The sequence below is a fragment of the Marinifilum sp. genome (assembly GCF_965230805.1).
Classification (GTDB): Bacteria; Bacteroidota; Bacteroidia; order Bacteroidales; family Marinifilaceae; genus Marinifilum.
Map to the genome: position 1 here is coordinate 1441785 of NZ_OZ246019.1, position 115343 is coordinate 1557127.

The window sequence follows — 115343 nt, forward strand, 5'->3', positions numbered from 1 at the left end:
TGCCATTAAAGCGGGAATGGGGCCAAAAGGGTTGCCTCTAAAATCCATATCCAAGCCGGCAACAATTACACGAACTCCCTGGTTGGCCAGTTCGTTGCACACCTCCGGTAAGCCTTCATCAAAGAATTGTGCTTCGTCGATTCCTACAACATCAACATTGCTTGCCAGGAGCAAAATATTAGCAGAAGTTTCAACCGGGGTAGATCGAATTGAATTTGCATCGTGCGATACTACCTCATCTTCGGAATAGCGAAAATCAATATGTGGTTTAAATATTTCAACTTTCTGTCTGGCGATTTTGGCACGATTCAAACGGCGAATTAATTCCTCGGTTTTGCCGGAAAACATCGATCCTACAATTACTTCGATCCAGCCCTGAGAGCCAGATTTATTGATATCATTTTCAAGAAACATCTGTTTTTTTTTGAAGTTTTTAAACACCAATATGAATCGATTCTTATCGTATTTTAAGTAAATCGGCATAAGATACCATCCTTAACATCAACTCATAAATGATTAAATATACAAAAATAGGAAAAGAATCAAATGAACCTGATTTGGATGTAAAATTCACCCACAATTTGATCTAATTCTGAGTAGAAGTTTCATCTGTTTATATTTTTTCCGATTAGTCGGACAGAAGCCGCCAGATCAAAATACCCCAATTCAATCTTTTTGTTGGATAAATTTGCAGCACTTCATCCAAATTAAAATTTGAAATGAACATTTGGAACTGCGGCTCCTAAATTGCACCAAGGAGTAGGTTTGTGTTAAAAATTTTCTTTGTGATTTTAATATTGATACACCGACTTCGACAAGAGCATCAAAAACAGATGGAAAGTGCGACAATATTTTTAGCAGAACTCAGGCTATTAGTTTGGGGTTCACATTCGAGAATATGAAAACAATCAAATCAAAAAAATCTCGTTTCTTTGTATAGGAATTATTTAGAAACCTGATTTCGATTAAAATGGATCATAAATTATTACTTCAGCTACTCCAAAATAAAACCGAGGAAATACAAAGTCTGCTGGAGCACTTTAAAAATCATCCCGAGGATTTAAACAATGGCTTAGATCTTTTATCGGATAGAATTGTAAGCCTCTCGAAGGAATTTCGATTAATGCAAGATCGCTTTGATGTGCAAAAGCCTGAAGTCGAAATCACCAAAGAAATTGAAAGAGCAAAACCGGAAGGAAAAGCTAAGCTTGAACTAACAGCTAATTCTGAAATTGCAAAACCAGAAGAAGAAGCCCCTAAGATTAAAACTGAACCTATTAAGGTGACTAAAAAAGATAAGGCATACAAACAAAATGCAAAAGCTGAGCAGGATTCAATTTTAAATGATCAGCTGCAAAGCAATTCAGCAGAGCTTATTGGAGACAAAATTAAGAACAATAAACTTAGTGATATCCAAACAGCTATTGGTATTAACGATCGTTTCTTATTTATTCGCGAGCTATTTGATAACAAAACCGAAGCTTATAATTCAAGCATTAATTTTATCAATCAAACCAATAGCTATAAGCTTATTGAGGAGCACTTTAAAAGCCAAACCAATTGGGATTTTGAAGATCCTACCGTGATTCAATTTATGGAACTTACTAAAAGAAAATTCTAATACATGTCGAAATTATACCTTATCCCTACTCCGATTGGAAATTTGGAGGATATTACCATCAGATCGATAAATACTTTAAAAAGCGTTGATTTAATTTTGGCAGAAGATACCAGAACTTCCGGTTTTCTATTAAAACACTACGAGATTAGCAAACCTTTATTGTCTCATCATAAATTTAACGAACACAAAACCTCAGAGAATATTGCCAATAGAATTTTGGCTGGCGAATCGGTTGCCCTGATTTCTGATGCCGGCACTCCTGCCATTTCTGATCCCGGCTATTTCCTTGTAAAGCATTGTGTCGATCAAGGCATTGATGTGGAATGTTTGCCAGGAGCTACAGCTTTTGTTCCGGCTTTGGTAAACTCGGGATTGCCTAACGACAGATTTTGTTTCGAAGGATTTCTGCCTCAGAAAAAAGGTCGGCAAACCAAGCTAAATGAGCTTACCGAAGAGAGTAGAACCATGATTTTTTACGAATCACCGCACCGCTTGGTAAAAACTTTAGAGCAATTTTCCGAAGTATTTGGTGAAGAAAGAAAAGCCTCCGTATCGCGAGAGCTAAGCAAACTACATGAAGAAAATGCCAGAGGCACACTTACTGAATTAATCGCTCACTTCGGCTCAAAAACGGTGAAAGGCGAAATTGTAATTGTTGTTGAAGGCAAAACAATGGTGAAGAAAAAGAAAGAATACATCAAGAAAGATCGACAGTAAAAAAAAATCAAAAAACTTAACTTGCAGTGCAACCGACAACCGATAAGCAAAATTAGTCTTCGTGTGAAAATTTAGGGCACGAAATTGCCTTATCGCCAAGTTTTTTCACTTTCTGACGGCGCTTGAGCTTTCTAATTTCGCGAGGATTTGAATAATTATAATTGTAGGTAAGCGACACTTCCAATCCACCACGGCTTGATGAGGCAACTTGCAAATCAGACACATTAATATCATAGGTAAGCATAATTTTTAACCGACTCTTTTCGTAGCCAAATGCGGGAATAATATCTTGTGTAAATCGATACCACAGCCCATAATGAAAGATGGTTCCTCTGTTTCCAAAAAGGGTCATAAAATTAGCTCCTGCAATCCACTCATTTGCATTTTTCTCGGTGGTATACATGAGTTCAGGCTTTAAATACATCCTGCTGCTAAGTCTGCTTTCTATGCCAGCATGCCAGGCAAATCTTCTACGAAGGTTATTTGTACTAAAGTTGATATTTTCATCTTCGTAGCGATAAAAGGATTCTTCAGGTTGATTAATATGACTTACGGCTGTACCCATAAAGTATTTGGTTTTACCTCTAAAATATGTCATTTGCACCCCTAAAGAGAAATCCATATAAAACAATGATTGAGAAATAAAATTCTCCCCGCTTACACCACCCGGATTATCCAATTCTTCTCCAAATGTTAGTTTACTCAGGTCAACGGATTTATTAATCATCTCTAAACCTACACCTGCGTGCAAAAATAGGGTATTGCCTGCATTCAAACTCTTGTTAAGCGAAGATGCAAACATGACTTGTGTTGTTTTCAATCCACCATCACCAGCTTTATCATTAAATATCATCCCACCCACTCCAATCCAGGATGAACTTAGCAACTGGGTTGACAATTTACCATCTACAAATACCGCCTGAGAAACAAAAGGTATGGTTACACTATTCCATTGGTTTCTATAATTTACGCCTCCACGAAGGTTATAATCGGAATTACCTGTAAGAGCAGGATTTAACAGTAAAGGAATGGAATAGAATTGAGAAGAGTGTACACGCTGCGCCGAGAGTTTAAAAACTCCCATTAATAAAAACAGCAGAAAAATAAGAATACTCTTTCTCATAACACTCATTTGGGCTTACTACCTAAGCTTAACCAATTCTTTTGTAACAGCATATAACCCCAAAATAAAAATATGAAAATGGGTAATATTATCGTATTACCCAAACATAACAATATCTATTCTGATTAAACTATCTTCCATTTTGGCGCTCTAAATATAACTAATCAATTTGAAAAAATATCATTGATAAAAATGTATTGATCAAATTTATCTTAACAGTGTTATATTTCCTTGTTTCTGCAATTGACTTCCGTCTTTAAATGTCACTTTTAAGAAATAAACGTAAACATCCATATCCACTTTTTGCCCTCTAAACGTTCCATCCCAAGGGATATTATGCTTTGTTTGGAACACTTTATGACCTAATCGGTTTACTACAATCAAGCTCATTTCTTTTATCTCATCGATATCACCAAACAATTTTAATTCTTTGTTATCAATATTTTGCGAATTTGGTGAAAAGGCTGTAGGCAAATAAACATTGTACTGACTGGTATTGGATGATACATTAACCGTATCCCTGCCAATACAACCAAATTCGTTAGTTACCTCAACTCGATACTCACCTGCCTGGCTTACTTCAATAATTTGATCAATTGCACTTGGTTGAATTGCAATATCTGCATTTACAAACCACAAGTAGGAAGATCCCAGATTGCCAGCATCCAATTCAACAACTTGCCCACTACCTAATTCAAAATCGTCGCCTAAATCAACTTCCGGAGTAGGATTAAAAATAACTTCGATACAGTCTTGCTCTGTATTTCCATTCTGATCGGTTACCGACACGCAATACAAGCTAGTCTTATGAACGTAAATTCCTTCTTCGCTTGATTCTGTTGGCCCGGTCCACAAATAAGTTGGAGTAAAGTCAGCTTGATTAGAGGTTATTTTAGGTGTTAGATAAATGGTATCACCCAAACAAATATTATCGATATCATCACCAAGATCAATCGCAAACTTGCCTTCTCGCTTCGTAACATGGATTTCATCGGCATTGGAACATCCAAATTCACTTGTTACCAAAACAGAATACACACTCTCATCAGATACAGTAATTTGTTGAGTTGTTTCACCTGTGTTCCATTCATAGGATCCATTTAATCCACCTTCACCCGCATCAAGTGTTGTTGTTTCATCATCAAACAAAGTGATATCCTCACCTAAATCAACAATTGGCAAAGCATGAACGGTTACAAGTACATCATCTGATTTTGTGTTTCCCAATTCATCTTGAACGGTTACCGAATAAGTTCCGGACTCGGTAACTGTTAAAGTAGAAGTTGGTGCACCATTTGACCACAAATAGGTATAATTCTGAGTAAGGGATGGATTAGGATTCAGAACAATTTCGTCGCCAACACAAATATCTTGATCTTCGCCTAAATCAATGGCAAATACATCATTTACACTTGTAATTACAATTTCATCTGAAGCAGAACATCCATTAGCATTTGTAACAGTAACACCATATGTATTACTTGTACTAACCTGAATTGTTTGACCTACTTCCCCTGTAGACCATAAGAAATCAGCACCGGCATTTCCTGCATCAAGTGTTCGTATTTCAGCATCTGCCAATTGATAGTCGGCACCTAAATCAACCTCCGGAGCATCCCAAACTGTAACATGAACAAATGCTGATGATTGCTTGCCCGTATTGCTATCGGTTACAGTAACTGAATAAGTGCCGGCTTCACTAACTTCCAGTGTTGGATGAACAGAACCATCCGACCACAAATAAGTATAAGTGCCGTCAAAATCAATTTCCGGACTTAGGGTTCTGCTCTCACCCGAACAGAAGCTTAAATCATTACCTAAACCAACTGTGAATGATTCTACCACAGTTACATTGGCATAAACCGTATCACCGGCACAATCAAATCCACTTCTTTCTATCAACTTCACTTGATAATCACCAGGATCTACACCCCACTGAACATCAAAGCTCAATTCACTATGGAAATTATCGTCCAAGCGCATTATACTCTCATTAAGCACAGTTGCACCAGCCGGAACAAATATTTTATAATTTTCATTTTTCTCGATAGTAGCGGTATAGGCCTGAATGGTTCCTGACTGAACAACAGGTTCGTAATCACCAAATGTAGTATTTGGTAATGCCATAACATCCACTTCAAGAGTTTGATTGGCTAAATCTTTCTCAACCGGAATTCCACTAATGGTTTTTGCTTCAACCAACAAAATTTCTGCTCTATGAGTTTTACCCGTAGTATTTGGAATCTCAAGATCGAATGTAAATGAATTGGTATGGATTGCATCTGCTTCTTCAGGCATTATAGCCGGAGCTCTGTCAACGGAATATTTAAATGTCCATGGCTTAGGTCCGGTATAATTAACTGTAACACTCACCTTACCATTAGCATCTCCACCATTATTCTGCGCACAAACATAAGGCACCTCAAGATCTTCAAACTCTGCGGTAGGTGTTGCATCATCAACCACAACCATCATTGTAAGAGCATCACCAAAACAGTGAGTTCCCAAATCTTCAGGATAAACTTTTACCTCATAAGTACCAGGATCATTAAATTGATAGTCTCCCGATTCGAAGCTTGTTGATCCCAAATATGCAACAGAACCATTCGAAGTATTGGTAACCGACCAATGATACTTGTATGAAGCATTTTCTTCAACCTTAAACTGAAGCGTTGTTCCCTTAACTACATACTGCTGCGCCACAGCCGCCAATCCCCCCATGAGGATCAGCAGTGCGGTAAGCAGTGTTTTATGTAGTAAGGTTTTGAACATTTATTTCAAATTAAAATACTCAGCTAATGTCAAATACTAGTTTAAAGTAATTGTTCCTGAAATTGTTGGTTTAGAGTGAACTGTAATTGTTCTTGTAACATCTCCTAATGTAACATTAGCACCATCTTCGGTTGTAGCACTTGTGATAACTACAGTGTATACTTCATCAGAACCTGATGTGTTAACAAAATTGTTATCTATTGTAATATCTGAACCATCAGCCACATCGGTCAATGTTGTTGGACCAACAACAACAGTTCCTCCTGAATTGCGAACTTCATACGTAACATCGTATGGACCAACACCTCCTGTAAAGTCAAGTTCAAATACACTTTGATCAGCTAATCCGCCTGAAAGGCCACCATCCAGGTTAGAACATGTTATAACATCGGAAGAAGAAGCTGCAAGCAAAAGAGAAGAAGCACCTACTACTTCAATTGTTGCTGTTGTTGTTTCGGATTGACAGCCATCACCATCAGTTCCGAAAACAGTTAAAGTGTAAGTTCCAGCTGCATCCCAAAGAATATTGATGCTAGCTCCTTTTTGAGCAGATAAATCAGTGCTTGTTCCTCCAGTAACTGCCCAAGTATAAGTTAATCCTTCATCAGCCACACTATAAATATGGTTTGTATTAACAGTTACGAATTGATCTTGTGCATTTGTTACGCCAACAAATGCAAAAGCCAAAATGATTAATGATAGTATTTTTTTCATGTCGATATTTTATTAGAATGTAATTGTTGGTTTAGCTGGGATTGGGTGAATTGTTATAGTTAAGTCTTCTTTATCACTTGCAGGAGTAAATACTACTCCATTTGTATCAGTTACTTGTACAATAGTTACAAGAACACTTGTAAATGCAGGATTAACAGGATCAACCACATCCATTGAAGGAATAGTAAATTTATTGTCTGCTCCTATTGTTGTAGTTTGAGTTGTTCCACCATCTACTTTATACTGAACTTCCATGTCGTAATAAGCAGCATCAGGAGCAGCACCTGCAAGAATTACATCAAGAGTAATTTCCATTCCTGAAGCAATATTCGCATCGTCGGCACAATATACATTTTCTGTTCCGGCATTAAATGCAACTTCATAATCGTTAGATGATACATTAACCTGAATCACATAATCGTTGGTACACGAAGTAGTATTATTCTGAGCTGTTACTCTTAAGAAAAAAGTACCATTGGTATTCCATGTTACATTTTTACTATAACCAACAGCAGGACTTACATCTACCATAGTATAATCCGCAGCATCAACAGCTGCTCCTGCATTATCAATAACTTCCCATGTCCACGAATGATCTGCAACATTAGGAACAGAATACGTAAAATTACCTCCTGCAACAACTCCATCTTGAGTGTCATCAGGTGTAATTTGGGCACTTACAGTTCCCATAATACCAATGCTAAAAATAGCAAGCAATAAAAGTTTTTGTAACTTTTTCATATCTAGTTTGTTTTTAGTTTTTTACAGTAATTACTGGTTTTGCAGGTAAAGCATTTATTGTTCTCTCATGAACCTCTTTACCAACTACCAGATTGAGTGTCCCACCATATTTAGTGGTAGCACTCCTAATTGTTATATTATTGATTGTCTCATTATTTTCATCTTCAATAATGCCTAATACATTAAGCATTTTATCTGCATAATTTACTGTGGCAGTTCGGTCTGCAATATCGTCATCCAAACGATAGTTTACCGTAACTGGATATTGCGATTCGGCCAACTCAGTTCCCGAATCAAACATTGCTACCAATTCGGTAGCAAAACTATTATCTGCATCAGCACAATCGGTTGATGCTAATTCTTTGAATTCTATGGTAGGCGTTGTAACTACACTCACCTTTTTGGCTTTTAAATTTTGGCATGATCCAAATTCTTGAATTACCAACACATAATCCCCAGCTTGCTTCCAATTAATTTCAACCTGATGTGTATTTTCACCAGTAATAAATTCAACTATACTAGTATTTAATAATTCTGTATTCAAATCAGATGCTTCGAACACAGACCATTGATAAGTATTTCCAACATGCTCATCAACCGAGTATACACGTGTATCATTCTTAAATACGACAAAGGTATCCTGGGCCGTGACTTTTGTCACGGCCAGGATCATGAATATCATGAACAGAATTCCTTTATGTATTTGATTTCTCAATTAAATACGTCTTATTAGTTAGATCCAATACCTGATGTAGAAGGACGAGCAGGAACAATCTGATTCTCATCCGCATCAGCCTCTAATGTTGCCGCTGCAACTCCTTGAGAACCTGAAGTTAAAGTAACAAGCACTCCATGATCTACTAAACCTTCAAATGCAGTAGAGTTAGGTAATTGAACTCTAACATAAATAGTTGCTGAATTTTCAGTATTGGTAATATCAACAGTTTGATTACCCCCAACAGTTAAATTAGCTGTTGAAGTATATGTGGTTCCAGATACAGTTCCATAATCAGCTGTTGCTGTATTACCTGAATAAGCTGCATCTACCGCAATATTATACCCTAAAGTGAAGTTCGCTTTATCAATATTGGTTGCATCAATCTTATAATACAAAGTCGTTGTTCCGTAGTTGTACTCAATAGCACCAGAATTTAATGATAATGCTACATCTGGAGCACAAGTTTCAAAGTTATTGGCTACATCAGCAAAAGATTTGTCAACATTGGTAATTGCCAATTGGAAATCACTAAATGGATTAATAATCTCAGCTTTGTGATTAGAACATCCCTTAGCATCCGTTTCTATAACATGCAAATAGTAAGTACTTCCTGCAGAAGCTGCAAGCCAAGTAATGTCAATCCTATAAAGATCTTGAACAGCTGTTGAAGCATCTGCATATGCAGCTGTTGTAATGATGAAATCAGATGTATTTACGCTTGTTAAATCACCCTTAGTGATATACCATAGATAATCATTTCCAACACCTGAATCGTGTGTTGTTCCATCTGTTGAATTTACCCAATAACTATGTGTTGATCCAATTGCCGGACCTGTTCCGGTACCTTGAGCCATAGCATTACTTGTAAATCCAAGTAAAGCAAGTAGCATAATCGATAAAGTTAAAAATCTGTTCATTTTGTTTGTTTTTAGTTTTTTATAATTAATCCGTTGTAATATTTGTAGTTGCAGGCATAGCATTAATTGTAACAGAGCCTGTATTGTTTGTATCCAGATTTTCAGGTGTGTTATAAGTTAATTCAATACCATTCGATAATGTTACCGTTAGAAGATCTCCACTGGCCCATGTATTATTAAACTCAACTTTTAATTGAACACTGTAATCATTATTATTTACAGTTACCTTTCCTGTTGCACTCTTTCCTGACAATGCTTGAGATGGATCGTTTGTATTAGTATCAAATGTTACACTAACCAAATCACCATTTGTACTTGTAACTTCATAGTCAAATTCCCAATCTGGTATATAGGATGCACTTGTCATATCAGCCTGAGTACTCATGTCAATTGTGAAAGTTTTAGAAGTAGTACCAAGGTTATTATTACCTGAGTTTACAATAACAGATCCACTAGCATCAGAACAATCAGCAGGAAGATCGGCAATAACAATATCAAATGCATTACCAATTACCGTCACAACAAACTGACGTAAAGTGATACAACCTCCGCTGGCAGCTGGTGCTGTTTCCGATAATTGTACGATATAATTTGCGTTAGTTCCACCATTTAACGTATTCCACGTAATATCCACTGTTTCTCCACCATTTGCTGCTATCGAAAAATCCGCAACATCAGCTGCACTTTCATCTGCATTTAAAACACTCCACAAAAGAGTTGATCCTGCAACACCTCTTGTAACCTCATAAGTATGTGTGGATCCAACAAATGGATTAGTTCCATTTTGAGCCATTACATTACTTCCAATCAAAAGAAATAATGAGGCCATTATAAGTTTTAGCTTTTTCATATTATTAATAGTCTTTTAATTTTCAGATTAAAAAGAAATGTTTGATGATCCTGGAAGAGGATTAAGAGTAATAACTTGAGATCTATCAGAAGATGCAGGTAAAGATGTATTATCAGGAGTTTCTATTGCACCTTGAATCGCTTTTCCATTTGTAAGATTTAAAGTCACATTACCTCCGTCAGTAACTTTACCCGAAACTGCAACTTGTATTGTAATCTCATCTGATGTTGCAGAATCAAAATCTGTAGCATTAACTGTAACACTAAAGTTTCCATTAGCAGTACCTGGAGTTTTAATTCCTCCGGTAACTGTTACATCGCTTTCCGAAGCTATTGTTAAACCAGTAGGTAATGCGATATCTCCGGTAAATTGATAATTATCAATACCAAAACCACTTTCCTTTGTCATATTAATAGTAAAAGTCAGGTTTGTTTTAACATCACTTTTTGTTTCATAAGTATTCCAATCTAACACATTACCTTCTTCAGCATTACACTCTGAACCATCAGTAGCCAATTCCAGATAAAATGAATTTGTATGAACAGTTACTGACATTGTTCTTCTTGTTGCACAACCATTAAGTGTCTCTGTATACTGAATTACATAGTTACCTGCTGTGTTCCATGTAATATTAATATTATTATTCCCATTCGAACCAAGCGTTACACTAGCCGAAGCATCAGTATTTCCATCAGATTCAAATACAGCCCAAACAATGGATCCACCATCATCTGTTACTTTATAATTATGAGTCGTTCCCAAATAAGGGTCATCTCCATCACCAAGAGAAGCTGGTGTTGAACTTTGAGCCATTGCATTTACTGACAGTAATGTTAGGATTGCTGTTACCGAAAAAAGATGTAATAATTTTTTCATGACGATTATAATTTGTGTTTATTATTTACTAAAAGTTTATTTCACCAGGGTTTGGTTTATGCTTTACATTTATAGACACTCCTGTATCCATATCCAAAGTACATCCACCACGTTCTGCTTTTATTGTTATGTTATATGTTTTTTCTGTATTTAAAACTGTATTATCAATGGTAAGAATCAAATCAGATCCGCTTACACTTGATGTGTAGGCCAATGAATTTACTCCTTCAAACAGACTATAGGTAACATCTACCTCATAATTCTCTATCGTTATAACACCTGCATCTCCAAAGCATATATCAGAAGTCACAATGGTTAAATTCGTAGCAATAGCATCAGGTTCAGATATTATTATATCTGCCTGAGCAACACATCCATTTCCATCCTTCACATACAAAGTATGACTCCCGGCAGGCAAACTGTATACATTAGTAGCAGCTTGATAATTTGTGCCATCTGTACTGTAAGAATAAGAACCATCTCCTCCACTTGCAGTAATTGTTACTTGTGCATTATCACCATTGCAAACAATTGAACTGGTTTCAGCAAGAGCAATTATTACAAGATCAGGCTCTGAGATATCTATACTTCCAGTTACCGCAGTACAAGAATTTGCATCAGTTACACTATAAGCCAATGAGGTTCCGGCCTTATGCGTGAAAATCCCTGTGGTATTGCTTACGCCATCAAAGGTATACTCTAAAGGTGCTGTTCCTCCTGTGGCTAAAATTGTTACTGTAGCATCACCACCATTACAAGTTATCGGAGTAGTAACTCCTGCACTTGTTAAGGTAATGGCTGCCGGCTCAATTAAGGAATAAGTGGTACTGGAAACAACACTACCCTTTACTAAATTTCCTGAAAAAGTATATCTGATTTGAACTTTATAATCTCCTGCAGACAAATCGGCAAACTCATGACTTGTACCTGAAGCATTGGTCCAGTCATTGCCTACAACCGGACTATCATCTAAAGCATTTACCAAACGAAATTGAAGTACCAATCCTGCTGGTACACTGGAAGAATAATTTGTTATAATCTTTCCCTTTTCTCCATTACATGCTATAGGATTAACAGTTGCGGTAGGTGCTGTAGGTTTATTATGAACTCGAACTTGAATGGTAATAGGATCAGAATCACAAGTTCCTGCGGTTTCGATTAAAGTAATCGTATGATCACCCTGCATGCTTGCAAGCCAATTTACGGAATAGGTACTTAAATGGTAACCCGGATGCTCCGTACTCTCGGGCACAGTACTTAAATCGTCAATTTGATCTGGCGTAGAATCGACACCATCCAAATACCACTTTACAAGTGACGAATTCCATCCATAACCTTTATAATCGATACTTTCTCCTATACAAACATGTTGATCCTGACCCAAACCCGTTGATAGGCCAAGAACAGAAAGAAACAAAAATAACAAAGCTATATGGCGTAGAAATCTTATCAAATGCTAACAAATTAGTGTATGAATGGTACTCACAGCGCTCAAAATAAGCTATTTTTTTTCAAATTATAACCATCTATACGCCAATTGTTAAAAAGTGTTCAGTTATTTTTTGATTAATTTCGTTTTAAGAGATTTTTAGTAGCGTATTCTAATTGATTAATCATTATTAAACAAACATTCACTTTCCATAAACCATCACTAATCAATTTTTATTAGATTTTGATCTAAAAAAAAATACCATTAGTCTATGATAGATGAGCAATAGGACTGTTAGAAAGAAGACGCCCTCATCAAATAATTCTAAATAAAAATAGGCCAATACACTTCTCAAAGCAAAAACAATAGAGAATACATTATCTTAAACTTAGATCTATCTACCAAAAGTCTGTGCAAATTACTGTTTAGCTTACACAAAAAAATCAAACAGGTAAAGTAAACTAAATTGCCCAGAACCAAACACATCAACAAAGGTACAATTGACTGACTTTAAGGCTTTAAAAATATTTATCCCCCCTTAATCCATCCGCAATTAACCTGACGAACTAACAGCAATATTAGCGTGAAATACAATGAAATCCATTTCGATATCTAAATAACGTGAGTTCGACGTAAAATAAAGCAATAAACCTATCTGTGGAGGTAAATGATTTAAAAATAAATTCAGATCATACCATATACAGGTTTAATAAAAAATGAAAGTACATGCTTTACTCAAAAATAATCCCTTTGGTTTTTGGCTGCTCTGTTACCTGCACATCCATACTTGCCTTACAAGACTTGGCATCAGTTACGGTAATCGTATATGAACCATCACTCAAACCTGTTGCAGCAGCAGAATTTAAACTGGCGTTGTGACTCCAAGCATAAGTGTAAAATGGACTGGAAGTTTCTGGTGTTCCTCCTGTTACATCAACATGCAACTCTCCATTACTTCCGTCTGAACAAAAATTACTCAGAACAGTATTTAATGCAATTGATGGATTAGGATAAACCGTTATTGCATTCTCTAAATTTGCAACGGTAGAACATCCATTTCCTGCAGTTACTGTTAGTGTATAACTTCTAGATTCCTCACTAACAACATTAGCAGAAAACACAGGATTTGCATTATTCGCATTATCCAGTCCACTGGAAGGATTCCATTCGTAAGATACCGACATATTTACATCCGCCTGAAGCGAAGTTTGCTCGCTTGAACACAGTTCATACTTTCCTGCAAATACAGAATTTACAACAGGCGAAGGTAAAACCGTTAAGGTCATACTTTCCTGATCGGAACAGATGGCTGAAGCACCAGCTTGATCTTGTACCAATAAAGTAAAAACATAACTGCCTGCGGGAATATCATCAGATATCCATGGATTAGATACATTGGGATCACTCAAATAGTTCTCAACAATTCCCGGGGTATCACAGGTCCACTCATAATAGATCCCTCCACTACCCAATAGTTGAATTCCATTGCCTGTACACATGTTTCGATCTCCTCCTGCATCAGCTTCGATAGGCTGAATATCTGGAATTGTTGTTGTAAGGTTCAATGTATTATTACTGCAGGAGAACATATCTCTAACTACAATATTAAAGGTTTGTCCGACCAAATCGTGCCCATCGGCAAATGCACTTGCTATATTCTTTACATTATCGCTGCCAAATGTTGCTCCTCCATCAAAGCTATATAGGTAATTAGCAGTACTTATTCCATCAATCAACTGAACTGTGATGGTTGCAGTTGGATTCCCGATCCCATCGCATTGAATTGCTGCAGATGCAACGGCATTTACCTTAGGGGCATTAATGATTGTAACCGTTTTTTCAAAATAATCACTTCCATCACAAGGACATCGATCAACTCTAAATCTAATTGTTTCATCATCTTCGACTTCTCCTTCATCTAGGGCTTTATAATGATAATCGATGTATTCCTGTCCTGCCGGAATAATAATGGACGATGGGAAAACCCCATCTCCAATTACATTTCCACTAGCATCCGTATACACATAATCTTGAGAACCACTTGTTTCGTTATTTGCAGTTCCCGTAATATTAATATCAAAAACTATTTCTTCATTAATATCATAACCCTCACTCCTTAAAAAGCGAATAAAACTACCTTCACAGCCTTCGTACATCACATCCTGATCCCCCTCAATACCACCAATCATATTGTCGATCTGCACCTCGTTGGATTTAAAACTATTTGCCTCCAAAAATACAGCTGAATTATATTGATCATCCAATACATCCGCAATAATTAAACGAATATGATAGGTTTGACAAGCCTGAACGTTAGCTGTAGCTGTTAAAACCGTTGTCCTACCATCAAATTGAGTTGCATAACCACTCGATTCGTCCACATAGTAGGTTGAATTACCACAATAACTATCATTTACATTATTGATGGTAACAGGGTTTGTTGTTCCCGGTATCAATGCAATATTTTTACCTGACAAATCGGTGTCAGCAGTAATTCCCGGACCACTAATAATAAAAGCAAATACATCATTGTAGTTACTACAAGCATATTCAGGATATTCCTCCGATGCAAAAATATACCTAAACTCCAAAATATCACCAGCTGGTACAAAGTCAAACTCTAGAACCTGAGCATCATTCTCATTGTCACCTGTTAGGACACTTACATCTACATCACCTGCGATTCCTGCTATATTTTGACTTTCAGAACCTGAGTTATTAGGTCCTTCAGCATTCTTAACACGACCCGTTGACAAAATAATTCCCGAAGCCAAAGGGAAATCAGAATCAACAGCATTAAAATACCCAATCCCATAATTTTCATCACCAGAATAAACAATATTACTCGCCGTTAAACAGCCAGTAACCAAGACCTTCTGAACCAATTCACTCGTAGAATATGCATTTTCCGGACTTTGGACATCAACTTCAATAGATGCAGTGGAAGGATCATTATTATCCTCAACCGTTACCAGTACATTAATATTTGTAGAATTTCCACTTGCATCTTGCACTGTAAGTACAACTGTATTCACACCAATATCAGCAGTTGTAAAATCTGATTTGCTCAAAGATCGGGACGTTACCGAACAATTATCCAAAAATCCGGGATCCACATCTGCTGCAGCAAGAGTAGCATTGCCGGATGCATCTAATTTAACCGTGGTTTCAACAGTAGTATGGTTTAATATGGAGGATTTAGAGAATGTTTCTCTTGTTACTCCTGCAAGCGCAGAAGCCCACTCTAATTCAATTACAGCACCACCTCCATTTTCATAAAATTCTAATGTTATTGAATGTTGACCTTTGGTTAAATTTACGGTACCACTATTAACTGTTGGTGCATGATTCGTCCAATTGTTAATAACATAAGCACCATCAATTTGCAATCGAACCCCATCATCAGAGTTTGTATAAAATGTATAGTTACCTGTTTCTGGAACTACAAAATTACCACTATAACGAATCGAAAACTGATCATTTCCTAAAAGGCCTGTATTGGGTGAACTTCCGCCCCAATTGGTATGAGCTTCGTCTACCGATTCCGAATACTTTAGATCACTTAAACTCATTCCATCATGATACTCCGCATTCAGATTCAATAAAGAAGGAGCTACATTGTCTTCTACCGTAACATTTGCCGTACAGGTCGATTTATTTCCATCTCCATCTTCAACTGTGAGAGTAACTGTTTGAATCCCTACATCGGCACAGTTAAAACTTGTCTTATCCAAACTTAGTATCAAATCTGCATCGGCAGTTTCAACATCACTACTCCCATTATTGATATCATCGGCTGTTATGCTTTTATTTCCTGAGCCATCAAGTTGGATAGTTATGTCTTTGCAGTTAGCAGTTGGCGAATTACCAACATTTGGATATCCACTTACTATAACATCATCAATTCTATAATACTCTTGTCTACCAGTTCCATTTCTAAACCTCACTCTTACTTGCAAAGATGATCCATTTAAACTATTAACTGTAGCATTTCTATCTACATTGTTTTCTGGAAAATCATCATACCAAGGACTACTGTCGAAATCATGCCAATTACCATCTCCATCAATTTGATATTGAAAAAGTATATAATCTTCATCATCAGTGCCTTGAGACTCTAGCTTTCCAGATTCTTGTGCATTAAGAGAAATTGAAACATTAGTATAAGCCGAAATATCAATAGAACTAGTTAGCCATTCCGCAACATTCCTGTTATTGTCCCTAAGCTCTAATTTTTCATTTCTAACTTCGAACCAATAATCAGAATAATTACCACTAATTGACCAGGTAACACCATTATTACCGCCAGACGTAACCCCATTGGCATAAGAAGAAAAATCCTCCTCCCAAATGGTAACCTGAGCAGAAAGATTCTGCGCAAAGAAAGAGCCACTCAGCAAACAAAGGGTAAGAATTAGTAGAGGGAATTTTATGTAGAAATGTTTCGTCAAATGTTATTTTTTAGTGTGTATTGTGTTTTTCTTGTGTTTAAATAGCCTAATTTTGGGCTAAATATAACATCTATACGGCAATGGTTAAAAAGTGTTTACTCTTTTCTTGTTTAATTACTAACAAACAGCTTGTATTGAGTCAGCTTAAGAACGCTACATCCAACAAAAAACCATTTTCGAACTAATAATAACCACCTTTACATACAAAAATAAGTCGTTTGTAAATTAAAGCCTGTAAATTTCATTTAAAAACACAAAGATTTTCGCAATACAAATGGTAAAGCAATAAACACATATAGTGATAAATCAGTACAATTTGGACAAATATATTCAAGAGAAGCCAAAAAAGAAAGCTTTAAATGTTATTAATTCGTGATTTCACATTCTTGGTATCATCATTAGGATAAACAGGTAAAAAAGCAGGGTAAAAACAATGTAAAAGCATGCAATTGGAGAAGTTCAGAATATAAAAGGCAGTATTTTAAAGACATATTGACTTGATGGTTATGTGAAATCCTAAAATCGAAAAGTAAGAAACATACAATTAGGGCTTGAAAACAGCTACTCAGGGCAAAAACAGGGAGAGCTAGCTGTATTTTATAACGAGCGAGGGGTAAAAAACACCGGCGGAGGGGTATTTTACCCCTAATTCGGGCTCATCAAGCCCTAAGCAGGGGTAAAACACCCCTACACAATTGCTGTGCTTTTCTTATTTTGGGAGTCTCAGCGCAAAGGAACGATGTCCTATTTTTCTGGCTGATATGCGCAGAATCATAAGGCAGAATTAGGCAGAAAAAAGACAGGCAAAACAAGTTTACCTGTCTTAAATGAAACTATCAACCCATAGTTATAACTAATATTACTCTTCTACAGGATTAGCATCCTCTTTTTTCTTTGCGTTGGCAAAGTGATGTTTGAGATCATCATACACCGCCTTTGCTCCAGGCACACCGTCTTTTGCGGCCTGTTTCAGATAATTGTAGAAACTCAGCATAGCAGAATAGGCCTCACTACTGCTTAAAGCAGCGGTATCATTCAGCAAACTTTTAAGATATTCCAATTCCTTACTAATATTACTCAGATCTTTCCAGGCCTGAGCATCTACTTTTACCTGATCTAATTTTAGGTAAGGCGGAACCAAATCGGGATTATTTTCGGCACTTTTAATAGCCTGATCAACAAAAATCATTAATCTTTCGCCAATTACGGCCATATTCTTTTTCTGCTCGGCAGGTAATGCCACCAATAATGGTTCCAATTCTGTTTTTAAACCATTTAAATTTGTAGTGATAGCTTCTTGTTTTACACTATCAATCTCTACATTAATTCTATTTTCTATTGTCATTTGATAATTTTTTTTGGGGTATGACAGAATCATTTTGAATTTGTGTTAACCAACACCAGACTTTGCATAAGTTTATTAACCTGGCATTATAACAGCGCATCAATTTAAGTATATTTAATCCATTTGCAAATGTTTTTAAGCTTTTATCCAGATTTTGAATGCATTTATCAAATTTAATATTGGCTTATGTACAGGAAAAATATAAAAACCAATATCAACAGACTAAGCACAGCAGCAATCTGTATTTTAGAAACAGTAAGGATAAAAGCACCTCTGTTTTGTATAACTTTGTCCGAAATGATTTGCGGAAGATATGGCAACATATAACGAATTAAACGCAAAGGCACAAAAATGCGAAAAAAGGAATATCTTAAATCCGTAAACTTATTGCTTAAATAACCTGAGTTCGACGTAAAATATCACGCAAAGTAAAAATACAATCACCCATTTAGGTGAAATACAATAACAACAGATGCCGAAATACCACTACCAACACATCTTCTTCGATCTAGATCGCACACTTTGGGATTTTAATGCGAATTCGGAAATAACGCTGAACCAATTGTATCGCGATTATCATCTGCAAAGTATATTTGGCAGTTTTGTGTTTTTCAAATCCCGATTCGAATATCACAATGCAAAACTGTGGAATGCTTACTATCAGAACCGGATAAAGAAGGAAGAGCTGATGTACCGCAGGTTTTACCTGACATTAAAAGAATCGGGGGCAGATGATCTGGAAATGGCAATAGAATTGGGTCAGGATTTTATTGAAATCAGCCCACTGCAAACCAAAACTTTACCCCAAGCACATGAGACCCTGCAATATTTAAAAGACAAGGGGTACGAACTGCACATCATTACCAATGGCTTTAACGAAGTTCAATACAAGAAACTATCAAACTGCAAGTTGATTTCCTTTTTTACCAAAATTATTACTTCCGAAGATGCTGGAGCCAACAAACCATCACCCATAATTTTTGACTATGCAATAAAAAAATCTGGTGCAGCAAAAAGCAAGAGTATAATGGTTGGAGATGATTTAAAAACAGATATCGCAGGAGCCAGAAAGTCAGAAATAGACCAAATCTATTTCAATTCACATAAAAGCAAACACAAGAGCAATCCAACTTACGAAATCAATCACTTAATTGAAATTACTGAAATTCTATAGCAGCAAGGCAATACTTACAATATTAAATCATTAGCGTTCATTTTCTACTAATTCATAAGCATAAAGTGTCTAATAACATGTTTTTCGTAAGAAAACAAAGCCTATATTTTGCAAGAGTAATTGTAAAGGGTAGGATTGGTATGCCTTCCGTTTTGTCAACATCATAAGTTTGTAAGTAAGCTCATAAAAATTCAAATGACTTGGTTAAGGGTTATAGGGTTAATAGATATACAAATGGTTAATAAATAAAAGCTAACGATACAAAGGATGTTGAACTTAAGGCTGTGTTCAGGGGACACAGCCTTCTTCTTTTTTACCTTATCCACAAATCAGGTTTTTCGTTTCTTCTTTTTGGCTGCAGGGAAAAGAACATTATTTAATATGAGGCGATATCCTGCAGAATTCTTTTTTAAATTCAGATCGGTTGGCGGATCGCCTACCAAATGTTGGTAATCTTCCGGATCGTGGCCTCCATAAAAAGTCCAGGTTCCCTTGCCATATTTTCCATGAATATAACGTGCCTCGCCAGCAGATTTATTCTCTCCCAGAATCAAAACTCCAGGTTTAATCAAATCCTTTTTAAAGGCAGTAGTTTGCCCCATAAATCCTTTAATCAAATTCTTATGGTTTTGACAAAGCATGGTAGGAACCGGATCCCATTTGGCCGAGAAATCAAAGAGTGAAAAATAATCCTCATCTCTGCTAAGCTTTCGCGATAGAGTTACATCAATATCCGAATACTCGTATACATACGGACTTGTCTCCAATTTAAAATCTTTAAAAGCAAAGGTTTTACTATAATCCAATTTTTCCTGAGCCTGTTCATCCATTGGATCTCCATCAAACTCATGAGTACAGATGTCTGTGTCACCAGCCGCAAGTGTGATATCAAAAGTATCGGTAGCCGAACACATGGCGAACAAAAAACCACCATTCTGAACAAACTTTCGAATGGTTTGCGATACAGCTTTTTTCAAATCAGATACTTTTTGGAAACCATATTTTTCAGCCATGGCAAAATTATCTTTCACCTCATTTTTATACCATTGCATATTGCGATAGGAGGCATAAAATTTACCATGCTGACCAGTAAAATCTTCATGATGCAGATGAAGCCAATCATAATCTGATAGTTTATTGGATAAGACCTCATCGTCATAAACGATATCATAAGAAATTTCTGCATAGCTTAAGGCTAATGTAACCGCATCATCCCAAGGCTTTTTACCTTTTGGTGAATAAACAGCAATTTTTGGAGGTTTTTCAAGCTTAATGGCATCCATATTGACTTCAGGAGATGAAATTTCACTCATCATTTGAGCAACGCTTGCATCAGAAACAGGCGTGTAACTCACTCCCCGAATTTTGCACTCATCCTCTATCGATTTATCCAAAGGCAACAAAAATGCCCCTCCCCGATAATTCAACAACCAATAAATTTCATGATTTTTCTGCAGAGTCCAATAAGCTATTCCATAAGATTTTAAATGATTTTTTTGAGAATCATCCATGGGGATTAATAAACTAGCCGAAAAAGCCGGACCAAAGCTCAAGAAAAAACAAATGAGAATTAGATATGATTTAAAAACGCTCTTCATAAGTACAGCCGATAAATTGATTTAGTTCGAAAGTACAAAATCAGATTCTAACGGAAAAATGAAACGATAAAGAAGGTAAAGCCAAGAATGGAAACGAACTGACAAATAAATCCGGAAATACCTCTCGCTGAATTCCGAAAATCTATTCTTTGAGTTTCGCAGAATATAAATCAGTCATTTTTTGAGTATCAAAATTTAAAATGGAGCAGCATCCTCAAAATCGCTACTTCCTAAAAGGCCGGCATTAGGATCTTCGAATCCACCACCACTTGAGTCTTGATTCAATTTGGAACTGAAAGTTTTAACTTCATCGAGGGCATCATCGCCAAACGGATTCAGACTTTCGCCTTCCAGATCCATAAATCGAGCCAACTGGTTACGGAATCTTAATTGAATTTCACCAACAGCTCCATTACGATGTTTTGCAATGATAATATCAGCAATACCAATTAATGAGTTTCCTTCAGCATCTTCTGTGATCCCATAACGTTCGGGACGATGAATAAAAAGCACCATATCGGCGTCCTGCTCAATCGCCCCAGACTCACGAAGATCTGAAAGCATTGGTTTTTTCGCATCACCAGTACGCTGCTCAACACCACGGTTCAGCTGCGAAAGTGCAATCACCGGGATATTCAACTCTTTTGCAATGATCTTTAATTGCCGTGAAATCAAAGACACCTCTTGTTCACGATTTCCTCTCATATCCGAACCAGCAGTCATCAGCTGCAAATAGTCAATAATCACACAACCAATGTCGTATTTTGCTTTAAGTCTACGACATTTCGAACGCAATTCGTAAATAGACAAACCTGGCGTATCGTCTACATAAATTGGGGCATCCACCAAATCTTTAATCTTAACATGCAACTGTTCCCATTCAAAATCTTCGAGTCTCCCATTTCTAAGTTTCTCGGAACCCAATTCGGTTTCACTGGAAATCATACGTTTTACCAACTGATCGCTCCCCATCTCCAAAGAGAATATTGCAATTGGAGCTTTGTGTTCAACCGCCATATTCCTGGTCATGGAAAGTACAAATGCTGTTTTCCCCATCGACGGACGCGCTGCAATAATCACCAAATCGGATTTTTGCCATCCCGAAGTAATGCGATCCAATGCGGTAAAACCCGAAGGCACACCACTTAATCCATCGGGGCGCTTCCCCGCCTCTATGATCTGATTAATCACCTCATCGGCTAAAGGACGAATATGCGCAGACTCCTTTTTGATATTACCCTCAGCAATATCAAAAACCTCCTGTTGAGCCTTATCCAGCAAATCGGCAACATCAATGCTATCATCAAAGGCCTGATTCTGTATATCTGAAGAAACACGAATCAGTTCGCGCTGAATGTGTTTTTGTGCAATAATGCGAGCATGAAACTCGATATGAGCAGCTGATGCCACACGATTGGTTAGCTGTGTGATATAGAATGGGCCACCCACTTCATCCAAAGTTCCCTCTCTTTTCAACTCCTCGCTTACTGTTAAAATATCAATAGGCTCTTCTTTGGTGGACAGATTCATTATGGCTTTATAAATCTTTTGGTGCGCATCCTTGTAAAAAGATTCGACCTTTAGCAAATCACCAACCGAAATAATTGCATCTTTTTCGAGCATTAAAGCACCCAACACAGCTTCTTCCAATTCCACTGCCTGTGGAGGAACTTTTCCATATTCCAGATCAATTTTATTTTTCGATTGATTTTTATAATTGTTTGCTCCAGCCATAGTTTTATTCTTGTATTGGTATTATCAGATTTCAACACTTTCGCTACTCACCGATCCATTAAATTTCGTGTCGAAAATTTTGGAAATGCAAAGATAAAGATAGAAAATTAAAATGCTATAATTTGATTTTTTTTGCTCTATAAAACCAGTAATTTTAGGACTCATTTATCAAGATAACAAGTATGCTTTGCTTTCCAAATGCCAAAATAAATTTGGGTCTTAACATCATCAACAAAAGACCGGATGGATTTCATAATATCGAAACCGTATTTTACCCTATCCCTCTCTGCGATGCATTAGAAATTGCAGAAAGTGATTCGGATGAAAAATATGAGTTTAGCTCATCAGGAATCCCTATAGATATTGACCCCTCCGAAAATATTGTAATTAAAGCTTTTGAATGGGTTGCCTCGAAGTTTGAGATTCCACCTACCGCAATTCATTTACACAAAAAGATCCCATTTGGAGCAGGACTTGGCGGTGGATCGGCAGATGCGGCCTACATGATTAAAATGCTTAACGATTTTTACAAGCTGGGTATGAGCATTAAAGAATTGGAAGAGCTTGCCATCGAAATTGGTAGCGATTGTCCGGTTTTTATAAAGAACCAGCCTGTTTTCGCAGAAGGAAAAGGAGAAATCTTCACTTCTGTCAATCTCGATTTAAGTGGGTATCATTTGGCAGTATTAAAACCTGATATCCACATCAGTACACCAGAAGCTTACTCGGGCGTATCGCCTAAAAAATCAGGGAAATTGTTAAAAGAATTGATCAATCTTCCCCTAACAGAATGGAAAGAAAATATCTGTAATGATTTTGAAGAAAGTATTTTTCCAAATCACCCCGAGTTGGCAAGGCTAAAAGAAAAGCTATATGGATTAGGTGCCACTTATGCCGCCATGTCGGGAAGTGGCTCAAGTATGTTCGGCCTTTTTGAAAAAGAAATAACCACTAAAGAGATCGGGAGCAAACATTTTGCTTGGGTCGGAAAACTTTAGATAAAGCTCCTTAGATGTTCTCGAATTGAAACATACCAATCTAATTTTCACTAAAAAAGGGAACATCCGCAATGGATATTCCCTTCTATATCATCATATCAGAAAGATTATTCAATCTCAACCATCAAGGTTTTGTTAGGGACTTTTCGTCCTTCTTCAACATGAATCTTTTTAATAACACCGTCGAAAGGCATTTCGATCAGATTCTTCATCTTCATCGCTTCAAGAATCATCAAGCTTTCTCCAGCCTTTACTTCCTGCCCTTCCTTAACGAAAATTTCAACAATTGTTCCCGGGATGAATGACAACAGATTCTTAGGATTTGGTCTTTCCCAATTTTTTCTGTTTTCAAATTTCTGGGTTAATTCTGTTTTGTATACAGTACCATCAATGTTGAATTCTTTTAAATTTTCCATAACGAATAATTTTTAGAATGGAGGAATACCGTGTTTTTTCTGAGGTCTTCTATCCACTTTATGGTTCGAAACCTCAATTGAATGCAATAACATGTTACGAGTTTCTTCGGGTTCGATAACAGTATCGATATAACCTTTAGCAGCTGCAACATAAGGATTTGCGAACTTCTCTTTATATTCTGCAACTTTTTCTTTGCGCATTGCATCAGGATCTTCTGCAGCCATAATCTCCTTACGGAAGATAATATTAGCAGCTCCTTCAGGTCCCATTACAGCAATCTCAGCAGTTGGCCATGCAAACATGAAATCTGCCTTCATATGACGAGAGTTCATGGCAATATATCCTCCACCGTATGCTTTACGGATAATAACCGTAATCTTCGGCACTGTAGCTTCTGAATATGCATAAAGAATTTTTGCACCGTGACGAATAACACCCATATGCTCCTGATCCACACCAGGAAGATAACCTGGCATATCCTCAAGCGTTACAATTGGAATATTAAATGAATCACAGTAACGGATAAAACGAGCAGCTTTATCAGATGAGTCACAATCCAATACACCTGCCAATACCATAGGCTGATTTGCTACAAAACCTACAGTTTCGCCATTCATTCTACCGAAACCAATAACGATATTCTTCGCAAAGTTCTCCATGATTTCAAAGAAATCAGAATCGTCAGAAATTGCTTTGATTACGTTACGGATATCGTATGGCTGAGTTGGATCAGCTGGTACAATTTCCTCGATTTTGAATTCTGGTTTTGGTGGCTTTGGTGGAAATGCTTTAGCTTTTTTACCATTGTGCCATGGAATGAAGGTTAGGAGCTTCTTAATTTGTTCGAAGCATTCGTACTCGCTTTGAGCATAGAAATGAGCATTACCTGTGATTTCGCTATGTACTCTAGCTCCACCAAGTTCTTCCATACTAATTTCTTCACCCAAAACAGTTTTAATTACCTCTGGACCGGTAATAAACATCTTTGAGATGTTTTCAACCACAAACACAAAGTCGGTAAGTGCAGGAGAATAAACAGCTCCACCAGCACAAGGACCAAGAATTACAGACAATTGAGGAATAACACCAGATGCTAAGGTGTTACGGAAGAAGATTTCACCATATCCTGCAAGTGAGTTAACACCTTCCTGAATACGAGCTCCCCCTGAGTCGTTAATACCAATCAATGGCACACGCATCTTTAAAGCATGATCCATGATTTTAGTAATTTTTCTTGCATGCATAAGACCAAGGGAACCACCAGCTACCGTAAAGTCCTGTGCAAAAATACAAACAGGCTCACCGTAAATTGTACCGGTTCCGATGATAACTCCATCACCATGAAGTTGTTTCTTTTCCATGCCAAAGTCGCGGGCTTCGTGCTCTACAAATAAATCGTATTCATGGAAAGAATCTTCATCCAAAATAGATGTTACCCTTTCTCTAGCAGTCAATTTCCCCATTGCAACTTGCTTCTGAATGGCTTTTTCACCACCACCTTGAAGCACTTTTTCCTTTCTCTTTCTAAGATCAAGAATGTTTCGTTTCAATGACATAATCTGTACATTTAGTTAGAAAATATATATTTCTATATATGTTGAATCCCATGCAACGCATAAAATTCCAAGCTACAACATTAGCAATTTTTACTCTAGAAAAAAATTCTTGCGTTTACTAGCTTCATGTTACAGCCATACAAAATAAACTCTTTAGCCTGATAATCAAATCATTTCCTAAAAAACTATTTAGAACAGTTTTATTTAGGAGCAATTCGATACAAATACAAGGCAACACATGTAAAAACAATATTTGGCAACCAAACCGCTAACATCGGGTTCATACTGCCATTGGTAGCAAAAACAACCGAAATCTGTAAGAAAAGTATAAATGAGAAACTTAATAGCAAGCCAATTCCCAAATGAAGCCCCATTCCTCCCCGAATCTTACGCGAAGCAAGTGAAGCACCAATTAAAGTAAGAATAAAGGTTGAAAATGGATTAGCCATTCTTTTATATTTCTCAATTTTATAAGTATTAATATTACTGTCTCCTCTCATGGTTTGCTGATCGATATAATCGTTCAGTTCATGGTAATTCATTGCCTCAACAATATTTTTCTTTCTCCCAAACTCCTTTGGTTTAAAATTTAAAGTTGTATCTATTTTTTTACCGTGTTCAAAACTTTCTTTATCGCCATCAATGTTTCTAATAAAATATCCATTAATGGTCCATTTGTTTTCTTTCTTGTTCCACTTAATATTTCTGGCGGTAAGTTTGGATTTTAATTCTCTACCTTCGAATTTCTCCAATGAAAATTGATATCCAGTCTTACTTCCCGTGTCCCAATTGTACATATAGATAAATACACCGGGTTCAATCTGACGATGAATATTTCTATCCTTATTAACAAATCGCTTTTTGATATAGGTCGCAGTAAAGTCTAATCGTTTTGCATTTGCCGGAGGAATAATATAATTACTCAAGACAAAGGAAAACACACCAATAATTAAGGCAGAAATAAAATATGGAAACATCATTCTCCTAAAACTAATGCCACTACTAAGAATTGCTATAATCTCGGTATTGTACGCCATTTTAGAAGTAAAAAATATAACTGCTATAAAGGTAAATAATGCGCTAAATAGGTTGGCAAAATAAGGTATAAAATTCAGGTAGTAATCAAACAGAATAGCCTTTAGAGGTGCTTCCTTATCGATAAATTCATCGATATGTTCCGAAAAATCGAAAATAACCGAGATACTAATGATTAGAACAATTGCAAAAAAGAATGTACCCAAAAATTTTCGGATAATATATAGATCTAATTTTTTCAAAGCCTGATTTTTATTTCTGATACCTTGGGTAAAGCCTAAGCTAAAATTACCGGATCAAAAGTATAACTAATTCTTCAAATATCCATTAAGGCTGACTTGTTGTAAAAGTTTTTAACATTTATAAACGAGTTGCCAATTTTTTAACCATGATATCCTTCCAAGCATTAAATGTACCTGCGTTAATCTGTTCTCGCGCCTCACGAACCAGCCAAAGGTAGAAAGCCAAGTTATGAATACTGCATATCTGAGATCCTAGCAATTCCCCCGAGTGTACCAAATGACGAACATATGCTTTTGAATAAGCCGAATCAACAAAAGAAGTTCCATTTGGATCGATAGGTGAAAAATCATCTACCCATTTCTTGTTTTTAATATTAATGATTCCTTCGCTAGTAAAAATCATTCCATTTCTGCCATTTCTGGTTGGCATTACGCAATCGAACATATCAACTCCACGAGATATAGCTTCTAATATATTAACAGGCGTTCCTACTCCCATTAAGTAACGTGGTTTATCCTCAGGAAGAATCCCATTCACAATTTCAATCATGGAATACATTTCCTCCACAGGTTCGCCAACTGCTAAACCTCCAATTGCGTATCCTTCACGATCTAAAGAAGCAACATGCTCTGCCGCCTTAATTCTTAAATCATCATATACACATCCCTGTACAATTGGGAAAAGAGTTTGGGAGTAGCCATATTTCGGATCGGTTTCATCGAAACGTTTTACACATCTCTCTAACCAACGCTGGGTAAGTTCCAAAGAGTTTTTGGCATACTCATAAGTCGAAGTGCCCGGAGGACATTCATCAAATGCCATAATAATATCTGCACCAATGGTTCTTTGAATGTCCATTACATTTTCAGGCGTAAAGAAATGTTTCGATCCATCGATATGAGAACGGAACATCGCTCCTTCTTCGGTTAGTTTTCTATTATCCGCTAAAGAAAACACCTGAAATCCACCACTATCAGTCAATATTGGTCTATCCCATCCATTAAACTTGTGCAAACCACCTGCTTTTTCGAGAATATCCAAACCTGGCCTTAAATAAAGGTGATAGGTATTTCCCAAAATAATCTCTGCATTAATATCATCACGAAGCTCACGCTGATGCACTCCCTTCACCGAACCAAGTGTTCCAACAGGCATAAATATCGGCGTTTGTATTGTTCCGTGATCTGTTGTTAACTCCCCCGTTCTGGCAGAAGACTTTGGATCAGTTTTGTGTAGTTTAAAATCCATATTGACTGTTTTAAAACTGCAATAGCAAAAATCCGCTTTTGCAAAATCGGCAACAAAGATACTAATAAATCTTAATCAAGAATTAAGGTTTTTCTCCACCCAACTGCATCCCATTAATCTTTAATTATCCGATAACGAAGCATATTTTTATAAAGACTTATTCAAACATCAAAAACTGCCTATGCATGATTTGCCAATAATTGCAATAATGTTTTCGATTAATGCAGCTTTAAAAAGGATAGGATTTAAAAAATCGCTAGTCATTTGAGAGAAGAGAATTTATTTCTATCTTCGTATGTAAATGTCTCTTTAAGACCTATATATAATTTACTATTTCACATCCAAAGTCATTTATACAGTAAGCGATCACAATGGAAATAAATCCGAACCTCTCAGAAAAAGCTCAATACGACTATAGACTTGTACTAGCATCGGTTAATGGAGATCAAAAGGCATATGAAGAACTCTTTAAAAGATACAAGGATGCCATATTCTTTATGTTGTTAAAAATGGTTAACAACAAAAATGATGCTGAAGACTTAACATTTGAGGCTTTCGGAAAAGCTTTTCGAAACATTAAACAATATTCCCCAAAATATGCTTTTAGCACGTGGTTATTTAAAATTGCCTCGAATAATTGCATTGATTTTCTTAGAAAGAAAAGAGGAAATACAATTTCGATAGATGGAAAAGATGATGCTGATAACGAAAGAACCATTACTCTTGAATCAAGCGGTTTAAACCCGGAACAGGAGTTTGTAAAAAAGCAGAAAGCAAAAATTATGCGTAGCGAGGTTAGCAAGCTTAAAGAACGTTATCGCCGTTTAATCGAACTTCGCTATTTTGAAGAGTTTTCGTATGAAGAAATTGCACAAGAACTTAAACTTCCCATTGGTACTGTAAAGGCTCAATTGTTTAGAGCTCGTGAACTACTTTTCAACAACCTCAAAGACTCCGAAGTTAAGATTGACATTAAAAAGAAATAATCTTTTATTAGAAAACAACGAAAGGGAATTAGTTCTATCTTTGCCAACTTAAAATGAAATTGGCATGGAAATCATTGAAAAATATTTTACAGATTTAACTGAGGAACAAAAAAACCGCTTTGCTCAGCTTAAAGATTTGTATACCCATTGGAACAATCAAATCAATGTGATTTCGCGTAAGGATATTGATTCGTTGTATCTACATCATGTGTTACATTCATTATCAATTGCCAAAGTAATACAGTTTGAACCTGGAACACAAATTATGGATGTAGGGTGTGGGGGCGGATTTCCAGGTATTCCATTAGCCATTCTTTTTCCGGAATGCGTTTTTTACATGGTAGATTCTATTGGAAAAAAAATAAAAGTGGTGAACGAAGTAGCTACTGCATTAAAATTAACAAATGTGAAAGCTGAACACACAAGAGTTCAGCAAGTAAAAGAGAAATTCGACTTTATTGTGAGTCGCGCAGTAACCGCATTTCCAAAATTTGTAAACATGGTTCGCAAAAATTCTTCGCCAAAAGATAAAAACAGTTTGGCCAATGGCATACTTTATATCAAGGGTGGAGATTTTCGTGAAGAAATAGCCGGATATGGCGATAAAGTGCAGCTTTTTGATTGTATGAACTTTTTCGAAGAAGATTTTTTCCAAACTAAAAAAGTGGTTCATCTTGAGCTTTAGGCAAAATAATTTGCATCATCCTTTTGTTAGATTAAAAAAAAACTTATTTTTGCAGTCCAAAATCAACGGATATAATAACTTTATTAGATAAAAATTTTTCGCGATGAAAAGAACATTTCAACCATCAAATAGAAAGAGAAGAAATAAGCACGGTTTCAGAGAGAGAATGTCTTCTGTAAGCGGAAGAGCCGTATTATCTCGTAGAAGAGCTAAAGGCAGAAAAAAAATATCTGTTTCAAGCGAGCGCAGGCACAAAGCTTAATTTTATAATTAAGTAACCGATATACAAAAAGTAAAGAATTTAAATTCTTTACTTTTTTGTATTTAATGGCTACGTCCTATCTACGATTGACTGAGTTCCCGAGGAGCTCTTTTTTTTTGCCTGTATTTTTGAGGTAATGCAGCATCAAATGATGCCAGCTCATTTCCTAAATCTAAAAATCTCTGCTATTTTTGTACAACGCAAAATAAAATAGAAATAATATCATTGATTTGCCGTTTACCAACTATTGAACTTATACCCAATAGCCAACCCAACAGAAAAACAGACTAAGATGAAATCAAATCATTTTTTTAAAAGCAAATTCTTTTTATTACAGGTCGGTATCGCATTATTAATCACCATTGTTTTAGTTTGGATTACACTTACAGGATTAAAATGGTATACCCATCATGGTGAAAAGTTAAGGGTGCCCGATTTGCATGGAACCAGTCTTGAGGATGCCAAACAAAACATAGAGCAAAAACATCTACGATTTACCATATACGATTCAATTTACAACCCCACATACGAACCAGGAACTGTATTGGATCAGAGACCTTTAGCCGGATCAATTGTAAAACGCAATCGCAATCTATTTTTAACAATCAATGCTCATAAACCTGAGCAGGTTCGATTCCCAAACCTGATTGACAATTCGTTCCGTCAGGCATATGAACTGCTAATTACCAATGGATTTAAAATTGGCCGACTGGAGTATTTGGAAAGTCAGTTTTTTAACCTTGTGCTCTACCTGAAATACAAAGGGGATTCCATTGGTGCAGGCACAATGATAGATAAAGGGGCAACAATTGATTTGGTATTGGGGCGTGGAAGTACATATAGTGTATTAGCTCCAAACTTAATGGGGAAAAATAAATCCCAAGCCAATGAGAAAATTATCCTATCTAATTTAAATGTTGGTAAAGTTGAGTTTGATGAATCTATTTCTTCTCATGCCGACTCTTTAAGTGCAAAAGTATTTAAACAATATCCTGTATTTAACGAGGATCTGAAAATACGACCTGGAAACAATATTGATATCTGGCTAACAAAGGATACTCTAAAACTTCAGCAAGCAGACTCTTTGCTACAACAACGATTGAGCAAAGTGCTTTATTAAAATTAAGAGGAGTAATGACACAGGAACCTAAAGATAATTTCAATCAGGAAGAAGAAATGGATAGCAATCAGGAAGTATTCGAACATTTTCGCTTCGAAGTTGATCCTGGGCAAAACATGCTTAGAATTGACAAATACTTGGTTGACAGAATGCAAAATGCTTCGAGAAATAAAATTCAGGAAGCTGCTGATTCTGGCTGTATTCATGTAAACGATAAACCGGTAAAAAGAAACTACAAGGTAAAACCAAATGATGTTATTACCATTGTTTTAAGCTATCCTCCAAGAGAAATAGAAATTATCGCTGAGGACATTCCATTAAACATTGTTTACGAAGATGATGCTTTTCTGATTGTGAATAAAAATCCAGGAATGGTAGTTCATCCTTCTTATGGGCATTATTCGGGCACATTGGTGAATGCATTGGCATACCACCTGAAGGATTTGCCACTTTTCAACTCCAAAGATCCTAGACCAGGTTTGGTTCACAGGATCGATAAGGACACTTCAGGAATTTTAGTTATTGCAAAAAGCGAAGAAGCCAAAACCAAATTGGCTTTACAATTTTTCAACAAAACAAGTGATAGAAAATACCGCGCTTTGGTATGGGGTAACCTGGAAAGTGATGAGGGAACCATCGCCGGGCATATCGGTCGAAACTTAAAAAACAGAAAAGTAATGGATGTCTTTCCTGATGGAGAATATGGAAAGCATGCCGTAACTCATTACAGAGTTCTGGAACGATTAGGATATGTGAATTTGGTAGAATGCATCCTGGAGACAGGAAGAACACATCAAATCAGAGCTCATTTCAAGCACATCGGTCATCCTCTTTTTAATGATGCAGATTATGGTGGTGACCAGATTTTAAAAGGAACTACTTTCACCAAATACAAACAATTTGTTCAGAACTGTTTTAAGATTTGCCCAAGACAGGCATTGCATGCCAAGACATTAGGGTTCGAGCATCCAACAACGGGTGAGTACACTTCTTTCAATTCCGAGATTCCTGAAGACATGAGCACAGTAATCCAAAAATGGAGAGATTATACATCTAGCAGAGAAGAATAACAAAGCACAATATCATCCATGAAAAGAAACATTGCAGTAGTAGCAGGAGGCGATTCAGCCGAGATTGTAATTTCGCTTCAAACGGCCGATCATATTTTCAATTCTCTTGATAAAAAGATATACAATCCATATTTGGTTGAATTAAAAGAATTAAACTGGAATGTAAAAATTGAGAATGAATACTACCCTATTGATAAAAATGATTTTAGTTTTACCAAGAATGGAATTAAAACAAAATTCGATTTCGCTTACATTGCAATTCATGGCACCCCAGGCGAAAATGGCGTTCTTCAGGGATATTTGAACCTGCTTAGGATACCGCACTCTACTTGCGATGTTTTAAGTAGTGCATTAAGTTTTAACAAGCATGCCTGCAATTCATACCTTAAAAGCTTGGGGTTTAATTTTGCCAAGTCAGTTCTGTTAAAAAAGGGCGAAGACTATTCAACTGAAGAAATTAATTCAAAATTGGGTATGCCATGTTTTGTTAAACCAAATGCCGACGGTTCCAGTTTTGGGATCTCGAAAGTAAAACATGTTGAAAAATTAAATAAAGCCATCGAAAAGGCATTTATGGAAGGTCAAGAGGTAATTATAGAAGAGTTTATTGATGGCTTGGAATTTACTTGTGGTCTGGTTAAAACAAAATCTGAGAGCATCATATTCCCAGTGACTGAAGTTCTGCCTAAAAAAGAATTCTTTGATTTCGAGGCCAAGTACGATCCGAAAATGGCAGAAGAAATTACCCCAGCCCGAATTTCAAATGAATTGACTAAGCAAATTCAGGATCTTTCGTCAAAAGTGTATGATGCATTAAAGTGCAAAGGAATTGTTCGTATTGATTACATGATTAAAAAAAATGAGATATTTATACTCGAAGCCAACACTGTTCCCGGAATGACAGCCAATAGTTTTATTCCAAAACAGTTGTCTGCCATGAATCGTGAACTCAGAAACATTTTAAGTTTAGTAATTGAAAATGAATTCTGAATACGCACTTTAATTTAGTTTAAACGCCTAATTAAAAGCTTTAACAAATCGAAAGGATATATATTCTTTTTTTCTCTTACGAAAGACCTGATTTAAAAGGATTCTTCTCATTCTTATGAAAACAATTACCTGATAACTAAGTAAAACAATTAAACCTTTGTGAACTTTTTACATACTTGTGCGTAATATGATTTAGATTTTAATGAATTTTTTTCAATTCATTGTTTCATAGTTAAATTTTAGGGTTAGTAATTAGAACATGAACAAGGAGACAGGGGCAGTCTCCTTGTTTCTTTTATGCATTTCACAAAAAATCCGATGAAAACATTCACCGGATTTAGAATTTTTAAATTTCTCTATCTAAAGAAACTAGTCAACATCAACATACTCCTCGTTGTAAACTTCTAATGGAGCACAGGTACACATTAAGTTACGGTCGCCAAATGCATCATCAACACGACCAACTGTTGGCCAGAATTTATTATTACCAACCCAACTTAATGGATACGCTGCTTTCTTGCGGCTGTATGCATGATTCCATTCATCAGCAGTCATTACAAGGTGAGTGTGTGGTGCATTCTTCAATACATTATCCACTGTATCTGCAACCCCATCCTCAATCTCTTTCATTTCTTCATTGATCTTAGCCAATGCTTCAATGAAACGATCTAATTCTTCCAATGGCTCACTCTCGGTAGGCTCAACCATAAGAGTTCCGTGTACCGGGAATGATAATGTTGGAGCATGGAATCCATAATCCATCAATCGCTTTGCAATATCAGTATCGGTAATTCCAACTGACTTGCTGAATTCACGACAATCAAAAATCATTTCATGACCAACACGTCCGTTTGCACCTGTATAAAGAATCTTGAATCCCATTTTTTGGAATGAAGATGCAAGGTAGTTTGCATTTAAAATCGCCATCTTGGTTACTTCTGTTAAACCTTCAGCTCCTAACATTGCGATATAACCGTAAGTAATGGTTAGCACACTTGCCGATCCGAATGGAGCAGCAGCAACTGCAGTGATTGCATTTTCGCCACCTGTTTTCACATACTTGTGAGATGGTAAAAATTGAACCAAATGCTCAGCTACACCAATAGGACCAACACCCGGGCCTCCTCCGCCGTGAGGAATTGCAAATGTTTTGTGTAGATTCAAGTGACAAACATCAGCGCCAATTAGTCCTGGATTTGTTAATCCAACCTGGGCATTCATATTTGCACCATCCATATAAACTTGTCCTCCATTCTCATGAATCAAATCCATCATCTCTTTGATTCCAGTTTCGAATACACCGTGCGTAGAAGGATAAGTTATCATGTAAGCACACAAGTTTTCAGCATGCTTTTCAGCTTTTACTTTCAGGTCATCAAACTTCACATTACCTTTCTCATCGCAATCAACAATAACGACTTTCATACCAGCAACAGTTACAGAAGCAGGGTTGGTTCCGTGTGCCGAAGAAGGGATCAAAACAATATTTCTATGCCCTTCACCTCTTGATTTGTGGTACTCACGAATCACCATCAAACCGGTATACTCTCCTGCTGCACCCGAGTTAGGTTGCAAAGTACATCCTGCAAAGCCTGTAATTTCGGATAACCACTGTTCCAATTCGCTAATCAATTCGGTATAGCCATCCACTTGGTTTACTGGTACAAACGGATGAATTCCTCCAAATTCAGGCCAACTCATTGGTAACATTTCAACAGCTGCATTCAACTTCATGGTACAAGATCCCAACGAAATCATAGAAGTATTTAACGCAATATCTTTCTTTTCCAAGCTCGTAATATAACGCATCATTGCTGTTTCTGAACGATAGCGGTTAAAAACATCAAGAGTCAAGAAATCGCTAGTTCTTGAAAATTTGTTATCAAAGTAGATTTTTTCTTCCACTTCTTTGTCTTCCACTTCCTTATTTGCAGCTTTGGCAAAAATATGAAGAATAGTATTGATTTCATTTTTACTGATTTTTTCGTCAGAAGAAAAACCAATTGTATTTTCATTGATGTATCGAAGATTGATCTCAGCTTCTAAAGCAGATTTTCTGATATCCTCCACTGAAACTCCTTCCGGAACTATTACTTCCAACGTATCGAAAAAGTTCTGAACAGTCTGATGATAACCCAAAGCATTTAATCCTTCGGAAATCTCCCCTGCTGCTGCATGGATGTGTTTCGCTATTCTTCTTAAACCTTCGGCTCCATGATACACCCCATAAAAACCAGCCATTGTTGCCAATAAGGCCTGTGCAGTACAAATGTTTGAAGTTGCTTTTTCTCTCTTGATGTGCTGCTCGCGCGTTTGCAAAGCCATACGAACTGCATGATTTCCCTGCGCATCTTTTGTTACACCAATAATACGACCGGGCACGTTGCGTTTATAAGCTTCACGACAAGCAAGGTAAGCTGCGTGTGGACCACCATAACCCATTGGAATACCAAAACGTTGAGTTGTACCAACTACTATATCAGCTCCCCATTCTCCAGGAGGAGTTAAAAGTGCCAAACTCATTAAATCAGCAGCAACCGAAACCAAAGCATCAGCGGCATGAGCTTTTTCCACAAACTCCGCATAATCTTCAATACTACCATTTGCTGCAGGATATTGAAGAATAGCGCCAAATACATTCTCGTTAAACTCAAACGCATTAAAGTCTCCAATCACCAATTCAATTCCCAGAGGTGTAGCTCTTGTATTTAAAACATCAAGAGTTTGAGCAAAAATATTTTGATCTACAAACACCTGATTTGCACCTGCTTTTTTCTTTGCACGAGAACGAAGACCGTGCATCATATACATCGACTCTCCAACCGAAGTTGCTTCATCCAAAAGAGAACAGTTTGCCAATTCCATTTTGGTTAAATCCAAAACCATGGTTTGGAAGTTAAGCAGTGCCTCCAATCTACCTTGCGAAACCTCTGCCTGGTATGGAGTATACGGAGTGTACCAACCTGGATTCTCTAAAACATTTCTTTGAATTACAGCAGGAGTGATTGCATCGTAGTATCCTTGCCCAATAAATGTGCGAAACAATTTATTCTTGGCCGCAATTCCTTTAATCTTGGTAAAATACTCATACTCCGATAAAGCCTCGGGCAAATCCAATACTTTCTGCATTCTAATATCCGCAGGGATCGTTTCTTCAATAAGGGCATCAACAGAAGATGCGCCAACAGTTTCCAACATGGTCTTGATATCGCCGTTACGAGGACCGATGTGTCGTGAAACAAACTTTTCGCTTGCCATATTACTATTAATTAAGTTGTTGTTGTTGTTTAAAAATAAATTTGCTTGTAAAAGTAGCAAAAGATTTAATTTTTCATGGAGCTAATTTAGCTTTTCAATCACTGTTTTTTAACATTCTTTAAAAAGAATAACAAACAACTTAACTTTTTGTTTGCTAGATCAATACAAAGATGTGTTTTTAATATTTTATTGCAAATTTTCAAATCCAAATCGCAAAATTGTTTGTTGTGTCAAACTTATAATGATCAAAAACAAAAAGTCTCTTCAGCAAGAAGAGACTTTATATCTTTTAAGGGTAAATTATACAAGTATTATAATCCTTTCAAAAAAACATTGTTATTGCGTTCGTGACCTATTGTAGTTGAAGGTCCATGTCCAGGATAAACTTCAACTTCATCATCCAAAACCAGTAATTTATCCTTTATTCCTTCGATCAGTTGTTCGTAATTTCCATATGGAAGATCGGTTCTTCCGATACTCTCGCGGAATAAAACATCTCCTGCAATTAGAAATTTTTGTTCTTCATTATAAAAAACCACATGTCCTGGCGAATGTCCTGGCACATGCATTACTTTCAATTTTGAATTTCCAAATTCAATTACATCTCCATCTTCAATTGCTATCCCCATTGCAGGTGGTTCAACCACATTCTCTAATCCTAAACGAATAGCATAATTGGGAGCTTCAGCTAATAAAAATTCATCATCTTTATGAGCACAAGTCAACAAATTGAACTCATCTTTCATGAACTGATTTCCCAACACATGATCAATATGCAGGTGCGTATTCAATTGTTTCACCAACTTTATTCCCTTTCTCTTCACAAAATCGATCAACTTCTTTCCCTCTTCCTCGAAAAAAACACCGCAATCAATTAACACGGCCTCGCCTGTTTCATCATGTAAAATGTATGTATTTTCTTGCCAGTGATTAAACACCAATGTTTCTATTGTAATCATATGATAATTTTTAAGTAGCTCAAATTTACATTTATTTCAAACAACTAAAAAAACCAATTGCTAAAATCTCACCAATTCTGTTTCAAACCAAATTAAAAGTTTCCATTACTTCATAAATTGCCCCCTTTTTTCTTAGACTGCTTTCCATTAAAGCAAACTCCTCAACCAACAGTTCTTCGTCACACCAATTAGCAATCTCTTTCAACTTTTCTTTCGCTACTTCATGATTTTTAACTCAATGCTTTATTCTTCCAATAGTAAAATGTGAAGTAAATTTGTTATCAGCAAACTCCACGATATACTTTAACTACACAAAATTTTCATTTTTAAACCGTTAGATCATATTATCCGATTCAACATCTATCCACAATACTTTTTCCCTATTTTTAGAAGGAAATGCACCCAATGATTTTAGCTATATCCGAAAAAGGAGAAATTTTTTCGCCACAAGTTCTCAATCCATTTTTAATTAAAACGATTTTTCGAATATCGTTTGCTCCAATAAAGCCAAGCGTAATATGTAATCTTTTAAAATTTAAACATTTAACTCTCTCACCTTTTAATTCCAACCGAACTTATCGAAAAATCCCACGTATTTGATCGATAATAATTATCTTTATTGCTATGAAAATACGTTGTGTTTCCACTCGAAACTATCAATTATTGATTTGTAATGAGCAAATTATACAAATAATCTGCATCTAAATATTTAAAATCATACAATAATGAACTCAAAGAAAAAATTTGCAATCGTACTAGCTGGCTCTGGAGTTTACGATGGATCTGAAATTCATGAAGCTACTTTATCTCTATTCACAATTTCAAAAAACGGAGGTGAATATGAAATATTTGCACCAAACATCAATCAGTATCATGTAATAAACCATATTACTGGTGAAGAAATGGCTGAAAAAAGAAATGTGTTAGTTGAAGCTGCTCGCATTGCAAGAGGAAACATTAAAGATTTAAAGGAGTTTGATGCTAACAATTTCGATGCTATCCTTTTCCCTGGTGGATTTGGCGTGGCAAAGAACCTATGTACATTTGCATTTAAGGGTGCGGATTGTGATGTAAATCCAGATGTTGAAACAGCATTAAAAGCCATGCATGAGGCTGGAAAACCAATTGGTGCATTGTGCATTGCTCCTGCCCTAATTGCAAAAATACTTGGCAAGGTCGAAGTTACCATTGGACAGGATGCAGCAACTGCTGAAGCCATTACTTCACTTGGGGCTAAGCATATCAATACAAACCACGGTGAAATTGTTTTCGATAAAGAACATAAAATTGTTACCACTCCATGCTATATGCTCGATGCTACCATTGCTCAAATTGGTGAAGGAGCTGAAAATGTTGTAAAAACAATAATGGCCTTATAAAAGATATTTTAGCTGTTGGCTTTTAGGGATTAGCAGGAAGCCAACAGAACTAAATAATGCAACATCTCGATAAATGAAGAACAGAAACACCAAAGATCCTGGCGAAAATCACATCTACCCTTTTATCCTATCCAACTTTTTTGTATTTATAGGTATCTTTTTTAGTCTGAATTCGGCTTCAGAAGTAGCTATTCTCATGTATTCTTTGGCTATAAATCTGTTCATTCACTGGCTTGTATTTTATAGCTTTACAAAAAAGAAAATGGTTCATTTTTCGAAGTACTACAATAATTTAATGATCGGTATTTTTTGCATTTCTTCTGCTATCCCTGTTTTTATTTTAATGATGTCATTATTATTGGAATTCCCCATTCAGAATTGGATTCTTATAACCATTTCGCTCTTGCTAAGTTTTATTTTAAAATTTGGTTCATACAAATACTTTACATGGGAATCAGCAACAGAAAAATTAATCAACCAATACAGAATGAGTGTAGAACAAGAGCGTGAACAGAATTTTAAAATTGTAAAAACACATCTCGAAAGCAATCCTGAAAAATTCAAAGATTATTTGGTAAAATCACAGGTGTTTGATAAAAAGCTAGAAGAACTATTTTTATGAATAATCCCTATTTTTATTGTCCCCTGAGAAGCTTCACCTGCCCATTGGGTCAAAAAAAGTGATTAAATTTCATTTTTCACTCCTCCTCTGGATCAAATTTTAAACCAATTTGTAAAAAAAATACCCAATTACTGACTCAGAGAAGCAATTACTGTTTCAACTTGTTTTTAGAATGTAATAAACCTTTTTAATGATTTATGAAAATTAATTAATCTGGCGACGATGAAGAGGTTTTGGAGGGAGCAATTCTTTATTTTTCATCCTATCTAAGATTTCCTCTACCATCCAATCGTCTCCTAATGGATCGTAATGTGCCTTTAAGGATGTACCGAACATTGTAGCCACCGATTGCCAAAACACAGCCGTAAACGAACCTTTCAACTCTTTCAAGTGATGATAACTACTATTTCCTGTTTCTCGATCGACCAATTTCATCAGCAATTTTCCCTGCGATATCTTCAACTTCATTAAAGGCTTTTTGTATTCCTTCATCAGCCCTTTGTACTCTTTTCTAATCAATTTTCTACGTTCCTTTTTATTATCAATACTTTCCAATTGCTGATTTAAGCGATTAATGGTATGGTTGGCTTCTTCTGCATAAGGATACACGATTCTTACATTCTTAACTGTTCGCCAATATTTTCGAGTGCTTCGATAATACTTTCTTTTTCTTTTCTTGTATCTCTTTACAGTGATTTCATCGAGATTTACGTGTAAATTGGTATCGGCAAAAACAACTGTATCCTGAACACTATTTACTTTAACACGAGCATAGGATTTCGCATTTGATCTTGTCCCAAGCAACAAGCAAAAACATCCTAATAATAATATTTTTAAACCAATTGATCCTTTCACAATTCAAAGTTAAACTTTCTATCTTTAACAGGAAATTACCAAAACATCTTATCATGCAAAAATTCATTCCCTTATTTCTATTACTGGTTTCTTCAGTTATCGTTTCAGCACAAGACCGTATTACTGGTTTCAATTTTGCCACTCGCTCCGAAATCATTGCCCAACATGGCATGGCGTGTACCAGTCAACCATTGGCCACTCAAGTTGCACTTGATATTCTTAAATCGGGTGGAAACGCAGTTGATGCGGCCATTGCCGCCAATGCAACTTTAGGATTAATGGAACCAACAGGTTGTGGTATTGGTGGAGATATTTTTGTTATACTTTGGGATGCCAAAACCAAAAAGCTTTACGGCTTAAATGGTAGTGGCCGCTCACCAAAATCGCTCACGCTGGATTATTTAAAGACAAACACCAATGGCAAGATTCCAGCCTATGGACCTCTTCCGGTATCAGTTCCCGGCTGTGTTGATGGGTGGTTTGCCATTCACAAAAAGTTTGGCAAACTTGATATGCAAAAAATTTTAGATCCTGCCATAAAGTATGCAAAGGAAGGCTTTCCTGTGAGCGAAGTAATTGCTTACTACATGAATAGTTCTGCCAAAAGATTAAAAAAATATCCGGGCTTTACAGAAACTTACATGTCAAATGGCAAAATGCCTCAAAAAGGTGAAATATTTAAAAATCCATATTTAGCAGATACCTATGAGAAACTTGCCAAAGGAGGTCGCGATGCTTTTTATAAAGGGGATATCGCCAAAACCATCTCCAAATACATTAAAGAACAAGGTGGTTTTCTTTCTTACGAAGATTTGGCTTCTCATAAATCAGAATGGGTTGACCCAATATCAATTAACTACAGAGGATATTCGGTTTGGGAGTTGCCTCCAAACGGACAAGGAACCGCAGCATTACAAATCTTGAATATTTTAAAGTATTACGACATTGCTAAAATGGGATTTGGCTCAAGCGATTACATGCATACATTTATAGAAGCAAAAAAACTGGCTTTTGAGGATCGTGCCAAGTTTTATACCGATCCCGATTTTTCAGATATCCCAATAAAAGAACTCATATCTAACGAATATGCTTTAAAACGTAAGGAACTAATCGATTCTAACAAGACTAAACGAGAATATCCGGCAGGTGAATTGGAACAAGGTAATACGATTTACCTAACCATTGCAGATAAAGAAGGCAATATGGTTTCTCTTATTCAAAGCAATTATCGAGGTATGGGATCTGGAATGACTCCTCCTGGATTAGGTTTTGTATTGCAAGACAGAGGCGAGTTGTTTAGTTTAATAGAAGGACACGCCAATGTTTATGCTCCTGGTAAGCGCCCTTTCCATACGATTATTCCAGCATTTATATCAAAAAACGATAAGCCTTTCATCAGTTTTGGTTTAATGGGAGGAGCCATGCAACCACAAGGTCATGCTCAAATTGTAGTGAATCTTATTGATTTTAGAATGAACCTGCAAGAAGCAGGGGATGCACCACGAATTCGCCACGAAGGCTCTTCACAACCAACAGGAACAATGATGAAAGACGGAGGATGGGTAAATCTTGAATCAGGTATCCCCTATCAAAGTATTCGTGAACTAATGCAAAAAGGACATAGAGTAAAATATAGTGCTGGTGGTTTTGGTGGATATCAAGCCATCATGTTTGACGAGAAAAATGGGGTATATTACGGTGCTTCCGAATCGAGAAAAGATGGACAGGCTGCTGGTTACTAAACCTGATTAAAGCCATTCTATTTACATAAGTTCAATTCTTGATTGGATACCCCTATAACTGCTATTTCCATAGATTAATAGGCGTTTGGGGAGATTCTAAAAAACATGAAATTTACTTAAGACTATTTTTTGGGATACACTTAATTTTTACTTCTTTTGCAAATCACAAAATAATAACGACATAACAGATTGGGCATGACTAAGTATGTAGAATTAAATGTTAGATCGGAGATCGGTGAATTAGAGGGAGTAATCCTCCATACTCCGGGTGCAGAAGTCGAAAACATGACTCCTGAAAATGCCGAAAGAGCTCTTTACAGCGATATCCTGAATCTTGCTGTTGCCAGAGAGGAATACAAACAATTAAGCGGTGTGCTAAGTGAGATTGCACAAACCTACCAAGTAAAAGATCTTTTAGCTAATGTTCTTAAAAACGATAAGGCCAAAGAAGCAATTATTGATAAAATTTGCCTAATGGAGCCTCAGGTAGGTGTTAAAGGCAACACCTATTGTATTAAAGATTATTTGTTAGATCAGGATGCAAATGAATTGGCTATTCTTTTAATTGAAGGTGTACCGTTAAAACGCGATAATCTTACCAAATTCTTGAGCAAGGAGCGTTTTGCGATGCGTCCACTTCACAACTTCTTCTTCACCCGAGATGCATCCATGTCGGTTTTGAATGAAGTATTAATCGGTAAAATGGCCAATGGCGTTCGCGATCGTGAATCATTAATCATGCAATCAATTTTCGATTATACTCCAGGTTTTAATACCAAAACAGTGAATCCAACCGATAACCCATTGGTGCATCCTAACTGCATGATTGAAGGAGGTGATGTTTTGATTGCTCGTGATGACATCCTGATTATCGGTAACGGAACCAGAACCACAACTCAAGGTATCGACTTTATTCTTGCTCAGCTATTGTCACAAAAAGAAGAAAAACAACGTCATATCTTGGTACAGGAATTACCCAGTCAGCCAGAATCATTCATCCATCTTGACATGGTATTTACCCTGTTGGATGTTGACAAATGTATGGTTTACGAACCACTAATTATGCGTCCAAATAAATATCAAACCGTTCACATAACAATTCAAAACGGTAAAGTATTAGATATCCGTAGAGAAAATAACCTTCTTGAAGCTCTGAAAAAATTAGGCATGGATCTTAAACCTATTTTTTGTGGAGGCAATGGCGACCCTTGGAATCAGGAAAGAGAACAGTGGCATTCCGGAGCCAACTTCTTTGCGGTGGGTCCTGGCAAAGCAGTTGGATATGGAAGAAATATCCACACTATGGAAGCCATGAATAAAAATGGTTTTGAAATTCTGCGTGCAAAAGATATTATTCGCCATAAAGTTGAGCTTTGCAATTACGAAAAATATGTAATTACCATTGAAGGTTCAGAGCTACCTCGTGGTGGTGGTGGTGCACGATGTATGACAATGCCTGTGCGTCGTAAACCAACTAATTGGTAAGAAATTTTACAAAATACTATCTAAAGGAATTCTTTTCGGATTCCTTTTTTTTATTTTTGTCCCATAAAATAGCAACACACTAAATCAGGATGAGAAAACTAAAGAACAGTGAATTAGATCGTAAAAGCATAGAAGAATTTAAGGCATCAGATAAAACACCAATCATTATTGTATTAGATAATGTAAGAAGCTTAAACAATATCGGTTCAGTTTTCCGCACCTCCGATGCTCTATTAATTGAGGCTGTTTATTTGTGCGGTATTACTGCCACTCCTCCCCACCGAGAGCTACACAAAACTGCCCTGGGAGCCGAAGATTCCGTAAAGTGGAAGTATTTTAAGAACACCGAAGATGCAATTACTAAATTAATGGAGAATGGTTTCGAGGTCTACTCTGTTGAGCAAGCTGAAAATAGCATCTCTCTCGAAAATTTCGAAACCGATACATCTAAAAAATATGCTCTGATTTTTGGAAACGAGGTTAAAGGAGTACAACAAAAAATTGTTGATGCCTCTTACGGGTGTATTGAGATTCCTCAGTTTGGAACCAAACACTCCTTCAACATATCGGTAAGTTGCGGTATTGTTCTTTGGGATTTATTCTCTAAAATGAACAACCAAAAATCATCTAAACATTAAACTCTAAGGTAATAATCGTTCCGGGAAAAGCCATTTCATATTCTTTTGAGAAGGTTCTTTGTTTTACTTGTTTCCAAACTACGGTTCCTGACATGATTTGAATTTTACCCTGGTTTTGCTGTACAAACTGCCTAATTGTGTAAATTCCTATTCCTTTATGATTCTTTTTTGCTGTTGTACTACCATTTTGCACCGCCCACTCCATTGCCGCAATGGGGTGATTTATAGAGCTTAAATCGACAAATGTTTTTCCATTATTTACAATACTCACAAACAACTTTTTATTATAAACCGAGAAAAAATGTGCAACATAAACCTCACTGCAACCACTGTGGACAAAAGCATTTCTAAATACTTCTGCAACGCAAAGTTGAATCGCCATTTTTAAATGCTGATTTAAGCTTATGTCTGATCGTTCCGGAAAAATCTTTGTCTCCAGATATTTCGACAAAGCTTCTTCGTTTGAACTTGCGAAGTTCTGACACTTAATTAAGTGTTTCCAAAGGTTATTTTTGGCCGCTCCATTATATAGTTTTTTGGTATTAAATAAATTGGCTATTGGCTCTTGAATATTAATTAAACGTAGTTTGTTATTCTTATTTTCTAAACTAGCTATTAAGCAACCCAATACAGAAAATAAGTTAGATTCGATAACTTTTGTTTCCTCAAAGTTAAAAATAACCAGCTCGTGGTAACACTTTTTAGTACATTGAAATAGATCGGTAAAAAATACAAGCCCTTGAAAATTGTTTGTAAGTTTCTGTGGAATTAAAATCTCCATCTTATTCTATAATTTAATCCTTAAAATGATAGGATTGTCTAAGATAAAAAATCACATCATATTTTTAAAGTTCTAAAAATAAAAAAGCGACCCAAAACAGGATCGCTTTTCAATATATTTTGTATTTACCAATTATTCAACAATTGCTTTGAATTTAGCATCTTCGAATAATTTAGCAAATTCCATGTCAGTCTTTGCTACTGATTTTAAAGAAGCATCTTTCGCTATAGCAGTTTCAAGATTAGTGAAAACCAAGTTATTGTTATTGGTTCTTGCACCTACAACAGCTTTTAGGTAGTAAACCATTGCAGCATCTTTAGTATTAGCATTTAATTTTTCAAGAGCTACATTGTTTTTACCAGCCAAGATGTTAGCTAAAGCAGAATTAACCGATGAACAATCACCAAAATGCTTAACTGCAGCATTGTAATCCGCTTTCATAATAGCAACAATACCTTGATTGTAGTTAACTTCTATACCTGCACCTGTTGCAGCACCGAAAAGAACTTCTGCTTCGGCAACTTTACCGTTAACCAACTCCACAGCACCTAAGTTGTTTTTAACAACTGGGTTGTTAGCAGAAAGTTGATCAGCTTTTTCGAAGTTAGATTTGGCATCAGCAACTTTACCCATACCGAATAAAATCATACCAGCATCGTTATAAGCTCTCCAGTCTTTTGAGAATTGCTTTTTAGCAGATTCGTAAATTTTCAATTTATCATTTGCAGACTCAACTAAAGTAGCAGAATACAATAACTCTTCCACGTTCAATTCTGCTGGTTTGTTCATACCAAGATCTTTCAATTCAGCGTCAGACTTACCAATTAGGTCAACATTAACAGTAAATTTAGCTCTTCTTAATTTAGGAAGTACTTCTTTTTTAACATCGTCGAAAGCAGCAGAAATATTTCTGATTTCTTTTTCACGTACTTCAGGGTCTGAATACATAGAAAGAACACGAAGAATTAATTCTTTATCCTGTATGTTTGAAGCTTTCATTAACTTTTGGAATCCTTCCCAGTCTTCCGGAGTAACTTTAGACTTGAAGAAATCTTCGGCAGCATACTCAGTCATCTTCGCTCTCTTCATTTCTTTCTTGATATACTTAGAAGAAGAAACTTCACGTTTACCAGCTAATTTTTCATTCCAGCCTTGCTTTCCATCAGGTGATGCATAAGCAGCTACTTCTACTCCTTTGTATTCTTTCTTTTCATCAGCCTTAACTGCATCCAAGTAGGACTTAAGAGCTTTCACATCTTCAGCTTTCATTTCCGACCAACGAACTTGTGAACTGTTGATTAGGTAGTGAAGATCAGCTTCTTGAGTTTCCGGAATAATTCTTTGGAATTCATCCTTACCAATAATGTTCATTGGATTATTCTGTACCAAAGTAGCAGTAGCAACTACACCGTCTGCAATTTTATAAGGATCAAATTCAACCGATTGCTCACCTTTGCTAGCAGTCATTCTAACCTCAAGATCAGAAATTCTCATTGCTTGTTCGTAAGGAACTTTACCTGTGTAGGTAATCGTTTTTCCAGTTTCAAAAGGAACTACAGTATTGTTTCCTTGAACTTTCTCGCCTTGTAAAGTCTTAGATGGGAAAGCTTTTTCACCACCTTCGAATTTCAATACAGGAGTTGCAACAACTGTGGCATTCTTATTAAAATATCCACCTGGGATGTTAACAACAACTTTTACATCAACCATGTCAGCATGCGCTTCCAAAACTTCAGGAGTCACCTGATACTTGATATCGCTTGCTTCTTTCTTCATCTTATTAAGACCAGCACAGCTTGTAAGTACTAATCCTGCTAAAGCCAAAGAAGCTAAGGAAATAACCTTTGATCTTTTCATAACAACTACTTAATTATTTTAACTTTTAAATTATATTCTAGTTCGAAAACAAATTTAAGAAAATTTTATGCAAATAGAATTTATTCGGTCTTTTTATTTGAGTTTTCAAGGCTTTCAGAGAATTATTCTATTCAAACCACAACCACATGCCGAATTAAACATAGCCTCGGTAATCTTTTTATAATCACAATCTTGGTTAACGAAGTCGACATCATTGGTATCAATCACTAAAAGCTTAAGATCGTGTTGCTGCTTAAAAAACTCAAAATAACTGTCTTGAATTTTGAGTAAATAGTCTGCTGTAATCTTTTGCTCATAATCACGTCCTCTTTTTTTAATATTCCCCAATAGTTTGTCAATGCTAGAATGCAGATAAACATACAAGTCGGGCTTAGGAAGAGAATTGTAAATAATATGAAAAAACTGACGATACAGCATGTACTCATCATCTTTTAGCGTTTGCTTCGAAAATATCAAAGACTTCATGAAATAATAATCCGCTATGGTAAATGATTTAAATAAATCAGGTTCACTCAATTCTTTTTTTAACTGATTGTATCGATCAGCCAAAAACGACATCTCCAATGGGAATGAGTATTTTTCTGGATCTCTATAAAATTTAGGCAAAAATGGATTTTCGGCAAATTGCTCTAATATCAGTTTTGCATTGAAATCCTCTGATAATTTATGTGAAAGAGTTGTTTTTCCGACTCCAATATTGCCTTCAATTACGATAAAATTATAATCCATTAGAAATGTTTTTGCGTTTTTGGAGCCATAAAAGTAAAAAATGAATGGCAATTTCAGTCTTTAAAAAAAGAAAAACTAATGCCAATTATGAATCAAAATGATTCAAATTGAATTACCCCTTGTTCATTGTTAACATTTTGGATCTGTATATGATTTTTTATTCATATGTCAGGTGGAAGCGACAAGATCACAATAATCATTAGGATGTATGTTTGATAATTATTTTAATCATGCTTGTTTCAAACTTTTTCTTTTTAAGTGATTGATAAAATACCTCTACAATTGCTTACCCTTTCTTTTGTATTCTTTATCTTTTCGATTTCCCAATACATTTCCAACAATCATCCCAACACCAGCACAAAGAAAGAATATGGCAGGATTAAAACTGTAAAACAACCCATAAGTCAGGAATAACCCAAAAACAACACCACCCAGTGTATAAATAGTCGAATAGGTATAGGTAAAATGATGAATCTGATAAACACCATGTTTGGTTTTTAAATGATTTAGAATTTTTTCTACCCTTTTTTCATATTCGCTCCGGTTCACACCAGATTGATTAATCAAGCGATCTAATTCATCGATAATACACTCCAATTCAACTTTAGCATATTTACATTCTAAGCAAGCTCTTTGTTGATCCAACAATTTGGCAATTCGTTTTAATTTTCCAATCTGATAAAATCTGTAATCCTTTACAGATAAATATTTCTCAGCCTGTCGATCAATCTTTATAGAGATCTCTTCTACCCAATTATTTTCCATGACTTCCTTTATATTATGCCTCTAAAATAGGTAAAGTAGAATCAAAAAAAAATCCCGGGAATGTTTCCCCGGGATCAAGAATCAAAATATATGGATTATTTTTTCTCTTCTTTTTTCTTTCTTTCAGGCTTTGGTAATAGTACTTTTCTCGATAGCTTTAGTTTACCTGATTTAGAATCGATATCAATCAACTTCACTTCCACTTCCTGACCTTCTTTTAATACTTCATCAACTGTTTGAAGTCTTCTATGTTCAATTTCAGAAATATGAAGTAATCCATCCTTACCTGGAAGGATTTCGATAAACGCACCAAAAGTTACAATTGATTTTACTTTCCCTTTATAAATTTCACCTACCTCAGGAACAGCTACAATTCCTTTTACTCTTCCTACTGCAGCATCAATTGCTTCTTTGTTATCAGCCGAAATATCTACAATTCCTTTGCCATCTACTTCTTCAATCACGATAACAGCACCTGTAACTTCTTGAATTTCCTGTATGATTTTTCCTCCAGGACCGATCACTGCACCAATCATATCTTTAGGAATCTCCATTGAAACGATACGTGGAGCATGAGGCTTCAAGTCTTCTCTAGGTTCTTCAATTGTTTCACTGATCTTATCTAAGATATGAAGACGGCCTTGACGCGCTTGTTCAAGAGCTTGAGCCAATACTTCATATGGAAGTCCATCTACTTTGATATCCATCTGAGTAGCGGTAATACCATCTCTTGTGCCAGTTACTTTAAAGTCCATATCACCTAAGTGATCTTCATCTCCTAAGATATCCGAAAGTACAGCATATTTCTCAGCACCTGCAGTCGAGATTAATCCCATTGCAATACCAGTTACCGGTTTCTTAATTTGGATACCTGCATCCATTAATGCTAATGTTCCAGCACAAACAGTTGCCATTGATGAAGAACCATTCGATTCCAAAATATCAGATACAACTCGAATGGCATAAGGAGAATCAGCTGGAATCATTCCTTTTAATGCACGATAAGCCAAGTTACCATGACCAACTTCACGACGACTAATACCGCGTGAAGCACGAGCATCACCAGTTGAGAATGGTGGGAAGTTATAGTGTAGAACAAATTTCTCTTTACCTTGATACAATACATCATCAACAATCTTTTCGTCAAGTTTAGTACCTAAAGTAACAGATGTTAATGATTGAGTTTCACCACGAGTAAACACAGCAGAACCGTGTGCACCTGGAAGATAATCAATCTCCGACCAGATTGGTCGAATCTCATTGGTCTTACGACCATCCAAACGCAATCTGTCTTCCAATACCATATTTCGAACCGCTTCTTTCTCCACATCATGGTAGTAACGGCCAATTAAAGTCATATTAATTTCTGCTTCCTCTTTTCCTTCAGAATACTCAGTAACAAATTCTTCCTTAACAGCAGCAAAATCCTCAGCACGTTGGTGCTTGTTTGTATTCTTACGACGAGCCACTTCTAAAACTTTGTCGTAAGTTTTGTCGATGATTAACTGACGTAATTCTTCGTCATTTTCTTCATGACAATATTCTCTCTTTTCTGTTTTTTCCAGTAACTCAGTCAATTCGATCTGAGCATGGCATTGAATTTTAATGGCATCATGAGCAATTTTGATCGCTTCTAGCATTTCTGCCTCCGAAACTTCTTCCATCTCACCTTCCACCATCATAATATTTTCCATTGTAGCAGCTACAACCATATCAAGATCTGCCGCTTCTAATTCTGTACGAGTTGGGTTAATTTTAAACTCACCATCAACTCTGGCAACGCGTACTTCTGAAATTGGTTCCATGAAAGGAATATCAGAAACTGCAAGGGCTGCGGATGCAGCCAAGCCTGCCAATGCGTCAGGCATTGTTTCGTTATCAGCCGAAATTAAGTTAATGGATACAAAGGTTTCTGCATGATAATCCTCTGGGAATAATGGACGTAAAGCTCGGTCTACGAGGCGGGAAACTAAAATTTCATAGTCGGAAGGTCTACCTTCTCTTTTCATGAATCCACCTGGGAAACGACCTAATGCACTAAACTTTTCTTTGTAATCAACAGACAAAGGCATAAAGTCAACATCAGGCTTTGCGTCCTTAGCGGATACTACTGTTGCCAACAACATGGTCTTACCCATTTTTACTACTACAGATCCATCGGCTTGTTTCGCCAATTTCCCTGTTTCAATTGTGATGGACCTTCCATCACCTAATTCAATTATTTTTTCGATCACTTTCATCTTTTGTAGTTTATTTCAAACTTCTTTTTGGATAAGCAACAAGGTGTCGCCAATATATAAAAAAGCAATCCCGATTGCTCGGGATTGCTTTAATATGATATTATTTACGAATATTTAAAGCTTTAATGATAGCTCTGTATCTTTCAATATCTTTTGCTTTTAAGTAATCAAGAAGGTTTCTTCTTTTTCCTACTAGCAATTGCAGTGCACGTTGGGTACTGTAATCTTTTCTGTTGTTTTTTAAGTGCTCAGTTAAGTGAGCGATACGGTAAGAAAACAAGGCAATCTGAGATTCTGCAGTCCCAGTGTCTTTGTTAGACTTCCCGTACTTTTCGAAAAGCTCTTGCTTTTTCTCTGCTGATAAATACATAATTCTTATTTTAAAATTTAATTTGATATAAAATGATTGCTTTTTACAATCAATCTGCAAAAATAACTAATATTTTCTACTAAACAACTTATTGACTCAAAAACATTATACGATTTCTTACCAATATTCAGTGTAAGTAATTGTATATTTTCATATTTAACCCCTTGATTAATTCCGAATTGTTGATGCTTCTTTATAATACCCTGCACTGCGGTATTCCAATACCTCGCACCGGGTTAGTCTAACACCTCATATCACGGATCAAGCGGAAAACTTGTGGGGCGTGTATATTTCATGCATAAATTTTGGAAAGTCTGAATAGGAAAAATTCAACTTCTCTCACACCTCTAAAAGCAGTTCTGAAGGCCTTAATTTTAGCATTAAAAGATTCAGCAGAAGCATTTGTACTTCTATTTTCAAAATAGTTCAAGATCCCGACCTAGTGTGTTTTAATGGAGTTTGATACTATCCGAAAGGATTTCATTCCCGTCTTTTCAACCTGGTCATACCATTTGGCCAACTTGGCATATGCTACACCTTTGTCCTTGGTTTTTGAAAATATATTTTTCAAGGCTTGACTTAAATCATAAGCTTGCTTCAATTTAGGATACTTTTCAAATAGAATACTGGCTCTGAAGCTTTGAGAGTCACTCCATTTGTTGGGAGATTTGAATAATAGAAATCGACTACGAACTAACAACTGTTTTAAAGTATCTCCATTGGCAAGTAGTGTGCTTTGATAAGGAATTCCCTTTGTTTTAGCAGATTTTATCTCTTTATTTTCCTTATCAATAGCTTTCCATCTGTAATCGATTCTTAATTCCTGAACAGCATCATTGGCTAGCTTTTGAACATGAAATCGGTCAATAACCAGCACAGCTTTTGGAAAGCACCTACGTACTACTTTATTCATTGATGCAGCCATATCCAGAGTAATTTCTTTCACCGAACATCGCTTTTCCCATGGAATTTTGTGCAATACTTTTATGATATTGGACGACTCTGTGCCTTTAATCATGGCAACCAGGCAAGCTTTCTTGCCTTTAGCTGCTTTGTTGGTTACAATGGTGTAAAGCTCTCCATTAGAAAGCGAGGTTTCATCGATACTTAAATGCCTGCCAAAGTTTTTAGCAAACAGAATCCAATCTTTTGCATGATCTTTTTGTGCCCAGTTTTGATAACTGCTTAAATGATTCTTATACTGATGCTGTAAATGTTTTCCATCAAGATGATAGTAATCACCAAGACTTTTACAGCTCACAGGTTTAGATTCCAAATGCTCCTTTTAAAAAAGACGCGAACCCTTTGGTTAGTCGCGTTCAATGTCATTAAGTTAAGGTCACTTCACAATGCATTGCGTTGGTTTTTAGTGACCTTTGGTTTAACTCTATTTCTGTATTTATCCTTATGCCTTTCAAAACTTCGATTGGGTCTTATTGGAATCAGATGCTTTCTGAAAATATCTTTAAGTTCTGAAAAAACGGTGTCTATATCTTTGTTTGAAAGAAACAATTCTACAATTCGATCTTTCAAGAATCCATAGGATAAATTACTGTTTACTTTGTATTTATACTTTGTTGTTTGATTTTCCTGTAATTCATCATTCAATTCTGTTACCATCAGAGTTTGAATATTTGAGATGAATAGAGCTGCATAAAAATCTTGCAGAATGCACTGATTTGAATAACCTGAAAACAATTCTACTTTTATCTTATTCTTTAATTCATCATAGAAATTTTCTACTCCCCATCGTTTAAAATACAAATCCTTGAAAATTCCCGTAGGATAGTTTTTACTGCATAATAAAGTTGTCATTAACAGTTCTGTTGTTCCATCAGCGAGATCTACTCTAATTAAGCGTACTTTTATCGAATCATTTTTGGAGTAAGTTTTATTCTTTAACGATACATTTTTGCCCGGCTTCATATCAATGATGCTTGAATATTTACCACTTGCAATAAACTTTTGTGTTGCAGCATTAAAGCTAATTTTTGCTCGGATTAAACAATCAATTTCTAATTGTAAGTGTTCATAAATCAAATCGAAAGAAGGATATCCTCTATCATAAATAACCAAATCATTGCTTTGAGTAGTTTGTAAATGGTCTATTGCTAATGATTTTTCGCCTGTCGACAAAGCTCCTAACTTTCCATCAATCACGTAATTGTTTAGTACGTCATATAAAACAGACAATCGGGCTTGAGCCACAGTTGTTTTGGTTTGATTTTTTGTAGCGCCATAAATGGATCTTAACTCTTTTGTATCAGGCAAAGATATTCTGGTTCCATCAACAGCTAATAACCGAAAGCCTTTCCAGAGTTTTACAGACTCATCATTATCGGTATAAAATTCATGAGTTAACACCTGAGAAAGTTCCTTAAAAACACGAGGATCAATTTTCTTTCGGCTCTGCACAAAGGCACTTTTCGAAAATGATCTTATATTGATATTCTTAACGAAACTATAAATCTCTATGGCAAGACTTTTTCTTAAAAAATTCATCATGAAGACTAATGTGGTTGAGAATGTTAAGACTCTATCTCGGGTAAAATCCTTTTCATTCATTCGAAACTGAAACTTTAATTGTTCCGAAAATAAATGTTCTCGTATTTTTTCTACAATAAATTTAGTAGTTTTTTTTCATCATAATAACTCTCTGAATACTATATAAATATAGCAAAAAAATGCCTAAAAACCTTGCTATTTATGCTGTTATTCAGCATTTTACATCCTTAACTTAATGACATTGTAGTCGCGTTCCCGAGGCAACCAATTGCCAATCTCTGCTTACAATCTTTCCAGTGCTGTGATTTAACCAGCGACGACGCTTTAAATGAAGTAATAATGCTTTATCTAGCAGAGGAAAGTCCTGAACCGTAACAGCTGGAGAGAAACCCTTGGATTCTAATTTATCCTGAGAATATTCCGAAGGAGGTAGGTTGCGTTCTTCTAAATGAACATTAACAGCCTCTCCATCAAGTATGATGTTGGCGATAATAAAATAATCCAGTACTCCTTCGGGAAGAAATAAACGAACTAGTTGTTCGTAATTTTCCTGATCAGTCATCTTTTACGTTTCAATTTTGCTGGCACAAAGATGTATGTTTTCAATCTTACCCACAAGTTTTCTACTTGATCCCATATCACCACATTAGCGTGCCTAAGTTTAATGCAAAAAAAAAGAGTCTCATTCCATCAGGAATAAGACTCTTTAAAGATTGGCATCGACCTACTCTCCCACATCTCTGCAGTACCATCGGCGCTAACGGGCTTAACTTCTCTGTTCGGAATGGGAAGAGGTGGAACCCCGTCGCTGTAAACACCTAAAATCGTTGTTGACTTTTCATTGTTAATCATCTTTTTTGTGATTAACCGTCAATCTAATATCATAGACATATTGAAAATAAAGTAAAAATAACCGCCGTTCGATTCAGCGATTGACCCCGCCACTCAGAAGCTTTCGGGTAATTAGTATTGCTCGACTTTGATGTTACCACCTTTACATCTGCAACCTATCAACGTTATCGTCTCTAACGACCCTTAAAGGAAATCTCATCTTGAGGTAGGCTTCGTGCTTAGATGCTTTCAGCACTTATCCCTGCCCAACGTAGCTACTCTGCTATGCAGCTGGCGCCACAACAGATACACCAGAGGTTAGTCCAACCCGGTCCTCTCGTACTAGAGTCAGATCCTCGCAAATTTCCAACGCCCACAACAGATAGGGACCGAACTGTCTCACGACGTTCTGAACCCAGCTCGCGTGCCACTTTAATGGGCGAACAGCCCAACCCTTGGGACCTTCTCCAGCCCCAGGATGTGACGAGCCGACATCGAGGTGCCAAACCGCTCCGTCGATATGAGCTCTTGGGAGCGATCAGCCTGTTATCCCCGGAGTACCTTTTATCCTTTGAGCGATGGCCCTTCCATACGGAACCACCGGATCACTATGCTCTACTTTCGTACCTGATCGACCTGTTTGTCTCACAGTCAAGCACCCTTGTGCCATTGCACTCTTCACACGATTACCAAACGTATTGAGGGTACCTTTAGAAGCCTCCGTTACTCTTTTGGAGGCGACCACCCCAGTCAAACTACCCACCACACACTGTCCGTCGTTAGACGTTAGACTTCAGATAAGCAAAGGGACGTATTTCAAGGATGACTCCAGAACCCCTGGCGAGGCCCCTTCATAGTCTCCGTCCTATCCTACACATCACTTACCCAAAATCAATGTGAAGCTGCAGTAAAGGTTCACGGGGTCTTTCCGTCCCGTTGCGGGTAATCGGCATCTTCACCGATACTACAATTTCACCGAGCTCATGGCTGAGACAGTGCCCAGATCGTTACACCATTCGTGCAGGTCGGAACTTACCCGACAAGGAATTTCGCTACCTTAGGACCGTTATAGTTACGGCCGCCGTTTACTGGGGCTTCATTTCAGATCTTCGCCGAAGCTAAACCCTCCACTTAACCTTCCAGCACCGGGCAGGTGTCAGGCCTTATACGTCATCTTTCGATTTTGCAAAGCCATGTGTTTTTGGTAAACAGTCGCCTGGGCCATTTCACTGCGGCCTCCCGAAGGAGGCGTCCTTTCTCCCGAAGTTACAGGACCATTTTGCCGAGTTCCTTAGCCATGAATCACTCGAGCGCCTTAGTATTTTCTACTTGACTACGTGTGTCCGTTTGTGGTACGGGTTTCTATTACCTGATGCTTAGAGGTTTTTCTTGGAAGTAAAATTACACGCACTATCAGCGCTGCCGTAGCATTGCTGTACTATCAGATTTCAGCTCAAAGACCGGATTTACCTGGCCCTCTCATAGCATACGTCATTCAACGAACTATTCCGTCAGTTCGCGGCATTGTCATCTCTTCGTCACCCCATCGCAGTAATAGAAAGTACCGGAATATTAACCGGTTGTCCATCGAGTTCGCCCTTCGGCTACCCCTTAGGTCCCGACTTACCCTGATCCGATTAGCGTTGATCAGGAATCCTTAGTCTATTGGCGTGCGGGTTTCTCGCCCGCATTATCGTTACTTATGCCTACATTTGCTTTTCTAAAAGCTCCACAATACATTACCATACTGCTTCTGCGCCGTTAGAATGCTCCCCTACCAGTTAGAATAAATTCTAAATCCATAGCTTCGGTGGTATGTTTATGCCCGATTATCATCCACGCAAGATCGCTCGACTAGTGAGCTGTTACGCACTCTTTAAATGAATGGCTGCTTCCAAGCCAACATCCTAGCTGTCTAAGCAATCTCACCTCGTTTGTTCAACTTAACATACACTTGGGGACCTTAGCTGATGGTCCGGGTTCTTTCCCTCTCGTCTGTGGACCTTAGCACCCACAGGCTCACTGCCAGATATAAGTTATAGCATTCGGAGTTTGTCTGGATTTGATAGGCGGCGAAGCCCTCGCATCCAATCAGTAGCTCTACCTCTATAACTCTCGACTCTGACGCTGCACCTAAATGCATTTCGGGGAGTACGAGCTATTTCTCAGTTTGATTGGCCTTTCACCCCTACCCACAGTTCATCCGAACACTTTTCAACGTGTGACGGTTGGGCCCTCCACTCTGGTTTAACAGAGCTTCAGCCTGACCATGGGTAGATCACCAAGTTTCGCGTCTACCCCCACTAACTTTACGCCCTGTTCAGACTCGCTTTCGCTTCGACTTCGCACCTGAAGTGCTTAATCTCGCTAGTGAGGAGTAACTCGTAGGCTCATTATGCAAAAGGCACGCAGTCACACCATAAAGGTGCTCCTACCGCTTGTAGGCGTACGGTTTCAGGTACTCTTTCACTCCTCTGTTCGAGGTGCTTTTCACCTTTCCCTCACGGTACTTGTTCGCTATCGGTCTCTCAGGAGTATTTAGCCTTACCAGATGGTCCTGGCTGATTCACACAGAATTCCTCGTGTTCCGCGCTACTCAGGATACTACTAGAATTACTTCGCTTACGTGTACGAGACTATCACTCTCTTTGGCTTGTCTTTCCAAACAATTCCACTTCACTTAGTTCTTCATATTGCAGTCCTACAACCCTGACATTGCCGAAACAATATCAGTTTGGGCTAATCCCCGTTCGATCGCCACTACTAGGGGAATCACTTTTGTTTTCTTCTCCTCCGGGTACTTAGATGTTTCAGTTCTCCGGGTTTGCCTCCTTTTCAGGATACTCATTGCTGAGTGGGTTGCCCCATTCGGAAATCTACGGATCAAAGGTTATTTGCACCTCACCATAGCTTATCGCAGCTTATCACGTCCTTCTTCGCCTCTGAGAGCCCAGGCATCCGCCATACGCCCTTAATTACTTCTTTTTGTGCCAATAAAAGTATTAAACTTTCATCTCGAAATCAATCGTTGTTTCTTTACTTTGGTTACTTCTACTTTACTACTTTCAATATGTCAAAGAACTTTTAAAATACACCATTTTGTATCTTTCGTGGAGAATATCGGAGTCGAACCGATGACCTCTTGCGTGCAAGGCAAGCGCTCTAGCCAGCTGAGCTAATCCCCCATATTACGTTTCACTTATTTAATTAATAATGAATATTGTGTAATTAATAATTACAACAGCTTTCCATTGTTAATTATTAATTGATAATTATTAATTAAACCTGTAGTCCTGCGCAGATTTGAACTGCGGACCCCTACATTATCAGTGTAGTGCTCTAACCAACTGAGCTACAGGACTAAATTAATAATCCATATGCTAGCGGTTAATCACCCTAACGCTATGGGTTATGGTATATTAAAATGAAAACAAGTAAAAAGTCAGGCAAAACAGAACAATACTCTGTCTTATCACCATAAACATTTTGTCGATATCCTGAATCTCCAGAAAGGAGGTGTTCCAGCCACACCTTCCGGTACGGCTACCTTGTTACGACTTAGCCCCAGTTACCAATTTTACCCTAGGTCGATCCTTAACGGTTACGAACTTCAGGTCCCCTCGGCTTCCATGGCTTGACGGGCGGTGTGTACAAGGCCCGGGAACGTATTCACCGTATCATTGCTGATATACGATTACTAGCGAATCCAACTTCACGGAGTCGAGTTGCAGACTCCGATCCGAACTGAGACCAGCTTTTGAGATTAGCATCCTGTCACCAGGTAGCTGCCCTTTGTACTGGCCATTGTAACACGTGTGTAGCCCTGGACGTAAGGGCCGTGCTGATTTGACGTCATCCCCACCTTCCTCTCACCTTACGGTGGCAGTCTCGCTAGAGTCCTCAGCATTACCTGATAGCAACTAACGATAGGGGTTGCGCTCGTTATGGGACTTAACCCGACACCTCACGGCACGAGCTGACGACAACCATGCAGCACCTTGTAATTTGCTCCGAAGAGAAGATCCGTTTCCAGATCAGTCAAACTGCATTTAAGCCCAGGTAAGGTTCCTCGCGTATCATCGAATTAAACCACATGTTCCTCCGCTTGTGCGGGCCCCCGTCAATTCCTTTGAGTTTCATTGTTGCCAACGTACTCCCCAGGTGGATTACTTAATGCTTTCGCTCAGTCGCGCACGGTGTATCGCGCACAACGAGTAATCATCGTTTACGGCGTGGACTACCAGGGTATCTAATCCTGTTCGCTCCCCACGCTTTCGTCCATCAGCGTCAATATCAGTTTAGTGAGCTGCCTTCGCAATCGGTGTTCTACGTTATATCTATGCATTTCACCGCTACATAACGTATTCCGCCCACCTCAACTAAATTCAAGACCTGCAGTATCAATGGCAGTTTCACAGTTGAGCTGTGAGATTTCACCACTGACTTACAAGCCCGCCTACGGACCCTTTAAACCCAATAAATCCGGATAACGCTCGAATCCTCCGTATTACCGCGGCTGCTGGCACGGAGTTAGCCGATCCTTATTCATACGGTACATTCAAACACCTACTCGTAGATGCAATTATTCCCGTAAAAAAGCAGTTTACAACCCATAGGGCAGTCATCCTGCACGCGACATGGCTGGTTCAGGCTTGCGCCCATTGACCAATATTCCTCACTGCTGCCTCCCGTAGGAGTCTGGTCCGTGTCTCAGTACCAGTGTGGGGGACTATCCTCTCAGACCCCCTAAACATCATCGCCTTGGTAAGCCCTTACCTTACCAACTAGCTAATGTTACGCATGCCCATCTTGTACCCCAAAAAGGTTTAAATCATCTCCCATGCGAAATATGATTGTTATGCGGTATTAATCCGGATTTCTCCGGGCTATCCCCCTGTACAAGGAAGGTTGCATACGCGTTACTCACCCGTGCGCCGGTCGTCATCTACTGCAAGCAGTAATGTTACCCCTCGACTTGCATGTGTTAGGCCTGTCGCTAGCGTTCATCCTGAGCCAGGATCAAACTCTTCGTTGTATAAAAGTTTTTATAAATTCTGTCTCATTCAGATTATCAAAGTTTAATGGTAATTTTTTATTGACAAGGTTGTATTCTTGTTTTTACCTAACTTCTTGTTTTCAATATTTTCAAAGAACGTTCCGTTCTGCTTTTTCCTTCTAAACCTCCTGAAAAATCAGGCGGAAAAGCGAGTGCAAAGATAAATAAAACTTTCTCCTAAATCCAAATAAAATTTGGAATATTTTTGAAGTTTTTTTTACCCGATGCGACCTCCATCAGATCAACACCTCACTCACAAAACTTTTTTTTAAACTCCCCTCGTTTGAGAAGCGGCTGCAAAGATAAATACTTTTAATTTATAATTGCAAATGTTTTTTTAACTTTTTTTTCCGAGCCTCATCCCTCTCCAAAGCCTCATAGATACTAGTGCTCCAAAGAATTAGCTCTTATCAAAAGCGGCTGCAAAGATAAACGTTTTATTTTTACAATTCCAAATCTTTTTCAAAAAAAATCTAAAACTTTTCAAAATTGTAATTGCTATCTAATATGTTATCGTGGATAAACCACTCCAAAATCCCTCAAGAATTACTCTAACGCCTTACCCTTGTAAAGCGGCTGCAAAGATAACGCATCATTTTCCAATATTCCAAATCGACTTTTCCAAACTTTTTCTTAACACCAAGCTAACATCCTGATAACCCGAAAGAAAAAAATTAGAAAAATTTTCAACGAATGTGTTTTTTACTCTTTTAAAATGTCTATTCGATCATTTTCCAATTATAAGCATCCACAATGCTCCGGTAGGGATAGTAGCGGCATCCATTTTTTAATTCTTAGAAAAAAGATAGAGCGGATAGCCCGACCCGAAGGGAACCGGCATAATAAATATTGGCTTTTCACTCTTTTTAACAAATGGAAATGACAGTTTTATTACAGATATACTATCTTCGTGCAGATAAATTGTTTTACACTTTAATTCTCTGAAGGTGACAGATAGACTTGTTATTATTCCAACCTACAATGAAAAAGAAAATATTGAGGCCATTGTTAGGAAAGTATTTTCGCTGGAAACGGCATTCGATATCCTAATCATTGAGGATAATTCTCCTGATGGAACGGCGGATATTGCGAAAAGCTTGCAAAAGGAGTTTTCACAATTGCACATGATTGAGCGCAAAGGAAAACTTGGCTTGGGTACTGCTTATATTACTGGTTTTAAATGGGCTATTGCAAACAATTATGAATACATATTTGAAATGGATGCTGATTTTTCGCACAATCCGGAAGATTTGATCCGTTTATATGAAGCGTGTGCAAAACAAGGTGGAGATATGGCAATCGGTTCGCGATATGTTTCTGGTGTAAATGTTGTAAATTGGCCCATGGGTAGAGTTTTGATGTCGTATTTTGCATCGAAATATGTACGGTTGATTACCGGGATGAAGATTCACGATTCAACTGCCGGCTTTAAATGCTATACCAAAAAAGTACTGGAAACCATCAATCTGGACAAGATTCGATTTAAGGGATATGCTTTTCAGATTGAAATGAAATTTACAAGTTGGAAATTTGGCTTTAACATTATTGAAGTACCAATCATCTTTACGGACAGAACAAAAGGTACATCAAAAATGAGTGGTGGTATTTTTAATGAAGCTGTTTGGGGAGTTGTTAAAATGAAGCTACGTAGCTTCTTTACGAAATACGAAAGATAGATTGTCACTATACTTAAAACTAAGCAAGCAAAATGTCGACTTATTTAATACAAAATGCCTTAATCATTAATGAAGGCAAGAAATTCGCAGGAAGTGTTTTGGTTAAAGATCAACTGATTGAAGAGATATACACATCGGATATAGCAGACATTGATCCAAGTTGGATTGTAATTGATGCTGGCGGCAGATTGTTATTGCCTGGTGTAATTGATGATCAAGTACATTTCCGTGATCCGGGAATGCCACACAAGGGTGATTTATATACTGAATCGAGAGCTGCTGTCGCTGGAGGAACCACTTCGTTTATGGACATGCCGAACGTGAAGCCCCAGACAGTAACACAGGAATTGCTAGCTGAAAGATATCAGCTAGGTGCTGAAAAATCCTTAGCAAATTATTCCTTTTACATGGGAGCTACCAATGACAATTTAGAAGAGATTTTAAAAACCGATCCGAAATCGGTTTGCGGAATTAAGATATTTATGGGATCATCAACGGGTAATATGTTGGTGGATGATATTGAAACCCTTTCGCAGATTTTTGAAAAAGCTCCTCTTTTGATCGCTACGCATTGTGAAGACAGTCCGATGATTGAAAAAAATCAGGCTGAATTTGTAGAAAAATATGGCGAGGACATTCCTATGGAATACCATGGTATTATTAGAAGTGCAGAGGCTTGTTTCAAATCGTCATCGAAAGCCATTGAATTGGCCAAAAAATACAACACCCGTTTGCACATCCTTCACTTATCGACAGGAATGGAGATGGATTTATTCGACAATTCGATTCCATCGAAAGACAAAAGAATTACTGCCGAAGTATGTGTGCATCATCTGTGGTTTGATGACAAAGACTATTTGACCAAGAAAGCCAGAATACGATGGAACCCAGCTGTCAAGACAAAAGCAGATCAAGAAAAACTTTGGGAAGCATTGCTTGATGACAGATTGGATGTTATTGCAACAGACCATGCTCCGCATACCGAGGAAGAGAAAGACGGCAATTATTTGAATTCTGCTGGTGGAGGCCCTTTGGTTCAACACTCTTTGATCGCAATGCTTGAACAGTCGCGACGTGGTAAAATTAGTTTGGAAAAGCTTGTTGAGAAAATGTGCCACACTCCTGCTAAAATTTTCCAGGTTGCTAATAGAGGCTTTATCCGTAAAGGATATTTTGCCGATTTGGTTCTTGTTAAGGAAGAAGATTGGACTGCCAAGAAAGAAAATACCTTGTACAAATGTGGCTGGACTCCTTTTGATGGAGAGAAATTCCAGTATATGGTTGAAAAAACCTTTGTGAATGGACATCTGGTGTATGACAATGGTAAGTTTAATGAAAGTAAAAAAGGGATGCGCCTGAGTTTCGATCGTTAATAAACACATGATATACCTATAGAACATGAAAAAATTCTATTATATATTAACAGCTCTGATTACCTCGGGGCTGTTTTTGTTTTCTTGCCAAAACAAAACAGAAAGCTTGCCAACGAAAGCGCAAGGTGAGCTTATTGCTGATCCTATTATATATGAAGTGATCGTAAAAAATCCAAACCCGGATGACGAATGGCTAAATGAATGTTTAGAAAACACAAATAGTTCATTTCTAATAAAAGAGATTTTGAATGCCGTTAATAAAGGAGATCTTAAAGCTTACGATTATTACGACAATCATCTCTTAACTCAGAAAGAAATTAAAAATATTATTGAGGAGAATGAATTAAATACAAGAACAGGAAAAATTCAATTCGAGGAAAATTGGTATTGGGATAAAGATCAGTTAAAACTTCTCAAGGAAGTCAAAAAGTTAATGTTTGGATTTGAAATATATGATGCTTCTGGTAAGTTACATGGCTAAAAAGCCAGTTTCGTAATTGTTTTAGAAAAAACTGATTAAGGTTTTTCACTACATTTGCATCACCAAAACTTTAATTTCAGGAAGAAGTTCATCCTGATTCTCAATTTTAAAAATACAATGAAAGTACTATTTATAGATTCAACACATCCTCGATTATTAGAAATGTTGCAGGATGCTGGTTTTGACTGCACATATGCTCCTAAAAAAAATAAAGATGAATTACTGGAAATTTTTCCAGAGTTCGATGGTTTTATAATTAGAAGTAAATTCAAGCTTACCAAAACCGAACTGGATATTGCCTCTAAGCTAAAATTTATTGGTCGTGTTGGTGCCGGACTTGAAAACATTGATGTTGAATATGCCGAAAGCAAAGGTATTAGATGTTTTAATGCTCCCGAAGGAAACCGCGATGCAGTTGGAGAACATGCTGTTGGCATGTTGCTTACTTTATTTAACAACCTGTGCCGCTGCAATTGGGAAGTTAGAAATGGAAAGTGGAGACGCGAAGAGAATCGTGGAATAGAGATCATGGGTAAAACCGTTGGTATAATTGGCTATGGTAATATGGGCGGTGCTTTTGCTCGCAGGTTGCAAGGATTTGGTTGCAAAGTAATTGCCTACGATAAATACAAATTTGATTACTCAGATGAGTTTTGCACTGAAAAACAATTGGAAGATTTGTTTGAACAATGTGATATTTTAAGTCTGCATGTTCCACAAACAGAAGAAACCATGTTTATGGTGAATGATGGGTTCTTAAATAAATTTAAAAAGCCAATCTTTTTAATTAATACAGCAAGAGGAAAAGTAGTAAGAATTGCTGATTTGGTTAAAAATATTGAATCAGGACAAGTAAAAGGTGCTTGTTTAGATGTTTTGGAATACGAAAAAACTTCATTCGAAGATTTGCATGCTAGTGAACTTCCTACCGAATTTCAATATTTAATTGAAGCCGAGAATGTCTTGTTAAGTCCGCATGTTGGAGGTTGGACCCACGAATCGAATATTAAATTATCAGAAGTTACTGCACAGAAAATAATTGATGAATTTGCTCTGTAAATTACAATCTTGCAATAAGCTGAGTTCGATTTTTTTCGAACTCAGGCCATTCTACACTGTTTTTAATTTAATCACCCGACTCTTTAATCGCTCAGCCAAATTGAATAAAAGCTCAATCATAGAAAAATCAGAGTACCATTCATTGGTAAGATAAATTCCAATATGCGATTTTCCCTTTAATTCAGGAATGAAATCGATATTCAACATATTTACACCCACTTTTAAGCGCATATCAAAATCGAACACCTTTAAAATTACTTCTTGAATTTTTGTATTGGTGAAAATTTGATTTGTGCCGATGGCCGTAAAATCCTCAAACACTACTTGCGAATCAAAGGCATTAATGCCCGTTTTGTAATGAATCTTCTTACTAAACAAATTCATTTTATCGAAGACCTTCATTTTACGAATACAAATTTTCGTTTCAGTTGCTACATCAATGGGAAAAAACACTCCACTGTAAGAAAAAAAATGATCTAATTTGCGAGAATCTGCAAAGCAAGCAAAAAAAACTTGCTTCTCATCATTTTCCGGAATACTAATAAATCTTCGATAATAGCTTACAGGATGCAGGCTGTTAGAAGGGTGTAATTTCTCGCAACAATTAATTTTTCGATGCGTTTTAGAAGCAAAATCTTTTAATTTTTCGATGCTTGATTCTTCATTTTTCATTTGACTATGGTGGTTTTAATAGATTCAAAGCTTTAATGATTATCAAGATACGTTGATTTTTATAAATACCATTATTACCATTACAAATCAAACTAAAATCCATAAGCCATTCCTACTCCAAAATAATGATAAGCCTCATCGGTTAATTCAATTTCCGACTCCATAATCAGAGACCAACCATTACCAACCGAAACCTGTATTCCCAGAGGAATCCATAGAGGAATTTTGCTTGTATTGCCAAAAACAATGTCCATATCCAAACCTGTAATCAGGTTTGTTCCTCTGGCTAATGGCACTGTCACATTTGCTGTACCATCCAATGCAAAATCGTGAAAATGGTGAGCTCCTGCCGACAAGGAAAGCGTTTTACTGAAACCAAATTCCAAATCACCCCCATAAAAATTTTCATTGCCAAAAGCACCAAACTTTGCTCCCAAGTCAATATTCTGCCCCAATCCAACACCTGCATGAAAAAACATCATAAAATCGGTATCGCCATCATACACCAACAAGGATGGTTCGAAACCAATGGCAGCTTCACCCCCTTTTAAGATTCGGGAAGTATTAAAAACCTGTGCTTTTGTAAGAAAAGCCGCACTCATCAATAGAATTAGAATAATTGTCTTTCTCATTTTGTTCATTTGTTATCAATTCAACTTTTTAACTGAATGAGAACTGTTTTTATTGCTGTTGATGCTAAAAAAATGAGTTGGATAAATACGGAAATGCTGTTCTGACCGTCAGAAGCAGACTACATTTTGTGGTAGTGTAGCACCACAATTTTTCATTGCAGTTTGAAAAAAAATCCCTCTTCAAAGATTGAAAAGGGATTTAGGCAGCGTTTATAATTTCGTTAATAAATAGCCTTTGCAATATCTCTAACGCAGTTTGACGCCATTAATGTATAAAAATGCAATGATGGCACACCATGTTGAATTAACTCTTTGCTTTGCTGAATTCCCCACTCAACACCAACTTGTTTTACTTCTTCGTTGCTTTTGCACTTTCGCACCTCTGAGGCCAAGGCTTCGGGTATTTCTGTTTTAAAAATCTGCGGAAGCACATTTAATTGTGACAAAGCAGATATTGGTTTAATTCCGGGAACAACAGGAACTGTAATACCAGCTTCTCGAACCTTTTTCTCGAAATCGAAAAACTTCTGATTATCGAAAAACATTTGCGTTACGATGTACTTGGCTCCGGCATCAACTTTTTTCTTCAGCCAATACAAATCAGACTCTAGATTGGGAGCCTCTTCGTGTTTTTCGGGATAACCAGCCGTACCAAAAGAAAAAGGAGTTTCAAATGGATCAACATGAGTCCCATCCAAAAAGGTTCCATTGTTGATATCGTTCACCTGCCCAATCAGATCAATGGCATACTTGTGCTCTCCATTATTCGAAACAAAATCATGACGAGGCGAAGAATCACCCTTTAACAGCAGGAGATCATGAATTCCCAGAAAGTTAAGATCCAAAAGGGCATTTTCGGTTTCTTCGGGAGTAAAACCGCTACAGATTACATGCGGAACAACAGTAAGTTTGTACTTATTCTGAATGGCCGCAGCCACAGCCACAGTTCCGGGACGTTTGCGCGTAATCTTCTTCTCGAATCCGCCATTTGGTGATTCTACGAAAATCACCTCATCGCGGTGAGCTGTAATATTTATGTACTTCGGATCGAACTCACGAAGTTTTTCTATGGTATTAAATACTTTGTCAATACTATTACCCCGTAATGGAGGCAAGAGTTCGAAAGAGAAATAAGTGGCTTTATTCTCAATTGCTTTATTTAAATGTTCGATTACTTTCATCTGTTTATTTTTTTTTCCAATTGTATGATGGAAGCCTCAAGATCTGCAATAATTCTTTTAATCATGAACCTTTCATCTGCCTCCTTAGATATTTGCAATTGGTAGTTAGTTTACATTTAAAAACCTGATATGCATTGCGATATATCCTATATAATTGCACTTAATAATTTTCTTGCTTCTTTTTCTGATATTCCCTTACGATCGGCATAATCCTTAAGCTGATCCTCCTTGATCTTATCGATAGAGAAATAAATAGCATCGGGATGAGCCAAAATCAATCCGCTTACCGATGCTGCCGGATACATGGCAAAACTTTCGGTTAATGTTGCTCCTATGTTCTCCTCAACATTCAAGAAATCCCAAAGCACTTGTTTTTCTGAATGTTCTGGCAGAGAAGGATATCCAAATGCCGGACGAATGCCCTGGTATTTTTCGCGCAGCATTTCTTCAATGCCCAGTTCTTCATCAATCGCATAGCCCCAATCTTCTTTTCGGATTTGCTCGTGTAATAATTCGGTATATGCTTCGGCCAATCTATCCGCTAGTATTTTTATCATGATGCTATTGTAATCATCATTTTCATCGGCAAATCGTTTCAGACTTTCTTCAATGCCAAGTCCGGCAGTAACCACAAAAGCACCTACATAATCTATTTTTCCTGATTCAAGGGGAGCTATAAAATCACTCAAACACAAATTGCTTAAGCCTTTCGAGAACTTTTCCTGTTGGCGAATCTGAGTAAAGCGTTTCAACTCCGAACTTCTTTCCTCGTCAGCATAAATTACGATATCATCGCCCACAGCATTTGCAGGGAATAAACCATATACAGCACTTGCCTCAAGTAAATTCTCTCTGGCAATTTCATCGAGCATTTTATTGGCATCGTCGAATAGTTTTTTTGCCTCCTCCTTATAGTCAGGATCCTCCATGATTTCGGGATACATGCATTTTAACTCCCAAGCCACAAAAAAGAAAGTCCAGTCGATGTATTTTCTTATTTCATTGATCGAGAAATTCTTCTGCACTTGCAAGCCTGTTTTCTTTGGTTTATAAATTGGCGAGTTGATCCAATCGATAGCTTCGGCATTTGCCCTGGCGTCTTCCAATGAAAAATACTCTGCTGATTTTTGCTTGGCATGATCATTACGAACATGTTGATATTGATCTTTCACAATGTCTAGATATTCTTCCCGTTTGCTTGTATCACAAAGTTTCTTAAAAATTCCAACAGATTGCGAGGCATCGGTTACATGAACAACACCATTCTTATAATTTGGCTCTATTTTTACCGCAGTATGCAGTTCGGAAGTCGTTGCACCACCTATCACCAACGGAATATCGAATCCTTCGCGTTGCATTTCTTCGGCCACAAAGCACATTTCTTCCAAAGATGGGGTAATCAGGCCACTCAGCCCTATGGCATCCACATTTTCTCGTTTGGCCACATCCAAAATCTCGGAACATGGCACCATAACGCCCAAGTCGATAACATCAAAGTTGTTACATCCTAAAACCACATCAACAATATTTTTCCCAATATCGTGAACATCGCCTTTTACAGTTGCCATTAATATCTTACCGGCATTTTTTGCATCGGCAGCACTGCTTTTTTCTTCTTCGATAAAAGGCTGAAGATAAGCAACTGCTTTTTTCATTACCCTTGCTGATTTCACAACCTGTGGAAGAAACATTTTACCATCACCAAACAAATCACCAACTACATTCATACCATCCATTAAAGGTTTTTCGATAACCTCTAATGCACGTGGGTAATTTTGGCGCGCTTCTTCTGCATCTTCCTCAATGTAATCGGTAATTCCTTTTACCAAAGAGTAGGACAATCTTTCATTAACAGATTTAGCTCTCCAAGCATCAGTTTTTACCTGAGCTGTTCCCGATGATTTTAAGCCTTCTGCAAATTCTATTAAGATTTCCGTTGCATCAGGCTTTCGGTTTAAAACAACATCTTCAACTTTCTGTAGCAAGTCCGGTTCAATCTCATCGTAAATCTGCAGCATTCCCGGATTTACGATTCCCATATCCAAGCCTTCTTTAATGGCATGGTATAAAAACACCGAATGCATTGCCTCACGAACCACATTGTTTCCGCGAAATGAGAATGAAAGATTACTAATTCCTCCACTTATTTTGGCGTGAGGAAGGTTTGCTTTAATCCATTTTACCGTTTTGATAAAATCTACTGCATAATTGTTGTGCTCCTCAATTCCCGTAGCTATTGCCAATACATTGGGATCGAAGATGATATCCTCAGCAGGAAAACCAATGCGCTCAGTCAGTATTTTATAAGCTCTTCCACAAATTTCGATTCTACGCTCGTAGGTATCGGCCTGACCTTTTTCATCGAAAGCCATAACAACTGCTGCAGCACCATACCTTTTAATTCGAGTAGCATACTTTATAAACTCCTCTTCCCCTTCTTTTAAGGAGATGGAATTTACAATACATTTGCCTTGCACACATTTCAACCCGGCTTCCAACACCGACCATTTCGAGGAGTCAATCATCACTGGCACACGAGAAATTTCCGGTTCCGAAACCAATAATTTCAAAAACGTATCCATTTCTTTCTCGGCATCCAACATGGCATCATCCATGTTTACATCAATGATTTGAGCGCCGTTTTCGACCTGAGAACGAGCAACTGACAATGCTTCCTCGTATTTTTCTTCGCAGATTAATCGTGCAAACTTTCTGGATCCTGCAACATTTGTACGCTCACCAACATTTACAAAATTGCTCATCGAATTGATGCGTAACATTTCCAATCCGCTTAAGCGAGTTTCTGTTTCGATCAAAGGAATTTCTCTTGGGGCACACTCTTTTACAAGATCTGCAATTACCTGAATATGATCAGGCCTTGTTCCGCAACATCCACCAACAATGTTTACTTTCCTACCCTGCAGAAGCTCCTTTAAATCGCTAATCATCGTTTCAGGAGTTTCATCATACTCGCCTAACTCATTTGGCAAACCTGCATTTGGATAAACACTAACATAGGCAGGTAACAAAGTATCCAATTGCTGAATAAAAGGAACTAAGTCTTTGGCTCCAAATGCACAGTTCAAGCCCATGCTCAGCAGCCTGTCACTTTTCATCGAAGTAACAAAGGCTTCCAAGGTTTGCCCCGATAAGGTTCTTCCGCTTTTATCGGTGATTGTTCCCGAAATCATGATGGGCAGATCCAATCCTCTCTCATCCAGAAGTAGATCTGCTGCATATACCGCAGCCTTCGCATTTAATGTATCGAATATTGTCTCTATCAATAAGGCATCTACACCACCATCAATTAAACCTTTAATTTGTTCTGTATAGATTTCTACCAAGTCATCAAAACCAACATCTCTATAACCCGGGTCTTCAACCTTTGGAGACATGGATGTTGTTTTGTTGGTTGGACCAATGGCACCGGCAACCCATCTTGGAGTATGTGGATCTGTTTTTTGAATTTCTTCGATTGCTTCTCTTGCGTTCTTTGCCGATTCATAATTCAGCTCGTAAGCTAATTCTTCCAGCTCATAATCAATCAAAGAAATTGCATTTGCATTAAAAGTATTGGTCTCTAAAATATTAGCTCCTGATTTTAAAAACTCAAGATGAATATTCTTAATGATATCCGGCTGAGTAAGAGACAACAAATCATTATGACCTTTTTGATCAGCAGAAATATTAGCAAATCTTTCGCCTCTAAAATCAGATTCGCTCAACTTATGAGCTTGAATCATGGTTCCCATAGCTCCATCAAGAACCAAAATCTGATTTTCCAATGCCTGCTTTATTGTATACTTTTGCTTCATATTTTTTTAAAAGCTGTTAGCTATTAGCCTGTAGCAATTAGCTTGATTCTTAATAATTTAATTTGCTACGGTCAAATATATAGCTGTATTGTTATTTTTTTGCTCCACAAGCACATGATGCTTGTTTTGAATCTCTTCGATGGTTGCTGGTGTATAATGTCGAACCGTTATCAATTCCAGATCTTCACTTCTATCTACTTCGTACTTTTTGCTTAGTTCATCAATCAATTCCTGAATATTTCGTGCCGAACTATTGGCACAAAATGCAAAACTAACTGCGGTGTTTTGAGTAAAATTAAGCTTAATCCTAAACTTTGTAACGAGCGAAAAGATAAAAACCAGATCCTTTTCACCAATAAATGAGAAATTTAAAGGTTTTAGGTTTACCATCACCTGCTTTTTCTTCACAATATAGTTTGGCAGCATTGGCTGCGGCTGTTCTCCCTTTGTTATTAATGTTCCTTTCTGAGATGGATCGATAAATGATTTTACCCAAAGAGGAATCTGTTTTGCCTGCAATGGCTTTATGGTTTTGGGATGAATTACTCTGGCTCCGTAATACGACAATTCTATTGCCTCGTGATATGGAATCAAATCCAGTTTGGTAGTTGTTTCAAAATAGTCAGGATCGGCATTTAAAATTCCCAACACATCCTTCCAAATGATCATTTTATCAGCGCCAAGCAAATGAGCCAATATTGCTGCTGTATAATCCGAACCTTCGCGCCCCAGCGATGTGGTAAATCCTTCCTTATCTCGGGCAATAAAGCCTTGAGTGATGTATAAGGCTTGCGGATCATCAACAAATTTTGCATTCACTTTCTCTTTTGAGGATTCCCAGTTAATATTGGCATCCACATAATTGTTATCCGAATCCAAACAACTCCTGATATCAACCCATTTATTTTTCTGTCCTGTTTCGTTTAAATATGCAGAAATCATGGTAGTTGAAAGCAACTCTCCAAAACCAATCACCTGATCGTATTCAAAATTAAATCGATCGGATGATGGTTTTGACATTTTGGTTTCCAGCTCGATAAAAAGAGCGTTTATTTCCGATGCAATGTGCTCCGGCACTTCTTCATATAAATCGTGAAGCACTGACAGGTGATTCTTCTTTAGTGTCTCAAAATGTTTCCAACATTCATCACTCCCCAAAAAATATGCATCTACCAGTTCTTCCAGCAGGTTTGTAGTTGAACCTATCGCCGAAATCACAACAGTAAGGGGTCGCTTTACCTTAGCAATTATCTGACAGATGTTTCGTATGGCAGCTGCATCTTTTACGGATACTCCACCGAATTTGTATATTATCATTTTTTAGACTATTAGATCTTAGACATGAGAAATTATCGTATTCTCACAATTCTTATTTTGTTCTTCCATTTTTAATAATCTATCACTTAAGTGAATCGTATAAAAAGAGAAACTGTTGAATTATTACGCTCTTCCCTCTTAGGGGGAGATGGCGAGAGCCAGAGGGCTTTGTTTGTATTATTTCTTTCTACTCTTCCTCCCTTTTGCCTATCGGCATTTTCTCTACAAAAGAAAAACTCATCGTGAAGATGAAAACGAAATTTTCAATTATTCGTCGCCCAAATAGGCAAGGAAAATATCTCTCCCCTTAATTTGATGACGAATTTTTATCAAATCAGAAAGGTTCAATGTTCCAATTACGTAATTGAACTCTTTCCCTGTAAGAGATTCGCTGATATCTTTAAATTCGAACAAAGCCAAATCCTCCTTATTCGTGTATCTTAAGTATACTTCAACTTTCATATCGTTGGTATACTCCAAACCTCCATAATATTTTAACTTTTTGTACTCATATTTATAATTGTAAGCCAAAGCCGTGATATCCGACAATACAGCCGAACCTGTTGGGTGTGCTCCGGCACCTTTCCCATACATGAACTGGTTATCGTAGAAATTTCCTTGAATCAACACACCATTGTAATGACTCTCTACTGTATATGCATGTTCCTCAGGCTTCACAAACTTTGGTGCAACCAAAAGGTTCACATGATTTCCATTCACCTTGGTAACTTTGCCCAGCAATCTGATTTTATATCCTTTTTGCGAAGCCAGCTCAATATCCTTTGGCGACAGATTTGAAATTCCAGAATTGAAAACCTGATCGGGATGCACAAAAAGACCAAAACCATGAACCGTTAAAATGATCAACTTGTATAAAGTATCATAACCATCCACATCAGATGTTGGATCGCTCTCTGCAAATCCCAATTCCTGTGCTTGCTTCAAGGCAAGATCATAATCCAGTCCTTCATTAAAAATCTTCGTAAGAATATAGTTCGATGAGCCATTAAGAATTCCACTTACCGATTGAAGAAGATCATTGTCGTAATATTCCTCCAGATTTCGGATAATAGGAATACTTCCACAAGCCGAAGCTTCGTATACAAATGATACTTTGTGCTTCCATTGCAGCTGAATTAACTCCTCGATATGGTAAGCCAACATTTTTTTATTGGCCGAAACTACATGTTTCCCATTTTGCAAAGCCGTTTTTACAATCTGATAAGCAGCATCGGCATCATCAATCAATTCAGCAACAACATTTATTTCAGGATCGTTTAAAATATCATTAGGCTCGTAGCTTACAACTTTAGGGTCAATATCTCTGATTTTACTTTCATCTCTTACACACACTTTAACAATAGAGGCATCCAATCCTTTACTGTTTTTAAGAACATGGGCCAATCCAGAACCCACAACTCCATATCCGAATACACCTATTTTAAGTTTATTGCTCATTGATTTTGCTTTCTATTAAAAATGATTGTAACACTTTGCTTAATTGTTCTTGTTCCAATAAGAATCCATCATGACCATATAGCGAATGGATTTCCAAATATTTGGCTTGCGGTATGTTATCTGCAATGAATTTTTGTTCGTTTATTGGAAAAATCTGATCTGAATCGACACCGATCACCAATGTTCTCGACTTTATTTCATTCAGCGCTTTGATTAATCCTCCTCTATTTCTTCCGATATCATGACTGTCCATGATTTTTGACAAATGCCAATACGAGTAGGCATTGAATCGGCGAGCTAACTTTTCTCCTTGATATCTTTGGTAAGAGCTTGCTCTGTAATTGTCGGTTTTTCCTTCCTCATTTTCCTGTTGCGAATGATCGTAAGTTGCATAAGTTCTGTAGCTCAAAAGTGCGATGGATCTTGCCACTCGCATTCCGTGCAAACCTGCCTCATCACTCGATTCTTTCCAAGAAGGATCAAGCTCAATTGCCATTCTTTGCGATTCGTTAAAGGCAATTCCCCAAGGTGAATGCTTGGCATTTGAAGCCAACACCACCAAATGATCCAAGCTGCCGTTTAACAAGTAAGCCCACTCTAAAGCTTGCATGCCTCCGAGTGAGCTACCAATTATTGCGTGAATTCGCTTTATATTTAAATGTTTTCGTAAAATTTCGTGTGCTGCCACCAAGTCGCGCACTGTCAGTTGCGGAAAATCATGATAGTAAGCTTGTTCATTCTCCGGATTTTTGGAAAGGGGTCCTGTTGTACCGTAACACGAGCCAAGAAAGTTGGCACATACAATAAAATAATCCTTTGGATTAAAGAAATCCTTTTCGCCGAAAAGCCCGGCCCACCAATCGAAAACATCCGAATTAGCAGTAAGCGCATGACAAACCCAAATTACATTATTTCGCAATGGATCGTACTCCCCATAGGTGTGATAAGCAATGGTCAACTCCTTTAGGCGTTTGCCCGATTCAAGTTGTAAACCTTCTTTATGGATGTAACAATTTGGATTCACTGTTTAAAAGTTTTGTTTGTTGTTGTTGCTGTTTGATTTTGTGAGAACCTCTTTTCTGATAAGAAGATCAGGAATATCCCAATCGAAATTCCTTGCAAAGAATTCCGATCGGGATTGATTTGAAAACTAATTAATTGTCTCTATATTAATTGCCTTTTCTACCGACTGTTTGATATCCGCTTTAATATCTTCGATGTGCTCGATCCCCACCGATATTCTCAACAAACCAGGTTCAACCCCTGATGCTTTTTGCTCTTCGAGCGAAAGCTGTTCGTGAGTGGTAGAGCTTGGGTGAATGATCAAGCTTTTTGCATCACCCAAATTAGCTACATGCGATAGTAATTCAACTCCATTTACAAGCTTATCGGCAACTTCTTTGCCCCCTTTTACTTTAAAAGTTAAAACCGAACCAGCACCCTTTTTAAAATATTTCTTTGCTCGTTCGTAGTACGGACTCGATGGCAATCCGGGGTAATTTACCTGTTCAACCCAGTCTTGTTCCTGCAACCATTCTGCCAAAGCCAGGGTATTTTCAACATGACGATCCAAACGGAGCGAAAGAGTTTCCAGCCCTTGTAAAAGCAGGAATGAATTGAAAGGACTTTGACTGCAACCGTAATCTCTCAAACCTTCAACTCTGGCGCGAATGGCAAAGGCAATGTTTCCAAATGGCCCTTCCGATCCAAAAATATCCCAAAACACCAAACCATGATATCCTTCCGATGGCTCGGAAAACTGAGGATATTTCCCATTACCCCAATTGTAATTTCCACCATCAACAATTACACCTCCCACTGCAGTACCATGACCACAAATCCATTTGGTAGCCGATTCAACCACTACATTGGCTCCATGATCCAAGGGACGGAATAAATACCCCCCGGCACCTAAAGTATTATCCACAATCAAAGGCAAATCGTGCTCTTTGGCAATGGCTGATACTTTCTCGAAATCAGGAATAGAAAACTTTGGATTAGGCAATGCCTCTACATAAATGGCTTTGGTATTTTCGTCGATCAAAGGAAGAATTGTTTCCGGTTCGTCGATATCCACAAACTTGCACTGAATACCCAAACGCTTAAACTGCACCTTAAACTGGTTGTAAGTTCCTCCGTAAATCTGCGACGCACTAATAAAGTTATCTCCCGATTCAAGAATGTTGGTTAATGCCAGAAACTGGGCTGCTTGTCCCGATCCGGTTGCTACCGCTGCAACTCCACCTTCCAGGGCTGCAATTCTCTTCTCAAATACATCGTTGGTTGGATTCATCAAACGAGTATAGATGTTTCCAAACTCTTTTAAGCCAAATAGATTAGCAGCATGCTCCGAGTTGTTAAAAGTATAAGCAGTAGTCTGATACAATGGAACTGCTCTTGAGTTTGTTGTTTCTTCAACTTCCTGACCGGCGTGGATTTGTAATGTTTCGTATCTTAAATTTTTCGACATGGCGATTCTTTTTATAAGCTGTTACCAAAAGCCATTAGCCTTTAGAAATTTACACGGCGCTTAATAACACCATATAAATGTTAACAACTTTGGATTAATTCCTTGATTATTAAAAATTAGTTAATTGGCAGAAGCGAATGGCTTCGGATTGTCGCAAATTCTTTATTTATCTCCTGTTACAAACAAGCTGAACATTTCCATTTCAGATTACTTTGCATTCATTCACATTTCTGAAAATCAGAAACCATTGAAAAAAAATAAATTAGAATTTGAATTCCCTGCTTCGGAGTTCTTTTATACGCACCAGCATCTAAAAAATTGGGAAAGAATTTAGACAGAATGCGTTACAGCATACGCATCATTCCTTGCATTCGCATCATTGTGTTTGATGATGCCAAAGATTGCAACTGAATGTTTTGCTCTTGTCGAGCCTGTTTTGTTTGTGTGTGAATTTCTGTCTTCTTCATGATCTTTTAATTTATATTCACCAAATTAAATGGTCAGGATTTGACACCTTTCAGCTTTTGGTTTTGCCGGGGTTGTCAGAAGGTCATCGAGCCTGGTCTCTCACTTCTTCTGTATAAATTAATGATATCCTCCTGCGAGTATTACCTTAAATATCTGCAACAAATATAGGCATGATTTTTTAATCTCCAAATAAAAGATGCAAAAGTCTTAATTTTTTAAAACTAAAAATGTGCAAACCATACCTTATATTTGCACAGGTCTTTTTTTGTGCAAAAAAAAATTTCAAACCCATCCATTACCTCTTCTTTCGTTTTATCAAAAATTGGTATAATACATGGGTTTGCCCCTATTTACCCATGGCATTGACACAAAAAAAGGACACGCCATGGCATGTCCCCGTCGAACTCACGTTAGTTATAAAACTGGTATAAATTGATTTATACAATCACAAACTGAGCCGTATCTCTACTTCTTTGCTCCAGTATAATTTCTCTACCCTTTGTCATTCTATCAACGGCTTCTTTGGTATGATGACGAATGGTAATCAGCTCCACCTTATCATTGTATTTTACTTCAAAATGTTCAGATATTTCGTCCTGCAAATCTTTTAATCTTCTTTCTGATCTATCAGCACAAACCGAGAAACTAATTGCTGAATTCTGAGTTAGATTTACTTTCATACGATGCTTTGCAAAAAGAGCAAAGAATACGCTTAAATTCTCTTCTAAAATAAATGAAAAATCGACAGGCCGAATTGATATTAATACCTGATCTTGCTTGCGGATAAACACCGGCAATTGCTGTTCCATTTGTTTTGATGCCGTACTGATTAAAGTACCGGGTTCGTTATAGTTAATAAAAGATCGAACTTGCAATGGAATCTTTTTTCTTTTGATTGGCTGAATGGTTTTTGGATGAATCACTTTTGCGCCGTAAAAAGCCAACTCAATGGCTTCCTGGTATGAAATTCTATCCAATTTCTCAGCATCATCCAACCACTTCGGATCGGCATTCATAATACCAGGAACATCTTTCCAAATCGAAAGCTTGTCAACATCTAAAATGTATGACAATATGGCTGCCGTGTAATCCGACCCTTCGCGCCCCAAAGTAGTAGTTTGATTGGTAATTGTACCGCCCAAAAAACCTTGCGTAACATATACAAAGGTATTGTTGAAACCGAAGACTTGCGGAACCAATTTCTGCGACAATTCCCAATCAATTTTTCCTTCGCGGTAGGTATTGTCTGTTTTCAAACAGGTTCTGATATCCACCCATATGTTTGGCAATCCGCATAAACGAAGGTATTCCGAAACAATGCATGTTGATAACAATTCGCCAAAGGATACAATTTGATCGTAATCAAAATCATAATCAAGAGTTGGTTCTTTTTGCAAGTAATTACTCAGTTGATCGAACAGTTGATTTACTTTTTTGTAAACAACATCCTCTTTGTTCGGAAACAACTCGTTGGTAATATGAAGATGATACAATTCCAACTCCAGAAACTTTGCTTCAACTTCATCTGATTTTTCGTAAAAATCCTTGGTTATTTGTTCCAGAGCATTGGTTGTTTTGCCCATTGCTGATAAAACAACTATTGTTTCATCTTTAAAAGATTGAACAATCTTTACAAAATTTTTGACCCCTTCGGCACTATTTACCGAAGCGCCTCCAAATTTAAATATGTTCATTGAGAATGGCTTAAGTTTTTTGGATATTTGGTTCCCCTATTTTTTTACAAATATTGAAGGTACTAAATAAAACATGTGTAAAACAAAATTTTTATCAACTTTTTAGGTTTTTCAACATTTCTTAAGATAACAGGATGATATGCGCTTACTAAACCGATTTAACCAAAAGTAGCTTTGTTATGCAAACAGATAAACTTTTCTGTAAACGTTTGAAATATGATTTGGCTTTAAATAAAAAAGCATAACTTTATGCACCAAATGAATGTAAACCAAAAGCCTTTTTAAAATGACTGAACACAACAATGTTCAAACACTCAATCAGTTTATTATTGAGCGTCAGTCTGATCATCCGGGAGCAAAAGGAGAGTTGTCTCGCTTGCTTCATCACATCGGAATTGCTGCCAAAATTGTGAACCGTGCTGTTAATAAAGCCGGTTTGGTAGATATTCTCGGCGAACATGGCGATCAGAATGTACAAGGAGAAGATCAGCAAAAGCTGGATGTTTTTGCCGACACACACTTTATTGATGCTCTAAAAGCAAGCGGAGAATGTGCAGCTGTAGCTTCGGAAGAAAACGAAGACATCATCATTTTCGAAGATGAAATGGGCAAAAACGGAAAATATGTTTTTTGCATGGATCCGCTGGATGGCTCTTCAAACATTGATGTTAATGTTTCGATAGGAACCATTTTCTCTATTTTTGAACGTGTTACCCCTCGCGGACAAGTTGCCAACATGGAAGATTTTTTGCAGGAAGGAACCAAGCAAGTTGCCGCCGGATATGTAATTTACGGATCGTCAACCATGTTGGTGTATACCACCGGGAATGGTGTAAACGGATTCACGCTCGATCCTTCAATCGGAGAGTTCTGCTTGTCGCACCCAAACATTAAAACACCAAAGTCAGGAACCATTTACTCCATTAACGAGGGGAACTACATTAATTTCCCAATGGGTGTGAAAAAGTACATTAAGTATTGCCAGGAGAAAGATCCTCGCAGCAAACGACCATTTACTTCGCGTTACATTGGTTCGCTGGTTGCCGATTTTCATCGCAACTTGCTAAAAGGTGGTATTTTTATTTACCCACAAACCAATAAGAATCCCGATGGCAAACTGCGATTGACCTACGAATGTAATCCTGTTGCATTTATTGCTGAACAAGCTGGCGGCATGGCTACCAATGGCGATATACGAATTCTGGAAATTAAACCCGAATCGATTCACCAACGCGTACCATTTTATACCGGCTCTACCAAAATGGTACAAAAAACAGAAGAGTTTTTACACTTCTTTAATAATATTTGATCTTTGAAGCAAAGCTCAAAATACAAAGCCACTTTCCTGTTAGGGAAGTGGCTTTGGTTTTTAATTAAAAATCGAATCGCACGCTTAGAATCTCCCGCAAAGTGAGGCCATATCTTTTTAAAAAGTTTGAACACGCCAACATTTCACTCCACAAAACAATGATGCTGTATTTACATGCCTGCAATAGCTGCAAAAAAGTTTTCCTGAGCTGTTTGCACGCATGCAAATCCTACTTTTTTGTTTTTTAGCTGGCGATTGCAAGCATGCAAGTCTTGCATTATTTTTTTCCTGAGGCATGTGTAAGCCTGCAAACAAGGTCTCATTTTTTTCAGATCCTTTATGCAGGCTTACATCTATTAATCAAAAGTAAAAAAATGTGGTTTGCAAGCATGCACTGCCTGCTTCAATACTTTACTGATCGTTTTGCTTGGCTTCAAGCATCTCATTTTCTTCTTTTTTAACTTTAGTAGCGGTTTTAGGGAACAGCCTATCGGCATATTTCTTACCAAACATCTTTGCTGCATCGTGGAAATTAAATTCGTATTGCTTTCTTAACTCTGCCTGTGCACCTTCCTCATCGGCAATAGCCGTTTTTACATTTGTATCCTGAGTCTCTAAATTACCGATACTGGTTCGCACATTTGCGATAGCAGTATTCAAGGGCTCAAGGCACGAATTCAACCCATGTTCAGCACCCAAATTTACGATACGCTTGGCTAGCTGTTCGGCCAGCTGTACTTCTTTATTATGGGCAGCACGAACAATATCGGAATATTTACCATCTGGAAACAAAAGCAAGTAAACAGGCCTGCCCGGGTTCTTTCTGTCGTACAATTTTGCTTCGTCGGAAATATTACGAATGGCATCGTCGAGAATAGCATCGTTATAAATTACATCATCCTGCGCAGCATCTCTCAGATCTTTTTGTTTTTCTGTTTCCAGCTTTTTTGCTTTTAAAGAATCAATTGCAGGCTGAATGTTTGCAACCAATTGTTCAGCTCCTTGTGTGCGATTACACAATCTTACATGACGAGTTCCTTTACTAATTTGTGTTTGCGACGACATATTGTCGTTAAGTAATGTTGCCATTTTTTTAAATTTTAAAAGTTTTATTATTCAGATTAACTGTTCTCATTTTTACCAATCATAAACTCTACACCCTTACTCAACACCAACAAACATCCTGCTTTTAAGCTTTAAATCTCCATATGTTTTCTTATGATTCAAGTTTCGAATTTAACATTTATTTTCTATCGAAAAAGAAAAACCCTGATTTTTTTTAAAAAATTTATTAATCAGCTTATCTATGTACTTTGTCAGGAATATAAATAGCCTTATATAAATGTGACATATACGGAGGTTAAATTCATAATTTTAGAACAAGCTGCCTGATGTTTTAGTATAAGAAAAGCTGGCTGCAACAAAAGCCATTCAGGCCTTAGTTCATCTTAAAACACAAACATTAAGCTGGCTTCTACTAAAAAGCTTGTAACAGTTTGCACTGATTTTGAGTAGATATTTTCCTGAATTTCCGAAGCAATATCGTGACATTGCGAAGGGGATTTGAGGAAGTTTACGCCAAAAAGCAGCTAAATTCCTTAATGCGCTATTAGCCAACAAAGCCCTTTGTTTTTCACTTTACAGGATTGATACCCTCAACTAAAAGTGAGAACATCAAACTTGCTTTTTAGCCGCAATACGAATCGAGATTAAAACTTTTCCCTAAATTTGCGACTCACGATAACGAATAAGATCTTGGAACTAAAGGAACTTGTACAGATTTTTGCTGAGCACCCGGCACGATTCAGCATCGAAAAACACTTACAAAGCAATACCAACTTTCACTTTCACTTGCGTGGATTGATTGGGTCTTCATTACCTTTGCTTGTTTCTGCTTTAAAAAATCAGAATAAAACTCAGCTGTTTATTTTAAACGATAAAGAGGAAGCTGCATACTTTTACAATGATTTGTGTAGCCTGATTGACGAACAATCTGTTCTTTTCTTTCCATCATCCTATAAAAGATCCATACAATACGAAAAAACGGATGCTTCGAATATTGTGTTGCGGGCCGAAACGCTAAACAGGCTCAATTCCAACAGTCATCAAACATACATTGTTACTTTTCCCGAGGCAATTGTTGAAAAAGTAATCAGCCAAGATCAGCTAAGCGAAAACACTTTAAAAATTAAGCTGGGCGAAAAGCTATCGCCTGAGTTTATTGAGGAAATATTGGTTGACTATGAATTTACACGCACCGATTTTGTAGTAGAGCCAGGCCAGTTTTCGATTCGTGGTAGCATTATCGATATCTTTTCCTTTTCGGATGAACATCCTTACCGAATCGATTTCTTTGGTGAAGAGGTTGAGTCCATTCGCATGTTTGATGTGGAAAACCAGCTTTCGATTAAAAAATTAGATGCGGTTGATATCATTCCAAATATCCAGGAAAATCTGTTGAAAAACTCCAGAATATCATTCCTGGATTTCGCTCCCGAACATTCTACTTTTTGGTGTAAGAATGTGCAATTCATATGCGATAGAATTCAGGCAATCTACGAAAACACGATCGAGAAAGTTCCCACCCTTGAGCTGGGCCAAGATAAGGTGGCAACCAAAAATTACCTGATAAAAGGTATGGATTTTATCGACCAGCTAAACCAATATTCTTGCATCGAGTTTGGGCAGAAATTCTTCTTCCCTAGCAAAAATGAATTTCAGTTCAACCAAACTCCACAACCGGCATTCAATAAAAATTTCGATTTATTGGGCGAACACTTGCTAAACAACAACGCAAGAGCTGAACACAACTATATTTTATCGGACAATGACAAGCAGATAGAGCGGATTCAAAATATTTTTGATGACAAAGGAATAGAAGTTGAATTCCAAAGTGTTAATCATACTTTACATGAAGGATTTTCGGACAGAGATCTGCGAATTTCTGTTTTCACCGATCATCAGATTTTCGACCGATATCATAAATTCCGATTAAAGACCGCAACGGTTCACAAAGCAAAAGAATCGGTTAGCCTAAAGGAGATTAACCGACTGCATCCGGGCGATTACATTGTACATTCCGATCATGGAATTGGCCGTTTTGGTGGCCTGCAAAAAATTGATGTAAATGGAAAAGATCAGGAAGCCATTCGCCTGGTGTACAAAGACAACGACATATTGTTTGTGAGTTTGCATTCGCTGCACAAAATTTCAAAATACAAAGGCAAGGATGGATCGGCACCCAAAATTTATAAACTGGGAACCGGAGCATGGCAAAAGCTAAAAGAGAAAACCAAAAGCAAGGTTAAAGATATTGCCAAGGAATTAATCGCATTATATGCAAAACGAAAAGCCGAAAAAGGTTTTCAGTTTAGTCCCGATTCATACATGCAACAGGAATTGGAAGCTTCGTTTATTTACGAAGATACACCCGACCAGGTAAAAGCAAGCAAGGCAACCAAGGAAGGAATGGAATCGCCATTCCCAATGGATCGTTTGGTTTGTGGCGATGTTGGTTTTGGGAAAACCGAAATTGCCATTCGAGCTGCTTTTAAAGCTGTGGCCGATAACAAACAGGTGGCCATATTGGTACCCACTACCATTTTGGCATTCCAGCATTTTAAAACTTTTAGCGATCGGCTAAAAAATTTCCCCTGCCGTGTTGATTACATCAGTCGCATGCGTAGGGCGAAAGATCAGAAAGAAATCTTAAAAGACCTAAAAGCAGGACAGATTGATATATTAATCGGTACTCACCGGATTATTGGAAAAGATATCGACTTTAAAGATTTGGGCCTGCTGATTGTTGATGAAGAGCAGAAGTTTGGAGTATCCGTAAAGGAAAAACTAAAGCAGCTGAAAGTAAATGTAGACACCTTAACACTTACAGCCACACCAATTCCGAGAACTTTGCAATTCTCATTAATGGGTGCACGCGATTTATCAATTATTAACACACCGCCACCCAACCGTTATCCAATTGTAACGGAGGTACACAATTTTAATGAGGATATCATTCGCGAAGCCATTACGTACGAAGTGGAGCGCAACGGACAAGTATTTTTCATCCACAACCGTGTTCAGAATATCAAAGAGGTTCAGGATATGATTCACCGCACAATTCCCGGTGTTTCGACAGTGGTAGCTCACGGACAAATGGATGGACCCAAGTTAGAGAAAATCATGTTGGAATTCATCCGTGGCGATTACGATGTGCTGATTGCAACAACCATTATTGAATCGGGACTAGACATCCCGAATGCCAATACCATTATTATAAACAATGGACAGAATTTTGGTTTGAGCGAGCTTCATCAGCTACGTGGCAGAGTTGGACGCTCGAACAAAAAGGCTTTCTGTTACCTGCTAACGCCTCCAATGGAATCGATGACTCAGGAAGCAAGGCAAAGGTTACAAGCCATCGAAAACTTCTCGGAATTGGGGAGTGGTTTTAATATTGCCATGCAGGATTTGGATATTCGTGGTGCAGGAAATTTATTGGGTGGCGAGCAATCCGGTTTTATTACTGATATTGGTTACGAAACCTATCAGCGAATTCTGAATGAGGCAATGCTTGAACTCAAGGAAAACGAATTTAAGGATGTGTTTGCCGACGAGCAGAAGGAAGATGAAAAAGAAATCATCCGATTTATAAACGACTGCCAGATTGATACGGATCTTGAAATCTTATTCCCCGAAGAATATATTGAAAGTATTTCGGAGAGAGTGCGTTTGTATCGTGAATTGGATAACATACAAAGCGAAGAGGAGGTTGAAAAATTTGAGCTTCAACTGAAAGACCGCTTTGGAAATTTACCTGAACCCAGTATCGAATTGCTTAATGTTGTGCGCTTGCGCTGGTTGGCTCTTGACCTGGGAATTGAAAAACTAATCTTGAAGAGCAAAAAGCTGGTACTTTATTTTGTTTCCGATCAGGATTCTCCCTTTTATCAATCGCCGCAATTTAGCATGGTATTGCAATTTTTACAAAGCCAAACTGTGCCTTGCAAAATGAAAGAAGCAAAAAATCGCTTGAGCTTAAGTTTCGAGAATGTATCGAACATTGTTGCTGCAAGCGAAATTCTAAAGCAGATCAATAATAAAAAATAAGACTGGTGTATAAACCAAAAAAGAAAAGATCGCAAAGTATAATTTTTGCGATCTTTTTATTTTATTGAGTAGATCATCAATTCTCATGAATTTCTCTTACCAAAATCAAAACTTTATCGTTACCCAGGTTTGTGATTCGAGCTTCGAACCAGAGCTTTCCTTTAGCCGTTTCCATTTCGTACTTGAATTTCTCCATGAATCCGACACTTAAAACTTTCTCTATTTTCTCCTCTACCTTTTGCAATGAATCACCTGTAAAAACTTTATTGAGGTGAGAACCTACAATTTCATTTTTAGGCAATACCAAGGATGAATCATCATCCAATTTATAATCTTCGAAAATACCATCTTTGTTCACCACAAAAATTAAATTCGGGATCGCATTTAATAAGTCTTTATTCCTTTGTTCACTCTCTTCGAGCATCATCTGGCTTTTCTTGTGCACGGTAACATCCCTTACGTAGCAAACAATTCCTTTATCCAAGCCTTTTTCGCTTTTTAGCATAGAAGAATATAACTGCAAATAGGTTTCTTTCCCATGGATATCAAACAGGAGTTCCACTTCGCAATTGCTATTTTTTTCGGTTGGAATCAACAAATCATCATCAAATGATTTTTCCTTTGCCGACAATGACAAATCCTGGTATGGTTTTCCAATCATATCCGCCTCTTGCTTTCCAAAAATTCTTTGGCAGCCCTTATTCCATGATGTTATCAATCCATTCAAATCAAAAGTAAGCACCCCATCATGAAAATGATTGATAATATTTGCCTTTTCGACCAACATATCGCGATAGGCATATTCCTGAGTTACATCACGAATAATGAATTGAAGATTATTTTTTCCATTAAACTCGATATGTGCTGCAGTTAATCCTGCATCAAACAGGTCGCCATGTATGGTTTTAAACTTAAGATGAGTGTACTCTATCCCTTGCCCCATCTGCACTGCAGTATCAAACTTTTCCTTAAATTCTTCCTGGTACTCTTCGCTGATGTATGAAAGAAGTTGAAGCCCCATAAGATCTTCGATGTATGCAGTTTTAAACAGTTTTAATCCCAGGCAATTTAAATACTCAATACCACCTGCTTCGTTAATTACCAGAATTGCCTCCGGCGAATCGGTAATAAAGTTACGGAATCTTTTCTCTCTCAATTTTTGATCCAAATCGAACTGATGCTTATAAAATGCCAATTCGATTGATATTCCAAGCTCTTTTTTATCAATTGGTTTAACCAGATATCCGTAAGAATGCGTATTAATTACACGCTGAATGGTGCTCTCTTCAGTATCGCTGGAAAGAAAGATCACAGGAATATCAAATTTGGATTTTATCAGTTCGGTTGTTTGGATACCATCTAAATCGCCTCCCAAATGCACATCCATTAGAACAATATCCGGGCTTAACTTTTCACATATACGAATGGCCTCTTTACCATCCTCTACTATTCCTAACAAATCGTAACCCAATTCCTTTAAAAACATTCTAAAAATGGTCGAAATTAAGTTATCATCCTCAACGATTAAAATCTTTTTTTTCATTAAGCAGTAATTGAAAATTTTATCGATACTCACAAAATTTAATGCCTAAGGCATTTGGTTATTCTCTCTAAAATTAGTTAAAGTAAATTAGTCTATTATATATAACGAGTAAAAAACCAGTGGGTCACTTTATTTAATATGCCTAAAGTTTACTAATTTTATGCGATTTTACAAGCTATTTAATAATTTACACGTTAATTACTTTCTTTTGAATCTTATTATTGATATAGGCAACACAAAAATTAAAGCCAGTCTTTTTCAAGACGGGAAATTAATGCATACTCTAAATTCCGATCAGACTGATACGGAATTTGTTCAAGAAATTACAGACCATTACAATATTACTCACGCCATTGTATCATCGGTTAGAGAATTTCCTTTTGATTTAATGGATCTGCTATATTGGAAAACAAAAAGTACTTTCTTTTTTGACATGGATCTTCCGGTACCAATCGATAATTTATACGCATCGAAAAATACCTTAGGCTACGATCGACTTGCCGCATGCATTGGTGCCAATGCAATATATCCTCGAAAGAATATACTTGTAATTGATGCCGGAACAGCAATCACCTTTGATTTTGTAAATTGCAAAGGACAGTATGAAGGAGGCTGCATTTCTCCGGGGCTAAGTATGCGATTCAAGGCATTAAATCAGTTTACGAAAAAACTCCCTCTCCTTTCTTTAAATGAGAATTATCATTTGATAGGTAAAAACACCGAGGAAGCAATTACCGGAGGTGTTCAAAATGGCATTATTTTCGAAATTGATTCCTATATCACCAATTTAAAGAGCCAATACACGGATCTTGAAGTATTATTAACAGGTGGAGATGCTAAGTTTCTTCATAAAAACACAAACAACAACTCAAGCTACGAGCCAAATGTATTAGCCATTGGCTTGAATCATATACTTGACTTTAACATTTCGAAACCATCTAATAACAAATAAAGTTTTTGTTGATTTCCAATTTATTTATAGTTTTGCAAGAGGCTAATTTTTGAGCTTTAAGATGGTTATTTATAATGGATTCAGAACTTGTACTGATTTTTTGGTATGAGTTTTGCACTTTAAGTTCCGACAAAACTAAAAGTTTCGTTGTATTTATTTCGACTGAATAAATATGATATTTTAAAGGATATAATAAGTACCATTCTTATCGTTTTGCAACAAATAAACTTGATTATAAAAAATTTAGTGACATGAAGACAAGACTTACGATCGTAACTGTGGTTCTATTGCTTTCAAGTATGTTTACCGTTAAGGCACAGACTTTGGAATCAAAATATGGATTGGATAGTGTTCAGACTGTATTGAACGCTTCGCTATATGTAGAAATGGTGAAGCAAAAAAATTATGAAGAAGCTCTTCCGGGTTGGAGATACGTTTATCAAAATGCTCCTGCATTTCAAAAAACAACTTACATCAAAGGTGTTACAATTATGCGTGGCATGCTTCGCAAAACCAAAAACCCAAAGTATGTTGATACTTTGATGATGGTTTACGATCAGCGTATCAAGTATTTCGGAAAAGACCGCAAATATCCTGAAGGATGGATTCTTGGTCGCAAAGGTGGTGACCTTTTCAACTACAAGAGAAAGCACATCCCTTCGGTAAAAGAAGCTTATGGCATCTTGAAGAAATCCATTGAAATGCAACAATTGAAATCGGAAGCTAAAATCATTAACTACACAATGGAAGCTTCAGGTATTCTTGTAAAAGCTGGAGAAATTGAGCCGGAAGAAGTGATTGACAACTACCTTCTTTTTATGGATATGGCTGAAAAGAAAAAGAAAGCTGAAACAAACGAAAAGAAAAGAGAAAATATCGAAAACGCTCGTTTAAATGTTGAGAGAATTTTCTTCAAAGCTGGTGTTGCTGACTGCGAAACTTTGAGCAATATCTTTACTCCAAAATTCGAAGCAAACAAAGACGATATGGTTTTGATCAACAAAATCCTTCGTATGTTGAACCGTCAGGAGTGTGAAGATGGTGCATTGTATGCTAAGGTTGCTGAAAGAAAGTACGAGTTAGACCCTAATGCTGATGCAGCTCACAACTTGGCTAAAATGTTTATCAAGAAAAAAGAGTTTGGCAAAAGTAAAGGATATTTGGAACAAGCTATCGAATTGGAAGAAGATGCAGATATCAAAGCAGACTTGCATTACAAGTTAGCAACCATTCTATTTCTGCAAGGTCAGTTAAGCTCTTCTAAGTCGAATGCTTTAAAAGCTGCTAAATTGAGATCGAACTGGGGACAACCTTATATCTTAATTGGTAAAGCTTACGCTTCATACAGTAAAAAATACGGATCATCAGCTCTTGATCATCAGAAAGTATTCTGGGTAGCAGTTGATAAATTTAAGAGAGCCAAAGCAATTGATCCTGATTGTTCAGAAGAGGCTAATAAGCTTATCAATGATTACTCCAGACATTTCCCGGGAAAAGAAGAAGCATTCTTCGAAGGAATTAAAAATGGTGATGTAATTAAAATTGGTGATTGGATTAATGAATCTACAAAGGCTAGACTTAATGAATAGTACGCCAAAGAGTAAATACAATATTATCAAAAGCATTGTAATCCTTTCGGGGATTACGATGCTTTTGTCTTGTGAGAACAGCATGAAAGAAGTGCAGAGTCTTACAAACAATCAAAATCTTCCTGTTCAGCAGGGAAAAGACGTTGAGTTTATTTTTACCGATTCAACAAAAATTCAATATCGGGCTTTTGCCATAGAGTTTATTGAAACCGAATCGGAAGAAGAAGGCCTATTGCAAGAGTTCCGCAAAGGGGGCAAAATTATATCCTATAATAAGGATGAAAGTGTTGCATGGGAAATTAAAGCCAACTATGCAAAACACTATCCTGATAAAGAACTTTGGGAATTGCGAAACAATGTGGTTGCTAAAGCGGCTGACGGAAAAACCATTAGTTCAGAATTAATGTTTTGGGATCACAAGAAGAAATCCATTTATTCAAACCAGTACACAAGAATAATCTCCCCCGACGGACAAGTTATAGAAGGTTCGAACTTCTCGACTGACGAAGACATGATTGAATTCAAAATGAAAGATGTCTCTGGTGAGGTATATTTAGAAGACAAAACGAAGCAATAATCGACAAAGCTTATTATCTTGCTAACAAAACTCAGAAAAGTGAATCAAAAACTTCCCATTGTATTAGAAATCGTCTGGCTAATTGTAATGATTAGCAGTGCATCGCTTGCTGTATATCGTACAATGCAAACTAATTTTACCGAAAACCTTTTATTGTACGTTATTGCCATATTGGCTGCTTTAATGTATACTTCGCGCAGATATCTTAGAAGAACCCGAGAGAAAAACCAACCCAAGAAGTAGATGAATGATCTGATCATCATTTTTGCCATGCTTGCCCTTTCCGCCTTTTTCTCAGGAATGGAAATTGCATTTATTGCTGCCAATAAACTTCGCATGGAGTTGGATAGGAATAAAAATACTGTTTCTTCCAAAATCATTTCAATCTTCTCGAAATATCCAGGCCATTACATCAGCACCATGTTGGTAGGTAACAATATCGCACTTGTAGTTTATGGTATTGTAATGGCCAAGATCTTAGAGCCCTCGATTGAGCTTTGGGTGGATTCAGAATCGTTGGTACTCAGTATTCAGACCATCATATCTACCATTTTAATTTTGGTGACCGCCGAATTTATTCCGAAAACCCTGTTTAGGCTGAATCCCAATTTTGCTCTGAACTTTTTTGCTTTACCGGTAATGTTCTTCTACATTGTTTTCTACCCGGTAACCATTATCACTATGATGTTATCCAAAAATATCATACACCGGCTGTTCAGAACCGAAATATCAGAAGATGAAGAAACGCAAGCTTTTGGCAAATTAGATTTAGATCATTTGGTACAAGAAGGACAAGACACCCAAGCCATTGCCGAAGATGAAATGCATGATATTAAAATATTCCGGAATGCACTGGATTTCTCGAAAGTAAAGCTGAGAGAATGTATTGTTCCCAGAAATGAAATAGAAGCAATGGAAATCACCGGTGAAATCGAAGATCTAACCCAGCGATTTATAGAAACAGGTTATTCAAGAATCTTGATATACAAAGAATCGATAGATAATATTATTGGATATGTTCATTCATCCGTAATTTTTAAAAGACCCCAAAGCATTAAATCAGCTTTAAGCCGAATTATATTTGTGCCTGAAACAATGGCCGCTCATAAACTGTTAAATCTTTTTACCAAAGAACAAAAAAGCATTGCGCTTGTTGTTGATGAGTTTGGAGGAACTGCAGGAATGGTAACCATTGAGGATATCATGGAAGAAATATTTGGTGAAATAGAAGATGAGCACGATAGTGTTGATTTGGAAGAGGAAGTTCTTTCTAATAATGAATATGTGTTTTCGGGAAGATTAGAAATTGATTACCTGAACGACAAATACGAATTAAACCTACCTGAATCAGAAGATTTCGAAACCTTGAATGGATTCATTCTATTTAATCACGAGAGTATTCCTAAATACAGTGAAACCATTAGGATTGAGAACTTCAATTTTAAAATTGTAGAAGTAAGCAATACACGTGTGGAGAAAATAAAGCTGACAATTATAGACTAAGTCCTTTCTATTCATCTTCCGCCTATTACAAAGAATGTTTGAGGTGTAAATCAAATATTTTGTTTTCCTATAAAACCTCTGGATTCTTGATTCGGTTAAATTGCATTTTTTCACATGCATCAAGTTATTTTTACTTTACTATAAAAGACTCCAAACTGATAGACTTAAAAGACTATCATTTCCCATTTTTTTGTATATTCGTAGCCTAATTAAGAAATATTTAAATCTTTTTCGATGGCAACATTACAGAAAATAAGAAACCGTGGTGTTTTTATTGGGATCATCATTGGGGGAGCTTTGTTTGCATTTATTGCTGGTGACGCTCTAAAATCGGGTGGTTCCTTATTGACGAATTCACGAAACGAAATGGCAGAAATTGCGGGTGAATCAGTAAACATTCGTGATTTTCAGAATCGATTCAACCATAATATTGAAGTAGCAAAAATGATGTCTGGTCAATCTTCAATTCCTTCAGAACAGATGGATAGATTAAGAGAGCAAACCTGGCAACAAATGGTTCAAGAAATGGTAATGAATATCGAATATGATGAGTTGGGAATTTCAGTAACTTCTGATGAGTTATTCGACATGGTTCAAGGCAGAAATATCGATCCTACAATTCGTCAATTGTTCCAAGGCCAGGACGGATCATTCAATAAAGAACAGGTAGTTGCAACCCTTCAGCAGTTAATTAAAGCTCCTGCAGGAACTCCACAGAAAAATTATTGGTTGAACATCGAAAATGCAATGACTACTCAAAGAACTTTAAGCAAGTACAATTCTTTAATCCAAAAAGGATTGTATATGCCAAATGCCTTGGCTAAAGATCTTGCTGCAAAAGGAAGCAAAAAAGTAGATATCAACTATATCGTTAAAAATTACAATTTGATTCCTGATAGTACCATTACGGTTAGCGATTCTGAAATCAAAGATTACTATAAGGAACACAAAGATTTATTCGAGCAATCGGAATCGAGAAGAATTGATTACGTTCCTTTCCTAATTGAACCATCAACTGAAGATTACAAGGCAACAAAAGATATGATTGCTGATCTTAAAGCTGATTTTACTACTGAAACGAACAACATTCAGTTTGTAGAATTGAATGCGGATACCGATTTTAATCCATTCTACTTTAAAAAAGAAGAAATTACAAATGCTGAATTAGCAGAATTTGCTTTCTCGGGAAGTAAAGGGGATGTTAATGACGTTTACGAAGAAGGTGATTTTTACAAAATTGCTAAAATCAATGAAGTTAAAATGCTTCCTGATTCAGTTAAAGCACGTCATATTCTTATTCAACCGGTAAATGGTGACTATGCTGCTGCACAGGCTAAAGCTGATAGCCTAAAAGCACTATTGGATAAAGGAGCTCGTTTCGATGATTTGGCAAAAGCAAATTCGGATGACCAAGGATCAGCGGTTAACGGTGGTGATCTAGGATGGTTTACACAAGGAAAAATGGTTCTTCCATTTAGCGAAGCAGCATTCGATTCTAAAAAGAACGAAATTAAAGTTGTTTTAACACAATTTGGAGCTCATGTTATTCAGGTAACCAACAAAGGAAAAGCCGTTAAAAAAGTACAACTAGCAATAATTGACCGTAAGGTTGAGGCAAGCAACAAAACCATTCAGGAAGCATATGCTAAAGCACGCACATTTGCAGGTAACAACCTAAGCAAAGATGCATTCTTAAAATCTATATCAGAACAAAACCTGCAAAGAAGAACTGCTAATCTTAAAAAAGACACCAAGAATATTCCGGGTCTTGAAAATTCAAGAGAATTGGTTAGAGCAGCCTATCAAACGGATGATATGGAATCCTTATTGCTAAATAATGACCAATCGGCAGTTTTTGAATTTGGAGATAAGTTTGTGGTTGCCATTCTTTCTGATATTAAAGAAGAAGGTTTTTCAAAAATTAATGATGTTGCAAATACTATTAGACGTGAGATCAGAAAAGAAAAGAAAGCAGAGCAAATGATGGCTGAACTCAGTAAAAACAGTCAAGGCGCACAATCTCTTCTTTCTGTTGCACAAAAAGAAAATTTGGAAGTGAAAAATGCATCTGACATTAGCTTCTCGTCATTCCAAATTCCAGGTGCAGGTATTGAACCAAACGTAATTAGTACTGCAAGTCTTATTGAAAAAGGGGAAATTTCTGCTCCGATTAAAGGCAATCAAGGAGTTTACATGTTAGTAGTTACCAATGAAACTACCGACGAAGTAATTGAAACTACTGTTGAAGCTTTGAAAACAAGATTAGAGCAAGGACAACAGTATCGTACCAACTATCAGGCATTTCAGGCATTAAGAGAAAATGCGAATGTTGTTGATAAAAGATATAAGTTTTACTAGAAACTAGTAGGACAGAAAGAAAGCGAGGTGATTCATTCATCTCGCTTTTTTTATGCATAAAATTGTAATTCAAGATCACCGACTAATTACAGATGGGAAGTTTGATCTTATTATAACGCGAGTTCGACAAAAGGTTTGATGAGGCCATCATTGCTTTATATCAGTTTTAGTATAATCTTAATTTATTTTGGATTTTCATCTTATCGATCGATAAGCACATTATCATTGCATGCCTTGGAGCATAGCCCATTGCCTTAGCGTGCCATGAAATCTCTTCATACCATGCTATTGTGATTTTGAATATGGGGCAGCGGAAGCACTCCATAAAAATGGTAATACTGGTATTATAAATCATACCATGGCTAGATTATAAAAAAGAGCTGCCAAAAAATGACAACTCTTCCTAATTATTCGTTCCTAATATCTACGAAAGTAAAGCTTTTACTTTATCAGCAACAGCTTTTCCATCGGCTTTTCCAGCTAGTTGTTTTGAAGCAATTCCCATTACTTTTCCCATTTCTTTCATCGAAGAAGCTCCTGTATCCGCAATAATCTGTTGGACTGCTGCAGTCAGCTCTTCATCGCTCATTTGAGCTGGCAAATACACTTTCAGGAAACTCATTTCAAGCAATTCCTTATCAGCCAAATCTTCTCTTCCGCCAACTTTATAAGTATCAGCGGCATCTTTGCGCTGTTTTACCAATTTCTGGATTATTTTCACAGCGGCCGAATCTTCAATTTCTGCTGCACCTGTCTTGGTCATTTCGAGTGTAAACGCAGTTTTTGCTGATCTTATGGCCTGTAACTTATCTTTTTCTTTTGCTTTCATTGCAGATTTCATATCTGCATTAATTTGTTCAAGTAAGCTCATAGTATATATTTTAATCTTTAATGACTGTTAGCAGCCATTGGCATTTTTGTTTGTAAGCTTTGCAGATTACTCATCATCCAAAGTAAATTTAATTACATTTCCGGAATGATATCGCTTTTGATCAAGCTTCTTTTGTTTTCTTTTATAAGCGGGAATGCTTTCCATCTCGTCAATATCCGAATCCTTTAGATCGGTTAAAACGAAATTCTTCTCTTCGGGCTCTTTAACTTCATCACCCAAAGGCATTTTGCTTTGCTGAGGATTAATTCTACCTCCTTTAAAGTTGGTGACTTTATCTTGGTCAACCTCTTCGGTAAGTCCCCCGTTCTCGAAACCTGTAGCAATAATGGTAACCGATACTTTGTTTCCAAGTGCTGAATCTTGTCCTGTTCCCCAGATGATAGAAGCACTGTCACCAACCGCCTCTTGCACGTAATCGGTAATTTCACCTACCTCGTCCATGGTTACTTCTTCTTCACCCGAGGTAATGTTAAGAAGGATATTTCGGGCACCACGAACATCATTACTGTTCAGCAATGGTGAAGTTAAAGCCTCGCGAATGGCATTTACCGATCGGTCTTCTCCTTCGGATGATGCCGATCCCATAACAGCCACGCCGCTATCCGTCATAACTGTTTTCACATCTTCGAAGTCGACGTTGATATATCCGTGAAGAGTAATGATTTCGGCAATTCCTTTGGCTGCTGTTGCCAAAACATCATCGGCCTTGGCAAAGGCTGTAGAAAGTTTTAAATCGCCGTATATTTCACTCAATTTCTCATTATTAATCACAAGCAATGAGTCAACATTTTCTTTTAGTTTGTTGATTCCTTCGATTGCCTGGTTCAGTCGTTGACGACCCTCGAAACGGAAGGGAATGGTAACAATACCAACCGTTAATATCCCTTGCTCTTTTGCTGCTTTGGCAATAACAGGTGCAGCACCCGTTCCAGTTCCTCCACCCATACCAGCAGTAATAAATACCATCTTTGTGTTATCGGCCAAAACTTCGTTCACATCTTCAATGTTCTCGATAGCCGATTGAGCCCCTCGTTCAGGCTTGTTTCCTGCTCCGCGTCCTTCTGTTAAAGATTCACCCAATTGAATCTTAACGGGAATCTCACTATTTTCCAACGCCTGTGCATCAGTATTACAGATCACAAAATCCACATCTTTTATGCCCTGCTTAAACATGTAATTGACAGCATTACCACCACCTCCACCAACACCAATTACCTTAATAATTGATGATTCATTCTCGGGTAAGCTAAAATCTATTAAATCTTCTGTCATTATTTATTAATTCTATTATCCTAAATTATACCATTTAAAGTAAAGCGTACAAATGGTAATTATACCTGTATTATTTACAATAATTGGTATTACATTGAAGTGTCGCCACCATCAAAAATCTTTGTAAACTGATCCTTAAACCAATTATTGAGTGACTCACCATCTTTTTCTTCTTCAGCTTTAGGCTGTTCAGTTTTTGGCTTTTGATTTGCTTTTGGTTCCGGATTGCTATTCACTTCAAATGATTCTTCTTCTTTTTCATCTTTCTGTTCTTCGGATCTTTTTCGCATCAGTTCCTCGCGTCGCTGAATTTCCTCGCGTCTTTTTGCAGCTGCTTTTTCTTCCTCTTCGGCAGGATTTTCTATAATCAATTCCAATTTAGGAGCTTCCTCTTCTCGCTTTCTTGGTTCAATCATCAGCTCAGGAATAGGATTTTCTGAAAATCCTGTTGCAATAATGGTAACGCTTAACTCATCTCCCATTTTTTCATTGTAACCATTCCCCCAAATTACGCTCACATCATCACCTACAACATCATGCACATAATCGGTAATCTGACTTACCTCCTGCATGGTTACCTCTTCGTTGCCCGATATGATATTTAAAAGAATATTTCGAGCCCCAACGATATTGTTGCTGTTTAATAATGGAGACGTTAAAGCCTCTTCGATAGCCCTAATGGAACGATCGGGTCCAGAAGCAGATGCTGATCCCATGACAGCCACACCACTATTTCTCATTACAGTTTCAACATCGGCAAAGTCGACGTTTACATATCCGGCTACGGTAATAATCTCCGCAATACTCTTGGCTGCTACCGAAAGCACGTTATCTGCTTCGGCAAAAGCATCGGAAAGTTTTAAATCGCCGTACATCAATCTCAACTTCTCATTGTTAATAATCAACAATGCATCCACGTGCTTTTCCAGGTTTTCGATTCCCTCAAGTGCCTGCTGTATTCTCTTTTTCCCTTCGAAACGAAAAGGTATGGTAACGATCCCTACGGTTAGTACATCCTGTTGACGAGCTGCTTCTGCAATAATAGGAGCGGCACCTGTTCCGGTTCCACCACCCATTCCGGCAGTCACAAAAACCATTTTGGTTTTCTCACTCAACACTTTGTTGATATCCTCCAAACTCTCGATAGCAGATTCTCTACCTCGTTCAGGTTTATTTCCTGCTCCCCTTCCTTCGGTTAACGATTTACCCAATTGTACTTTAATGGGTACAGGGCTATTTTCGAGTGCTTGCGAATCAGTGTTACATATTACAAAATCAACCCCGGTAATCCCTTCTCTTAACATGTGATTGACAGCGTTTCCTCCACCGCCTCCCACTCCAATTACTTTTATAATGGATTTTTCTTTTGGCACAAAATCAACCGGTAATAATTCGTCAATCATGATCTCACAGTATTAGGGTTAAAAATCTTATTTACATATCCACATCATTGGTATCAAATAAAGATCCAAGAAATGCAGTGATCCCTTTCTTCTTCTTAGGTTTATGTCCATTTACATTGCTTCTTACTTCAGGTTTTGGCTTGGGTTTTTCCATACCTTTCAATAAAAGGCCAATAGAGGTTGAGTACATCGGATGATCTAAATTTTCATCAAGATTTACTTTTAAATTCCTTGGAAAGCCGACTCTAACATCAAGATCAGTTCTTTGCTCGGTTAACAAATCAAGCTTAGCAAGTAAAGCTCCTCCTCCTGTTAACACAATTCCGGCTCCTATTTTATCCATTAATCCGGTTGATTCGACCTGAAATTTTACCGAATCGATAATTTCTTCCATTCTGCACTGAATGATTTGAGCAATGAATTTAAACGAAATGTCTTTTTCATCCCAACCTCCAGTAGCAGGAATTGTAACTACTTTATCATCAGAAGCAAGATTGGCAATAGCTTCACCGAATTGTATTTTTAAAGCTTCGGCTTGTCGTAATAGCACCGAGCATGCCTCTTTAATATCGCGAGTTACATTATCACCTCCAAAGGGAATTACCGAAGTGTGTTTCAGCACACCGTCAAAATAAACAGTAACATCGGTAGTTCCCCCTCCGATATCAACCAAAACAACACCTGCCTCTTTCTCTTCTTTTGTTAAAACTGCCAGAGACGAAGCCAAAGGTTCAAGCACCAACTCCTCCACTTCTAATCCAACTTCTTTTACACACTTTTCGATGTTTCGAGCCGAAGCAGTTCTACCAATAATGATGTTAAAATGGCCATCTAAACGACGTCCTGCCATTCCCAATGGGTTTTTAATTCCAATCTCTTTATCAACAACAAACTCCTGCGGAATAACGTGTAAAATTTGTTCCCCAATCTCTACCGGGTGTTTGTAATTTTCGTTTGTGATTTGTTCTATATCGTCCTTAGTGATTTCCTCAACCGAATTCTCTATGTATTTAAATTTCCTTTCCTTAACAATGCGAATATGCTGACCCGCAATGCCTACAAACACCTTGGAGATTTCATAATTCGTTTTTGCCTTTAAACGAGCTATAGCATTATTAATAGCCTCAGTGGTAAGTTCAATATCATGAATTACCCCTCTTTTAACACCTTTCGACACAGTTTTCTCCATTCCCAAAATGTTTAGCTTCCCTTGAGGCGTAAACTCTCCAAGAATGGCAACAATTTTCGTTGTTCCTATATCAATTGCGGCTACTATATTATTATTCCCAATCATTCTAGTTCTTTTTTGTACAAACAACCTGGTTTTCGTACTTCAGGTTAATTCTTTTGTATTTATTCCACCCGGTTTTTGAAAAACCGTTGGTGTACAAGGCATACAATTTCTTGAATTTCTTTTGGTAATGATCAACTCGACCCAATTCAATTTTATGTGCTCCAACTCGTGGAACCAGAATATATTCTTTTCCACTGGTAACATGAATTTGAGTGATTTGAGATCTCCAAAATTCATCATTAGTAATGAACTTTACCAAATCAAAAAGTTCTTCTTTTATCAGTTGCTCATTTACTGCCCCCGAAACCACCAAAACCCTTGATGTAAATTTTGTTGATAAAGGCATTTTCTTTCCTTCCTCATCAATATAATATCCATGGCCATGTAATACCCTGACAATTGGGTTTCTTTGGTGTATTTCTACAACTAAATTTCCCGCTAAAGAGCTATAAACCTCCGATTTCTTTACGTAAGGCACTTGGTTGATCTTTTCTTCTAAAATTTCTTTATTGATTGCATATACCGAATTTCCTTTCCAATCGGGATATTCTTTTTTTACAATTTTCTCAACATCCTTAAAGCATACAAAACCACTGTCGAGGCTATCCTTAATCTTCACTTTTATTTCGTGCAAAATGATGGCACCTTTCTTATCATTTACAAAAGAAAAGCTCACAAACAAATAGCCCAATAGTAAAATCCAGAATAATATGACAGTAATTTTTCTAAGCATCTTATTATTTTTCTATCAACATATTTTTGATTGGTTCGACCAATTTATCGATATCCCCTGCTCCTAAAGTCAACAGCACTTCAAGTTCTTTTTCTTTCAACAAATCAATCAAATCATTTTTAGTACACCTATTTACTGGTACAGTAATATTTTTCATGATCATATCTGAATTGACTCCCTCAATTGGCAATTCTCTTGCCGGGTATATATCCAAAAGAATAACTTCATCAAGCAAGCTTAATCTCTCAGCGAATCCATCTGCAAAATCTCTTGTTCTGGTGTAAAGATGTGGTTGAAAAACACCAGTAATCTTCTTGTTCGGATAAATATCCCTTACCGACAAGATACTCTCCTTCAATTCTTTTGGGTGATGGGCATAATCATCAATAAATACCAATTTGTCTTCCCTGATTTGATAATCAAATCTTCTGCGAACGCCCTCGAATGATGACAGTGCAGCTCTAATTTCGTCCTCTTTTACTCCAGCAAGGACGGCAACACTACATGCTCCAATGGCGTTTTCTACATTAATTTTTCCTGGGTAAGAAAATTTTAATTTCTCAAATACCCCAGTAGGATGAACAAGATCAAACTCATAAAAACCTTCTACTAAATTTAAATTCCTTGCATAGAAATCTGCAATATCATTCAGTGAATAGGTATAATTCTTAGCTTCAATATTTTCTATTCTCAGCCCTTTTTTGTAGACTAAAATGCCATTCTTTTTGATCTGGCTTGCATATTCATGAAAACTCTTTTCCAATTCAGATTTATCGCCGTAAATGTCCAGATGATCAGCATCCATGGATGTAATCAGGGCGATTTTAGGGTGTAGCTGTAAAAATGACCTGTCAAACTCATCGGCTTCCAGAATCACCCACGGACTATCTTTTGTCAATAATAAGTTCGATTGGTAATTTCTGGATATCCCTCCTAAAAAAGCATTGCAACCCAATTGGGAAGTTTTAAAAATATGAGCCGTAATGGTCGAAACCGTAGTTTTCCCATGAGTTCCGGCAATTCCAACACCATGTAAATCATTCGAAAGCAATCCTAGAACCTGAGAACGTTTCATAATGGTGAAAGCATTCAATCTAAAATAACTCAACTGCTGATGATCCTTAGGAATTGCAGGCGTAAATACAACCAAAGTATTCTCCTTCACCAGAAAATCATTTGGGATGGTATCCAAATCATCCTTGAAGGTAATTTTGATGCCTTCTTCCATTAACTCTCCAGTTAATTTGGTAGATGTTCGGTCGTATCCATATACATTCTTACCAATAGAATGAAAATATCGTGCGATTGCACTCATTCCAATTCCACCGATTCCAACGAAATAAATATTTTTAAAATCTTCTAACTTCATATTAAATCATTGTTAGAATGTGTTCTGCTATATCATCTGCTGCATCAGGCTTAGCCAATAACTTGCAGTTTTTAGCCAGCTGCGCACATTTTTCTTCATCCTTTATCAATTCTAAAGCCTTCGAGATCAAAACCTCTTCTGCTTCTATGTCTTTCACCATCACCGCTGCATCTTTATTTACCAAAGCCATGGCATTTTTAGTTTGGTGATCTTCCGATACATTTGGAGATGGCACCAAAATACAAGCCTTCTCAACCAGGCACAGTTCAGAAATGGTTCCTGCCCCTGCTCTTGAGATTACAATATCTGCGGTAGCATAAGCCAGGTCCATTCGACTTAGGAAATCGGTAACTTTCACATCAGGCAAATCCCAATTCTCAAGTTCTTTTTTCACCTTCTCTATATAAAATTTACCGGTCTGCCAAATGATTTGTACTCCTGATTTTGAAATGGTCTCTAAAGATTTCAGAACACTATTGTTAATGGTTCTGGCTCCCAGGCTACCTCCTACAATCAAAATTGCTTTTTTACCCGATTTCAGATCAAAATGCTTAATTGCCTCTTCTCTTTTCGATTCAATTTCCAATAGGTCTTTGCGAACAGGGTTTCCTGTCATCACAATCTTTTCTTTCGGAAAAAAGCGTTCCATACCTTCGTAGGCAACACATATTTTTTTTGCCTTTTTGGCCAATAGTTTATTGGTGATTCCAGCATAGGAGTTTTGCTCCTGAATTAATGCAGGCACACCCAGTCTGGCTGCCACATGCAGCAACGGACCGCTGGCATAACCACCTACTCCAACTACAGCATCAGGTTCAAATCCTTTCACAATAGCCTTTGCTTTCCAAATGCTTTTCAACAATCGTGAGAAAAATTTCAGGTTCTCTTTTGAAAAGCTTCGTTGCAGACCACGAATTGGCAATCCAATGATATCGTATCCGGCAGCCGGAACCTTTTCCATTTCCATTTTCCCCACAGCGCCTACAAACAATATTTCACAATCGCTATGCTTTTGCTTTAAGGCATTGGCAATAGAAATGGCCGGATAGATATGTCCACCCGTTCCTCCACCACTAACTATTATTTTAATTTTCTGCTTCATTCAATCTTTTTTCTTCTTCGTTTGCCCAATTGCTCACACTCAATATCATTCCAAAGGCTGCACTTGTAAATATTAAGGATGTTCCTCCCATACTTACCAGTGGCAAAGGTTGTCCCGTTACAGGAATTAAATTCACAGAAACTGCCATATTGGTCATGGCCTGAAATACGATACTCAAGGTTAAACCGATGACCAGAAATGCCGGGAATGTCCTACTGCATTTCCGGACTATGATTCCTGCCCGATAGAGCAGAAACAGATATAGTGCAAGAATTCCAAAACCTCCCATCCATCCCATCTCCTCAAGGATAATGGCATAAATAAAATCGGAATATGGATGCGGTAAAAAGTTTCGTTGTGTACTATTCCCAGGCATTTTACCAAATATCCCACCAGAAGCAACTGCAATTTTAGCTTGTTCTACCTGGTAATTCTGATTGTTATTGATACTTCGCTCTTCATTAAAGAAATTCTCGATACGACTTCGCACTGTTTGTACACGACCCAAACTAGGAATCACTGGAGCCAAGGCTATAAGTAATACCAAAACCAGTAATACAGCAGCAATACTTCCAAACAAATACTTATAGGCCACACGTCCTATAAACATGAGGATGTAGCAGATTCCTCCCAATAATACTGAAGTTGAAAAGTCATCCAAAAAAATCAGTAGACATACTACACCAATAGGAACTATTAAACGGATAAAAGCATCTTTACTGCATTCCTGTTTCCCTTGAAAGCGGGAAAGAGTTCGTGAAACATGCAATATCAACGCAAGTTTTGCCAATTCGGAGGGCTGAAAATTAAACCCTATCCCAGGAATGGTAATCCAACGGGAAGCATCGTTTAAGTTAGTCCCTATGAGCTTGGCAAGTATCAGCATTCCAATAGAGATCACCAAGACAATGTTTGCAAAACTGGAATAGTAGCGATGAGGCATAGCATGCACAATGTACATGATAAAGAAACAACCTCCCAGAAGAATCAGTTGCTTAATTAGGAAGTAAGAAGTATTCCCTCCTCTCACTTTATAAGCAAGGGTGCCTGTGGAACTGTATACCACAAGCAATGAAACTAGAGAAAGAAGTAAAATAATGATCCATATCACTTTATCACCTCTTAATCTGGGGTTTCTTACCCAATTTAATATTCTTGACAACCAAGTCTCCATCTGGCATTATATTATTATTACAAGTTTCTTACTTCATCTTTAAATTGATCGCCGCGATCTTCGTAGGATTTAAAAAGATCGAAACTTGCGCACGCTGGCGACAACAATACAATTTCATCTTTATTGGCAATCTCATAAGATAACTGCACTGCTTTTTCCATCGAATCTGCATCGACAATGGTTTCAACCTTTCCATCAAAAGCTTCGTGAATCTTTGCATTGTCAACTCCCAAACAAACAATTCCTTTTACTTTTTCATCTACCAAATCAAAAAGGATTGAGTAATCATTACCTTTATCAACCCCGCCAACAATCCAAACTACAGGTTCTTCCATACTTTCCAAAGCATACCATGTTGAATTGATATTTGTAGCTTTTGAGTCGTTGATAAATTGAATACCACGAACTTTCACGACTTTTTCCAATCGGTGCATTACCCCCTGGAAGTCGCTTAAACTCTCACGAATCACATCTTTTTTTATCCGCAGTACACTTCCTGCAATTCCTGATGCCAGTGAGTTATATACATTGTGTATTCCTTGCAATGATAAATCCTTTTTATCCATAGAAATTTTGTATTCGTTACAATCAATTGTTAACAATTCGTTCTCAAGATATCCACCATTTTTCAATTCTTCTTTTACCGAAAATGGGAATAATTGAGCCATAGAGTTCCAATTCTTCATCTCTTTGCCAATGATCTCATCATCCTGGCAATACACAAAAGCATCACTTTCTGTAAGATTTTGTGTAATTCGAAATTTCGAATCGACGTAGTTCTGCATTTTATAATCATACCGATCCAAATGATCGGGCGTAATATTCAATAATATCGCAATATCAGCTTTGAACCGGTACATTCCATCTAACTGAAAACTGCTCAATTCTACCACATAGTGATCGAATTTTTTTTCTGCTACCTGCCAGGCAAGACTTTCTCCAACATTGCCAGCCAAACCCACATTTAACCCAGCTTTTTTAAGCATATGATAAAGCATTAAGGTAGTTGTGGTTTTCCCATTGCTTCCTGTAATGCAGATCATTTTGGCTTTTGTATATCTTCCTGCAAACTCGATTTCCGAAATCACAGGAATTCCTTTTTCACTTAGCTCCACAATCAATGGTGTTTTATCTGGTATACCCGGACTTTTTATCACTTCATCGGACGATAGAATTAGCTCTTTGCTGTGCTTTTCCTCCTCAAAGTCAATCTTATATTCCTGAAGTGCATTCTTGTATTTGTCGCTAATTTTACCAATATCAGACACAAGCACATCAAGTCCTTTAGCCTTAGCAAGAACTGCTGCTCCAACTCCACTTTCCCCCCCACCTAATATGACGACTCTTTTATTCAATGCTTAATTATTAATGATGTCTTTAAATTCTAAATTACACTTTTAATAAACTTAATCTTATCTATGGGTTTTTCAAATTGTGCTGCCATCTAGATCCTTATCTGATTTTAAGTGTTACAATTGTGATCACTGCCAAGAAAATTCCAATGATCCAAAAACGAGTTACAATTTTTGGTTCCGGATATCCCTTCATTTGATAATGATGATGCAAAGGTGCCATTCTAAAAATTCTTCGGCCTTCGCCAAATTTCTTTCTTGTGTATTTGAACCAAGAAATCTGCAACATTACCGAGATATTCTCTACCAAGAAGATTCCACATAAAATAGGAATCAACAATTCCTTATGAATGATGATTGCGAATACAGCAATAATTCCCCCCAGTGATAAACTTCCTGTATCACCCATAAACACTTGTGCCGGAAATGAATTGTACCACATAAAACCAATGGTTGCACCAATAAATGCTGCAATAAACACCACCAATTCTCCTGAATTTGGAATGTACATGATATTTAAATAGTCGGCATACACTACATGACCCGATACATAGGCCAAAATCCCCAGAGTTGCACCAATGATTGCAGAAGATCCTGTTGCCAGGCCATCCAACCCATCTGTTATATTGGCTCCGTTCGACACTGCTGTAACAATAAATATGGTGAAGATGATGAATACTAACCAAGCCAATTTTGGCGCATTATTACCTGCAAAACTTACCAGGTATTCATAATCAAATTCATTATTCTTAAAGAATGGTATGGATGTTTTTGTTGACTTCACATCCATTGTCAATCGAGTTGTACCCGGTTGCTCAGAAGTAAATCCTTCATCTACCAGTTCAGTTTGCACCCCAATCTCATCAATGCTTGCTTTTTCACGAATCACAACATCATCGCTCAAATAAAGCGTCAGTCCAACTATTAATCCCAATCCAATTTGACCAGCAACTTTAAATTTTCCTTTTAATCCCTCTTTGTCTTTCTTGAAAACCTTAATGTAATCATCAACAAAACCAATAAAACCTAACCATATCGTAGTAATTATCATCAGAATGATGTATGTATTTTCCAGTTTGGCAAAAAGCAGCACAGGAATCAGAATGGAGATAATAATGATGATTCCTCCCATTGTTGGTGTTCCCTTTTTCTCAAGCTGACCAGCAAGACCTAAATCACGTACAATCTCACCAATCTGTTGCTTTTGCAGTAATAAAATGATTTTCTTTCCAAATACTGTTGCAATAAACAGTGATAGCATGATTGCCATCGCAGCACGAAATGAAATGTAGTCAAACATTCCAGCTCCTGGAAAATCTAACTGATTCAAATACCTGAACAAATAATAAAACATACCTACAGTTTAAAAAATTCTTGTATTACTTCTTTATCATCAAAATGATGTTTTACTCCTTTGATTTCCTGATAATCTTCATGTCCTTTTCCGGCCACAAGGATTATATCTCCTTTTTGTGCCAACATACAAGCTGTACGTATGGCCTCTCTTCTATCGGTTATCGTCAAAACTTTTCGAAGGTTGTCGGCATCAACACCTTCCTTCATATCCAATATGATCAGATCTGGTTCTTCCGATCTCGGATTATCCGAGGTTAAAACTACCTTATCACTTAAATCAGCACTTATTTTTGCCATTAACGGACGTTTGGTTTTATCTCTATCTCCACCGCTACCCACAACGGTAATTATCTGCTCATTTCCGGTTCGCAAAGCTTCAATGGTTTCAAGAACATTTTTTAGGGCATCCGGAGTATGTGCATAATCTACAATGGCCATAACACCATTCGAGGATATTATGCTTTCAAAACGTCCATCTACCGAAGTCAATTCACTAATTCCACGAAGCACCTCCTCTTTATCCTGATTCAGTAAACGAGCAGCAGCATAAACAGCCAAGAGGTTGTGAGCATTGAAGTCTCCAATAAAATTAGTCCATATTTCTAAGCCATCGATCTCCAGAAGCATTCCTGTAAAATGCTTTTCAAGAATTCTGCATCTAAAATCTGCAAAGGATCTTGATGAATACAAAAACTTATGAGCCTTGGTATTTTGCAACATCAATTTTCCATTTTTGTCATCAGCATTGGTAATGGCAAAAGAAGTTTTACCCAAATTATCGAAAAAACTTTTTTTCACTTTAAGGTAAGCATCAAATGTTTTGTGATAATCCAAATGATCATGAGTGATATTGGTAAATATTCCCCCTTTATATTGCAATGCCCCAATTCGTTTTTGATCGATGGCATGAGAACTCACTTCCATAATGCAAAATTCACATCCCTCCGCAACCATTTCAGCCAACAATGCGTTCAATTGCAATGGATCCGGAGTTGTATGAGTCGCTGCAATCTCCTTGTCATCCACATAATTTCTTATTGTTGAAAGCAATCCTGCTTTATACCCCAATCTCTTGAAGAGACGGTACAACAAAGTAGCAATTGTCGTCTTCCCATTGGTTCCGGTAACCCCAACCAATTGAATCTCTTTTGTGGGTTTTCCATAATAATTGTGAGCCAATACCGATAAAACAGCTAATGAATCTTCAACAATCACATAGGTAATTTCGGAATTACTTACCGCAGGCAACTCCTCACAAACAATTACCTTTGCTCCTTTTTTCTCTGCAGTTTCAATAAATTGATGTCCATCACTCACAGTTCCCCTACAGGCAACAAACAAGTCTCCTTCCTCTATCTTTCGAGAATCAAAATGGATGTGATTGATCTCAACATCACCATTCCCTTTTAAACTTTCTATTTTAACTGAACTAAAAAGTTCATTCATACTCATACTCATACCTTACTCTTTTAAGATAAATCAATTGTTATTCTATCTCCGGAACGAAAGGTCGAACCCGGGCGTAAGGATTGCTTTGTAATTGATCCAACTCCACGAACATTTACACGCAAACCAACATTCTCTAAAATGTACAATGCATCTTGCAAACCCATTCCTTTCACATTTGGAACCAAAAAATCCTTCACTCTTCGATATTTGTATTCTATCACTGAATCTTTACGCGATGTAACTACCCATTCGGTTTGTATTTCCTGATTTGTAATCTCAATATTTAAATCGTCGAAGACCGCGTCTAAATCCCTTTTGCTTCCATTGAGCGAAACCGGAACTTTTTGACCCTCTTTCCCTTCATTTTCTTTTTCAGGATGCATTGAGTAACTCATGGCATAAACCTTATCGGCGATAGATTTAAATACCGGACCTGCCACCTGATTCCCATAGAATCCTTTTGTTTTATTTGGGCGGTTAATCACCACAATGCACGAATACATCGGATCATCAGCAGGAAAATATCCAACAAATGAAGCCTGATATACCTTATGCCCATAGCCTTTTTTCCCATCAGCAATTTGTGCAGTTCCTGTTTTGCCTGCTATCTTATAGTTTGAGTTTCGCAAATTTCTGGCTGTCCCCCTTGATACCACTCCTTGCAACATGTTCTGAACTGTTTCCAGGGTCTGCCCTGAACAAATCTTTGATTCCAAAACTTCCTCGTCAAATTGTGATATCACCTCACCATGGTATCTAATTTCCTTCACAAACTTTGGCTTCATCATCTTACCATCATTTGCAATTGCATTGTAGAAAGTCAAGGTCTGCAATGGTGTTTGATGAACCGAATATCCTATCGACATCCAAGGCAGCGATATTCCAGACCAAGTAGGATCATCCGGATATTTAATTTTCGGAATTCCTTCTCCTTTGATTTCTAGTCCAAGAGATTCATTCAAACGAAAACTATACAACCGCTGAATAAATGATCTTGGTTTATTCTTATAATGCTCATCCACCAAACGAGAGATTCCAACATTTGATGATTTTTCAAAAGCTTCCTGAACTGTAATTTTACCATAACCCCCATGATGAGAATCCCTCATTCTGACATTGTAAAATTTATAAACACCATTTCCTGTATCGATCGAATCCATTGGTCCTACATAACCATCCTCAAGCAAGGCCATCATTGATGCTAACTTAAAGGTGGAACCTGGTTCGGTTGCCTCTCCAATGGCATAATTGTACATCTCACGATAAACATTTAGCTTCTCGTCGTAACCAATATTAGCAATGGCCTTTATGGCTCCTGTTTTCACTTCCATCAATATTGCCGATCCATGATGCGCATTGTACTTCAACAATTGCTGATGTAAAGCAGTTTCAGCAACATCCTGGTAGTTTACATCAATGGTGGTAATCAAATCATTACCGTCTTTTGGTTCTACCATATTCACGGGCAACCACCTACCCGACATTTTTTGCATAACACTAACACCATCAACTCCTTTCAGTTCACTTTCGAAGGCTCCTTCCATTCCAACTCTGCCAACCTGTTGATCGTTATCTTCTTTATTTAGATAACCAATGGTTCTGGTGGCCAAATTCCTATGAGGTTGTTTTCTGATGTTCTCTTGTTCACAAATCAATCCTCCTTTATTTTTGCCCAAACGAAAAAGTGGAAATGTTTTTAACACTTTCAACTCATTGTAATTTACCTTTCGGCGATTGATTAGCACATATCGGTTTGATTTCTTCTTGTATTTTGAGTTCCATAAAAAGCGACGGTACTCATTTTTGGATTTATCTTTGAAAAATCGGGATAAGCATAGTGCTAATGAATCAACTTTAGATTTAAAAACTTTATCAGTTAATCCTGAAGCTCTAAAGTCCATGCGCAACTGATAGTAAGGTAATGATGTAGCCAAAAGTCGTCCGTCTTCGGCACAAATGTCACCTCGGTTGGCATGCACAATTACATCACGTTGCGATATTTTCTGAGCTTTTCCTCTCCAATGATCTCCTTCGAAGATTTGTAAGGTCACTACACGTCCCACAATCATAAATGCAAATAGCATAACAATTGCATACACCAAACCAACTCGCCATATGATATCTTTTTTTATTGGCACTATTTATCGATGTAAATTTTAACAGGTGGCTCGATTGATTCTGTCAATCCCAACCCTTCTTTCTGAACTCGTTTTAAAACTTCCGATTGCTTACTCATGTACATTAAATCCGAAGCCGTTGTAATCGACTCGAATCTTAAATCTTTTAATTCCTTTTCTAGGCTTACCATATTCCTATAAACCTTTTCGGATTTATAGCGATTACTGATATAGAAAATCCCAAGAATGACAAGAAAAAGTACAAAAGGCAATTGTTGAACAACTGCCGATTTAGTTAAAATACTCCCATCAATAAAATCCTTCAACGAAGCACTCGAAATCTCCTTCTGCTCCTTTCTTGGACTTACAAAATCTTTGTATTTCTTTCTAAATCTGAACATGTTATTTTACATTAGGCTTTGCAATTCTTAGCTTGGCACTTCTTGCACGACCATTTCTTTCAATTTCTTCATTTGTTGGAAGAATCACTTTTCTATTCACACTAGCCAATGGCGTTTGAACATTTCCAAAGAAATCTTTCTCTGCTCCACCTTCAAACTTTCCATCTCGAATGTAATTCTTCACCAAGCGATCCTCCAAAGAGTGATAGGTAATAACTACCAATCGCCCTTCAGGCTTCAACACATCGGCACATTGTTCTAACATTTCTTTCAGCACATCCATCTCCTTGTTTACTTCTATTCGGATTGCCTGAAAAACCTGCGCCAAATATTTGTGATCCTTAAATTTTGGCACACAAGGAGTAATTACCTCCTTAAACTGCTGAATGGTTTCAAAATCGTTATTCTTTCGGTAATTCTCTATTAATTTTACCAACTTGCCCGGATTTTTTACTTCACCATACATCTTAAAGATTTTAAACAAATCCTCCACTTCATATTCATTCAGTAAATCTGCAGCAGTAAAGTCAGAACTTTGGTTCATTCGCATATCAAGTTCACCGTCGAATCGAAATGAAAAACCTCGCTCAGCAACATCAAACTCATGAGAAGAAACTCCTAAGTCGGCAAGTATTCCATCAATTTTATCATAGCCCAAATACTTCACAAAATTCTTAAAGTATCTAAAATTGTGACGAACAAAAATAAAACGATCATCAACAGGAACATTAGCTTCAGCATCTTCATCCTGATCAAATCCAATCAATTTCCCAGTGGTTAAGTGCTTTAAAATTTCACAGGAATGCCCACCTCCTCCGAAAGTTAAATCCACATAAATTCCCTTAGGATCTATTTTCAATCCTTCTATGCACTCATCTAACAAAACTGGTATATGATATTCACTCATTTTTAACCTTTAATCACTTTAACAATTCAAGTGCTAAGAAACCAATATTTCACCTAAATTAATTACAATTCCTGATGAATATCCCCTCCTAAAATCTCATTAGCCAAACTACTAAAATCCTCATCCGACAATGCAGGTTTCTCATAGCTTTCAGTATCCCAAATCTCAATTTTGTCATCCTGCCCAGCTAAAGTTATTTCCTTTTTAAATCCAGCAAAATCAAAAAACTTTTTCGGTATCAAAATCCTTCCATTATTGTCGATCTGTACTTCAGCCGTTCCTCGATAAAATTCACGAAGGAAGGCGGCATGCTTCTTATTAAATGCATTCACCCGAACTCTCACCATTTCAATTTGCCTTTCCCATTCTTTCATTGGATACAGATCAAGACACCTGTCATGAAGATTTTTTCTAAGCACCAACCGATTTTCAGAATCTCCATTTAGTAATTTCCGAAACGCCGAAGGTAATAAAACCCGACCTTTTGCGTCTAACTTACATTGATAATCGCCTATGAATGTTTGCATTAAATAAATCAATTTACATTTGTAAAATTAGATAAAAAAACTCCCACTTTCAACCACATGCACCCACTTTTAGACTATTGTTGATAACTTTTCTTCTACCAGGCAAGTAATTATTCTTCAACATGTTGTATTATGACCTAAAACAGATCTAACAAAGCAATAAATTTGCGATATTTGCTAGCCTAATAAATCTATTTTAAACTTTTATGGAAAGTAATTCAGATAATTATTTGAAAATTGATATTGAAAAAGTATTTGCCAGCAAAAGTGAAAAACTAGCAAAACTTCTTCCTGGTTTTATTATTCGCTATTTGAAACGCATTTTGCATCAGGATGAAATCAATGACTTCCTTTCGAGAAATCATCAAAAACGAGGTGTTGAATTTGCCGAAAGCGTTTTGGAAGAACTTGACATCACTTTCAGAGTTGAAGGACTTGAAAACTTAGACAAGAATTCCAGATATTTATTTGCATCCAACCATCCTCTAGGAGGACCCGATGGCATTATCCTAATCAGCATTTTCGGAAAAGTGTTTGGCAACATTAAGTTTTTGGTAAATGATATTCTTATGAATATCAAAAACTTATCTGATATTTTTATACCAATCAACAAACATGGCGGGCAAGCTAAAACAGCAGCTCTTTTACTGGAAAATGCCTACAAATCAGATGCAACCATCCTTACTTTTCCAGCAGGCCTGGTTTCCAGAAAACAAAAAGGTAAAATCGAAGATTTAGAATGGAAAAAGAGCTTTATTGCCAAATCGATAAAACACAAAAGAGATATTGTACCAATCCACATAGATGGCAGAAACTCATTTTTTTTCTACAATTTAGCCAATCTTAGAAAGTTCCTTAGGTTAAAATCTAATTTGGAAATGTTATATTTGCCAAACGAGCTTTTTAAGCAAAGAGGAAGAACTTTTACCGTTAGAATTGGGAAACCCGTTTCTTACAAAACTTTTGACAAGAGCTTATCGTATGATAAATGGGCTGAAAAGATGAAAACAGAAACTTATAAACTTGCAGATACCTAAAAGCAAAAAAAAATACGCTAATCAAAAATCAAATAACATTAGTCTTATTTGTCTAAATAAGTAATTATTTTCATCTCTCAGAAAAACCAATAATAAAACACCACACCGAGGATTAACAACACTTTACAATGAAAGAGATTATACCCCCTGTAGCAAGAGAAGAGCTTGAAAAAGAGTTGACAGAAGAGAGATTTGTTCGCAGGACCAACAAGGGGTCAAATGATATTTACTGTTTCACTCATCACAATTCACCAAATCTAATGCGAGAAGTAGGGCGCCTAAGAGAAATTACCTTTCGAAAAGCAGGTGGAGGGACAGGCAAAGAAATTGATATCGATAAATTTGATATCGACGAAAAACCATACCACCAACTAATTGTGTGGGATCCGAAAGCCAAAGAAATATTAGGCGGCTACAGATATATTCTTTGTACCGAAGCTCCTGTTGACGAAAATGGGAATACGTATTTGGCAACCTCAAGACTTTTTAACTTCTCAGATGATTTTAAGAAGAACTACATGCCACACATGATTGAACTTGGCCGTTCTTTTGTCCAACCCGACTATCAATCAATAAAAAAAGGCAGAAAAAGCTTATATGCATTAGATAATTTGTGGGATGGACTTGGTGCTTTAATTGTGGACTATCCTAAAATTAAATACTTCTTTGGTAAGGTAACCATGTATCCTGATTATAATAGAGATGCAAGAAATCATATTCTATATTTCATGGATAAAATGTTTAACGATCCTGATAAGCTTGCCAAACCTATTACTCCATTAGTTACCCATATGGATGAAGAAAAACTAGCTAAGGATTTTTGTTACGACACCTTCGAAGATAACTACAAAGTATTATCTCAGAACGTACGTGGCAATGGTGAGAATATTCCACCGCTAATTAACGCTTATATGGGACTTTCGCCAACAATGAAGTGTTTTGGAACTGCAGTTAACACGCACTTTGGAGATGTTGAAGAAACGGGAATAATGATTACCATTGCCGATGTTTACGAAAACAAAAAGGATAGACACATTTCATCCTATTTATCCTTTTTAAACATCAAATTGCCAAAAAAGCCCCACCTTAAAATCTTTAAGAAGAAATAATAAACTTAATTCATAAAAATAAAAAAAGCCGATCTAACACTGATCGGCTTTTCTGTTATTAAATTCAACTAATAAGACCTTTTATCATTTCCTTCAACATAGTTTATAAATGAAGTATTCACAACTTTATTTCCCCCGGGAGTTGGGTAGTTTCCGGTAAAGTACCAATCTCCATTATTTTCAGGACATGCTTGGTGTAAATTTTCTATAGATTGATACACAATCTGAACCTCTGCATCCATACCTACAGGAGTAAGTAATTCAGCAATTTTGGCCGAAATTTCTTCAGCGGTAAATGGTCTGTAAATCTCTTTAACGTAGTTCACAATCTCTTCTTTCGGCAGATTCTCCTGTGCTTTACACTTTTGGTAAGTTTGCTCAATAACATTTTCCATTCCACGTTCTTTTAGCATGGCAATGGTTGCATTAAAGGCAATAAACTCTCCCATTCTGGTCATATCAATTCCATAACAATCCGGATAACGGATTTGCGGAGCAGATGATACAATTACAATTTTTTTTGGGTGAAGTCGATCCAAAATCCTCAAAATACTCTTTTTAAGAGTAGTCCCTCTAACAATTGAATCATCAATCACTACCAGATTGTCTTCCTTATTCTTAACAACTCCATAAGTAACATCATAAACATGACCAACCAAATCATCCCTACCTTCATCGTTAGTAATGAAGGTTCTAAGCTTAACATCTTTAATGGCAATTTTTTCGACACGAGGCTCTACTGATATAATTTCCTGGAGCTTCTCTTCGGTCCAACTCCCATTCAACTCATGAATTTTCTCCTTTTTTTCCTCCATTAATTTCTCCTGAAGACCTTGCATCATTCCATAGAATGCTGTTTCGGCTGTATTTGGGATAAATGAAAATACAGTATTCTTAATATCATGATTAACAGAATCTAATATGGCTGGAGTAAGCAATTGCCCTAGTTTTTTCCTTTCTTTATAGATGTCTTTATCACTACCTCTCGAGAAATAGATCCTCTCAAATGAACAAGACCTTCTTTTCTGAGGAACGCGAACAGGAAGCTCTTCAACTTTACCATCTTTTTTAATGATAACAGCGTTCCCCGGCGAAATTTCCTTAATGCTATTCGCTCGAACATTAAAAGTAGTTTGGATTACTGGTCTCTCCGAGGCAATAACAACCACCTCATCATCCTGATAATAAAATGCAGGTCGAATCCCCCAAGGGTCTCGCATTACAAATGAATCACCATGACCAAAAATGCCTCCAACAGCATAGCCTCCATCCCAAGATCTGCTTGCACTTGATAGAATTTTTTGGATATCAATACTATCCTCAATTAATGGTGAGATTTCTCTATTTGAGTAACCATCATTTTTATATTGACGAAATAACAATTGATTTTCTTCATCTAAATAATGTCCGACTTTTTCTAGGATTGTTACCGTATCAGTATAATCTTTTGGATGTTGTCCCAAGTCTACCAATAGATTAAAAAGCTCATCAACATTTGTAAGGTTAAAGTTTCCTGCTAAAACCAAATTCCTCGATTTCCAGTTGTTTTCACGCATTACAGGATGGACAAAATCAATGCTATTTCGCCCAAATGTACCATACCTTAAGTGTCCTAAATACAACTCCCCTGCAAATGGTAAATTTTTCTTCGCCCAAACAGGATCTTCGAATTTTTCAGGATCATCCTGTTCCCCCAAAGATAAGCGATTGTAAATATTTTCGAAAACTTCCTTAATCGGCTGGTTTCCACAAGATCTTTCTCTGGAAATATATTTTTCTCCGGGAGTTTGATCTAACTTTAACCCTACAACACCTGCACCTTCCTGTCCTCTATTATGTTGTTTCTCCATCAACAAATAGAGCTTTTGAATACCATATTGCCAAGTTCCATATTTCTTCTTGTAGTATTCGAGAGGTTTCAGCAATCGTATCATTGCTATTCCGCACTCATGCTTTAACTGATCACTCATTCCTTACTTCTTAAAATGGTTATTTAGTATGTATTTTGCTATTCTATATTCTCGTTAACAGTTAATTCACCCTCTTTTTTTAATGGTTCCATTTCGGAAAACATGATCTCGGTTTTAACCGGATAACAATTTGGATAAAATTCAGAACATGCTTTATACAACTCTATTGATTCAAGTTTTGTTCTAAAATTACCCACTCTAACTCTAAAATCAGGAGCCGTATACACAACATAAGCTCTTTCTTCCGGAAACAATTCCAAGAACTCTTCTTTTATTTGGAAAGCTTTCTCTCTATCGGTGCTACCTCCAAAAAATATCTGTATTCTATAGCCTGTGAATCTTTGTTTCTGAGAATTAATAATACTATCGGTTTTTAACAATTGTTCTATGCGCTCATCCTGAATAATATTGACAATCCCCAGCGAATCCTTTTCATTCTCAAGTTCCACATAATTTTGAGCATTCAAATCATTCATAAACATTACTAATACGTAAACTGCTACCAACCAACAATACTTCATATGTACTTATTTTAAAATTCTAAATAGCTTCCAACCAATAACCAAGCTCTTAACTCCAATTCGGAACCGAAAGAACCGGAATTTCCGATTTGTTCACCATTTGCTCAGCATATGAACCAAAAAACATACTAAATGAAGTTTCGGCCTGCTCAGTCATAATGGCAATTAAATCAGCATTTACTTCTCTTGCATACTCAAGAGCTGTGATGGTATTATTCTCACCTTGTCGAATACTTTTTACCATTTCAATATTTTTATCTGTCAAATATTCCTCTGTCTGTCTTATATAGTGCTCAATTTTTCCGACAATGGCAGAGTCAGAAGACTCATGCACTCCTAAAACATGAACTTTTGCACCACATGCTTTAGCAAGATCGGTAACATAAGGTATTTTTTTCCTTGTTTCGTTAGTAGCATCCAAGGGCATTAAAATCGTTTTTACACCACCAGCTTGCAATTCTTCACGAACAGTTACCACAGGACAGTTGGCATTATTTACCACTTTAAATGCATTACTCCCGATAAAAAACTCTTCGAAACCCGAAGCCCCGTATGCACCCATCACGATTAAATAAGAATCTCCATATTTAGCTTGATTTACAATCTCACGATAAACGGTACCTGTCCTTATTTTAAAAT

General features: G+C 37.1%; 89 protein-coding genes, 2 tRNA genes, 3 rRNA genes, 1 pseudogene and 1 riboswitch (2 of these 96 cut by a window edge). Of the genes and pseudogenes, 30 read left to right on the forward strand and 65 right to left on the reverse strand.

Annotated features, from left to right (window positions below; translation table 11 throughout):
* Nucleotides 1–414, reverse strand: the 5' portion of a protein-coding gene (locus tag ACO05S_RS05660) for a thymidine kinase (RefSeq protein ID WP_421920556.1). 177 nt of this gene lie to the left of the window's left edge; 414 of the gene's 591 nt are visible here — the first part of the coding sequence; it begins with the start codon at nt 412–414; its stop codon lies off the left edge, out of view.
* 556 nt (nt 415–970) lie between these two features.
* Between ACO05S_RS05660 and ACO05S_RS05665 the strand changes: the two genes are divergently transcribed.
* Both ACO05S_RS05665 and rsmI read left to right on the forward strand, forming a co-directional pair.
* On the forward strand, nt 971–1621 hold the full coding sequence (locus ACO05S_RS05665) for a hypothetical protein (RefSeq protein WP_421920557.1): 651 nt from the start codon (nt 971–973) through the stop codon (nt 1619–1621).
* A gap of 3 nt (nt 1622–1624) precedes the next feature.
* Nucleotides 1625–2338: a 16S rRNA (cytidine(1402)-2'-O)-methyltransferase gene (gene rsmI, locus ACO05S_RS05670; protein ID WP_421920558.1), complete on the forward strand. Its 714-nt coding sequence runs from the start codon at nt 1625–1627 to the stop codon at nt 2336–2338.
* Nucleotides 2339–2390: 52 nt separating this feature from the next.
* On the opposite strand, the gene ACO05S_RS05675 is transcribed toward rsmI, so the two are convergent.
* From ACO05S_RS05675 to ACO05S_RS05725, 11 genes are all read right to left on the reverse strand, one after another.
* The gene (locus ACO05S_RS05675; RefSeq protein WP_421920559.1) at nt 2391–3461 is read right to left on the reverse strand and encodes a PorP/SprF family type IX secretion system membrane protein; all 1071 of its coding nucleotides are present in this window, start codon (nt 3459–3461) and stop codon (nt 2391–2393) included.
* Nucleotides 3462–3668: 207 nt separating this feature from the next.
* Nucleotides 3669–6233, reverse strand: coding sequence for a gliding motility-associated C-terminal domain-containing protein (locus ACO05S_RS05680; RefSeq protein WP_421920560.1), 2565 nt, complete (start codon nt 6231–6233; stop codon nt 3669–3671).
* 36 nt (nt 6234–6269) lie between these two features.
* The gene (locus ACO05S_RS05685) at nt 6270–6947 is read right to left on the reverse strand and encodes a hypothetical protein (RefSeq protein WP_421920561.1); all 678 of its coding nucleotides are present in this window, start codon (nt 6945–6947) and stop codon (nt 6270–6272) included.
* A gap of 12 nt (nt 6948–6959) precedes the next feature.
* Nucleotides 6960–7688: a hypothetical protein gene (locus ACO05S_RS05690; RefSeq protein ID WP_421920562.1), complete on the reverse strand. Its 729-nt coding sequence runs from the start codon at nt 7686–7688 to the stop codon at nt 6960–6962.
* 13 nt (nt 7689–7701) lie between these two features.
* Nucleotides 7702–8349 carry a hypothetical protein gene (locus ACO05S_RS05695; protein WP_421920563.1) on the reverse strand — a complete coding sequence of 216 codons (648 nt, stop codon included), beginning with the start codon at nt 8347–8349 and terminating at the stop codon, nt 7702–7704.
* A gap of 68 nt (nt 8350–8417) precedes the next feature.
* Complete coding sequence (locus tag ACO05S_RS05700; RefSeq protein ID WP_421920564.1) at nt 8418–9323, reverse strand: hypothetical protein; 906 nt, start codon at nt 9321–9323, stop codon at nt 8418–8420.
* Between the two features lie 25 nt (nt 9324–9348).
* A complete protein-coding gene (locus ACO05S_RS05705) occupies nt 9349–10173 on the reverse strand; it encodes a hypothetical protein (protein WP_421920565.1) in 825 nt (274 codons plus the stop codon).
* A gap of 27 nt (nt 10174–10200) precedes the next feature.
* Entirely contained in the window at nt 10201–11049 is an 849-nt protein-coding gene (locus ACO05S_RS05710) for a hypothetical protein (RefSeq protein WP_421920566.1), read from the reverse strand.
* A 28-nt stretch (nt 11050–11077) separates the two neighbouring features.
* Nucleotides 11078–12502, reverse strand: a complete 1425-nt coding sequence (locus ACO05S_RS05715; protein WP_421920567.1) for a hypothetical protein — start codon at nt 12500–12502, stop codon at nt 11078–11080.
* 707 nt (nt 12503–13209) lie between these two features.
* Nucleotides 13210–16929, reverse strand: a complete 3720-nt coding sequence (locus ACO05S_RS05720) for a choice-of-anchor L domain-containing protein (RefSeq protein ID WP_421920568.1) — start codon at nt 16927–16929, stop codon at nt 13210–13212.
* Nucleotides 16930–17788: 859 nt separating this feature from the next.
* On the reverse strand, nt 17789–18274 hold the full coding sequence (locus ACO05S_RS05725) for a hypothetical protein (protein ID WP_421920569.1): 486 nt from the start codon (nt 18272–18274) through the stop codon (nt 17789–17791).
* 472 nt (nt 18275–18746) lie between these two features.
* On the opposite strand from ACO05S_RS05725, the gene ACO05S_RS05730 reads away from it, so the two are divergent.
* Nucleotides 18747–19448: a YjjG family noncanonical pyrimidine nucleotidase gene (locus ACO05S_RS05730; protein WP_421920570.1), complete on the forward strand. Its 702-nt coding sequence runs from the start codon at nt 18747–18749 to the stop codon at nt 19446–19448.
* A 329-nt stretch (nt 19449–19777) separates the two neighbouring features.
* Here ACO05S_RS05730 and ACO05S_RS05735 read toward each other — a convergent pair whose 3' ends face one another.
* Nucleotides 19778–21046, reverse strand: coding sequence for a hypothetical protein (locus ACO05S_RS05735; protein ID WP_421920571.1), 1269 nt, complete (start codon nt 21044–21046; stop codon nt 19778–19780).
* A gap of 195 nt (nt 21047–21241) precedes the next feature.
* Nucleotides 21242–22780 carry a replicative DNA helicase gene (dnaB, locus tag ACO05S_RS05740; RefSeq protein WP_421920572.1) on the reverse strand — a complete coding sequence of 513 codons (1539 nt, stop codon included), beginning with the start codon at nt 22778–22780 and terminating at the stop codon, nt 21242–21244.
* A gap of 182 nt (nt 22781–22962) precedes the next feature.
* Here dnaB and ispE point away from each other — a divergent pair, with 182 nt between their 5' ends.
* Complete coding sequence (gene ispE, locus ACO05S_RS05745) at nt 22963–23778, forward strand: 4-(cytidine 5'-diphospho)-2-C-methyl-D-erythritol kinase (protein WP_421920573.1); 816 nt, start codon at nt 22963–22965, stop codon at nt 23776–23778.
* A gap of 107 nt (nt 23779–23885) precedes the next feature.
* Here the strand turns inward: ispE and ACO05S_RS05750 are convergent, their stop codons facing one another.
* From ACO05S_RS05750 to tgt, 4 genes are all read right to left on the reverse strand, one after another.
* A complete protein-coding gene (locus ACO05S_RS05750) occupies nt 23886–24194 on the reverse strand; it encodes a biotin/lipoyl-containing protein (RefSeq protein WP_421920574.1) in 309 nt (102 codons plus the stop codon).
* Between the two features lie 12 nt (nt 24195–24206).
* Nucleotides 24207–25751, reverse strand: a complete 1545-nt coding sequence (locus tag ACO05S_RS05755; protein WP_421920575.1) for an acyl-CoA carboxylase subunit beta — start codon at nt 25749–25751, stop codon at nt 24207–24209.
* 200 nt (nt 25752–25951) lie between these two features.
* Entirely contained in the window at nt 25952–27028 is a 1077-nt protein-coding gene (locus ACO05S_RS05760; protein ID WP_421920576.1) for an LptF/LptG family permease, read from the reverse strand.
* A 118-nt stretch (nt 27029–27146) separates the two neighbouring features.
* The gene (gene tgt, locus ACO05S_RS05765; RefSeq protein ID WP_421920577.1) at nt 27147–28277 is read right to left on the reverse strand and encodes a tRNA guanosine(34) transglycosylase Tgt; all 1131 of its coding nucleotides are present in this window, start codon (nt 28275–28277) and stop codon (nt 27147–27149) included.
* Nucleotides 28278–28648: 371 nt separating this feature from the next.
* Here tgt and ACO05S_RS05770 point away from each other — a divergent pair, with 371 nt between their 5' ends.
* The 6 genes from ACO05S_RS05770 to ACO05S_RS05795 all read left to right on the forward strand — a co-directional run bounded on the left by ACO05S_RS05770 (nt 28649) and on the right by ACO05S_RS05795 (nt 33390).
* Complete coding sequence (locus ACO05S_RS05770) at nt 28649–29263, forward strand: RNA polymerase sigma factor (RefSeq protein ID WP_421920578.1); 615 nt, start codon at nt 28649–28651, stop codon at nt 29261–29263.
* A 64-nt stretch (nt 29264–29327) separates the two neighbouring features.
* Nucleotides 29328–29948: a 16S rRNA (guanine(527)-N(7))-methyltransferase RsmG gene (gene rsmG, locus ACO05S_RS05775; RefSeq protein WP_421920579.1), complete on the forward strand. Its 621-nt coding sequence runs from the start codon at nt 29328–29330 to the stop codon at nt 29946–29948.
* 103 nt (nt 29949–30051) lie between these two features.
* Complete coding sequence (gene rpmH / locus ACO05S_RS05780) at nt 30052–30210, forward strand: 50S ribosomal protein L34 (protein WP_421920580.1); 159 nt, start codon at nt 30052–30054, stop codon at nt 30208–30210.
* Between the two features lie 292 nt (nt 30211–30502).
* Nucleotides 30503–31330 carry a PASTA domain-containing protein gene (locus tag ACO05S_RS05785; RefSeq protein ID WP_421920581.1) on the forward strand — a complete coding sequence of 276 codons (828 nt, stop codon included), beginning with the start codon at nt 30503–30505 and terminating at the stop codon, nt 31328–31330.
* A gap of 14 nt (nt 31331–31344) precedes the next feature.
* Nucleotides 31345–32400 (forward strand): RluA family pseudouridine synthase, encoded by a 1056-nt coding sequence (locus ACO05S_RS05790; RefSeq protein ID WP_421920582.1) that lies wholly within the window; start codon nt 31345–31347, stop codon nt 32398–32400.
* 18 nt (nt 32401–32418) lie between these two features.
* Entirely contained in the window at nt 32419–33390 is a 972-nt protein-coding gene (locus ACO05S_RS05795) for a D-alanine--D-alanine ligase (protein WP_421920583.1), read from the forward strand.
* Between the two features lie 369 nt (nt 33391–33759).
* On the opposite strand, the gene gcvP is transcribed toward ACO05S_RS05795, so the two are convergent.
* Nucleotides 33760–36648, reverse strand: a complete 2889-nt coding sequence (gene gcvP / locus ACO05S_RS05800) for an aminomethyl-transferring glycine dehydrogenase (protein ID WP_421920584.1) — start codon at nt 36646–36648, stop codon at nt 33760–33762.
* Between the two features lie 311 nt (nt 36649–36959).
* A complete protein-coding gene (locus tag ACO05S_RS05805) occupies nt 36960–37607 on the reverse strand; it encodes an MBL fold metallo-hydrolase (RefSeq protein ID WP_421920585.1) in 648 nt (215 codons plus the stop codon).
* 725 nt (nt 37608–38332) lie between these two features.
* On the opposite strand from ACO05S_RS05805, the gene elbB reads away from it, so the two are divergent.
* Together elbB and ACO05S_RS05815 are read left to right on the forward strand one after the other, a co-directional pair.
* Nucleotides 38333–38986, forward strand: coding sequence for an isoprenoid biosynthesis glyoxalase ElbB (elbB, locus tag ACO05S_RS05810; protein WP_421920586.1), 654 nt, complete (start codon nt 38333–38335; stop codon nt 38984–38986).
* Between the two features lie 73 nt (nt 38987–39059).
* Nucleotides 39060–39608, forward strand: coding sequence for a hypothetical protein (locus ACO05S_RS05815; RefSeq protein ID WP_421920587.1), 549 nt, complete (start codon nt 39060–39062; stop codon nt 39606–39608).
* 204 nt (nt 39609–39812) lie between these two features.
* Here the strand turns inward: ACO05S_RS05815 and ACO05S_RS05820 are convergent, their stop codons facing one another.
* A complete protein-coding gene (locus ACO05S_RS05820) occupies nt 39813–40463 on the reverse strand; it encodes a DUF4294 domain-containing protein (RefSeq protein ID WP_421920588.1) in 651 nt (216 codons plus the stop codon).
* A gap of 53 nt (nt 40464–40516) precedes the next feature.
* Between ACO05S_RS05820 and ggt the strand changes: the two genes are divergently transcribed.
* The 3 genes from ggt to ACO05S_RS05835 all read left to right on the forward strand — a co-directional run bounded on the left by ggt (nt 40517) and on the right by ACO05S_RS05835 (nt 44328).
* A complete protein-coding gene (gene ggt / locus ACO05S_RS05825; protein ID WP_421920589.1) occupies nt 40517–42205 on the forward strand; it encodes a gamma-glutamyltransferase in 1689 nt (562 codons plus the stop codon).
* A 195-nt stretch (nt 42206–42400) separates the two neighbouring features.
* A complete protein-coding gene (locus tag ACO05S_RS05830) occupies nt 42401–43690 on the forward strand; it encodes an arginine deiminase family protein (protein WP_421920590.1) in 1290 nt (429 codons plus the stop codon).
* Between the two features lie 89 nt (nt 43691–43779).
* Nucleotides 43780–44328, forward strand: coding sequence for an RNA methyltransferase (locus tag ACO05S_RS05835; protein WP_421920591.1), 549 nt, complete (start codon nt 43780–43782; stop codon nt 44326–44328).
* Here ACO05S_RS05835 and ACO05S_RS05840 read toward each other — a convergent pair.
* From ACO05S_RS05840 to ACO05S_RS05905, 14 genes and pseudogenes are all read right to left on the reverse strand, one after another.
* The gene (locus ACO05S_RS05840; RefSeq protein ID WP_421920592.1) at nt 44318–45109 is read right to left on the reverse strand and encodes a hypothetical protein; all 792 of its coding nucleotides are present in this window, start codon (nt 45107–45109) and stop codon (nt 44318–44320) included. The two genes, ACO05S_RS05835 and ACO05S_RS05840, sit on opposite strands and share 11 nt — an antisense overlap.
* A 132-nt stretch (nt 45110–45241) precedes the next feature.
* On the reverse strand, nt 45242–46966 hold the full coding sequence (locus tag ACO05S_RS05845) for a tetratricopeptide repeat protein (protein WP_421920593.1): 1725 nt from the start codon (nt 46964–46966) through the stop codon (nt 45242–45244).
* A 114-nt stretch (nt 46967–47080) separates the two neighbouring features.
* On the reverse strand, nt 47081–47716 hold the full coding sequence (locus ACO05S_RS05850; protein ID WP_421920594.1) for a deoxynucleoside kinase: 636 nt from the start codon (nt 47714–47716) through the stop codon (nt 47081–47083).
* A 276-nt stretch (nt 47717–47992) separates the two neighbouring features.
* Nucleotides 47993–48481 carry a hypothetical protein gene (locus ACO05S_RS05855; protein WP_421920595.1) on the reverse strand — a complete coding sequence of 163 codons (489 nt, stop codon included), beginning with the start codon at nt 48479–48481 and terminating at the stop codon, nt 47993–47995.
* A 95-nt stretch (nt 48482–48576) separates the two neighbouring features.
* Nucleotides 48577–50721, reverse strand: a complete 2145-nt coding sequence (pnp, locus tag ACO05S_RS05860) for a polyribonucleotide nucleotidyltransferase (RefSeq protein ID WP_421920596.1) — start codon at nt 50719–50721, stop codon at nt 48577–48579.
* Between the two features lie 100 nt (nt 50722–50821).
* Nucleotides 50822–51091, reverse strand: coding sequence for a 30S ribosomal protein S15 (rpsO, locus tag ACO05S_RS05865; RefSeq protein WP_110363274.1), 270 nt, complete (start codon nt 51089–51091; stop codon nt 50822–50824).
* Between the two features lie 292 nt (nt 51092–51383).
* A pseudogene (locus ACO05S_RS05870) lies at nt 51384–52367 on the reverse strand (ISAon1 family transposase).
* A 68-nt stretch (nt 52368–52435) separates the two neighbouring features.
* Complete coding sequence (locus tag ACO05S_RS05875; protein WP_421921279.1) at nt 52436–53713, reverse strand: IS4 family transposase; 1278 nt, start codon at nt 53711–53713, stop codon at nt 52436–52438.
* A gap of 115 nt (nt 53714–53828) precedes the next feature.
* Complete coding sequence (locus ACO05S_RS05880; RefSeq protein ID WP_421920597.1) at nt 53829–54158, reverse strand: ISAon1 family transposase N-terminal region protein; 330 nt, start codon at nt 54156–54158, stop codon at nt 53829–53831.
* Nucleotides 54159–54307: 149 nt separating this feature from the next.
* Nucleotides 54308–54418 (reverse strand): 5S ribosomal RNA (gene rrf / locus ACO05S_RS05885).
* 121 nt (nt 54419–54539) lie between these two features.
* A 23S ribosomal RNA gene (locus ACO05S_RS05890) occupies nt 54540–57412 on the reverse strand.
* 126 nt (nt 57413–57538) lie between these two features.
* Nucleotides 57539–57612, reverse strand: a tRNA-Ala gene (locus ACO05S_RS05895).
* 103 nt (nt 57613–57715) lie between these two features.
* A tRNA-Ile gene (locus tag ACO05S_RS05900) sits at nt 57716–57789 on the reverse strand.
* Between the two features lie 147 nt (nt 57790–57936).
* Nucleotides 57937–59462 (reverse strand): 16S ribosomal RNA (locus ACO05S_RS05905).
* Together the 16S, 23S and 5S rRNA genes with 2 tRNA genes alongside form the textbook arrangement of a ribosomal RNA operon.
* 968 nt (nt 59463–60430) lie before the next feature.
* Here ACO05S_RS05905 and ACO05S_RS05910 point away from each other — a divergent pair.
* The 4 genes from ACO05S_RS05910 to ACO05S_RS05925 all read left to right on the forward strand — a co-directional run bounded on the left by ACO05S_RS05910 (nt 60431) and on the right by ACO05S_RS05925 (nt 64072).
* A complete protein-coding gene (locus tag ACO05S_RS05910; protein WP_421920598.1) occupies nt 60431–61159 on the forward strand; it encodes a polyprenol monophosphomannose synthase in 729 nt (242 codons plus the stop codon).
* A gap of 32 nt (nt 61160–61191) precedes the next feature.
* Nucleotides 61192–62532 carry a dihydroorotase gene (locus tag ACO05S_RS05915; RefSeq protein ID WP_421920599.1) on the forward strand — a complete coding sequence of 447 codons (1341 nt, stop codon included), beginning with the start codon at nt 61192–61194 and terminating at the stop codon, nt 62530–62532.
* Nucleotides 62533–62557: 25 nt separating this feature from the next.
* Entirely contained in the window at nt 62558–63013 is a 456-nt protein-coding gene (locus ACO05S_RS05920; protein ID WP_421920600.1) for a hypothetical protein, read from the forward strand.
* Between the two features lie 117 nt (nt 63014–63130).
* Nucleotides 63131–64072, forward strand: coding sequence for a 2-hydroxyacid dehydrogenase (locus ACO05S_RS05925; RefSeq protein WP_421920601.1), 942 nt, complete (start codon nt 63131–63133; stop codon nt 64070–64072).
* Nucleotides 64073–64123: 51 nt separating this feature from the next.
* Here the strand turns inward: ACO05S_RS05925 and ACO05S_RS05930 are convergent, their stop codons facing one another.
* From ACO05S_RS05930 to ACO05S_RS05965, 8 genes are all read right to left on the reverse strand, one after another.
* On the reverse strand, nt 64124–64744 hold the full coding sequence (locus ACO05S_RS05930) for a hypothetical protein (protein ID WP_421920602.1): 621 nt from the start codon (nt 64742–64744) through the stop codon (nt 64124–64126).
* Nucleotides 64745–64836: 92 nt separating this feature from the next.
* Complete coding sequence (locus ACO05S_RS05935) at nt 64837–65376, reverse strand: hypothetical protein (RefSeq protein ID WP_421920603.1); 540 nt, start codon at nt 65374–65376, stop codon at nt 64837–64839.
* A 221-nt stretch (nt 65377–65597) separates the two neighbouring features.
* Nucleotides 65598–66557, reverse strand: coding sequence for a methylenetetrahydrofolate reductase [NAD(P)H] (gene metF / locus ACO05S_RS05940; protein ID WP_421920604.1), 960 nt, complete (start codon nt 66555–66557; stop codon nt 65598–65600).
* A gap of 146 nt (nt 66558–66703) precedes the next feature.
* Nucleotides 66704–70372 (reverse strand): methionine synthase, encoded by a 3669-nt coding sequence (gene metH / locus ACO05S_RS05945; protein WP_421920605.1) that lies wholly within the window; start codon nt 70370–70372, stop codon nt 66704–66706.
* A 57-nt stretch (nt 70373–70429) separates the two neighbouring features.
* Nucleotides 70430–71689 carry an aspartate kinase gene (locus ACO05S_RS05950; RefSeq protein ID WP_421920606.1) on the reverse strand — a complete coding sequence of 420 codons (1260 nt, stop codon included), beginning with the start codon at nt 71687–71689 and terminating at the stop codon, nt 70430–70432.
* Between the two features lie 267 nt (nt 71690–71956).
* On the reverse strand, nt 71957–73147 hold the full coding sequence (locus ACO05S_RS05955) for a homoserine dehydrogenase (protein ID WP_421920607.1): 1191 nt from the start codon (nt 73145–73147) through the stop codon (nt 71957–71959).
* Complete coding sequence (gene metX, locus ACO05S_RS05960; RefSeq protein WP_421920608.1) at nt 73137–74171, reverse strand: homoserine O-acetyltransferase MetX; 1035 nt, start codon at nt 74169–74171, stop codon at nt 73137–73139. The genes ACO05S_RS05955 and metX overlap by 11 nt, the downstream gene beginning before the upstream one ends.
* Nucleotides 74172–74297: 126 nt before the next feature.
* The gene (locus ACO05S_RS05965; RefSeq protein WP_421920609.1) at nt 74298–75617 is read right to left on the reverse strand and encodes an O-acetylhomoserine aminocarboxypropyltransferase/cysteine synthase family protein; all 1320 of its coding nucleotides are present in this window, start codon (nt 75615–75617) and stop codon (nt 74298–74300) included.
* 124 nt (nt 75618–75741) lie between these two features.
* Between ACO05S_RS05965 and ACO05S_RS05970 the strand changes: the two genes are divergently transcribed.
* Nucleotides 75742–75951, forward strand: a complete 210-nt coding sequence (locus tag ACO05S_RS05970) for a hypothetical protein (protein WP_421920610.1) — start codon at nt 75742–75744, stop codon at nt 75949–75951.
* Nucleotides 75952–75961: 10 nt separating this feature from the next.
* Here ACO05S_RS05970 and ACO05S_RS05975 read toward each other — a convergent pair whose 3' ends face one another.
* Both ACO05S_RS05975 and ACO05S_RS05980 read right to left on the reverse strand, forming a co-directional pair.
* Nucleotides 75962–76084, reverse strand: a complete 123-nt coding sequence (locus ACO05S_RS05975; RefSeq protein ID WP_421920611.1) for a hypothetical protein — start codon at nt 76082–76084, stop codon at nt 75962–75964.
* An 8-nt stretch (nt 76085–76092) separates the two neighbouring features.
* A riboswitch (SAM riboswitch) is annotated at nt 76093–76204 on the reverse strand.
* A 318-nt stretch (nt 76205–76522) separates the two neighbouring features.
* On the reverse strand, nt 76523–77779 hold the full coding sequence (locus ACO05S_RS05980; RefSeq protein ID WP_421920612.1) for an aspartate kinase: 1257 nt from the start codon (nt 77777–77779) through the stop codon (nt 76523–76525).
* Between the two features lie 286 nt (nt 77780–78065).
* Between ACO05S_RS05980 and fbp the strand changes: the two genes are divergently transcribed.
* Complete coding sequence (gene fbp, locus ACO05S_RS05985) at nt 78066–79088, forward strand: class 1 fructose-bisphosphatase (protein ID WP_421920613.1); 1023 nt, start codon at nt 78066–78068, stop codon at nt 79086–79088.
* Between the two features lie 411 nt (nt 79089–79499).
* Here the strand turns inward: fbp and ACO05S_RS05990 are convergent, their stop codons facing one another.
* Nucleotides 79500–80177 (reverse strand): hypothetical protein, encoded by a 678-nt coding sequence (locus tag ACO05S_RS05990; protein ID WP_421920614.1) that lies wholly within the window; start codon nt 80175–80177, stop codon nt 79500–79502.
* 666 nt (nt 80178–80843) lie between these two features.
* Between ACO05S_RS05990 and mfd the strand changes: the two genes are divergently transcribed.
* Nucleotides 80844–84197: a transcription-repair coupling factor gene (mfd, locus tag ACO05S_RS05995; protein ID WP_421920615.1), complete on the forward strand. Its 3354-nt coding sequence runs from the start codon at nt 80844–80846 to the stop codon at nt 84195–84197.
* Nucleotides 84198–84273: 76 nt separating this feature from the next.
* On the opposite strand, the gene ACO05S_RS06000 is transcribed toward mfd, so the two are convergent.
* Nucleotides 84274–85740: a PAS domain S-box protein gene (locus ACO05S_RS06000; protein ID WP_421920616.1), complete on the reverse strand. Its 1467-nt coding sequence runs from the start codon at nt 85738–85740 to the stop codon at nt 84274–84276.
* A 208-nt stretch (nt 85741–85948) separates the two neighbouring features.
* Between ACO05S_RS06000 and ACO05S_RS06005 the strand changes: the two genes are divergently transcribed.
* From ACO05S_RS06005 to ACO05S_RS06030, 6 genes are all read left to right on the forward strand, one after another.
* The gene (locus ACO05S_RS06005) at nt 85949–86692 is read left to right on the forward strand and encodes a type III pantothenate kinase (protein WP_421920617.1); all 744 of its coding nucleotides are present in this window, start codon (nt 85949–85951) and stop codon (nt 86690–86692) included.
* 251 nt (nt 86693–86943) lie between these two features.
* Entirely contained in the window at nt 86944–88281 is a 1338-nt protein-coding gene (locus tag ACO05S_RS06010; protein WP_421920618.1) for a tetratricopeptide repeat protein, read from the forward strand.
* Nucleotides 88274–88858, forward strand: a complete 585-nt coding sequence (lptC, locus tag ACO05S_RS06015) for an LPS export ABC transporter periplasmic protein LptC (protein ID WP_421920619.1) — start codon at nt 88274–88276, stop codon at nt 88856–88858. The genes ACO05S_RS06010 and lptC overlap by 8 nt, the downstream gene beginning before the upstream one ends.
* Nucleotides 88859–88897: 39 nt before the next feature.
* Nucleotides 88898–89101 (forward strand): hypothetical protein, encoded by a 204-nt coding sequence (locus ACO05S_RS06020; RefSeq protein WP_421920620.1) that lies wholly within the window; start codon nt 88898–88900, stop codon nt 89099–89101.
* A complete protein-coding gene (locus ACO05S_RS06025) occupies nt 89102–90361 on the forward strand; it encodes a hemolysin family protein (RefSeq protein WP_421920621.1) in 1260 nt (419 codons plus the stop codon).
* Between the two features lie 234 nt (nt 90362–90595).
* Nucleotides 90596–92719: a peptidylprolyl isomerase gene (locus ACO05S_RS06030; protein WP_421920622.1), complete on the forward strand. Its 2124-nt coding sequence runs from the start codon at nt 90596–90598 to the stop codon at nt 92717–92719.
* Nucleotides 92720–93143: 424 nt separating this feature from the next.
* On the opposite strand, the gene ACO05S_RS06035 is transcribed toward ACO05S_RS06030, so the two are convergent.
* The 15 genes from ACO05S_RS06035 to mraZ form a co-directional block, all read right to left on the reverse strand.
* Nucleotides 93144–93590, reverse strand: a complete 447-nt coding sequence (locus ACO05S_RS06035) for a GatB/YqeY domain-containing protein (RefSeq protein ID WP_421920623.1) — start codon at nt 93588–93590, stop codon at nt 93144–93146.
* A gap of 66 nt (nt 93591–93656) precedes the next feature.
* Nucleotides 93657–94883 (reverse strand): cell division protein FtsZ, encoded by a 1227-nt coding sequence (ftsZ, locus tag ACO05S_RS06040; protein ID WP_421920624.1) that lies wholly within the window; start codon nt 94881–94883, stop codon nt 93657–93659.
* A gap of 89 nt (nt 94884–94972) precedes the next feature.
* On the reverse strand, nt 94973–96286 hold the full coding sequence (gene ftsZ / locus ACO05S_RS06045) for a cell division protein FtsZ (RefSeq protein WP_421920625.1): 1314 nt from the start codon (nt 96284–96286) through the stop codon (nt 94973–94975).
* Between the two features lie 31 nt (nt 96287–96317).
* Nucleotides 96318–97580 (reverse strand): cell division protein FtsA, encoded by a 1263-nt coding sequence (gene ftsA / locus ACO05S_RS06050; protein WP_421920626.1) that lies wholly within the window; start codon nt 97578–97580, stop codon nt 96318–96320.
* Nucleotide 97581: 1 nt separating this feature from the next.
* Nucleotides 97582–98313: a cell division protein FtsQ/DivIB gene (locus ACO05S_RS06055; RefSeq protein ID WP_421920627.1), complete on the reverse strand. Its 732-nt coding sequence runs from the start codon at nt 98311–98313 to the stop codon at nt 97582–97584.
* Between the two features lie 4 nt (nt 98314–98317).
* Nucleotides 98318–99682: a UDP-N-acetylmuramate--L-alanine ligase gene (gene murC / locus ACO05S_RS06060; RefSeq protein ID WP_421920628.1), complete on the reverse strand. Its 1365-nt coding sequence runs from the start codon at nt 99680–99682 to the stop codon at nt 98318–98320.
* Between the two features lies 1 nt (nt 99683).
* Nucleotides 99684–100784, reverse strand: coding sequence for an undecaprenyldiphospho-muramoylpentapeptide beta-N-acetylglucosaminyltransferase (gene murG, locus ACO05S_RS06065; protein WP_421920629.1), 1101 nt, complete (start codon nt 100782–100784; stop codon nt 99684–99686).
* Nucleotides 100768–101958 carry an FtsW/RodA/SpoVE family cell cycle protein gene (locus tag ACO05S_RS06070; RefSeq protein WP_421920630.1) on the reverse strand — a complete coding sequence of 397 codons (1191 nt, stop codon included), beginning with the start codon at nt 101956–101958 and terminating at the stop codon, nt 100768–100770. Before ACO05S_RS06070 ends, murG begins: the two co-directional genes overlap by 17 nt.
* 17 nt (nt 101959–101975) lie before the next feature.
* Nucleotides 101976–103313 carry a UDP-N-acetylmuramoyl-L-alanine--D-glutamate ligase gene (murD, locus tag ACO05S_RS06075; protein ID WP_421920631.1) on the reverse strand — a complete coding sequence of 446 codons (1338 nt, stop codon included), beginning with the start codon at nt 103311–103313 and terminating at the stop codon, nt 101976–101978.
* Nucleotides 103314–103410: 97 nt separating this feature from the next.
* Nucleotides 103411–104664 carry a phospho-N-acetylmuramoyl-pentapeptide-transferase gene (gene mraY, locus ACO05S_RS06080; RefSeq protein ID WP_421920632.1) on the reverse strand — a complete coding sequence of 418 codons (1254 nt, stop codon included), beginning with the start codon at nt 104662–104664 and terminating at the stop codon, nt 103411–103413.
* 2 nt (nt 104665–104666) lie between these two features.
* On the reverse strand, nt 104667–106124 hold the full coding sequence (locus ACO05S_RS06085; RefSeq protein WP_421920633.1) for a UDP-N-acetylmuramoyl-L-alanyl-D-glutamate--2,6-diaminopimelate ligase: 1458 nt from the start codon (nt 106122–106124) through the stop codon (nt 104667–104669).
* An 11-nt stretch (nt 106125–106135) separates the two neighbouring features.
* Nucleotides 106136–108253: a penicillin-binding protein gene (locus ACO05S_RS06090; RefSeq protein ID WP_421920634.1), complete on the reverse strand. Its 2118-nt coding sequence runs from the start codon at nt 108251–108253 to the stop codon at nt 106136–106138.
* Nucleotides 108253–108633 carry an FtsL-like putative cell division protein gene (locus ACO05S_RS06095; RefSeq protein ID WP_421920635.1) on the reverse strand — a complete coding sequence of 127 codons (381 nt, stop codon included), beginning with the start codon at nt 108631–108633 and terminating at the stop codon, nt 108253–108255. The genes ACO05S_RS06090 and ACO05S_RS06095 overlap by 1 nt, the downstream gene beginning before the upstream one ends.
* A gap of 1 nt (nt 108634) precedes the next feature.
* Nucleotides 108635–109540, reverse strand: coding sequence for a 16S rRNA (cytosine(1402)-N(4))-methyltransferase RsmH (rsmH, locus tag ACO05S_RS06100; RefSeq protein ID WP_421920636.1), 906 nt, complete (start codon nt 109538–109540; stop codon nt 108635–108637).
* 62 nt (nt 109541–109602) lie between these two features.
* Nucleotides 109603–110067, reverse strand: coding sequence for a division/cell wall cluster transcriptional repressor MraZ (gene mraZ / locus ACO05S_RS06105; RefSeq protein WP_421920637.1), 465 nt, complete (start codon nt 110065–110067; stop codon nt 109603–109605).
* A gap of 206 nt (nt 110068–110273) precedes the next feature.
* Here mraZ and ACO05S_RS06110 point away from each other — a divergent pair, with 206 nt between their 5' ends.
* Together ACO05S_RS06110 and ACO05S_RS06115 are read left to right on the forward strand one after the other, a co-directional pair.
* Nucleotides 110274–111104 (forward strand): 1-acyl-sn-glycerol-3-phosphate acyltransferase, encoded by an 831-nt coding sequence (locus tag ACO05S_RS06110; protein ID WP_421920638.1) that lies wholly within the window; start codon nt 110274–110276, stop codon nt 111102–111104.
* Between the two features lie 128 nt (nt 111105–111232).
* Nucleotides 111233–112213: a GNAT family N-acetyltransferase gene (locus ACO05S_RS06115; RefSeq protein WP_421920639.1), complete on the forward strand. Its 981-nt coding sequence runs from the start codon at nt 111233–111235 to the stop codon at nt 112211–112213.
* 68 nt (nt 112214–112281) lie between these two features.
* On the opposite strand, the gene ACO05S_RS06120 is transcribed toward ACO05S_RS06115, so the two are convergent.
* The 3 genes in view from ACO05S_RS06120 to ACO05S_RS06130 are tightly spaced (at most 49 nt apart) and all read right to left on the reverse strand, a layout consistent with a single transcriptional unit that may run on beyond the window.
* Nucleotides 112282–114183, reverse strand: coding sequence for an amidophosphoribosyltransferase (locus ACO05S_RS06120; protein ID WP_421920640.1), 1902 nt, complete (start codon nt 114181–114183; stop codon nt 112282–112284).
* Between the two features lie 38 nt (nt 114184–114221).
* Nucleotides 114222–114704 carry a hypothetical protein gene (locus ACO05S_RS06125; protein ID WP_421920641.1) on the reverse strand — a complete coding sequence of 161 codons (483 nt, stop codon included), beginning with the start codon at nt 114702–114704 and terminating at the stop codon, nt 114222–114224.
* Between the two features lie 49 nt (nt 114705–114753).
* Nucleotides 114754–115343: the 3' portion of a universal stress protein gene (locus ACO05S_RS06130; RefSeq protein WP_421920642.1), read on the reverse strand. Its footprint extends 247 nt past the window's final position; the window shows 590 of its 837 coding nt (coding positions 248–837); its start codon lies off the right edge, out of view — the gene reads right to left on this strand; the stop codon is at nt 114754–114756.

Coding starts and splice junctions, on each gene's coding strand:
- ACO05S_RS05665 (WP_421920557.1), top strand. CDS start 971: ATGGATCATAAATTATTACTTCAGCTACTCCAAAATAAAACCGAGGAA.
- rsmI (WP_421920558.1), top strand. CDS start 1,625: ATGTCGAAATTATACCTTATCCCTACTCCGATTGGAAATTTGGAGGAT.
- ACO05S_RS05675 (WP_421920559.1), bottom strand. CDS start 3,461: ATGAGAAAGAGTATTCTTATTTTTCTGCTGTTTTTATTAATGGGAGTT.
- ACO05S_RS05680 (WP_421920560.1), bottom strand. CDS start 6,233: ATGTTCAAAACCTTACTACATAAAACACTGCTTACCGCACTGCTGATC.
- ACO05S_RS05685 (WP_421920561.1), bottom strand. CDS start 6,947: ATGAAAAAAATACTATCATTAATCATTTTGGCTTTTGCATTTGTTGGC.
- ACO05S_RS05690 (WP_421920562.1), bottom strand. CDS start 7,688: ATGAAAAAGTTACAAAAACTTTTATTGCTTGCTATTTTTAGCATTGGT.
- ACO05S_RS05700 (WP_421920564.1), bottom strand. CDS start 9,323: ATGAACAGATTTTTAACTTTATCGATTATGCTACTTGCTTTACTTGGA.
- ACO05S_RS05705 (WP_421920565.1), bottom strand. CDS start 10,173: ATGAAAAAGCTAAAACTTATAATGGCCTCATTATTTCTTTTGATTGGA.
- ACO05S_RS05710 (WP_421920566.1), bottom strand. CDS start 11,049: ATGAAAAAATTATTACATCTTTTTTCGGTAACAGCAATCCTAACATTA.
- ACO05S_RS05725 (WP_421920569.1), bottom strand. CDS start 18,274: ATGACAATAGAAAATAGAATTAATGTAGAGATTGATAGTGTAAAACAA.
- ACO05S_RS05730 (WP_421920570.1), top strand. CDS start 18,747: ATGCCGAAATACCACTACCAACACATCTTCTTCGATCTAGATCGCACA.
- ACO05S_RS05735 (WP_421920571.1), bottom strand. CDS start 21,046: ATGAAGAGCGTTTTTAAATCATATCTAATTCTCATTTGTTTTTTCTTG.
- dnaB (WP_421920572.1), bottom strand. CDS start 22,780: ATGGCTGGAGCAAACAATTATAAAAATCAATCGAAAAATAAAATTGAT.
- ispE (WP_421920573.1), top strand. CDS start 22,963: ATGCTTTGCTTTCCAAATGCCAAAATAAATTTGGGTCTTAACATCATC.
- ACO05S_RS05750 (WP_421920574.1), bottom strand. CDS start 24,194: ATGGAAAATTTAAAAGAATTCAACATTGATGGTACTGTATACAAAACA.
- ACO05S_RS05755 (WP_421920575.1), bottom strand. CDS start 25,751: ATGTCATTGAAACGAAACATTCTTGATCTTAGAAAGAGAAAGGAAAAA.
- tgt (WP_421920577.1), bottom strand. CDS start 28,277: ATGGATTTTAAACTACACAAAACTGATCCAAAGTCTTCTGCCAGAACG.
- ACO05S_RS05770 (WP_421920578.1), top strand. CDS start 28,649: ATGGAAATAAATCCGAACCTCTCAGAAAAAGCTCAATACGACTATAGA.
- rsmG (WP_421920579.1), top strand. CDS start 29,328: ATGGAAATCATTGAAAAATATTTTACAGATTTAACTGAGGAACAAAAA.
- rpmH (WP_421920580.1), top strand. CDS start 30,052: ATGAAAAGAACATTTCAACCATCAAATAGAAAGAGAAGAAATAAGCAC.
- ACO05S_RS05785 (WP_421920581.1), top strand. CDS start 30,503: ATGAAATCAAATCATTTTTTTAAAAGCAAATTCTTTTTATTACAGGTC.
- ACO05S_RS05790 (WP_421920582.1), top strand. CDS start 31,345: ATGACACAGGAACCTAAAGATAATTTCAATCAGGAAGAAGAAATGGAT.
- ACO05S_RS05795 (WP_421920583.1), top strand. CDS start 32,419: ATGAAAAGAAACATTGCAGTAGTAGCAGGAGGCGATTCAGCCGAGATT.
- gcvP (WP_421920584.1), bottom strand. CDS start 36,648: ATGGCAAGCGAAAAGTTTGTTTCACGACACATCGGTCCTCGTAACGGC.
- ACO05S_RS05805 (WP_421920585.1), bottom strand. CDS start 37,607: ATGATTACAATAGAAACATTGGTGTTTAATCACTGGCAAGAAAATACA.
- elbB (WP_421920586.1), top strand. CDS start 38,333: ATGAACTCAAAGAAAAAATTTGCAATCGTACTAGCTGGCTCTGGAGTT.
- ACO05S_RS05815 (WP_421920587.1), top strand. CDS start 39,060: ATGAAGAACAGAAACACCAAAGATCCTGGCGAAAATCACATCTACCCT.
- ggt (WP_421920589.1), top strand. CDS start 40,517: ATGCAAAAATTCATTCCCTTATTTCTATTACTGGTTTCTTCAGTTATC.
- ACO05S_RS05830 (WP_421920590.1), top strand. CDS start 42,401: ATGACTAAGTATGTAGAATTAAATGTTAGATCGGAGATCGGTGAATTA.
- ACO05S_RS05835 (WP_421920591.1), top strand. CDS start 43,780: ATGAGAAAACTAAAGAACAGTGAATTAGATCGTAAAAGCATAGAAGAA.
- ACO05S_RS05840 (WP_421920592.1), bottom strand. CDS start 45,109: ATGGAGATTTTAATTCCACAGAAACTTACAAACAATTTTCAAGGGCTT.
- ACO05S_RS05845 (WP_421920593.1), bottom strand. CDS start 46,966: ATGAAAAGATCAAAGGTTATTTCCTTAGCTTCTTTGGCTTTAGCAGGA.
- ACO05S_RS05850 (WP_421920594.1), bottom strand. CDS start 47,716: ATGGATTATAATTTTATCGTAATTGAAGGCAATATTGGAGTCGGAAAA.
- ACO05S_RS05855 (WP_421920595.1), bottom strand. CDS start 48,481: ATGGAAAATAATTGGGTAGAAGAGATCTCTATAAAGATTGATCGACAG.
- pnp (WP_421920596.1), bottom strand. CDS start 50,721: ATGAAAGTGATCGAAAAAATAATTGAATTAGGTGATGGAAGGTCCATC.
- rpsO (WP_110363274.1), bottom strand. CDS start 51,091: ATGTATTTATCAGCAGAGAAAAAGCAAGAGCTTTTCGAAAAGTACGGG.
- ACO05S_RS05880 (WP_421920597.1), bottom strand. CDS start 54,158: ATGACTGATCAGGAAAATTACGAACAACTAGTTCGTTTATTTCTTCCC.
- ACO05S_RS05915 (WP_421920599.1), top strand. CDS start 61,192: ATGTCGACTTATTTAATACAAAATGCCTTAATCATTAATGAAGGCAAG.
- ACO05S_RS05920 (WP_421920600.1), top strand. CDS start 62,558: ATGAAAAAATTCTATTATATATTAACAGCTCTGATTACCTCGGGGCTG.
- ACO05S_RS05925 (WP_421920601.1), top strand. CDS start 63,131: ATGAAAGTACTATTTATAGATTCAACACATCCTCGATTATTAGAAATG.
- ACO05S_RS05930 (WP_421920602.1), bottom strand. CDS start 64,744: ATGAAAAATGAAGAATCAAGCATCGAAAAATTAAAAGATTTTGCTTCT.
- ACO05S_RS05935 (WP_421920603.1), bottom strand. CDS start 65,376: ATGAGAAAGACAATTATTCTAATTCTATTGATGAGTGCGGCTTTTCTT.
- metF (WP_421920604.1), bottom strand. CDS start 66,557: ATGAAAGTAATCGAACATTTAAATAAAGCAATTGAGAATAAAGCCACT.
- metH (WP_421920605.1), bottom strand. CDS start 70,372: ATGAAGCAAAAGTATACAATAAAGCAGGCATTGGAAAATCAGATTTTG.
- ACO05S_RS05950 (WP_421920606.1), bottom strand. CDS start 71,689: ATGATAATATACAAATTCGGTGGAGTATCCGTAAAAGATGCAGCTGCC.
- ACO05S_RS05955 (WP_421920607.1), bottom strand. CDS start 73,147: ATGAGCAATAAACTTAAAATAGGTGTATTCGGATATGGAGTTGTGGGT.
- ACO05S_RS05965 (WP_421920609.1), bottom strand. CDS start 75,617: ATGTCGAAAAATTTAAGATACGAAACATTACAAATCCACGCCGGTCAG.
- ACO05S_RS05975 (WP_421920611.1), bottom strand. CDS start 76,084: ATGAAGAAGACAGAAATTCACACACAAACAAAACAGGCTCGACAAGAG.
- ACO05S_RS05980 (WP_421920612.1), bottom strand. CDS start 77,779: ATGAACATATTTAAATTTGGAGGCGCTTCGGTAAATAGTGCCGAAGGG.
- fbp (WP_421920613.1), top strand. CDS start 78,066: ATGACTGAACACAACAATGTTCAAACACTCAATCAGTTTATTATTGAG.
- ACO05S_RS05990 (WP_421920614.1), bottom strand. CDS start 80,177: ATGGCAACATTACTTAACGACAATATGTCGTCGCAAACACAAATTAGT.
- ACO05S_RS06000 (WP_421920616.1), bottom strand. CDS start 85,740: ATGAAAAAAAAGATTTTAATCGTTGAGGATGATAACTTAATTTCGACC.
- ACO05S_RS06010 (WP_421920618.1), top strand. CDS start 86,944: ATGAAGACAAGACTTACGATCGTAACTGTGGTTCTATTGCTTTCAAGT.
- lptC (WP_421920619.1), top strand. CDS start 88,274: ATGAATAGTACGCCAAAGAGTAAATACAATATTATCAAAAGCATTGTA.
- ACO05S_RS06025 (WP_421920621.1), top strand. CDS start 89,102: ATGAATGATCTGATCATCATTTTTGCCATGCTTGCCCTTTCCGCCTTT.
- ACO05S_RS06030 (WP_421920622.1), top strand. CDS start 90,596: ATGGCAACATTACAGAAAATAAGAAACCGTGGTGTTTTTATTGGGATC.
- ACO05S_RS06035 (WP_421920623.1), bottom strand. CDS start 93,590: ATGAGCTTACTTGAACAAATTAATGCAGATATGAAATCTGCAATGAAA.
- ftsZ (WP_421920624.1), bottom strand. CDS start 94,883: ATGACAGAAGATTTAATAGATTTTAGCTTACCCGAGAATGAATCATCA.
- ftsZ (WP_421920625.1), bottom strand. CDS start 96,286: ATGATTGACGAATTATTACCGGTTGATTTTGTGCCAAAAGAAAAATCC.
- ftsA (WP_421920626.1), bottom strand. CDS start 97,580: ATGATTGGGAATAATAATATAGTAGCCGCAATTGATATAGGAACAACG.
- ACO05S_RS06055 (WP_421920627.1), bottom strand. CDS start 98,313: ATGCTTAGAAAAATTACTGTCATATTATTCTGGATTTTACTATTGGGC.
- murC (WP_421920628.1), bottom strand. CDS start 99,682: ATGAAGTTAGAAGATTTTAAAAATATTTATTTCGTTGGAATCGGTGGA.
- murG (WP_421920629.1), bottom strand. CDS start 100,784: ATGAAGCAGAAAATTAAAATAATAGTTAGTGGTGGAGGAACGGGTGGA.
- ACO05S_RS06070 (WP_421920630.1), bottom strand. CDS start 101,958: ATGGAGACTTGGTTGTCAAGAATATTAAATTGGGTAAGAAACCCCAGA.
- mraY (WP_421920632.1), bottom strand. CDS start 104,664: ATGTTTTATTATTTGTTCAGGTATTTGAATCAGTTAGATTTTCCAGGA.
- ACO05S_RS06085 (WP_421920633.1), bottom strand. CDS start 106,124: ATGAGTATGAGTATGAATGAACTTTTTAGTTCAGTTAAAATAGAAAGT.
- ACO05S_RS06095 (WP_421920635.1), bottom strand. CDS start 108,633: ATGTTCAGATTTAGAAAGAAATACAAAGATTTTGTAAGTCCAAGAAAG.
- rsmH (WP_421920636.1), bottom strand. CDS start 109,540: ATGAGTGAATATCATATACCAGTTTTGTTAGATGAGTGCATAGAAGGA.
- mraZ (WP_421920637.1), bottom strand. CDS start 110,067: ATGCAAACATTCATAGGCGATTATCAATGTAAGTTAGACGCAAAAGGT.
- ACO05S_RS06110 (WP_421920638.1), top strand. CDS start 110,274: ATGGAAAGTAATTCAGATAATTATTTGAAAATTGATATTGAAAAAGTA.
- ACO05S_RS06115 (WP_421920639.1), top strand. CDS start 111,233: ATGAAAGAGATTATACCCCCTGTAGCAAGAGAAGAGCTTGAAAAAGAG.
- ACO05S_RS06120 (WP_421920640.1), bottom strand. CDS start 114,183: ATGAGTGATCAGTTAAAGCATGAGTGCGGAATAGCAATGATACGATTG.
- ACO05S_RS06125 (WP_421920641.1), bottom strand. CDS start 114,704: ATGAAGTATTGTTGGTTGGTAGCAGTTTACGTATTAGTAATGTTTATG.